Source organism: Moraxella atlantae NBRC 14588, from assembly GCF_001591265.1.
GTDB lineage: Bacteria > Pseudomonadota > Gammaproteobacteria > Pseudomonadales > Moraxellaceae > Faucicola > Faucicola atlantae.
In genome coordinates this window covers 1-115343 of record NZ_BCUL01000002.1, presented here as the reverse complement: position 1 = coordinate 115343, position 115343 = coordinate 1, and the positions used below count along the sequence as shown (strand labels likewise).

Annotated in this window: 93 protein-coding genes, 3 pseudogenes and 2 riboswitches (1 of these 98 running past the window's edge); of the genes and pseudogenes, 47 read left to right on the top strand and 49 right to left on the bottom strand. The window is 49.2% G+C overall.

What is annotated here, in order from left to right; translation table 11 throughout:
* Window positions 1-296: the final stretch of an argininosuccinate synthase gene (locus MA2_RS01915; RefSeq protein WP_067055697.1), read on the top strand. 940 nt of this gene lie to the left of the window's left edge; the window shows 296 of its 1236 coding nt (coding positions 941-1236); the start codon falls outside the window, past its left edge; its stop codon occupies window positions 294-296.
* Window positions 297-347: 51 nt separating this feature from the next.
* Here the strand turns inward: MA2_RS01915 and MA2_RS01910 are convergent, their stop codons facing one another.
* Complete coding sequence (locus MA2_RS01910) at window positions 348-1997, bottom strand: hypothetical protein (protein ID WP_067055693.1); 1650 nt, start codon at window positions 1995-1997, stop codon at window positions 348-350.
* Between the two features lie 395 nt (window positions 1998-2392).
* Here MA2_RS01910 and MA2_RS01905 point away from each other — a divergent pair, with 395 nt between their 5' ends.
* Entirely contained in the window at window positions 2393-7432 is a 5040-nt protein-coding gene (locus MA2_RS01905; RefSeq protein ID WP_067055689.1) for an Ig-like domain-containing protein, read from the top strand.
* A 94-nt stretch (window positions 7433-7526) separates the two neighbouring features.
* Here MA2_RS01905 and ruvB read toward each other — a convergent pair whose 3' ends face one another.
* The gene (gene ruvB / locus MA2_RS01900; protein WP_067055685.1) at window positions 7527-8549 is read right to left on the bottom strand and encodes a Holliday junction branch migration DNA helicase RuvB; all 1023 of its coding nucleotides are present in this window, start codon (window positions 8547-8549) and stop codon (window positions 7527-7529) included.
* 37 nt (window positions 8550-8586) lie between these two features.
* Window positions 8587-9060: a hypothetical protein gene (locus tag MA2_RS01895; protein ID WP_067055682.1), complete on the bottom strand. Its 474-nt coding sequence runs from the start codon at window positions 9058-9060 to the stop codon at window positions 8587-8589.
* Between the two features lie 150 nt (window positions 9061-9210).
* Window positions 9211-9339, top strand: a riboswitch (glycine riboswitch).
* Between the two features lie 26 nt (window positions 9340-9365).
* Window positions 9366-9501: riboswitch (glycine riboswitch) on the top strand.
* A gap of 127 nt (window positions 9502-9628) precedes the next feature.
* Here MA2_RS01895 and gcvT point away from each other — a divergent pair.
* The 5 genes from gcvT (at window position 9629) to gcvP (ending at window position 15793) form a co-directional block, all read left to right on the top strand.
* Entirely contained in the window at window positions 9629-10819 is a 1191-nt protein-coding gene (gene gcvT / locus MA2_RS01890) for a glycine cleavage system aminomethyltransferase GcvT (protein ID WP_067055678.1), read from the top strand.
* Window positions 10820-11034: 215 nt separating this feature from the next.
* Window positions 11035-11436: a hypothetical protein gene (locus MA2_RS01885; RefSeq protein ID WP_067055675.1), complete on the top strand. Its 402-nt coding sequence runs from the start codon at window positions 11035-11037 to the stop codon at window positions 11434-11436.
* Window positions 11437-11584: 148 nt separating this feature from the next.
* Window positions 11585-11965, top strand: a complete 381-nt coding sequence (gcvH, locus tag MA2_RS01880) for a glycine cleavage system protein GcvH (protein WP_067055672.1) — start codon at window positions 11585-11587, stop codon at window positions 11963-11965.
* Between the two features lie 68 nt (window positions 11966-12033).
* Window positions 12034-12768 (top strand): nitroreductase family protein, encoded by a 735-nt coding sequence (locus MA2_RS01875; RefSeq protein ID WP_067055669.1) that lies wholly within the window; start codon window positions 12034-12036, stop codon window positions 12766-12768.
* A 118-nt stretch (window positions 12769-12886) separates the two neighbouring features.
* On the top strand, window positions 12887-15793 hold the full coding sequence (gene gcvP / locus MA2_RS01870) for an aminomethyl-transferring glycine dehydrogenase (RefSeq protein WP_067055666.1): 2907 nt from the start codon (window positions 12887-12889) through the stop codon (window positions 15791-15793).
* 65 nt (window positions 15794-15858) lie between these two features.
* Here the strand turns inward: gcvP and MA2_RS01865 are convergent, their stop codons facing one another.
* The 3 genes from MA2_RS01865 to MA2_RS01855 form a co-directional block, all read right to left on the bottom strand.
* Window positions 15859-17124 carry a ribonuclease D gene (locus MA2_RS01865; protein WP_067055663.1) on the bottom strand — a complete coding sequence of 422 codons (1266 nt, stop codon included), beginning with the start codon at window positions 17122-17124 and terminating at the stop codon, window positions 15859-15861.
* Between the two features lie 137 nt (window positions 17125-17261).
* The gene (recR, locus tag MA2_RS01860) at window positions 17262-17870 is read right to left on the bottom strand and encodes a recombination mediator RecR (RefSeq protein WP_067055660.1); all 609 of its coding nucleotides are present in this window, start codon (window positions 17868-17870) and stop codon (window positions 17262-17264) included.
* A gap of 139 nt (window positions 17871-18009) precedes the next feature.
* Window positions 18010-18339 (bottom strand): YbaB/EbfC family nucleoid-associated protein, encoded by a 330-nt coding sequence (locus MA2_RS01855; RefSeq protein WP_067055657.1) that lies wholly within the window; start codon window positions 18337-18339, stop codon window positions 18010-18012.
* Between the two features lie 221 nt (window positions 18340-18560).
* Between MA2_RS01855 and MA2_RS01850 the strand changes: the two genes are divergently transcribed.
* Entirely contained in the window at window positions 18561-19334 is a 774-nt protein-coding gene (locus MA2_RS01850; protein WP_067055651.1) for an SIR2 family NAD-dependent protein deacylase, read from the top strand.
* Between the two features lie 21 nt (window positions 19335-19355).
* On the opposite strand, the gene MA2_RS01845 is transcribed toward MA2_RS01850, so the two are convergent.
* Entirely contained in the window at window positions 19356-20627 is a 1272-nt protein-coding gene (locus MA2_RS01845) for an O-succinylhomoserine sulfhydrylase (protein WP_067055648.1), read from the bottom strand.
* A 112-nt stretch (window positions 20628-20739) separates the two neighbouring features.
* Here MA2_RS01845 and MA2_RS01840 point away from each other — a divergent pair, with 112 nt between their 5' ends.
* Window positions 20740-22365: a phospholipase D-like domain-containing protein gene (locus tag MA2_RS01840; RefSeq protein WP_115254061.1), complete on the top strand. Its 1626-nt coding sequence runs from the start codon at window positions 20740-20742 to the stop codon at window positions 22363-22365.
* Here the strand turns inward: MA2_RS01840 and MA2_RS11075 are convergent.
* The gene (locus MA2_RS11075) at window positions 22360-22566 is read right to left on the bottom strand and encodes a hypothetical protein (protein WP_115254062.1); all 207 of its coding nucleotides are present in this window, start codon (window positions 22564-22566) and stop codon (window positions 22360-22362) included. The genes MA2_RS01840 and MA2_RS11075 overlap by 6 nt on opposite strands.
* 18 nt (window positions 22567-22584) lie before the next feature.
* Here MA2_RS11075 and MA2_RS01835 point away from each other — a divergent pair, with 18 nt between their 5' ends.
* A complete protein-coding gene (locus MA2_RS01835) occupies window positions 22585-23958 on the top strand; it encodes an MFS transporter (protein WP_067055641.1) in 1374 nt (457 codons plus the stop codon).
* 10 nt (window positions 23959-23968) lie between these two features.
* Window positions 23969-24934 carry a tRNA dihydrouridine(20/20a) synthase DusA gene (dusA, locus tag MA2_RS01830; protein WP_067055638.1) on the top strand — a complete coding sequence of 322 codons (966 nt, stop codon included), beginning with the start codon at window positions 23969-23971 and terminating at the stop codon, window positions 24932-24934.
* 178 nt (window positions 24935-25112) lie between these two features.
* Here the strand turns inward: dusA and MA2_RS11380 are convergent.
* From MA2_RS11380 to MA2_RS01805, 7 genes and pseudogenes are all read right to left on the bottom strand, one after another.
* Window positions 25113-25193: pseudogene (locus MA2_RS11380) on the bottom strand (helix-turn-helix domain-containing protein); the annotation flags it as partial.
* Window positions 25190-25345, bottom strand: a pseudogene (locus tag MA2_RS10815) (IS607 family transposase); the annotation flags it as partial. The pseudogenes MA2_RS10815 and MA2_RS11380, both read right to left, overlap by 4 nt.
* Window positions 25346-25397: 52 nt before the next feature.
* Window positions 25398-26138: a CPBP family intramembrane glutamic endopeptidase gene (locus tag MA2_RS01825; protein ID WP_169795158.1), complete on the bottom strand. Its 741-nt coding sequence runs from the start codon at window positions 26136-26138 to the stop codon at window positions 25398-25400.
* A 62-nt stretch (window positions 26139-26200) separates the two neighbouring features.
* Window positions 26201-27031, bottom strand: a complete 831-nt coding sequence (locus tag MA2_RS01820; protein WP_067055632.1) for an alpha/beta fold hydrolase — start codon at window positions 27029-27031, stop codon at window positions 26201-26203.
* 99 nt (window positions 27032-27130) lie between these two features.
* On the bottom strand, window positions 27131-28219 hold the full coding sequence (gene sppA / locus MA2_RS01815) for a signal peptide peptidase SppA (RefSeq protein ID WP_067055629.1): 1089 nt from the start codon (window positions 28217-28219) through the stop codon (window positions 27131-27133).
* A gap of 189 nt (window positions 28220-28408) precedes the next feature.
* On the bottom strand, window positions 28409-31294 hold the full coding sequence (locus MA2_RS01810; protein WP_067055626.1) for a ComEC/Rec2 family competence protein: 2886 nt from the start codon (window positions 31292-31294) through the stop codon (window positions 28409-28411).
* Window positions 31295-31704: 410 nt separating this feature from the next.
* The gene (locus MA2_RS01805; protein ID WP_245945331.1) at window positions 31705-33528 is read right to left on the bottom strand and encodes a mechanosensitive ion channel family protein; all 1824 of its coding nucleotides are present in this window, start codon (window positions 33526-33528) and stop codon (window positions 31705-31707) included.
* A gap of 128 nt (window positions 33529-33656) precedes the next feature.
* Here MA2_RS01805 and MA2_RS01800 point away from each other — a divergent pair, with 128 nt between their 5' ends.
* Window positions 33657-34094, top strand: coding sequence for an HIT domain-containing protein (locus MA2_RS01800; RefSeq protein ID WP_067055623.1), 438 nt, complete (start codon window positions 33657-33659; stop codon window positions 34092-34094).
* Between the two features lie 318 nt (window positions 34095-34412).
* Window positions 34413-35102 (top strand): DNA-3-methyladenine glycosylase I, encoded by a 690-nt coding sequence (locus MA2_RS01795; RefSeq protein ID WP_245945332.1) that lies wholly within the window; start codon window positions 34413-34415, stop codon window positions 35100-35102.
* Here MA2_RS01795 and MA2_RS01790 read toward each other — a convergent pair.
* Window positions 35099-35569, bottom strand: coding sequence for a threonine/serine exporter family protein (locus tag MA2_RS01790; RefSeq protein ID WP_067056103.1), 471 nt, complete (start codon window positions 35567-35569; stop codon window positions 35099-35101). The genes MA2_RS01795 and MA2_RS01790 overlap by 4 nt on opposite strands.
* On the bottom strand, window positions 35566-36423 hold the full coding sequence (locus tag MA2_RS01785) for a threonine/serine exporter family protein (RefSeq protein ID WP_079352002.1): 858 nt from the start codon (window positions 36421-36423) through the stop codon (window positions 35566-35568). The genes MA2_RS01790 and MA2_RS01785 overlap by 4 nt, the downstream gene beginning before the upstream one ends.
* A 193-nt stretch (window positions 36424-36616) precedes the next feature.
* Between MA2_RS01785 and MA2_RS01780 the strand changes: the two genes are divergently transcribed.
* Genes MA2_RS01780 through MA2_RS01770 form a run of 3 tightly spaced genes read left to right on the top strand, consistent with a single transcriptional unit; the run spans window position 36617 to window position 38162 of the window.
* A complete protein-coding gene (locus tag MA2_RS01780; RefSeq protein WP_067056096.1) occupies window positions 36617-36946 on the top strand; it encodes a protein tyrosine phosphatase family protein in 330 nt (109 codons plus the stop codon).
* A 23-nt stretch (window positions 36947-36969) separates the two neighbouring features.
* Window positions 36970-37473, top strand: a complete 504-nt coding sequence (locus tag MA2_RS01775) for a YaiI/YqxD family protein (protein WP_067055620.1) — start codon at window positions 36970-36972, stop codon at window positions 37471-37473.
* 32 nt (window positions 37474-37505) lie between these two features.
* Window positions 37506-38162, top strand: coding sequence for a hypothetical protein (locus MA2_RS01770; RefSeq protein WP_067055616.1), 657 nt, complete (start codon window positions 37506-37508; stop codon window positions 38160-38162).
* Between the two features lie 108 nt (window positions 38163-38270).
* Here the strand turns inward: MA2_RS01770 and MA2_RS01765 are convergent, their stop codons facing one another.
* The 3 genes from MA2_RS01765 to MA2_RS01755 all read right to left on the bottom strand — a co-directional run bounded on the left by MA2_RS01765 (window position 38271) and on the right by MA2_RS01755 (window position 40915).
* Window positions 38271-38744, bottom strand: a complete 474-nt coding sequence (locus tag MA2_RS01765) for a DMT family transporter (protein ID WP_067055613.1) — start codon at window positions 38742-38744, stop codon at window positions 38271-38273.
* Between the two features lie 99 nt (window positions 38745-38843).
* Complete coding sequence (epmA, locus tag MA2_RS01760; RefSeq protein ID WP_067055610.1) at window positions 38844-39803, bottom strand: EF-P lysine aminoacylase EpmA; 960 nt, start codon at window positions 39801-39803, stop codon at window positions 38844-38846.
* Between the two features lie 8 nt (window positions 39804-39811).
* On the bottom strand, window positions 39812-40915 hold the full coding sequence (locus MA2_RS01755) for a 4-phosphoerythronate dehydrogenase (protein ID WP_067055607.1): 1104 nt from the start codon (window positions 40913-40915) through the stop codon (window positions 39812-39814).
* 504 nt (window positions 40916-41419) lie between these two features.
* Between MA2_RS01755 and gltS the strand changes: the two genes are divergently transcribed.
* Window positions 41420-42697, top strand: coding sequence for a sodium/glutamate symporter (gene gltS / locus MA2_RS01750; protein WP_067055604.1), 1278 nt, complete (start codon window positions 41420-41422; stop codon window positions 42695-42697).
* 78 nt (window positions 42698-42775) lie between these two features.
* Here the strand turns inward: gltS and MA2_RS01745 are convergent, their stop codons facing one another.
* Window positions 42776-44881 (bottom strand): hypothetical protein, encoded by a 2106-nt coding sequence (locus MA2_RS01745; protein ID WP_067055601.1) that lies wholly within the window; start codon window positions 44879-44881, stop codon window positions 42776-42778.
* Between the two features lie 148 nt (window positions 44882-45029).
* Window positions 45030-46589, bottom strand: coding sequence for an alkyl hydroperoxide reductase subunit F (ahpF, locus tag MA2_RS01740; RefSeq protein ID WP_067055598.1), 1560 nt, complete (start codon window positions 46587-46589; stop codon window positions 45030-45032).
* A 278-nt stretch (window positions 46590-46867) separates the two neighbouring features.
* Here ahpF and MA2_RS01735 point away from each other — a divergent pair, with 278 nt between their 5' ends.
* On the top strand, window positions 46868-47134 hold the full coding sequence (locus tag MA2_RS01735) for an HP1242/YdcH family protein (protein WP_067055595.1): 267 nt from the start codon (window positions 46868-46870) through the stop codon (window positions 47132-47134).
* Window positions 47135-47347: 213 nt separating this feature from the next.
* Here the strand turns inward: MA2_RS01735 and ahpC are convergent, their stop codons facing one another.
* A complete protein-coding gene (gene ahpC / locus MA2_RS01730; RefSeq protein WP_067055592.1) occupies window positions 47348-47914 on the bottom strand; it encodes an alkyl hydroperoxide reductase subunit C in 567 nt (188 codons plus the stop codon).
* An 828-nt stretch (window positions 47915-48742) separates the two neighbouring features.
* Between ahpC and MA2_RS01725 the strand changes: the two genes are divergently transcribed.
* The 8 genes from MA2_RS01725 to MA2_RS01690 all read left to right on the top strand — a co-directional run bounded on the left by MA2_RS01725 (window position 48743) and on the right by MA2_RS01690 (window position 60520).
* Window positions 48743-49666 carry a hydrogen peroxide-inducible genes activator gene (locus tag MA2_RS01725; protein ID WP_067055589.1) on the top strand — a complete coding sequence of 308 codons (924 nt, stop codon included), beginning with the start codon at window positions 48743-48745 and terminating at the stop codon, window positions 49664-49666.
* 205 nt (window positions 49667-49871) lie between these two features.
* Entirely contained in the window at window positions 49872-51203 is a 1332-nt protein-coding gene (locus MA2_RS01720; RefSeq protein ID WP_079352013.1) for an exonuclease SbcCD subunit D C-terminal domain-containing protein, read from the top strand.
* Complete coding sequence (locus tag MA2_RS01715; protein ID WP_067055583.1) at window positions 51169-54996, top strand: AAA family ATPase; 3828 nt, start codon at window positions 51169-51171, stop codon at window positions 54994-54996. Before MA2_RS01720 ends, MA2_RS01715 begins: the two co-directional genes overlap by 35 nt.
* 478 nt (window positions 54997-55474) lie before the next feature.
* Window positions 55475-56152 (top strand): 2-polyprenyl-3-methyl-6-methoxy-1,4-benzoquinone monooxygenase, encoded by a 678-nt coding sequence (gene coq7, locus MA2_RS01710; RefSeq protein WP_067056093.1) that lies wholly within the window; start codon window positions 55475-55477, stop codon window positions 56150-56152.
* 352 nt (window positions 56153-56504) lie between these two features.
* Window positions 56505-57647, top strand: coding sequence for a spermidine/putrescine ABC transporter ATP-binding protein PotA (potA, locus tag MA2_RS01705; protein WP_067056090.1), 1143 nt, complete (start codon window positions 56505-56507; stop codon window positions 57645-57647).
* Window positions 57640-58548: a spermidine/putrescine ABC transporter permease PotB gene (gene potB, locus MA2_RS01700; protein ID WP_067055579.1), complete on the top strand. Its 909-nt coding sequence runs from the start codon at window positions 57640-57642 to the stop codon at window positions 58546-58548. The genes potA and potB overlap by 8 nt, the downstream gene beginning before the upstream one ends.
* A 15-nt stretch (window positions 58549-58563) precedes the next feature.
* Window positions 58564-59340, top strand: coding sequence for a spermidine/putrescine ABC transporter permease PotC (gene potC, locus MA2_RS01695; protein ID WP_067055576.1), 777 nt, complete (start codon window positions 58564-58566; stop codon window positions 59338-59340).
* Between the two features lie 22 nt (window positions 59341-59362).
* Window positions 59363-60520 (top strand): ABC transporter substrate-binding protein, encoded by a 1158-nt coding sequence (locus MA2_RS01690; protein ID WP_067055573.1) that lies wholly within the window; start codon window positions 59363-59365, stop codon window positions 60518-60520.
* Here the strand turns inward: MA2_RS01690 and MA2_RS01685 are convergent.
* From MA2_RS01685 to MA2_RS01675, 3 genes are all read right to left on the bottom strand, one after another.
* On the bottom strand, window positions 60503-61615 hold the full coding sequence (locus MA2_RS01685) for an FUSC family protein (protein ID WP_158080592.1): 1113 nt from the start codon (window positions 61613-61615) through the stop codon (window positions 60503-60505). The two genes, MA2_RS01690 and MA2_RS01685, sit on opposite strands and share 18 nt — an antisense overlap.
* Before the next feature lie 70 nt (window positions 61616-61685).
* Window positions 61686-62960, bottom strand: coding sequence for an McrC family protein (locus tag MA2_RS01680; RefSeq protein WP_067055567.1), 1275 nt, complete (start codon window positions 62958-62960; stop codon window positions 61686-61688).
* Window positions 62961-62963: 3 nt separating this feature from the next.
* The gene (locus MA2_RS01675) at window positions 62964-64379 is read right to left on the bottom strand and encodes an McrB family protein (RefSeq protein ID WP_067055563.1); all 1416 of its coding nucleotides are present in this window, start codon (window positions 64377-64379) and stop codon (window positions 62964-62966) included.
* 213 nt (window positions 64380-64592) lie between these two features.
* Between MA2_RS01675 and MA2_RS01670 the strand changes: the two genes are divergently transcribed.
* Window positions 64593-65951: an MFS transporter gene (locus MA2_RS01670; RefSeq protein WP_373279744.1), complete on the top strand. Its 1359-nt coding sequence runs from the start codon at window positions 64593-64595 to the stop codon at window positions 65949-65951.
* 83 nt (window positions 65952-66034) lie between these two features.
* Here the strand turns inward: MA2_RS01670 and dld are convergent, their stop codons facing one another.
* The 9 genes and pseudogenes from dld to MA2_RS01625 form a co-directional block, all read right to left on the bottom strand.
* Window positions 66035-67762, bottom strand: coding sequence for a D-lactate dehydrogenase (dld, locus tag MA2_RS01665; protein ID WP_067055558.1), 1728 nt, complete (start codon window positions 67760-67762; stop codon window positions 66035-66037).
* A 187-nt stretch (window positions 67763-67949) separates the two neighbouring features.
* A complete protein-coding gene (gene fdx, locus MA2_RS01660) occupies window positions 67950-68288 on the bottom strand; it encodes an ISC system 2Fe-2S type ferredoxin (RefSeq protein WP_067055556.1) in 339 nt (112 codons plus the stop codon).
* A gap of 388 nt (window positions 68289-68676) precedes the next feature.
* Window positions 68677-70560, bottom strand: coding sequence for a Fe-S protein assembly chaperone HscA (gene hscA, locus MA2_RS01655; protein ID WP_067055552.1), 1884 nt, complete (start codon window positions 70558-70560; stop codon window positions 68677-68679).
* A gap of 63 nt (window positions 70561-70623) precedes the next feature.
* Complete coding sequence (gene hscB / locus MA2_RS01650; protein ID WP_067055549.1) at window positions 70624-71220, bottom strand: Fe-S protein assembly co-chaperone HscB; 597 nt, start codon at window positions 71218-71220, stop codon at window positions 70624-70626.
* Between the two features lie 54 nt (window positions 71221-71274).
* Window positions 71275-71595, bottom strand: a complete 321-nt coding sequence (gene iscA / locus MA2_RS01645; RefSeq protein ID WP_067056087.1) for an iron-sulfur cluster assembly protein IscA — start codon at window positions 71593-71595, stop codon at window positions 71275-71277.
* 159 nt (window positions 71596-71754) lie between these two features.
* The gene (iscU, locus tag MA2_RS01640) at window positions 71755-72168 is read right to left on the bottom strand and encodes a Fe-S cluster assembly scaffold IscU (RefSeq protein ID WP_067055546.1); all 414 of its coding nucleotides are present in this window, start codon (window positions 72166-72168) and stop codon (window positions 71755-71757) included.
* Between the two features lie 178 nt (window positions 72169-72346).
* The gene (locus MA2_RS01635) at window positions 72347-73564 is read right to left on the bottom strand and encodes an IscS subfamily cysteine desulfurase (RefSeq protein WP_067055543.1); all 1218 of its coding nucleotides are present in this window, start codon (window positions 73562-73564) and stop codon (window positions 72347-72349) included.
* A 176-nt stretch (window positions 73565-73740) separates the two neighbouring features.
* Window positions 73741-74172, bottom strand: a pseudogene (locus tag MA2_RS01630) (Rrf2 family transcriptional regulator); the annotation flags it as partial.
* 208 nt (window positions 74173-74380) lie between these two features.
* Window positions 74381-75076 (bottom strand): hypothetical protein, encoded by a 696-nt coding sequence (locus MA2_RS01625; protein ID WP_067055541.1) that lies wholly within the window; start codon window positions 75074-75076, stop codon window positions 74381-74383.
* A gap of 347 nt (window positions 75077-75423) precedes the next feature.
* On the opposite strand from MA2_RS01625, the gene MA2_RS01620 reads away from it, so the two are divergent.
* Window positions 75424-75729: an HU family DNA-binding protein gene (locus MA2_RS01620; protein ID WP_067055538.1), complete on the top strand. Its 306-nt coding sequence runs from the start codon at window positions 75424-75426 to the stop codon at window positions 75727-75729.
* Window positions 75730-75827: 98 nt separating this feature from the next.
* Here MA2_RS01620 and MA2_RS01615 read toward each other — a convergent pair whose 3' ends face one another.
* Window positions 75828-76463, bottom strand: a complete 636-nt coding sequence (locus tag MA2_RS01615; protein WP_067056084.1) for an FxsA family protein — start codon at window positions 76461-76463, stop codon at window positions 75828-75830.
* Between the two features lie 267 nt (window positions 76464-76730).
* Between MA2_RS01615 and ruvC the strand changes: the two genes are divergently transcribed.
* The 3 genes from ruvC to MA2_RS01600 all read left to right on the top strand — a co-directional run bounded on the left by ruvC (window position 76731) and on the right by MA2_RS01600 (window position 79835).
* On the top strand, window positions 76731-77330 hold the full coding sequence (ruvC, locus tag MA2_RS01610) for a crossover junction endodeoxyribonuclease RuvC (protein WP_067056081.1): 600 nt from the start codon (window positions 76731-76733) through the stop codon (window positions 77328-77330).
* Between the two features lie 246 nt (window positions 77331-77576).
* Complete coding sequence (gene purU, locus MA2_RS01605) at window positions 77577-78428, top strand: formyltetrahydrofolate deformylase (RefSeq protein WP_245945385.1); 852 nt, start codon at window positions 77577-77579, stop codon at window positions 78426-78428.
* A 48-nt stretch (window positions 78429-78476) separates the two neighbouring features.
* On the top strand, window positions 78477-79835 hold the full coding sequence (locus MA2_RS01600) for an MFS transporter (RefSeq protein ID WP_067055535.1): 1359 nt from the start codon (window positions 78477-78479) through the stop codon (window positions 79833-79835).
* Here MA2_RS01600 and MA2_RS01595 read toward each other — a convergent pair.
* Complete coding sequence (locus MA2_RS01595; RefSeq protein WP_067055532.1) at window positions 79818-80765, bottom strand: DUF2628 domain-containing protein; 948 nt, start codon at window positions 80763-80765, stop codon at window positions 79818-79820. The genes MA2_RS01600 and MA2_RS01595 overlap by 18 nt on opposite strands.
* Window positions 80766-80945: 180 nt before the next feature.
* Here MA2_RS01595 and trmB point away from each other — a divergent pair, with 180 nt between their 5' ends.
* From trmB to MA2_RS01525, 12 genes are all read left to right on the top strand, one after another.
* On the top strand, window positions 80946-81728 hold the full coding sequence (gene trmB, locus MA2_RS01585; protein WP_067055526.1) for a tRNA (guanosine(46)-N7)-methyltransferase TrmB: 783 nt from the start codon (window positions 80946-80948) through the stop codon (window positions 81726-81728).
* A 150-nt stretch (window positions 81729-81878) separates the two neighbouring features.
* Window positions 81879-82307, top strand: coding sequence for a 50S ribosomal protein L13 (gene rplM, locus MA2_RS01580; RefSeq protein ID WP_067055523.1), 429 nt, complete (start codon window positions 81879-81881; stop codon window positions 82305-82307).
* 13 nt (window positions 82308-82320) lie between these two features.
* The gene (gene rpsI, locus MA2_RS01575; protein ID WP_067055520.1) at window positions 82321-82716 is read left to right on the top strand and encodes a 30S ribosomal protein S9; all 396 of its coding nucleotides are present in this window, start codon (window positions 82321-82323) and stop codon (window positions 82714-82716) included.
* A 539-nt stretch (window positions 82717-83255) separates the two neighbouring features.
* Window positions 83256-83843 (top strand): ubiquinol-cytochrome c reductase iron-sulfur subunit, encoded by a 588-nt coding sequence (gene petA, locus MA2_RS01570; protein ID WP_067055519.1) that lies wholly within the window; start codon window positions 83256-83258, stop codon window positions 83841-83843.
* Between the two features lie 20 nt (window positions 83844-83863).
* Window positions 83864-85084, top strand: a complete 1221-nt coding sequence (locus tag MA2_RS01565) for a cytochrome b (RefSeq protein WP_172459204.1) — start codon at window positions 83864-83866, stop codon at window positions 85082-85084.
* A complete protein-coding gene (locus MA2_RS01560; protein WP_067055511.1) occupies window positions 85084-85800 on the top strand; it encodes a cytochrome c1 in 717 nt (238 codons plus the stop codon). The genes MA2_RS01565 and MA2_RS01560 overlap by 1 nt, the downstream gene beginning before the upstream one ends.
* A 124-nt stretch (window positions 85801-85924) precedes the next feature.
* Window positions 85925-86587, top strand: coding sequence for a glutathione S-transferase N-terminal domain-containing protein (locus MA2_RS01555; protein ID WP_067055508.1), 663 nt, complete (start codon window positions 85925-85927; stop codon window positions 86585-86587).
* 34 nt (window positions 86588-86621) lie between these two features.
* On the top strand, window positions 86622-87041 hold the full coding sequence (locus MA2_RS01550) for a ClpXP protease specificity-enhancing factor (protein ID WP_067055505.1): 420 nt from the start codon (window positions 86622-86624) through the stop codon (window positions 87039-87041).
* Between the two features lie 102 nt (window positions 87042-87143).
* Complete coding sequence (gene rpoZ / locus MA2_RS01545; protein ID WP_067055502.1) at window positions 87144-87410, top strand: DNA-directed RNA polymerase subunit omega; 267 nt, start codon at window positions 87144-87146, stop codon at window positions 87408-87410.
* Between the two features lie 320 nt (window positions 87411-87730).
* The gene (locus MA2_RS01535) at window positions 87731-89914 is read left to right on the top strand and encodes an HD domain-containing protein (RefSeq protein WP_067055496.1); all 2184 of its coding nucleotides are present in this window, start codon (window positions 87731-87733) and stop codon (window positions 89912-89914) included.
* 78 nt (window positions 89915-89992) lie between these two features.
* Window positions 89993-90373: a Rid family detoxifying hydrolase gene (locus MA2_RS01530; RefSeq protein WP_067055493.1), complete on the top strand. Its 381-nt coding sequence runs from the start codon at window positions 89993-89995 to the stop codon at window positions 90371-90373.
* A 45-nt stretch (window positions 90374-90418) separates the two neighbouring features.
* Complete coding sequence (locus MA2_RS01525; RefSeq protein WP_067055490.1) at window positions 90419-92617, top strand: primosomal protein N'; 2199 nt, start codon at window positions 90419-90421, stop codon at window positions 92615-92617.
* A 161-nt stretch (window positions 92618-92778) separates the two neighbouring features.
* Here the strand turns inward: MA2_RS01525 and MA2_RS01520 are convergent, their stop codons facing one another.
* Complete coding sequence (locus tag MA2_RS01520; RefSeq protein WP_067055487.1) at window positions 92779-93936, bottom strand: RNA-guided endonuclease InsQ/TnpB family protein; 1158 nt, start codon at window positions 93934-93936, stop codon at window positions 92779-92781.
* Window positions 93937-94226: 290 nt separating this feature from the next.
* Between MA2_RS01520 and MA2_RS01515 the strand changes: the two genes are divergently transcribed.
* The gene (locus tag MA2_RS01515; RefSeq protein WP_067055484.1) at window positions 94227-95063 is read left to right on the top strand and encodes an acetoacetate decarboxylase family protein; all 837 of its coding nucleotides are present in this window, start codon (window positions 94227-94229) and stop codon (window positions 95061-95063) included.
* Window positions 95064-95191: 128 nt separating this feature from the next.
* Here MA2_RS01515 and MA2_RS01510 read toward each other — a convergent pair whose 3' ends face one another.
* From MA2_RS01510 to MA2_RS01470, 9 genes are all read right to left on the bottom strand, one after another.
* Window positions 95192-96694 carry a lipopolysaccharide biosynthesis protein gene (locus tag MA2_RS01510; protein ID WP_067055482.1) on the bottom strand — a complete coding sequence of 501 codons (1503 nt, stop codon included), beginning with the start codon at window positions 96692-96694 and terminating at the stop codon, window positions 95192-95194.
* A 63-nt stretch (window positions 96695-96757) separates the two neighbouring features.
* Entirely contained in the window at window positions 96758-97798 is a 1041-nt protein-coding gene (locus tag MA2_RS01505) for a hypothetical protein (RefSeq protein WP_067055479.1), read from the bottom strand.
* A 78-nt stretch (window positions 97799-97876) separates the two neighbouring features.
* Window positions 97877-98992, bottom strand: coding sequence for a 3-dehydroquinate synthase (gene aroB / locus MA2_RS01500; protein ID WP_211269843.1), 1116 nt, complete (start codon window positions 98990-98992; stop codon window positions 97877-97879).
* A complete protein-coding gene (locus MA2_RS01495; protein ID WP_067055476.1) occupies window positions 98989-99561 on the bottom strand; it encodes a shikimate kinase in 573 nt (190 codons plus the stop codon). Before MA2_RS01495 ends, aroB begins: the two co-directional genes overlap by 4 nt.
* Before the next feature lie 102 nt (window positions 99562-99663).
* On the bottom strand, window positions 99664-101868 hold the full coding sequence (locus tag MA2_RS01490; RefSeq protein WP_249024932.1) for a type IV pilus secretin PilQ: 2205 nt from the start codon (window positions 101866-101868) through the stop codon (window positions 99664-99666).
* Window positions 101869-101994: 126 nt separating this feature from the next.
* Window positions 101995-102531, bottom strand: coding sequence for a pilus assembly protein PilP (locus tag MA2_RS01485; protein ID WP_067055470.1), 537 nt, complete (start codon window positions 102529-102531; stop codon window positions 101995-101997).
* Complete coding sequence (locus tag MA2_RS01480; protein WP_079352004.1) at window positions 102521-103276, bottom strand: type IV pilus inner membrane component PilO; 756 nt, start codon at window positions 103274-103276, stop codon at window positions 102521-102523. Before MA2_RS01480 ends, MA2_RS01485 begins: the two co-directional genes overlap by 11 nt.
* Before the next feature lie 3 nt (window positions 103277-103279).
* Window positions 103280-103996, bottom strand: coding sequence for a PilN domain-containing protein (locus tag MA2_RS01475; protein ID WP_067055467.1), 717 nt, complete (start codon window positions 103994-103996; stop codon window positions 103280-103282).
* Complete coding sequence (locus MA2_RS01470) at window positions 103996-105057, bottom strand: pilus assembly protein PilM (protein ID WP_067055464.1); 1062 nt, start codon at window positions 105055-105057, stop codon at window positions 103996-103998. Before MA2_RS01470 ends, MA2_RS01475 begins: the two co-directional genes overlap by 1 nt.
* Window positions 105058-105323: 266 nt before the next feature.
* On the opposite strand from MA2_RS01470, the gene MA2_RS01465 reads away from it, so the two are divergent.
* The 3 genes from MA2_RS01465 to MA2_RS01455 all read left to right on the top strand — a co-directional run bounded on the left by MA2_RS01465 (window position 105324) and on the right by MA2_RS01455 (window position 111972).
* Window positions 105324-108134: a penicillin-binding protein 1A gene (locus MA2_RS01465; RefSeq protein WP_067055460.1), complete on the top strand. Its 2811-nt coding sequence runs from the start codon at window positions 105324-105326 to the stop codon at window positions 108132-108134.
* Window positions 108135-108457: 323 nt separating this feature from the next.
* A complete protein-coding gene (locus MA2_RS01460) occupies window positions 108458-109408 on the top strand; it encodes a tetratricopeptide repeat protein (RefSeq protein WP_067055457.1) in 951 nt (316 codons plus the stop codon).
* 194 nt (window positions 109409-109602) lie between these two features.
* Entirely contained in the window at window positions 109603-111972 is a 2370-nt protein-coding gene (locus MA2_RS01455; RefSeq protein ID WP_245945334.1) for an esterase/lipase family protein, read from the top strand.
* Window positions 111973-112110: 138 nt separating this feature from the next.
* Here the strand turns inward: MA2_RS01455 and MA2_RS01450 are convergent, their stop codons facing one another.
* Both MA2_RS01450 and dnaX read right to left on the bottom strand, forming a co-directional pair.
* Entirely contained in the window at window positions 112111-113010 is a 900-nt protein-coding gene (locus MA2_RS01450) for a LysR family transcriptional regulator (protein ID WP_067055455.1), read from the bottom strand.
* Between the two features lie 217 nt (window positions 113011-113227).
* Window positions 113228-115343, bottom strand: a 2116-nt coding sequence (gene dnaX, locus MA2_RS01445; RefSeq protein WP_067055452.1) for a DNA polymerase III subunit gamma/tau, incomplete at its 5' end; no start/stop codon positions are given.

Sequence of the window (115343 nt, the reverse complement as noted above, 5' to 3'; positions counted from 1 at the left end):
TGCCGCGCTATGCTGAAATCATCTATAACGGCTACTGGTGGAGCCCTGAACGCAAAATGCTGCAAGCCTTGATTGATGAAAGCCAAAAGGACGTTGAAGGCACCGTGCGCGTCAAACTGTACAAAGGCAACGTCATCGTGGTAGGCAGAAAATCAGACAAGTCATTGTTTGATGCCAATATTGCCACGTTTGAAGACGATGCAGGCTCTTACAACCAACAAGATGCTGAAGGCTTTATCCGCTTAAATGGCTTACGCTTGGCGATCGCTGCCAAAAAAGGGCGCGATTTTAGCTAAGTCTTTGCTAGGTTTAATAAAAAAGGTGCTGTGTGGCACCTTTTTTTATGGTTAATCGGCTGATTTGGTTTTGTTGGACGTTGTTTTTTGATTTTTGTTGTTGTCTTGCGAGGTGTTTTTTCGCGTGGATTTGGCTTTATCATTTTTTGTATCGCTGCCAGTTGCGGTACCGTCATCATTTGCGCTGGCTTTGGATGATTTGCGGTCTGATTTTTTGGTTTTGCTGATGGCGTCTTGTTGATCCGTCGGTTTTTTATCTGTGGTTTTTTTATCTGCAGTTTTTTTATGGGTGTTTTTTTTGTCTGTATCTTTTTTATCTGTATCTTTTTTACCAGTAGCCTGACTGGTTTTTGACTGGTTTTGTTGTTTGCTGGCTTTACTGGTTTGGGTGCTGGCTTTGTCGTTTGTTTGGTCTGTTGTCGTTTTGTCTGTTGTCGTTTTGTCTTTTGTGGGCTTGGTGGCGCGATCAGGGGTTTGGGCTTGCGATGAGGCAGTATTTTTGCTGGTTGTACTAGCTTTGTTCTGGTTAGCGGCTTGCTGATTATCAGATTTTGTCGCGCTTACTGAGCTGGCAGAGGCGTGTTTGGTGGTGGTGCTTGCCGTATGTTCTACACCAGATGCCACGCGCACGATGGCAACATCTTGGTAGGTTTGGGTTTTTGGTGCGCTTGCTATGGTGTTGGTTGTGTTGGTAACAGATTTTGGAACAAATGCTGACCATGCCCATGCCAATCCGCCAAACACCAATGCCGACAATCCAACGGCGGTGGCAATCCAATGCTGTTGTAGCCGTGCGGCAAAATTGACATTATACAAGGCACGTAATGGTAGAGTTTTTTGAGTGGTTTGGCGTGTAGGTTTGGCAAAAATATCGCCACTTGACGCAATTTGGCGTTTGGATGTGCTGATCGATAAGGCTTTTGGGGTATATTTTGGCGGCTTTTTCGGTACAATCGCCAATGGCTGACGCGCAGTGTAGCTTTGTAATTGGTTTGCTAATGCCTGTTGCCAACCTGCTAGCCCATATTTGTTTAGGTCTTGGTACACTCGTTGCTCGGCGCGAAAGCTCATGACACCTTGGTAACCTGCCAACATGCGCCATGCACACCACGTCGCGCTGTCTATGTTTATGTGGTGTAAATACACGGGCTGTTGTTTAAGCCATTCGGTCAGTTGCGCCAAGCTGATGTTAGCGGTCGCGTTTTGGCTATCGCGCCACAGCCAACTTAAAGTAATCAGCGACAAACTCACAATAAGTTTTGCCAGTTTATCTAACGTAACCAAATCTAGCCGTGATGGCGCGATCAGTGTGCCCAACAGTGCATGCCAATGAGCGGTATCGGTGAATAGTTGCATCGTCAAGCCATCTGCATCTTGCACAAGCATGGCTAGATGGGTCAGCGTGAAACCTGATTGGGTGGTTAGATAGGCGCAAGTTTTGTCGTCAGTTTTGCTCAGCAACGCTACAAGGTATTTGGGCTGATAGGTCGCAAAATAAGCAGTCCGATAAACACAGGTCGTCAATAGCGGCGTTAATGTAGCTTGCGCTTGCGCCAGGCTTATACCACACGCATCCGCCAACAATGGCATGGTAGGCTCAAGCCATCGCTGCCAATTTTTTGCCAATGATAAACGACTGGCTTGGTTGTACAGCGATCGTGATTCGTGATTGGTACCACGCTTAGACGATACAGGATTCATAACGTTTGATCGTGATGGCTAGAAAATTAAAATATCAAAAAGCAATATAAACTTACATTTTATAACACGCCATCATAGCACGATAAGCTGCTCACTGTTCGCCAAATCCTTGCATTTTATAACCATTTATAAGCTTTTTATCGTAAATCTGGATTTTTATGCCAAAATTACTTGTAAGTCTATGGAAAAATCAGTAAATTTAGCGTAACAAAAAGTAGCCATAGGCTATCGTTAATTTTTTTGCTTTTATTCGCTTATTAAATGATTTTTTAAATCATTACGTATTTATTACTTTAGCCAAGCTGTTATCCTCATGCGTTTACGTTGAGCATTTAAAAAATTCGCTTTATTTAAACGGTTTAAACCACATGGCAAGGATTTGTAAGGAATCAATCATGGCAATTTCAACCAGTATCGTTAAGTCTTTTCAATTGACTGCGTTATCAACAGCATTGGCATTGGCAGGTTGTGGTGGTGGTGGTGGTGGTGGCGGGCACAACGATACATTAATGCCGAAGATTCCAAAAGCAAGCATGACTTCGGTGACCAATGATAGTACCAGTAACAATAATAATGTCGTTCAAAATCTAGCAAATGTTAAAAAAGTGCAGCTCTTTAGCGCGCAGTCGTTATTCTCTTTAGTCAATGACAGTCAACTAGAACTTACAGTCTATGCATTGGATGACAACAATCTTGGCGTAGCAGGTGTACCTGTCAATATCGCTATTACTGACCCTGCGGTCACTGGTGTGTATAGTTCAACTGTACAAAACTTGACGACCGACGCAACAGGTAAAGCCACCATCACACTAGATGTACGCGCTTTGAGCGGTGATCAGCGCAATTATTTAAAAGATAAAGGCTTAGAAGTACGCGCAACCATAGGTAATTTAACCACCAGCAAAACACTTAAAGGCACAGATAACGCCACCGTAACAACACCAAGTGATAATGTTAAAGATATTTTACTAATCAGTGACAGCCAAAACATCGCTTTAGAAAAAGGCAGTAAAATTGAGCTGACTGCCATTGCACTTGATGGCGACAACAATTTTATTCCCAATACCGCAGTAAATTTTAATATTAGCAACTCAGTTTTGACAGGTGTATTTGCTAATTCTAACCTAACTGTCGCCACCAACGAAAAAGGCGAGGCAAAACTTGAGCTTGAAGTCAAATCTTTGACGGCTGAACAAGCCCAATACCTCAAACAAAATGGTTTGGTAATTACCTCTAAAGCTCAAGGCAACGGCGTGCAATCCAACAGCATCACGCTAAAAGGTATCGAGCCATCAACCAACAGCAGCGTACAAAGACTTGATGTACAAGCTATCAATTTAATTTCATCGGTCAATCCATTTACGGTTCAGCAAGGCGAAAAATTCACCATCACCGCAGTCGTGCTCAATAGCAGTAACACTGGATTTGGTGGGGTGCCTGTACAGTTTGAACTACTTGACAATCCTGCTGATACGGGTATTTACGCTGTATCAGACACCACCAATGTTGTGACCAATGCGCAAGGACAAGCCACTTTCGAGCTTGAAGTTAAATCTACGGCTGCGCTACAACGCCTAGTGGAGCAAGGTGTTCGAGTAAAAGCCAGTGCACAAAACACGACGGGCGCAACACCTGTGGTTAAAGACAGCGTGCTGACTGTTTTAGGTCAAGAACCGTTAAATACCCCACAGACCAATGTCAATAAAGTGGCTAACGTGCTGTTATCAGGCAGTGTTTCTGAGATCGACTTGACGGCGGGTAATACCTTCACAGTGGTTGCCAACGTTGGCGATATTAACCGCGGCGCACTCTCAAACGTACCCGTTACTTTTAGCATTCCAAAGCTTGAGCAAACTGGCATTGCTAATCTGACAGGCTCAACTGTCAAAACCGATGAGCAAGGTCAAGCTGCTATCAAGCTTGAAATCAAATCGCTCAGCCAAGCCCAGCGTGATTATCTTGTTAAAAACGGCTTTATCATTAACGCCAACGTACCGAATGGCACATCAGTCACCCCACTGGTGATTAAAACCAAACCAGTAGAGACACCAAAAACTGTTAGCAACATATCAGTTACTTCAGATAGTAATAATATTTTAATGGCAAAAGGTGTCAAGGTTAAAGTCACTGCCATTGCATTGGATGAAAACTTTGGCGGTATCGCCAATCAAGAATTACGCGTCAGCATGCCTGACCCAGCGATTACTGGTGTTTATAATATTACTGGATCGACCGTCAAAACCAATGAAAAAGGCGAAGCAGTCATTGATCTTGAGATTAAATCTGATTTAACCAACGCCCAAAAAGATACCTTACGCGACGGACTAACAATTACGGTAAACTCAACCAATGGCAAAACTGGTCAGCTTACACTTAAAGGTCAAGCAACCAACGCTGAAACTGTCGATCGATTGACTTTAACCGCTAATGTAAGCAATATTCCATTAAAACTTGGTGAGCAATTTACAGTGACTGCCAATGTTGCTGACGCTAACAACGGCAGTATCGAAGGTGTACCTGTAGTCTTCAATTTGCCCTCGTTGGCAGAATATGGCGTTGCTAGCCTGTCACCTGCCAGCGTAGCTACCAACGCCCAAGGGCAAGCGGTAATCACGCTACAGGTTCAGTCATTGACTGATGAGCAGCGTGCCAATCTGTTAAAAGGCTTTGCCATCAACGCCACGGCCAACGGCAAACAAGCTGCATTGAAGCTACAGGCGCAGGCGCAACCTAGTGTGACCGTCAATAGCGTGGCTTTAATCACAGATACCAACACGATCAGCACCGATGGCAACGAGACCATCAATGTCACTGCAATTTTGCGCGATACGGCAAATAATGCTTTGGCTAATGTACCAGTTAGTTTTGTAATTGATGATACCAACGCGACCGGTATTTTTGCCGCGAGCCCACAAAATAATGTGCTTACCAATGCCAATGGCGAGGCAACCCTACAACTGCAGTCACGTGCCCTAACCGATGAACAGCGTATTTATTTACAAACAATGGGCTTGACTGTGCGCGTCAATGCGGGTGACAAAACTGCCCAAACAACTCTCAGAGCGCCGATGACGGATGCCAGCAATCAAGCAGCAACCTTAATGTTGCGCTCAGAGTTTAATAATATTGCCATGAACGTTGGTAATAAGGTCAAGCTCACTGCTGTGGTGCTTGACCAAAACAGTGCAATTGTACCCAATGCGTCAGTTAGCTTTAACGTGCCAACGGATTCAGGCTTGATCAATAATACGGGTGCTGTGGTTAAAACAGGTGCTGATGGGCGCGCAACCATCGAGCTTGAAGTTACGCAGGTGACTGAGATGCTGCGCAATGGTGTGACCATCACCGCGCAGTCAGGCAACGCACGCATGACAACGGTACTGCGTGGCGCAACCAACAACAGCAGCACGCAAGCCTATGAGTTGTTTGTTACTCAATCCAAAGAGCGCCTAAATACAGCTAGCGATACCATGACGCTTGCCGTGCGTGTGCTTGATACACAAGGTGGCGTACAAGCCAACGTGCCCGTCTTCTTACAGCTACTGGATGATGGCGTTAGACAAGGCTTATCATTTGACGCCAATTCTGCGTTACGCACCAACGAGAACGGCTACGTTGAGTTTAATCTACGTCAAAGCGATGTGGGATTGGTGGCTAAACTTGACCACACGGCACGTGTGCGCGTCATGGTGAATGACGGTGTGTTCCGTACCGAAGAGCAAACGCTTGAAATTCCTGTTACGGGTACAGCGGTACGCAATGTGTTAGCCTCCAAAACATCGGTCACTGACAACGAAACCATTAGCATATCTGGTCAATTGGTTGATGGCGGTGGTCGTGCCATCACCAATACCCGTGTGACATTGTTAAATAACAATCAACCGCTGGCAATACCTATTGCGGCTAATACAGATAACGCTGGTAACTTCAGGGTTAGCGTTAATACCGCCGCGCTTGGCGCTGCTGCCAATGGTACTTATCCACTATCCGTGCGTGTTGAGGGGACAGATAGAAACAATCAACGCATCAGCCAAGACTTCTCATTGGTAACACTTACCCAAGTTGATCCCAATCGCTTGAGCCTAAGCCTACAGCGAAACGGCACAGATGTCACCAATAATGAGCTTAGCGTTGGCAATTCAGGTGACGTGGTGGTCAATCTACCTAGCGATATCCCTGTGGGTAACGTGGTGTACTTATCAACCGATCGTGGCGTGTTTGGTAATGGACAATCGCGCTTGGGTGTGACCGTGCCTGAGTCACGACAAGTTACCTTTGGTGGCTTACGCTCTGATGCACCTGGAACGGCACGTCTGACACTCACGCACAATGACAATACGCTGTTAAACAGCACTGTCAGCTTTATTTCAAATGATGTCCAAAAACTATTGCTTCAGGTCACCAATTCGACAGTAAGCGTCAATGGTGAAACCAATGTGATTGCGACAGTGCGTGATAGCAATGATGCACCAATCAAAAACGCTTTGGTGGAGTTTAGCATTGTAGCCGACCCATCTTCTGGACGGCTAAGCTCGGCCACCGCACTCACCAACGATAGCGGCGTGGCGCAGATTGCTTATTTTGCTGGTGGAGTGCCTACTCCTGTCAATGGCGTTGAGATTCGCGCTGCGGTCAATCAAGTCAGAATCGGTAACGAATACACCAACGTTACCAGACCGCAGGTTGCAAGCCAGCGGCTAACCGTACAAAGCATGGCAACGTATATCGGCTTTGCGTTCTCAGACACACTGCAGGTAAGCGCTGACAACATTTATTATTTACAAGATGGCTCAATCTTTGTCAATAATTCAGTCGGTCAGCCTGCGGCCAATCAAGAGGTATCAATTGCGGTTGTACCAGAGACTTACACCGTAGGCTTATGGCGTGTTATACCTCGAGTGCCTGAAGTGCCAGAAGTACGTGATGATAACGGTAACATTACCACACCCGCAGTGCCAGAACAGCCTGCGCGATGGGAGCAAAGTTATTTTGACAATACCAGTGGTCGCAGCGTACAAATAACAGGGTCAGCTAGCTGCCTGAACGAGGACTCTAATGGTAATGGTATTTTAGACGCTGGTGAGGACTATAACGGTGACGGTCAGCTGACCCCAATTAATCCAATCACCGTATTGAGTCGCGATGGTCAGCAGCTTGGTAACAACCAAACTATCCGTACCGATAGCGCAGGTAAACTTGACTTTACCATTCGTTATCCTAAGGAGTACGCTCAGTGGATGACTGCAACCGTGTGGGTTACTACCCGTGTCGATGGTAGTGAGTTTAGAGGGCAGCGTACAATTAGCTTACCGTTAGTTCAAGACGATGTCACATTGGATCAAACAAACAGCACAGGCACGCGTCCTAATACCATTAGCCCATTTGGCACACTGGTTACCGCAAATATGGCAAGCTTCTGTCGCCCGAACAACTAACCTTAATAGACAATACAACAATAAGCCCCAACCAAGATTGGGGCTTATTTGATTTATCAAGGCAGCATTTAATATGGCGTAAAACAACCACACATTAGTCTATAACGCCTGCCAACATCCTCCCCCGAGCGGTGCGCACGATATAACCTTGCTGAATCAAATACGGCTCGATGACATCCTCAAGCGTGCCACGATCCTCTGCCAATGCTGCCGCGATAGACTCAACACCTGCAGGCCCACCATCAAAGCGTTCTTTGAGTGTATCTAAATAACGGCGGTCTAAACCGTCAAGCCCACGCTTATCCACCGCCAGCATATCCAGCGCGCTGTGCGCCATCTCTGCTGTTACTGTGCCATCACCCTTGACTTGGGCATAATCGCGCACGCGGCGCAAAAGGCGGTTGGCGATACGCGGCGTACCACGTGAACGGCGAGCAACCTCACGCGCACCGTCCTCGGTCATCGGTACATTAAGCAGCCGTGCCGAACGTGCCACAATCGTGGTCAAATCTGCCACGCTATAAAACTCAAGCCGCTGCACAATACCAAAGCGATCACGTAACGGTGATGTCAATAGCCCTGCCCGTGTTGTGGCTGCCACCAAGGTAAATGGCGGTAAATCAAGCTTAATCGAGCGAGCGGCAGGACCTTCGCCGATCATGATATCCAGCTGAAAATCCTCCATCGCAGGGTACAAGATCTCCTCGATAACAGGGCTTAAGCGATGAATTTCATCAATAAATAACACATCACCTGCCTCAAGGTTGGTGAGCATGGCGGCCAAATCACCTGCTCGCTCAAGCACAGGTCCTGAGGTTGAACGCAGATTGCCGCCCATCTCACGCGCGATGATATTTGCCAATGTGGTTTTGCCCAAACCTGGAGGACCAAAAATCAGCGTGTGGTCAAGTGCCTCTTGTCGGCTACGCGCCGCATCGATAAACACTTGCATTTGTTCTTTGACAGTGGGTTGCCCGATATACTCTGCCAACAGGCTTGGACGGATATGGCTATCGGCATTGTCTTCACGCCGTCCCAACGGGCTAATCAGACGATCTGCACCTTGTCCTGCTTTGGGCGTGCTGGCAATTGATGGGTTAAAATTCGGTGGTAGCATATTTTTATCATTTCAATTGATCAAGAATGCCAAGCCTCTATGGCAAAACGCGCTGCATTTTCATTGGGCATTTTTTGCCTTGCTTGTCGGCGCACCAATACATGGTGTTGCCTTGTTGTTTGACATAGCTGACCAACAGCTCACCTGATTGATCAACACGCACGCCCGAACAGTCAGTTTGGTTGTTGTCATACGTGGTTTGCACCAATAAAATCGGTAGGCTGTCGGGCAGGTCGATATAGCGATACTTGCCATAGCTAAACTCTTGCCCACTTGCGCCGATAAATACATTATCACGAGCGAAGTTGTAACGCTCTTGGCAGTTGGGCTGTTTTGGGTCGGTTTTGGCAAGTTGTAGCTGCCATGTGCCTGCAATGCTTGGCATGGTATAGGTGCTGGTTTGGCGATCAGGTAAGCTGATTTTAGTGGACTTACTGTCTGTTTGGTCAATCGTGCCGCCCAGTGCCAACATGGCAAAAATGCCTGCAAATGTCGTGCTAATGATATCCACAATCCCTCCGCCAATCGCTTGTGCCGTCGCTGTGATAGTGGTTTAGTGTAGCACAGTTTGGCAGCGCACGCATGAACGATTGCTTTGCTCAAACATTTGACATCAAACGTTAAAAGTGCTTGTCAAATCTAATAAAAATTTGCATAATAGGCTAGATGTCAGGAGAGTATTGCGGCAATTTTTGTTTGTCTGGTCAATCAATGATCGGACACATCGCTGGCAATCACCGAAGGCGCAAAAACCCTACAATCGCTCAGGTTCATGGACTGAACATCACGCCACACGCGCACCACTTGCCGTGATTGGCACACACATCTGGAGAGCATGGCAGGTTTATTTTTCTCACTAGCCGCCATCACCGAAGGGGAAAAAGCTGTTTTACCACATGATAGTTGGTTTTAAACGGTTGAAAATCTCAGGTCATAGGACAGATAGGGCAAATTTTTTGTTACTTGTTAATAATCGGTAGTCATTGGCTGGTTTGGATGCTGCAACGCCCTAAGCGTTTAGCATTTTACCTATTCATATGATCTGCCTTAGATTTTTTGCCTTTGTGACAGGATTGCTTATGTCAACCCCCGCCACTGCTCAAGCCGCTACTTCTCAAACTACCACTGCCCAAACTGCCGCGCCGCTGCAGCGTACGCCCTTTTTTGACGCGCACGTCGCCCACCATGCCAAATTGGTCGATTTTTCGGGTTGGGAATTGCCCATTCATTACGGTTCACAAATCCAAGAGCACGACGCGGTGCGTACCGATGCAGGGATGTTTGATGTTTCACACATGGTCATCAGCGACATCACAGGGCAAGACGCGAAGGCGTGGCTGCAACGCCTGATCGCCAATGACATTGACAAAGCTAAAACCGTTGGCAAAGCGGTGTATTCCGCCATGCTCAATGATAACGGCGGTGTGATTGATGATTTAATCGTGTATCGTATGAATGACGCTGAAACCGCGTATCGCATTGTGTCCAATGCTGCCACGCGTGACAAAAACGTGGCGCACTTTAAGCAGGTGGCGCAAGATTTTGCTGATGTTGCTATCCAAGTGCGTGACGATTTAGCCATGTTGGCGGTACAAGGTCCGCGTGCGATTGCCAAATTATCCGCGGCTAAACCGGCTTGGGCAGATGTATTGACAAGTCTAAAGCCGTTTGTTGGCAAGGATTTAGGCGATATTGAGGGTGCAGGTTGGTTTGTTGCGCGCACAGGTTACACAGGTGAAAACGGCGTTGAGGTGATTTTACCTGCTGCCGCTGCCACACAATTTTTTGCCGATTTGGTCGCACAAGGCGTTGTGCCTGCAGGCTTAGGTGCACGTGACACGCTACGACTTGAGGCAGGCATGAATCTGTATGGGCATGAAATGGATGACACCATCACACCTTTTGAGTGTGGCATGGCGTGGACGTTGGCGTTGGATGATGATCGCGATTTTGTTGGTAAGTCAGCGATGCTTGCCAAACAGCAGCAAGCCATCAGCACCAAACAAGCCCAAATGCAAGTTGGCTTGGTACTTGATGGGCGCGGTGTGTTGCGTGAGGGCATGGCGGTGACGCTTGCTGACGGGCGCACAGGCGTGATTACCAGTGGCACGTTTTCACCAACGCTTAAACAATCGATTGCCATCGCGCGCGTACCTGTCATTGCAATAGATACCGACACGCAAGCACAGGTTGATTTACGTGGCAAACCGACCGCGGTTCGTATCATTTCGTTACCTTTTGTGAGAAATGGCAAAAAACAATTCGCTTAATCTAGCTTAGCCGATACGCTAATGCTATGATGGGCATTAACCAGTGAAGTTTGCACAATCATTGAATAGTAAGCAAATTTGACTGGATTTACTGACAATGGTAAAGATAATCGCGTTGATTTACGCTTAAATACCGTGTTATTTATCTGAACAAAGTTAGTTATTTTTCGGGGTAAGTGTTTTTACCCTTGGTATTGTTTAATGAAGGAATAGTTATGAAAAAGCTACTTGCTCTAGTACCGATGGTTGCTGTTTTGGGCGCATGTACTTCAACCAATGTGGCACAACCTAGCCCAGCGCAAATCCAAGCTGTTCAAGACAACTCAGTAACTTATCGCTGCGACAACAACACACAAGTGACTGCATTCTACAACCAAAATACGCGCACTAACGGCTTGACCAATGGTTCAGTGAACCTAAAAGTAACTGCACCAATGCTTACGCTCAATGACACCGCTATGCTACTAAAACAAGATCCAAATACCGTTGGTGGCAACCGCTATCAATTGGCTAACCGCGATGGTAGCACCGTTTACACATGGTCAGTTGATGGTTCTTCAGCGTTGCTAAACGTGGTAGCACAAGGTCAGCAATTTAACTTTGCTTGCGCGCAGTAAGCAGTTTTGTCTACATCGCCGCTAATGCGTTAGCGCGATTTTGATATGGTCGGTACGCTTATCGGCCATATTTTTCATGTAGGTAGCTTGTGCTTTCATTGCCTACTTAGTTTAACTACCTTGATAACAACGAGTTAGGAATCGGGATATGAGCCAAATTCCAGCGGATTTAAAATACGTCGCCAGCCACGAATGGCTACGCCAAGAAGCAGATGGTACGCTAACCATCGGTATCACAGACCACGCGCAAGATTTGCTTGGTGATATCGTGTATGTTGAATTGCCAGAGGTCGGCGCAACGGTTGAAGCTGATGATGAAATTGCTGTGGTTGAATCGGTCAAAGCGGCATCCGATGTGTATGCGCCGATTGCAGGTGAAATCATTGAGATCAATAACGCATTGATTGACGCACCTGAAACCATCAACAGCGACCCTTACGGCGATGGTTGGTTCTTTAAAATTCGTCCTGACAATGCCGACGACTATGACGGCTTGATGGACGCCGATGACTATCAAGATAGCTTGTAAGCCCAACGGTTTGCCAGCGATCAGCGTTTGCTAACCCCGATTGACTTATTTTAAAACGGAACAACAACATGAGTACGTTTGACCCTGCCAAGGTATTTGCCGAATCAACATTTGGCGATGTGGTACGTTCACGCCGTTCGGTGCGCCGTTTTACCGACACACCGATTAGCGATGAGGTGCTGCATGCCTGCTTAGATATCGCCATGCTTGCGCCCAATTCTAGCAACCTACAGCCATGGCAATTTTTTGTCATTGACTCACCTTCGATGCGTGAGGCGGTGGTTAAGTGCTGTATGAGCCAAAATGCCGCCAAAACCGCCAATCGCTTAATCGTCTGCGTGGGACGCGGTGATACGTGGCAACAAAACGCCAAGGACAATATCACTTACTATCCATCTAAACCTGTGCCCAAGGCAGTTCAGACGTATTATGGCAAGCTGATGCCATTTGCGTTCACACGCGGCGCGCTCAACGTGCTATCGCCTGTTAAGTGGGCGGCAATTCAGGTACAGCGTCAGGTCAAAGGCGCGGCGGTAGCCCCCTACTATACCGAAGCAGATGTCAAAAACTGGGCATTGATTAGCACCGCGTTGGCCGCTGAAAACTTGATGTTAGCCTTGCGCGCGTATGGCTTTGATAGCTGCCCGATGGGTGGTTTTGATGAAGAACAGCTTAGCAAAGTACTGGGCTTAAATGAACATCAGTACATTTGCATGGTGATTGGCGCAGGTGAGCGCGCCGAAGATGGCATTTACAGTGAGCAATATCGCTTTGAGCGTGAACGCTTTGTTGTGACTGTCTAAATTTGTGACATGATTTGCCAAGTCAGCGGCTGAACACCCTTAGGCACGCAGGCTTGGCAAATTTGTTTGTGTTTGGTGGATTTTCGCCACAACAATACAGTAAGCGAGGGGTTTGGCAATGGCAGAGCAAGCAAAAACAGGAACAGGACAAAAAACGCCGTGGACAACATTTGCCGAGGTATTTAACCACAGCGAATTTGTCGCACGGCATGTGGGCATTGATGCACAAGCACAGCAAGCGATGTTGGCGGCGGTGGGTGCAGACAGCATGGCGGATTTTATCGCCCAAACAGTGCCTGAAGCGGTGCGGCTAAACCGTGCGCTTGATTTGCCATTGAGCGTACCTGAGCATGAAGCGTTGGCAAAATTGCGCGCGCTTGCCGATAAAATCAAGGTCAATAAAAGCTATATCGGCTTGGGCTATTACCCCACGCGCCTGCCTGCGGTCATCAAACGCAATGTTTTGGAAAACCCTGGTTGGTACACGGCTTACACACCGTATCAAGCCGAGATTGCGCAAGGGCGGCTTGAGGCGTTGCTCAATTTTCAGCAAATGTGTATTGATCTGACGGGCTTAGATTTGGCAGGCGCGTCGCTGCTTGATGAAGCCACCGCGGCAGCAGAAGCGATGGCAATGGCAAAACGCTTGAGCAAGTCAAAATCTAATCAGTTTTTTGTTGATGCGCGTATTTTTCCGCAAACGCTTGATGTGATTCGTACCCGTGCCAAGTATTTTGGTTGGGATGTGGTGGTCGGTGATTTTGATACGGCGGCAAATGGCGAATTTTTTGGCGCAATTTTTCAGTATGTGGGGCGTGATGGCGATGTCGTTGATTTGACCGATATCATCACCCAAGTTAAAGCCAAAGGCGCATTGGCGATTGTCGCGGCCGATGTTATGAGCTTGGTTTTGCTCAAATCCCCTGCCGAGATGGGCGCGGATGTCGCACTGGGCAATACCCAACGCTTTGGTGTGCCGATGGGCTTTGGAGGGCCACATGCGGCGTATTTTGCCTTTAAAGATGCGGCAAAACGCTCTGCGCCAGGGCGTATCATCGGCGTATCGATCGATGCCAATGGCAAGCCTGCCCTGCGTATGGCATTGCAAACCCGTGAGCAGCACATTCGCCGTGAAAAAGCCAATTCTAATATCTGCACGTCGCAGGTGCTGTTGGCAAATTTGGCGGGTATGTACGCTGTGTATCACGGCGCGATTGGTGTGCGCCGTATTGCGACACGCATCCATGGGTTGGCAACGGCATTTGCCCAAACCTTGCAAAACGCAGGGCTTAGCGTGGTGCACCAAACGTTTTTTGATACGGTGTTGGTGCATACTGACGGGCAAACCGAGCAGATTTATCAAAATGCGCTCAACGTTGGTTTTAATTTGCGCAAGGTCGATGATAGTCATATTGCGGTGGCATTTAGTGAGGTCAGTGACGCGCACGATTTCGCTATTTTAACGCAATTATTTGGCGCGGCGGCGGATTTGCCCGACGCATTAACGATGTCATTGCCCGATACCCTGCTACGCAACGATGCGATTTTAAGCCATCCTGTGTTTAACAGCCACCATACTGAGCATCAAATGCTGCGCTACCTCAAGCAACTTGAGGACAAAGATTTGGCGATGAACCGCAGCATGATTTCGTTGGGTAGCTGTACGATGAAGCTCAACGCCACCAGCGAGATGCTGCCGATTACGTGGCATGAATTTGCCAATGTGCACCCATTTGCGCCGCGTGACCAAGTCGGTGGGTATTTAGAAATGATTGCAGGGCTTGAGGCTCAGCTCAAAGCCATCACAGGATTTGATGCGATTTCAATGCAGCCCAATTCGGGCGCGTCGGGTGAATACGCAGGGCTGTTGGCGATTCGGCGTTATCACGAGAGCTTGGGTCAGGCCAATCGCAATATTTGCTTGATTCCGCGTTCGGCGCATGGCACCAACCCTGCCACCGCACAGATGATGGGTATGCAGGTGGTGGTGGTCGCAACCGATGAGCAGGGCAACGTTGATATTGCTGATTTGACTGCCAAAACCGAGCAGCACAGCGACAATCTGGGCGCGTTGATGATTACCTACCCATCAACACATGGCGTGTTTGAAGCAGGCATCCGTGATATTTGCGCGCTGATTCATCAGCACGGCGGACAAGTGTATATGGACGGGGCGAATATGAATGCGCAGGTGGCGATGATGCAACCTGCCGAGGTCGGCGCAGACGTATTGCATATGAACTTGCACAAAACGTTTTGCATTCCACACGGCGGTGGCGGTCCTGGTATGGGACCCATTGGACTAAAAGCGCATCTTGCGCCGTTTATCCCCAATCATAGCGTCGCACCCATACCTGAGGCACAAGCTGGTATGACAGCGGTATCTGCTGCACCGTTTGGTTCTGCTAGTATTTTACCAATCTCATGGATGTATATCACCATGATGGGACGTGATGGGCTGCGCCGTGCCACCGAGGCTGCACTGCTAAACGCCAACTATGTGGCAAGCCAACTTGCCGCGCATTATCCGATTTTGTACACGGGCAACAACAACCGCGTGGCGCATGAATGTATCATTGACATTCGTCCGCTTAAAGCCGAAACAGGTATCACCGAGGTCGATATCGCCAAACGCTTGATGGATTACGGTTTTCATGCGCCGACGATGTCATTTCCTGTGGCAGGCACACTGATGATTGAGCCCACCGAGTCCGAGGACAAAGCTGAGCTTGACCGTTTTATTGCCGCTTTGGTACAAATCAAGCGCGAGGCTGAGCGCGTAGCAGCAGGCGAATGGCCAGCGGATGACAACCCGTTGGTGAATGCGCCGCATACCGCCGAGGTCATCGCAGGCGATTGGCAACACGCTTACAGCCGTGATGAGGCCGCCTATCCGCTGCCATTTGTGCGCGCGCATAAGTTTTGGCCAAGTGTTAGCCGCGTTGATGATGTGTATGGCGATAAAAACTTGGTGTGTAGCTGCCCCGATGTGGCAAGTTATGAAAACGGTGAAATCGCCGAATAAGCCTAATCAGCTTTGCAGCACAAAAAACCGCTCAAATAACAGAGCGGTTTTTTTGTGCGTATGGGCTAATCGCTTGCGGATGCGTCATCAGCAGGCTGTCCAACGGCTGTTTGCAAAATTGGCACCAGTGTGGCTATTGCCCATGCCTGCCGCCAACCGCGAAGCCATGGCGATAAATTTGCCGCTAAATTGCTTGGGCTGTGCTGTGCATTTGCTTGTGCGGCTTGATTTGCCAAGACTTGCGCGTACAGTTCACTCAGCCATTTTTTGCGCATCAGTACCGATTCATCCATGCCAAGCTTGGCAGCATACTCACGCGTGGCTTGGCTGATGGCTTTTTGGGTCGGATTGTCAAGGTTACGGTACGGCGGCGGCAAAGTTGCAGGATAGTTTGCAGGGTCGGCTTGGCGCACCTCGGCAATCAGTGCCAAAATCTCTTGCCCGTACTGGCGGATCACATTGGGTTTGATACTGGTAAAACTCAGCTGCTTAATACTATGTGGCGGCTTGTCAACAATTTCACGCAAGGTCTGTGGGCGCAAAATAAACGTGCGTGGACGATTCAGCGAGCGCGCCAGCTCCTCGCGCCATTCACACAACGCCTGTAATAACGCCAACTGCTGCGGGCTGTCGCGAAAATCTGCCACCGACAAATACAACGCATCATCGGCGGTGTTGATGTTGTCATATACCTCACGCGCGTAGCTTTGGCAGTCCTCGCGTGCATGATCAAGCAGCGCGCGCGCCGCCAACTGCTCGGCAATGGCATCATGCAATGCCAACAAATAGCGCACATCATCCGCCGCGTATTGCTCTTGCTCAAAGGTCAAAGGGCGTTGCAGCCAGTCGGATTGGCTCTCGCCTTTATCCACATGAATACCAAGCACCTCCGCCAATGCGCGCTGATAACCCCATGCACTTTCACCGACCAAAAAACCCAGCGCGATTTGGGTATCAAACACGTTATCAAGCGGCGGCAATTTGGACAGCAAATAATAAATCCCTAAATCCTCGCCACAAGCGTGCAGCACCAATGTCGACACATCACGGATGACTTCCCAAAACTCGTCCATATACAGCTTGGGCACGTCAAGCAAATACACGCCTTTGCCTGTATTGACTTGTACCAATGCCAAAATTGGGTAAAACGTGTCGCGTTTGATGAACTCAGTGTCTAAGGCGATACGCTGGCAAGTGTCGATTTCATCAAGTAAATTAAACAGTTGCTCTTGCGTGGTCACCCAACGGCTTGGTAAATCAACCAGCTGCTGGCGTTGGGTAGCCGTCAAAGGACTTAAAACAGGCGCAGTTTGGACATGATTATTTGACATGATTATTGAACATGGTTGGATAGATTGATGTTAAGATAGACCAACGCCTGCACAGTGGCAAGCGTTATAGACCTTGCCAATGGCGCACAGCGAAAATGACTGGCAAAAGTTACCTGCTTTGGCAACGTTAGGCTGGATTACCAACTGGCGCGATTTTGTAAGGCTTGCCCCAGCGTCATCGCGTCAAGATAGCCAAGCTCACCGCCCATCGGAATGCCTTGGGCAATACGCGTAATGCGTAAAACATATGGTTTGACCACCTCGCTCACAAAATGCGCTGTGGTCTGCCCTTCAACCGTCGTACTGGTTGCCAAAATCACCTCTTGCACAGGCTCACCGCTGTCGTGCTGATGGCGCAGCAACGCCACCAAATCATCTAAGCCCAGTTGCTCTGCGCCTATGCCGTCCATCGGCGACAAATGCCCGCCCAAAACAAAATACTTGCCGTTAAAATTTGCCGTTTGCTCAATCGCCATCATATCAGCGGCGGTTTCGACAATACACAACATGCTGTCACTGCGCCGTGGATCGGCACATACAGGGCATATCTCATCGTCGGATAATCCGCGACAACGCTGACACTGCTTGATTTGGCTCATGGCAACCATCAGCGCGTCTGCTAGCGCCATGCCCTGCGCGCGTTTGTGCGTCAAAAGGTGCAATGCCATACGTTGGGCGGTTTTGTTGCCCACACCTGGTAGGATTTTTAGCTGTTGCACCAAGGTATCAAATTTTGGGGTAAGCATAGCACGCACACCAAAGCCTTATTCAAAAAATTATCTACAGTCCGCTATAGATGGGGCTTAGGTGGTATAAACGCAAGTTATTGACACGGCAAATTCAAACGCTTTTGCCCAAAACCATGCCTTAAAATCAGTTTGCGCCTTAGAATAAGTTTGCCATGCCCGGTGGTAAGCCCATGCCGTTGGTCGCGCCTGCCATGGCTTGCTCGTGCAGCGCGTCAGCTTGGCGTACCGCGTCATTGATGGCAGCGGCAATCAAATCTTCAATCATGTCGGGTTCGTCTGCCAGCAAGCTTGGGTCGATGTTGATCCGTTTGACCACGTGGCGACCATTCATGGTAACCTTAACCAAGCCGTTGCCTGCTTCGGCGTGGACTTCTTGTTCTGCCAGTTTTTTCTTGGCGTTTTCAACGTTGGTTTCGACTTGTTTTTGCATCATTTGTGCTTGCTGCATTAACGCTTGCAAATTCATGGTATCTCCTTAGAGTGAATGAGGTTAGTGAGGTTAGATTGATGCGTCAATCATTTGCTAGCGCATTGTAACGAATTTTGCCGCGTGCTGTCTATCAGCGGTCGGGCTGATTCGTTGCGGGCTAAATTGATAGCTCAATGGTTGTTAAAATCAAGCAAACTTGCTAAGCTGTTTGTGCCAATTTTTTAGGTTTTATTGACAATGAAAAAGATAAAATAGCCATGCCAACTGCTCATCCCTTGACCGATACCACCGATTTTGCTGCCGCGGTGACGACGTTAAAACATGCCACACGGATCGCTGTGCTCACAGGGGCAGGTGTATCGGCAGAAAGCGGTATTCCAACGTTTCGCGACCGCTTAACGGGGCTATGGGCGCGTTATCAGCCTGAATATTTGGTCAGTATTGCCGCGTTTGAGCGTGAGCCTGATGTCGTACTGCGTTGGCACAACTGGTGGCGCGAACAAATCGCCGATAAACAGCCGAATGCTGCCCATCACGCGTTAGGCCAATGGCAACAACAGGCACAAGCGGCGGGTAAAACCTTGACGCTGATGAGCCAAAACGTCGATAGTTTACACGAAGCTGCAGGCGCAGACGTGGTTAAACTGCACGGCACATTGGCACATGAACAGTGTCAAAATTGTGGGATGGTGTTTGAGCCATCGGCTATAGCGCAGATGCACTTAGCCACACCAACCACTTGTCCGCCTTGTGGCGGTAGGCTGCGCCCTGCGATCGTGTGGTTTGGTGAAATGCTGCCACCTGAGGCATGGCAACGTGCCGAACGCGCCTGCCAACGTTGTGACGTATTGGTCAGTATCGGTACGTCAAGCGTGGTTTATCCTGCCGCAGGCTTGATTGACATCGCCAAACACCATGGCGCGACGGTGATTGAGATCAACCCGACTCCGACGCAAACGCCTGCCGTTGATATTGTGCTGGCAGGCAAAGCGGGTGAAGTTTTGCCGCTACTCGTCAATGCACTTGATTGATACACGCATTTACTTGGTCGATTAAAGCGAGTCCAAACCGCGTTTTAAATCGCTGATGATGTCGTCAGCATCCTCAAGTCCAACCGACAGACGAATCAAGCCATCACGAATACCACCTGCCGCACGAGCCTCAGGGGTCATGCGAAAATGCGTGGTCGTTGCAGGGTGCGTGATGGTCGATTTGGCGTCACCTAGGTTATTGGTAATTGAAATCATGCGCGTACTGTCGATGACGTGCCATGCTGCCGCTTTACCGCCTGCCACCTCAAAGCCGACAATCGCACCAAAGTTGCCCATCTGATCTGCGCCTGTTTGATCGTGTTGGCGTTTGGCAAGCTCGTGGTTTGGGTGGTCAGACAAACCTGAAAAATGCACGCGCTCAACCTTGGGGTGCTGGCTCAAAAACGTTGCCACACGGTTGGCATTGTGGCAATGCGCGCGCATCCGTAGCCCAAGTGTTTCTAACCCTTTAAGCAGCACCCACGCATTAAATGGGCTTAGGCTTACGCCTGCGGTGCGCACGACATTAAACGCCGCCTCAAGCAGCTCATGGCTACCGACCAACGCGCCGCCCAACACGCGCCCTTGCCCATCGATATATTTGGTGGCAGAGTGAATGACGATATCTGCACCTAACGTCAGCGGTTTTTGCAAAATCGGTGTGGCAAAGCAGCTATCGACTACCAGCAGTGCATCATTTTGGTGCGCCAACGCTGCCAGTGCAGGAATATCAGCAATTTGCGCCAACGGATTACTTGGGCTTTCGACATACAACAGCTTGGTATTGGGACGAATTTCGGCTTGCCACGCCGCAAGATCGCTGATATCAGCATAGCTAACCTCAATACCATACTGCGTCAAATAGTTGTTAAACAGCGTGATTGAGCTACCAAACAATTGCTTGGCGGCTAGCAGGTGATCGCCTGCCTTGAGGTATGCTAAGCACATCACCAAAATCGCGCCCATGCCCGTAGCGGTAGCCACGGCACGTTCGCCTTGCTCCAATGCCGCCAAACGCCGTTCAAACGCGCGCACAGTCGGGTTGGTAAAACGCGCGTATAAGTTGCCTTTTTTGCTGCCATCAAAATGCGCGGCGGCATCGGCGGCACTTTGGTAGACAAATGAGCTGGTGGTAAACATCGCTTCGCTGTGTTCACCTTCATCGGTGCGGTGGTAGCCTGCGCGTACACCGATGGTGGCATCGGCATAGCCTTGCGCCAAATCCAGCGCATCATCACGCCAGTTTGCATCAATGACGGGTTCGGGGTGTTGGTCGGTGCTGTGTTGTGTCATAAGTTTTTATGCCCAAAAAAATAATAAAAACTAGTGTGGCAAATTTGCTGCGTAAATGCAAGTGATGGTGTATGCTAATGTGCTTTAACAGCAGCACAGGAACAAGCTTGAATTGGGCAAAACAATCGGCACACGATGGGCAAATAGCCATGCAAATTTAACGCTAAATACGCAGCATTGGTGGATGACGGGTTTGGCAACCTTATTGCTGACAGGCTGTCAAAGTCTTAGCTTGGCACTGCTGCCAGACAATGCGCACCAAAACCGCCCGCCCCCTATCATCGCCCAACCAGCCACCACGCCAACCAAGTCATCATCGCCCCTATTTAATTTGACTGCCAATCCTGACCCCGAGCACCAATCGGGCTATCATGTGCTTGCCACCAGTAACGAGGCATACGGTGCACGGCGGGTTTTAAGCCAACAAGCGCAGCAGACCATTGATATTCAATACTACATTTGGCACAACGACAAATCGGGCAAACAGATGCTGCGCGAGGTGTTTGCTGCTGGCAAGCGCGGTGTACAGGTACGCCTGTTGTTGGATGATTTAAACACCGATGGCGAGCTTGACCAAGTGCTATCTGCCTTAGACGCGCAGCCAAATATCGCCGTGCGCTTGATGAACCCCAAACCGTTACGCGGTGGCAAGTCACTAAATTTTGTCGTGGGCGCGCCGCGTTATCATCGTCGTATGCACAACAAAAGCATGACGTTTGACGGCACAGTATCCATCATTGGTGGGCGCAATATCGGTGATGAATATCTCACGCAAGACAGCGCGACGGCGTTTGCCGATTTGGACATTGCACTGGCAGGCAAGGCGGCACAAGCCATTGGGGCAAGTTTTGAGGAATACTGGCACAGCCCGTTGGCGTATGACATCGCGCGCTTGGTTAAGCCAAATCCACAAGCTCAGGCAAAGGCTTTAGCAGAGCTAAGCGCACTGTCTCAGCCGCCCAACTCTTTTGCCGATCGCCGCTTGTTTCAGCAAGTGTTTGGTAGCCGTCCGTGGCAATGGGCAATAGTAGACGTATTTGCCGATCCTGCCGCCAAACTCTTAAAACAAGACACGCACGATCAGCGCATTGTGCGCCGCTTGACCGAGGTGGTCGGTGTGCCGCAGCGACGCTTGAGTTTGGTGTCATCGTATTTTGTGCCAACACGGCGCGGCGTGGCAACGCTAACCCAACTGGCGCAGCGCGGTGTAGATGTACGCGTATTGACCAACGCGCTGTCGGCGACCGATGTGCCGATTGTGCAGGCAGGCTACAGCAAACACCGCGTACCGCTGCTGCGTGGCGGTGTGCATCTATACGAGCTCAAACCCACCGCCGACTTAAACCCCACACCCAAAACCAACAGCCGCCGCGCCAACCACCGCTTTACCCAACGCGCGCGCGACGCCAGCACCAGTTTGCATAGCAAGGCGTTTGCTGTGGATGAACGACTGGTGTTTATCGGCTCATACAACCTTGACCCGCGCTCTGCCAACATCAATACCGAGCTTGGCGTGGTGGTATATGATGCGGCATTGGCGCGCCAGTTTCATCAGGCGTTGGATGAAATCAATTTGACCAACAGCTATCGACTGCTGCTCAACCAACATGGGCAAATCGTGTGGCAAAGTTTGGACGATGGTACAGAGCACGATACGACCCATGAGCCTTACCGTAAGCCTGTGGTACAAGAGCTGCTCAAAATCGCCACGTATTTGCCCATCGAATGGCTGTTATAACCACTTACTTTTGCCCTTCATCAAAGCGCGTTTGGCTGCCAGCTTGCAAACAGTACTTACAAAAATCAACATTAAACTGGCAAAATTTACATGGCTTTCTTTTATATTAGGCTGTTTTTTTGGTCTTGGGCTGGGCAAGCATTTGTTTTGTTGTTGTTTTAAATCCATGATGGGATCGACACTGTAAATAAACGTTGGCATGTGATGTGGGTATGAGCGATGCCGTATTTTCAGGGCAGTTGTGAGGAACTGCGCGAACTTAATACGACTGAGAAAACCTTGGTCAGGGTAATTGCGTTTGGGGCATTTTTCACCGCCTTCGATTTTACGCTGTATTTTTATTTTAATGACGCGATTGCCAGTGCATTTTTGCCCGATAGTATGCCTAAGGCGTGGCAGCAATGGGTATTTTTGGCGATGCTGGTGGTGGGCTATGCTTCACGCCCTATCGGTGGAATTTGGCTTGGTGGGCTAGGCGATCGCATTGGGCGTAAGCCGATTATGCTGCTGTCGCTGCTGATTGTGTCGGTATCTACGTTGTTAATTGGCTGCTTGCCAACGTATCATCAGTGCGGTGTGTGGGCGTTGGTGCTACTGATTACGCTGCGTTTTGTGCAGGGCATTGGTTTTGGTGCAGAGGTGCCAACGTTGTGGGTGTATTTGGCAGAGCACATGCCGCGCTGGCATTTGGGCGCGATGTGCGGCTGGCTGATGGCGACATTTACTGCCAGTGTGCTGCTTGGTAATGTGATGAGTTGGGTGTTGGCGTCGATGCTGACACCGCTACAGATGGCAAGCGTTGGCTGGCGCGTGCCGTTTATTGTGGGTGCAGCAGGTACGTTGGTGGCGATGGCACTGCGCTATCATTTGACCGAAACACCGCTGTGGCTACAATGGCAACAACGCCAATCGTATCATCAATCATCCCACCAATCAGACGACCCTGTTGTTAATCGCCCGCATCAGCCACTGCACCAAGTCTTGCGCAATCAGCGTTATGGCATTGGGGTCAGCCTTGCGCTGTCGCTGATGGTATCTAGTCTGTATATCACGGTGTTGTTGTTGATGCCGTCATTGGCGATTGATTATTTTGATATCGATGATGCGTTGGTGTGGATTGCTAACGGGGTAGCGGCATTGTTTGCTGCTCTTGGGGCGGTGGTATTTGGTTATTACGCTGACCGTTTTAACACAGGGCGCGTATTTGCGATTGCCAGTTTTATGTTAATTATCAGCAGTTTGGTGTTTTTTGCGGTGCTGCGTCTATACCCTGAATTGATGCTGATTGCTTACGCGCTGCTCGGCTTTTGTATTGGCTTGATTGGCATTGTGCCTAGTGTGTGCGTGCGGCTGTTTCCTGTGCAAGTGCGTCTTAGTGGGGTGGCATTTTGCTATAATGTGGCGTTTGCGTTGGTGGGCGGACTGACCACGCTGTTGGTGAATTATTTTACCCAAAAACTGCATTTTGCGCCGCTGTTGTATTTGACGTTTATTGGCATTGTTGGGGTTATGGTGGGCATGATGCTGGATAATCTGCACGGGCTGTATCGTATGGAAGATAACCCGACATTGGACAAACGCGCACTGTCTTGAATTTAAAATTATGTTAAAAAACAAACGTTTATCAACTGCGCCGATGATTGATTGGACATTGCCTGAGTATTTGTATTTGGCGCGGCTGTGTAATCCTGAGGCATATGTGTATAGCGAGATGATCAGCACGTCGGCGATTTTAAACGGCGATACGGCGCGTTTGCTGCGCTTGTATGAGCGCACACATCCTGTGGTGTTGCAGCTTGGCGGCTCTGACCCTAAGGCATTGTCGACCTGTGCGCGGTTGGGTGCGGCGGCAGGGTTTGATGAGATTAACCTAAATGTTGGCTGCCCGTCTGACCGCGTGCAGCATTATGAAATCGGCGCGTGTTTGATGGCGTATCCTAAGCGCGTTGGGCAGATGGTGGCGGCAATGCAGGCAGCGGTGGATGTGCCTGTGACCGTCAAGCACCGCATTGGGATTGATGAATTTGACAGTTATGCGTTCATGCGCGATTTTGTCGGTGAGGTGGCAGCGGCAGGCTGTCGGCACGTCATTGTGCATGCGCGAATTGCGTGGTTACAGGGTTTAAGCCCCAAGCAAAACCGCGAGATTCCACCTCTGCGTTATGCCGAGGTATATCGGCTTAAGCGTGAATTTCCTGATTTGTTGGTTGAAATCAACGGCGGCATCACCACGCTAGACGCGATTAGTGAGCATTTACAACACGTTGATGGCGTGATGATTGGGCGCGAGGCATACCACAATCCGTACATTTTGGCACAGGCGATGACGCTGTGGGGCAAAACGCCACCAACACGTGCGCAGGTATTTAATGGGTGGCTGGAGTTTTTGGCAGATTGTGAACGCCGTGATATGCCGCTGAATTTGGTGGTGCGTCATGGCTTGGGACTGTTTCAGGGTTTGGCAGGGGCGCGCAAGTGGCGGCAAGCCTTAAGTGGGCAGAAGTCTTTAACGTTAAGCCAAATTCAAGCCGCAGGTGAGGCGGTGCTGAGACAAAACGACTTATTATAAAGGGAAACTGAGTGCGTTTAATGGCGTTAAGCTGTTTACGCAGGCTGCCTTGCGATGGCTTGTTTAGTTTGATGATGTCAATTTCAATGCCTTTTGCTAAACAATCATCACGGTAAGCCTTGTCTGCTTGATATTGGGTTTGCCATTCTGCCAACGCCCAGTTATAGGCAAGGCGAGCGACACCGCAAGCCTTAGCAAAGTAGGTGGCTTGTTTGTCGGTAGGGTCAAGTCGAATGATGTGTCCACGAATGACGGTCATTCTAAAACCTCTTTGACGGCTTCGAGTAGTTGTTTGTTTTTCTTACTGCGTGAGCCGTAAAGCCGTGCTCAAAATACGGTGATAATTTCGAGTACGTCTTGGGTGAGTTCCTCTTCAAAGGATAGGTTTTCGCCTTGGTTGATGCTTATTAATCTATTCATCATGGGTATTATTGAATAGATTTAGTTAGATTTCAATAAGCAGTTAGTAACCCCAAATATATTGCGCCATCGCCATGGCATTGTTGGCAATATGTAGTGTAATTGGCAAATACAACGCGCCTGTTTTTGCCCGTGCCACAGCAAACAGCATGCCCAAGGCGACAATTCCTAACATCTCAACCGCGCCATATTGCAAATGAATCAGTGCGAAAATCACACTGGTGATGATACTTGCACCCCACGCACCAAGCTTACGCCCTTTGACCGTGCTTTGTGCCAGTGCCGTCCACATAAAGCCGCGAAACATCAATTCTTCATAAATCGGCGCGGCAATCACCATCGCCACCACCAACCACCAAAACGGCTGCGCGCTGACGACCAAATCATCCATAAATGCCATCGGTTCACGTTGCAGCCAACGCCCAATGCATTCCAACACAACATTTAGCGCAAGCAACAACACAGCGAAGCTTAGCCACCGTCGCCAGTCAAATGCTTGCCGCGTCGATGTGGCGTGCAGTGCCAAACCATCTGCCACCTTGTCACCACGCCACCAACAAAATACTGCCAAAACCGCCGCCAAAATCGGCAGCGTCAGCAGGACACTTGCCGCAATGACCGTGCCGTTTTGCGCACCACTGGCTAATTCAACGTGCCAGTCATCGGCAGACACTGGCAACAGCCAACCTGCTAACCATGTGGTGGTGACCAGTTGGGTGACAAAAAACACCAGCAGCACCGCCATGCACACTGCCAAGGTTTTGGCAAGCGTTTGACGTGGCATAGCATTGCTCAATGCAGATTGTCTGTTAGGCATGGTCATCAATACCAACACGCGGCACGCGGTCAGTTTTGTTGTTGATGGGCTTGTACGGCGGCAATGCGGTCTTTGATGGCTTGCACCGTTGCGTCGGGATGCTCGAGGGGAAACATATGCCCGCCCTTACGCACAGTATAATCAATGCCCTGTTTTGCCTTGAGATCACGTGCCGCGCCGCGTTGATAAAACACACTATCTTGCCCAACCATCAAGTACGCAGGCACGGCAGGTGGCTGATTGGGTTTGAGCCAGTACAATGACGGATTGTTGCGATACACTGCCAATTCCACAGATTTGGGAATGGTCAAGGTGACTTGTCCGTCTGGCGTATCGCTTAAGCCATAGCGAATAAAGTCGGCAAAGCAGCGTTCATCAAAATCGCGATACAGCGGTTTGCTACGCAGACTTGCCGCCGCGGCTTGTCGCGACGCCCACACATCACGGCGGCGGCTTGTCATGCCTGCAGGGGTGAGTTGATCAAGCAGCTTGGGGCTATTAAGCTTTGCCCAATGCACCAACATGGCATAACGCCCTGTCAATAGCGGTGGGTCTAAGCAAATCACCTGGCTAAATAACTCAGGCATACGGTACGCCGCCTGTAAGGTGCACAGTGAACCAAGCGAATGCCCAATCCCGATCGCGGTGGTTTGTCCGCGCTCGACAAGCGCACGCTGAACACTGTCGATGACTTGCTGGGTCAAGCTTTGCCAGTGGTTATCAACCTGATACGCAGGGTCAATACCCAACGCTGGCACAAAAGCAATATCAAAATCCGCGCTTAATTGCTCGAATAAACAGCTATAAACCTTTGACGGAAAGCCATTGGCATGAGCAAAGTGCAATAACGGCTTGTGCATAGTAACATCCTTTTACCTGTCGCTGATAACAATATTCCCGATGGTTTGCCAAACCGTTTAGGCTTAATTTAGTTTGGGCACGCTTGGGTGTGTTTAAGTTTATTTTAGCTGCAAGCGTTGCGGCTCAGCTGAGGCCGCCGCATCGGCTTGACTTGCGCCCATGCGTTCAGCCAAACGCTCGCCCATGCCATAGCCAACTTGGCTTGCCAATTTGCCAAACACGCGCTTGACAGGATCTTCGGGATTGTAGGTCACTTGTGTATCAAGTTTGAGCGCGCGCTCAAGGCTATCGATGCTGCCTGCTTTATCTGCCAAACCCAGCTTGATCGCCTGCTCGCCGCTCCAAAATAAGCCAGAGAATAGCTGATTGCCTTCGGGGTCTTTGAGACGGTTGCCGCGGCCTTGTTTGACGGCGTTGATAAAGTGTTGGTGCGTGTTATCAAGCACGCTTTGCACATGCGCGCGTTCAAAATCGGTCAAGTCGCGGCTGATGCTCAAGATATCTTTGTGCGCACCTGAGGTCATAGTGCTGTCTTTGACACCGTATTTGTCCATCAAACCGCGCACGTTGTAGCTGGGCAAAATCACGCCGATTGAGCCGACCAAACTTGATGGATTGACCCAAATTTCATCCGCGCCTGAGGCGATGTAATACGCGCCCGACGCGCCCATGTCCTCAATGACGGCATACAGTTTTTTGTCAGGATGGGCTTTGCGCAGCTCGGTCATGGTTTGCCAAATTTCATCGGACTGCACGGGTGAACCGCCGGGAGAATTGATCCGCAGGGCAACGGCTTTGGCATTGTCGTTGTCAAACGCGTCTTGTAGTGCCTCACTGATATCATGGCTGTTGGCAGGGTTGTCATCGCTAATCGCGCCTTTGACATCAATCACCGCTAAATGCGGCGCTGCCATATCAGCATCGGTAAAACTGGTATCGCCTACACTGCTACATGCACGCGCCATCAGCAAGGTAAGCAGCAGCACGTAGCCTAGCGTCAGTAGACGAAAGAAAATTCGCCAGCGGCGTGCGCGGCGTTGTTCCTCAACGCTTGCCAACAAAGTTTTTTCAAGCAGCTGCCACTCTTGCCCTGCATACGGCACAGGCTGCCCATACGATGAAGGGTTAGGCTGCGGAGCTTGTGGCGGTACAGAGCGGTTGGGATCGGGTGGCCAGTTATCTGACATAAAATTTCCTTGTGGCAAGTGTGTCAATGGCAAGCGCGTGTCATATGTGCTTGAACGACAACCTTGCTTAGATATTGCTAAAAATTTGCTAAAGTATTGCTAAGCCATCTGTTACCAACTGTTTGGTCAGCAAAGCGGTTTTAAGGCTTAATGATAGGCGTAAATCGCTGAAAAAACAATGACAATTCTTTATTGTATGCGTGTGACTGCCAATGTATCGTTTGGTTTGAGCTCATAGCTCACCGCACCGACACGATGCGCGCGTATCAGATGTATACCACTGTCAGTGAGCGCGGTGGGATCCGCTAAGGTTGCGTCATGGCTCGCATCATCTGCTGCGGCTGTGTTCATCGCCTTGACAGTCAATAGCGCCGTTTCACTGCTCTCGCCCAACTGCTGGTTGTCATACTGTCCGCTGAGCACATGCACCTGCTTAGGCTGAATATCCGCCAGCCACGCTGTGCTCAGCGGCAATTGATAAGGCGTAATCAGTAGATCCGCCACCGTGATGCGGCACAACACTTGCGACATGGCAAACGGCAAACCATCACGCCCTGCGGCTAGCAAAACACGATAAGGCTGGTTAGCCGCTGTTTGCGACCCAAGCGTGATCAAACAGGTTTGACTGGCAGCACGGTCACGCGGGCTTAGGACCATATCGGGCGGTAGCTTAAGCTGCCACCCCGTGATGGCGGTCAGACTCAGCGTTGCGCGTATGTGCTGGGTATCGGGTTGGTTGTGCCATGTTTGCCCAGCTTGGCACGGCTTTGGCGTGATATTGGGATAGGCAAATTTTTCACCCTCAGCGTCTGTCAAAGGCGTGAGCGCGTCTGCGCCAGCCAGCCAGTACTGATGAATCGGTACGGTTTGGGCAAGCTGCTGCACTGCTGCATTGGCAAGCGCGCTGGGCGTTTGGCTGATCACTCCCGACAAACGGCTAACGCGGTAGGTTGCCAATAATGGATAAATATCCGTTGCCAACAAATCACTGGCTTTGGCAATAGTTGGCACGACTGATCGTATCGGCGTGTTGGGCTTGGTTGCGGTACTGGGCTTTTGGGGCGTAAGGTTTTGATTATCGGCAAGTATCAGCCACGCATCATCACCTGCCACCACAAGGCTAACGCTGATTTTGGCGTTGGGTAAGACCGCCAACACAGGCACGACGGCAGTTTGCTCACGCCGCGTCATGCCAATCACTAAAACTAAAGCAAATAGCGGTACAACCAACAGCCGCGGCAACAAACCACGCGCCAACCACAGCCCCACCATCAACGCGCACAAAAGCAGCTGACTGGGCGTAAGGGCGATGAACACCTGCTTGGCAAAACCATGCGCCAGCAGCCCGTGCAATACGGCATGAAACCCGCCCAACAACCATGCAGCCAATGCCCACACCGCCCCACTTAGACTTTGTCCGAATGGCAACAATGACAACACACCTGCAAGCATATCCAACGGCACAATCACGCCACCCAACAGCGGCACGGCAAATAAATTCACCGCAATATCCAAAACCGCAATTTTGCCAAAAAACCACACCACCACAGGCATCATCAGCACAAACAGCCAAATTTGTAAGCGTAAAAGCTCCCACAGCGCACGCCCAATATGCGCCAGTACCGCGCTGCCACTTAGCGCACTATCTGCCATGCGCGTGTACGCCTGCTCACCTGTATGCTTACTAAACTGCAACAGCAGCCCCACGGCAACAAACGATAGCCAAAATCCTGCCTGCCACACCGCTGTGGTATCCAGCCACAACATCATCAGCCCAACCATTGCTAGTATACGCAATGCCTGCGCCGCTACCAGCCACTGCGTCGCCAACGTCACGCCAATCAACATCAGCAGCGTACGCTGGGCAGGCAATTCAAACCCCACCAACAGCGCGTAACCGCTAGCAACCACCACACTAACCCACAGCACCAATAACTGCGCAGGCACACGGCGCAACACATTTGGCACACACAAGCGCACCAACACCAACACCCACGTAGATACCACACTTGCCAACAACAACACATGCGGACCTGAGATTGCCAACAAATGGCTAATACCCGTCACTTGGTACAAGTTTTTGATATCTGCCGTCAGTAGGCTTTTGTCACCTGTGAGTAGCCCAAGTAAAATTGCGTAACTATTCAGCGTCTTTACCTGCTGTGCTGCGGTGGTTTGGTGAGAGAGCTTGGCGGTTAAATGTTGGTACAGATTTTGGCGCAGTTGCCAGCGCAGGCGTTCGATGTCACCACGCCACGTCATATCAGTCTTGGAATCTTGCACTTGCGTGGGCAAAATCGCCAACAGTTGCGCTTTGGCAGTGACATCGCGCTGACGCAGCCACAATGCCTCATCAAAGCCCAAATTTAGCGGTGTTGCATTGGTAGGTAAATCCTGCCAGTCACGCGCTCGAATCGGCTGTAGGGTCAGTTTGACACGCAGCGATTGATTGGGTGCTAACGCGTTGAGTGTGACTTGCCAGTCGGGGTGTTTGGTGGTATCAGCAGTGACCAACACGCGCATGGGCAAGTCTATGTCCACCTCATCGGCTGCAAGGTGCTGTAGCCGTTTGATTTGCCAAACTTGGCGCGGATAGCCATTACCGATCACAAAGCCTGTGGCATCATTGGCTTGGGCTTGCGCGGATGACACCGCAAAATCGCTGAGTGTATCACTGATTTGCGGCACGCTCACATCGGCGGTCACGGTCAAAGGCGCGTCTAATAACCGCGCTTGATACATCAAGGTTTGTGCCACACCAAAGCTAGCACTTGCCAACAACATCAGCGCACCTGCCAGCGTATATACCGCACCTTGCCCAAACAATGACAGCCAGCTGCTGGTTTGTGGGGCAGATACAGCTTGCAATTGGCTGAGCAGGCGATGGCGTTGGGTGCGATGCTTGTGCCAAAAATTCAGCAGTAGCAAGACCACCAAGCCGCCCAAACAACTACCGCTTAACCACAGCCACGGTGTTGGCAATGTAGGCAAGGCAGTAGACTGACCGACCACTTGGGTCAGCGCGCCCACCGCCAAAAATCCGACCAAACTTGCCGCCACCAACAGCCACAGCATGGCACGCTTCCTTTTTTATTTTATCATTCGTTGCCGTAAACCTGCGACTTCAGGCGGTGGATATAAGGCAATTGTTAAATGCGATGAGTTTTGCTATACTCATCTCACTATATTCAATGTCTTACATTCCACAGTTAAGTTAAGACTAAATTGCGAGTACGCAGTAACTTAACTGGTAAGACGTTTCCAAACACACACTTAAGCTAATTCGTGTCTATGACAATCCTAACGGTAGGATTAGCTTAAAATAAGAACCTAAGATGTACGGTGTGTCGTACGGGCGGTTGCCATTGTCTTAGGTTTGCGGTGGGGCTTCACCGTCTTGCAGAAGGAATCCCCTCACTTTAGGGAGGGGAGGAAGTCAATGTTATATTTTTATCATATCCAATGATTGAGGCTATATTTTCCTATCAAGCTTTCTTGGGTGGCGAGTCGGGGGTGTGGTGGGTGATTTTATCCAACGCTGTTGGCTGCTGCGCCGTCTCGTCTTTGGGCTTTTTGCGACTCATTTCATCCATCATCATGGCAACCCCTGGCTTGTCAAAAATGATTTGATTGGCAGGTAAAGCATTTTTGATGCCAAAATCGTGCATGATTTCGGCAATTTGCAAAATCATCTCGGTTTGTTTGGCATAAAATTCCATCAAACTTGGCATATCCAGATAACAACGTACCTCGATGATGTACGCGTCTTGTTGGGTAGATACGATCCGCGCTTGGTTCCATGTATCGGTGGTTTCGGGCAAGCTGGTGATGTAATCTTGCACCGCCGCGATAAACTCACGCAGTGGCTCAGTCTCGCTGTCACGGATAGCATAAAAACGTTGTTTAAAATGGAAAATATCACGGCGGGTGAAGTTCTCAATGCTCATGCCCGACAAATTGCCATTGGGTACAGTAACAATGGTGCGATCCATGGTTTGCACGCGTGTTGAGCGAATGCCGATATCGACCACCGTGCCTTCTTGATCGCCAAAGCGGCAATAATCACCGACATTGACAGGCTGATCCGCCACCAGTGACACACTGCCGACCAAGTTTTCGACGGTCTTTTGCGCACCCAATGCCAACGCCACACCACCAATCCCTAACGCCGCAATCCCTGTGGTCAAATCAAAGCCCAAATTGCCCAAAATTACAATCGCGGCGACGACCAAACACAGCACTTTGACGACTTTACGCAGCAAGGTCAAAATCGATAAGCGTTCAGGATGGTTGTTATTTTTGGCATATTTTTCGGCGCGTTTGAACACCAAATCACTGATACGCAGTACCAACCACGCCAACGCAACCCACGACAAAATCTGCGCCAAACGCTCAACCGCGTTGCGCACCACCAAATTAATGCCTGCATACAGCATCAACTCTTGAATGATGACACCCGTCAAAACCGCCGCCAAGGGCACAATAATGCGGCGATCTATCGGTAAACGTCGCTCGGTGGTGACATGACGAAACGCAAAGCGCACGCACCAAAACGCAATCCAACTTAGCAGCAAAGAGAACAGATATGTGGCGATCAGCAACACAATGACCGCCGCCACTTGTCCGATGTTTACGCCGCCGATTTCTTTTGCCAACAGCTCTTTGGGCACGTATTGCTCGACCAATGTCGGCTCAGTTTGTACCGCCGCGGTATCCAATTGGCGCAAGGTTTGCTGCGAAATCAGCCACACCTGATGCCCATCAGGTTGTGCCACGCGCTCAACCAACAAATCAATTTTGTCATCACCGTTGCCAAGCTCGCCAACTTTATCAACATTGGGTGCCAAACGGTCATCCAAATTACCGTTTGGGTCATTGCTCATTTGCAACTCGTTGTACAGCCGCCCACTGCTATCTAGCGCGCGTTTGAGCGTGCGTACCATGATATACGGGTTTTGGTTTTTATCAATCGCCAAGTAGCGGCTTGCCAGCGTGGTGTCATCTTTGGCAAGTGCCTGCAAAAAGTTTTGCATGGTGCTGCGTGGTGTATCGCGTCCAAAGGTGTCCGAAGCTGCAGCAGGCGTACTGGCAGCGGTATCGGCTTTGGCACTGGTGGGCAACAAACCCACCACCGCGCCAAGCCCTGTGCTGACCAGCAGCCCACAGGTTGCCAACAGCATCGCGGCAGCAAAACGTGTGACCTGTTGGGGTATCGCGCTGAGCGTTTTGATTGCCCGAAGGGGCGCGGTTAGCCCGTTGATTGCCCGTGCTGGCATCATTGGTTGGGTGGATGCGCTGTTTTTATCCAAAATGCTTCACCTTTTTTGCCATAAAACTGCTAAAATAACGGATTATTGTCGCTAAATTGCGAAAGTTTGTTATTTTATGGTTTAATCACTGCCTTGATTGTCTAAAAAATTGAGCGAAATCAAACAACATGTTTAAATTACACCCACAGCTTGCCCAAGATACGTTTTTAGTCGGCGAATTTCCGCTATCAACCTGCCGCTTGATGAACGACTGCCAATTTCCGTGGTTGATTTTGGTGCCGCGTGTGGCGGGCATTAAAGAATTGTATGAGCTGTCGGCAAGTGACCAAGCGCAATTTTTACGCGAATCCAGCTGGCTGTCAAGCCAACTTGCCAAGACATTTTTGGCAGATAAAATGAATATCGCCGCTTTGGGCAACCAAGTGCCGCAGCTGCATTTTCACCATATTGTGCGCTATCATAACGATATAGCATGGCCCAACCCTGTCTGGGGTACACCTGCTGTGCCTTATACCCCTGCCGTGCTCAGCCCAATGCAACAAACTTTGATGATGGCATTGCGCGGTCATCGTGATATGCCATTTGATTGGCAGATGTCGGTTTGATTTGATTGTTTTTAAAACCTTTAAAAAGCCTTCTGAATTACCTATTAAACCAAAGGGCTTTTTTGTTGCACTTGCACCAAAAGTTTTAGCGTGTTTGTCTAAATCATGTCGTTCTACGCGCCGATCAGCTCGGCTAATTATAGCAAAACTTGCCTACCCACTTGATAAAGCAAAAATACGTGGTTGGCGGTATGATAACGTTATTTTTGCTGCTAAATCACCAAACAGTGTATTTTGCTACAAGCCATTGTTTTGGTTTTGGTTTTGGTTTTGGTTTTGGTTTTAATTTCGCTTACGACTGCACAAAGCTGCTATACTGTGACAAATCTATACTGTGACAAATCTAGCCAACACACCCAACCCATGACCGACCTGCCTGCGCCTTATGCTGCGCCAATTTTGCCACCACCAAATCCTGCAATCAGCCATCGCTGTGCATGGTGTAACGCGGACCCACTGTATCAGGCTTACCACGACCACGAATGGGGCAAGCCTGTATTTGATGATCAACACCTGTTTGCCATGTTGTGCCTTGAGGGTATGCAAGCAGGGCTTAGTTGGCTGACCGTGCTCAAAAAACGCGCCGATTTTTATGCCGCGTTTGATGGTTTTGATCCAATCAAAATCGCGCTGTATGATGAGACCAAACTCCATGAACTGCTACAAAATCCGCGCTTAATCCGCAATCGGCGCAAGCTATCAGCGATCATCAACAATGCGCGCGCGTATTTGCGCGTGAGCGAACGCCAATCGTTTGGCGAGTACCTGTGGGCAATGTCGCCCAATGGTTTGGCATACGCGCCACAAGTCAATCACTTTGCCAGCCAAGCGGATGTGCCAACATACAGCCCACACGCCGAGGCAATGGCAGCGCAGCTCAAACAAGACGGCTTTGCATTCGTGGGTACGACGATTTGCTACGCGCTGATGGAAGCGGTGGGCATGGTGTATAACCACACGCTAGATTGCGATCTAGGACATGTAAGAATTCAGCCGATCTCAATTTAAACAATCGGGCGTTTGCGATAAAACAACGCGGTGGGCAATGACAGCCCAAACACCAACGCTGAGGTCACAAAAATCGCATTGGTGGCGTAATTGAGCATTTGCTCAAACAACGCGCGATTGTAGCCATAATAACCAAGCTCAACGAAGCTAATCATCGCCTTGTACGCCGTCACCCCTGGCATCATGCACAATAGCGCAGGCACCAGCACCGCTTTGGGCGTAATCATAAACCGCCTTGCCAAAAACACCGCCAAAAACGACGTGACCGCTGAGGCAACAAACGTTGCTGAGATGATGTTGTAATCCAAAATTTTCATGGTTTGGCGCACGCTAAAACCCAATGCCGTAATCAACAAACATTGCCACAAATGGCGTGAGGACACATTGGTCATCAAGCTCCAGCCCAGCGTCATCAGCATCGCCAAAATCGCCGCCCGTATCACCTCAAAGACTTGATCCGCCGTCATGTTGGTATCCCCCATTGGTCAATGCGCAGCAGCAGCAACGCGCACAAAATCCCGATACACGTCGAGAGCGTCATCACCAGCACAAACGCCAATCGCCCGACCCCCATCGCCATATACCCCTTGAGCATATCTGAAAACGAATTGATCAGCGGAAAACTTGGCAGCAATAGCAGCACACTTGAGGCAATCGCAATATGCGGATCATTGCCTGTGTGAGTTGCCAATGCAATACTACCCAAAATCGACGCGATAAACGCGGTAATCAGCGCAGCGACAAACGTATTAAAATGGTGCTGAGTCAGCCACTTACGCACCGTCAAACCGCACGTCCCTGCCACCCACGTCACCGCAACCACGCCCAAATCACCGCCTGCCAAATACGCAAAACACGCACACGCCACACCGACCATCGGCGCGACCACCCACGTTGGGTACGTCTCACGGTCAATGGCATCAAAACGTTCAACAGCATGCTCAAGCGTACTGGTTCGTGGCATAGCTTCTAAATCCAGCACAATACGCTGGATCTGCACCACCACGTGCAAATTGATATTTTGTGAAGTGGAAGCGCGTAGCGTTGTGATACAGCGATTGCTATAAATCGTCGTCACCGTGATGCTATTAAACACCAGCCCACACTCTACACTGCCCACGCCCAGCGCGTGCCCAAGCCGCCGACACAAATCCACCACCACCGCCGACTCAGCACCATGCTGCATCAGCAACAGCCCACAGCGCACACACAGACGGGTGATTTTTTGCTGATCTTCATAAGCGATATACGGCAGCGCGCGGCGTTTTTGCGCCTCATCGGCAGGTACAGCAAGCGGTTGGACAGGGGCAGAATTGGGCATAATTTACAACAGCAAGATCAAAAATGGGTCTGCAAACATGCAGGCGGTTTTTATAAGTGAAATTTTGCCCGATACCGCCCTTATATTCAATAGCTGACTAACCTAAGCGGACGAAAATTTAAGCCAAAGACCCACGAACGTGCTACACTAACGCAAATCTTCTTGATTAAATCTTAATAAAAGGAATCCTATGATGCCAAACCGCACCGCCTTTGCCGCCCAAATCCGCCCCGAACACATCGAGCAAATCAAAGCCAATGGCTTTAAAACTGTTATCAACAATCGTCCCGATGGCGAAGAACCCAATCAACCAACCAATGCCGACATCGAACAGGCCGCACGCACTGCTGGTTTGGCATATTATCATCAGCCCGTTGTCGCAAGCCAAATCAATGCCGACGACGCGCATACTTTTGCCGATATCTTTAACGCTGCCGAAAAACCCGTATTGATGTTTTGCCGCACAGGCAACCGCTGCCAAGTGTTGTATAGCCAAGCTGAGCATTTAGACTTGCTCGACTAACACTAACGGCTCACATCACCATCATGCGCCAGTCACCCATCACGCTGTGGATTGATGCCGACGCTTGCCCTGTGGTGGTGCGCAAACTGGTGCTCAAGCAGGCCGAGCGCACCGCCACCTCAACCATATTTGTCGCCAACCATGCGCTGCCATTGCCACGTCTGCCGATGGTGCAGCAAGTCACCGTGACAGCAGGTTTTGATCAAGCCGATGACTACATTGCCGCCCATGTATCCACAGGTGATATCGTCGTGACGGCTGATATCGTACTAGCCGATACTGTCATTAGCCAAGGTGCGCGCGTGGTAACCCCTCACGGCAAAATATATGACGCAAGCAACATCAAGCCTGCCCTCAACGCGCGTGACTTGATGGACACCTTGCGCGGTACAGGCGTGCTTGGTGGTGGGCAAAAAACCAATGGCCGCAATGCCCAACCACAGCAAGCCGCCTACAACAATCAGCACAAACAAGCCTTTGCCAATGTGCTCAATGCGTGGTTAAATGCCGCCAAATCCACCTATTAGCCTTTAATTTTAGATTATCAGCCCAGCAAATCATGCTCAACCCAATTACCGCTATCTGCACATTGTATGGTTTGTCTGATGCCCAAGCAAATGGCATGGACACCGCCAGCATAGAGCAAGCCGAAGCCTCACTAGCAATCCGCCTGCCTGCGCTGTTGTTTCATTATTACCGTGAATTGGGCAATACCGCGTTTAATCGTGCGTATCATCGTTTGGTGTTGCCGCATGCCATGCTTGGCGAGTATATTATCATCGCCTACGCTGCCGATGGCGACGCGGTTTGGGGTATTGCCAAAAATGCCCTAGCCCAACATAACCCCATGGTGCGCGTGAGTCGCAATTTTGATGCGGTCAATCAAGCCGAGGTGCATTGGTTTGACGAATTGCCGCTAGCAGCGTTTTTACTGGCACAGGCGATCACCAATGGCGTGCACTGTGGCTTGGTACAGCGACGCGAGGTGTATGATTTTACAGGCGATATTTTGCCGCGTGATTTGCTGGCTTTGTTGGCACAATGGGGCGATGAAATCGAGGAATTGCGCCAGCCGCATGAGCGTTTTTTTCAGCGTAATCATTTTAGCGTGGTGGCGTTGGTTAGCCTTGCTGAAGACGCTACACCAACCGCACTGTGGTTAGGCAGTCAAGACGCGGATGCGCTGGCAGCATGGCAAGCTGATTGGTTGGGCTAATGTTGGTTTAACGCCAAGCTAGCCAAACGCTGAGTCTGGTTAAATTTAACCAGATTTAATTGGCGTTAATTCAAAGGCACGCTGTAAAAAATTTGAAAAATCAAGCCATTATGATTTAAACCACGTTTTACCAAAATTAAATACCACCACACCTGCCAACATCAGCGCAAGCCCTGCATACTTTGTCCAATGTAGTGGCTGCACAGGCAAGCCGATCAGCCCAAAGCTGTCCAAAATCATGCCCATGCCAAGCTGACCGATAATCAGCAAAAATACCATCGCGGTCACGCCGATTTTAGGTGCCAAAAAAATCGACACAAACACAAAAAACGCGCCCAGCACACCACCCAAAAATTTCCAGCCGTCACCAAGACCCATTTGCCCAAAGCCTGCCTGCGCGGCGTGCCAATCTGCCACCAACAGCCCAACCAACCCAAGCGTCAGCGCACCCACGCTAAACGATACCAAGGCCGCCATCAGCGGCTGTGTGCCCAAAGTCGCGCCCAAGCGCGCATTAATCGCAGCTTGCACAGGAATACCCAGCCCTGCCAGCAAGCCCAGCAACCAATAACCCCAATTCATATTTTACAAACTACTTTTATCTATCAGCTCTAGACTTGCCAAAAGCCCAAACAAAACCCGTTAAATTTTTGCACTCAGCCAAAACTTAACTTTAAAATATCACGCACGGTCAATCGGCAAGGCGATAACCTCGCGGATATCGCTTGCCCCCACTTTGACCATCAACAGCCGATCAAGCCCCAACGCAATGCCACTACACGGCGGCAAAGCATCACACGCCGCCAATAAGTTTTCATCGATCGGCATCACGACTAAACCGCGACGCGCACGCTCGGCGTTGTCTTGCTCAAATCGCGCCCGCAGTGCTTGCCCATCTGCCAGTTCATCATAGGCGTTGGCAATCTCTAAGCCGTTGATATACAGCTCAAAGCGTTTTGCCACCGGGTAGCCATCGGCATCGATGGCACTTTTTGCCAAAGCCGCCGTCGCCAGCGGATAATCATACAACAAAGTCGGCAACTCACGCCCCAAGTTTGGCTCAACCAAATGACTAAATAGCACATCAAGCCAGCCTTGTTGGTCGTCGCCCATCTCAACATGAATGCCATGATCTTTGGCAATCGCCCGTAGCGTCGCACAGCTTGCACCAAACGGATGGATTTTAACATAATCCATGAACGCATCGGCATAGCGATAATGATCAAACACCACCGCATAGCCTAATACCTCACTGACCAATGCTTGCAACTCTTGCGCCAGCGCATCAAGCGACAGATACGGGCGGTACCACTCAAGCATACTAAATTCAATATTGTGCCGCGTGCCGACTTCATTGTCGCGAAATACGGGGCAGACCTGAAACATCGGCACCTGCCACGCTGCTAGCAAGCGCTTCATGGCAAATTCAGGTGAGGTGTGCAAATAATAAGTACGCGGCTGGTCATACACGCACACATTGGCAGATACCGATTGCAAACATACATCGGTGTTGCCAGCTTGCGACAGCAGTGGCGTTTGCACCTCAAGCACATCACGTACGGCAAAAAACTGGCGAATTTGGGCAAGCATATCGGCACGCGCACGCGCCACCGCAAGGCTACAAGTGGGCTGACTACTCATAAAAAGCGTTAAATATCCATAACATACGCTTGCCACTCACGGCGTAGCGGATAATTTTTGCGCAGCGCGTCAAAGTCTTTGCCTTCAATTGCGCCATCGGCATTGGCAACCGCGCGCAGACGTTGGTCATCGGCGCGAATATCGTACAACAGCGGCAAGCGCGTCAAAAACTGCTGACGTTCGTGCTCGGTAAACGGATTGTGCAAGGCTTGAAACAAAGGCGGCTGCTCGGGCAAAAACTCATGAAAATCCACCGTTGGTTTGATTTTTAGCCGCTTACACAAGGCTTGGTACACCATTTGCGTACCGCGCAGCTTACCCTCTAGCGTATAGCCTGCAATGTGTGGCGTGACGATACTGGCACAGCGCAGCAGCTCGGCATCCAAATTCGGCTCATGCTCAAACACATCCAACACCGTGACATTTGGCGCAGCAACAATATTATCACGCCCCAGTACACCGCCGCGTGAAGTGTTGATCACAATCGCCGTATCAGACATGCGTTGCCAACGCTCAGGGGTCATCAGATAATCGTGATGGGTCGGAAATGAGCTTTGGTAGGGATACGTCAAAGGCACATGAAAACTGATGACATTGCTTTCTGTAAGCACCGTGTTAAGCTTTGAATTATTGACCACCGATGGCGGTTTAAGTGGGTCATAGCCTAGCACCTGCCAACCAAAACGAATCGCATATTGCGCCAACGTGTTGCCGATATTACCCACGCCAATGATGCCTAGCGTGATAGGCTGAAACACATAATCGGGGCGCAAGGTTGCAATCGCAGCGATGACATACTGCGCCACCGAGTGCTTGCTGCAGCCTGCTGCACTGGCAAACTCAATGCCACGCCGCGATAGATAATCAACATCAACATGGTCAATCCCAATCGTTGCTGAACCGACAAACTTTACGCTGGTATTATCGGCAAGCAGTTCACGATTGACCTTGGTGACCGAGCGCACCAGCAGCACATCGGGGGCAATATCCGCCAAAACCGCCGCGTCAATCCCACGCCCTGGCATGGTGTGTAGCTCGACTGTGCGCCCAAACGTACTTTCATTAAAAAAATCCGTAAGCCGCGCAATATTGGCATCTGCTAAGATTCGCATGGATAATTCTGCCCTGTATGTATCAAAGTATGATCCAGATTGTTCTGAAGGTAATATAGTGGTTGTATGTGCCGATCACTGCCCCACGTTTTGACAACATGCTTGCGTATCAGCGTATATTTTTTTAGCGATTTTAACAGTTATTTAAACAAAATACTCAATCGCGCAGGCAATTTATATGGTATTTGAGGCTTACTTATACCACATTTTAATGAAAAATGTACGAAAATTTGGCAAAATTTGCCCAAAAAAATCGGCTAGTTTTTTTGATGGCTATTTGATAATGCGTTAATGTGACAAATTTTGATCTTGCCGCCAATTTGGCTCACTGTATTAAATTTAGTTTATCAAAAACCACACGACTGTGTTAAAGGTCGCATTATTTTGTTAAAAAATGTTTAGCCATTTTGCGCTAAATATGCAAAAATACGCCGCAATACAGCACAGGCGGACTGATAACGCGCTTGTCGTTGTTTCAATTCAGTTTTTTTTGAAGGTCTAGCTATGGAAATTACGGTAAACGGCTATTTTACGTTGATTTTGGCGACGCTGGTACTGTTACTGGGACGTTTTTTGGTAAGACGCATCAAGTTTTTGGCAGATTTTAACATCCCTGAGCCTGTCGCAGGCGGTTTGGTCGCGGCGTTGATTATTTATCTTTTAAACTTGACGCTAGGCTACAGCTTTAATTTTGCTAGTGGTTTACAAACGGCGTTTATGTTGATGTTTTTTGCGTCGATTGGCTTGAGCGCGGATTTTACCCGTCTAAAATCGGGTGGTAAACCGTTGGTGGTGTTTTTGGTGGTGGTATCAACATTTATCATTTTGCAAGACTTGGTCGGTGTGATCTTGGCAAAAGTCGTTGGCTTGCCGCCACTGTTAGGTTTGGTAGCAGGTTCGATTACCTTGACGGGTGGACACGGCACGGCAGGCGCGTGGGGTGCGGTGTTTGAGAACAAATACGGTGTGGCAGGCGCGACGACGCTGGGTATTGCGTGTGCAACTTATGGCTTGGTGGCAGGCGGCTTGATTGGTGGGCCGGTAGCAAAACGCTTGATTAAATCGCTACAACACGATGTCTTGCCTACCCCACAATACCAAACGGATGTGGAAAAACTTGCCGAACGCCAGTCGTTGTACCACACACAGCACGCAGCGCAAGTTGATGATAATAAAGAGATTTTTGAACGCCCCGACAGCATTCGCTTGATTACCGCGTCATCGACCATTGAGACGTTGGCATTGTTTGCAGGTGCGTTGGCGTTTGCCGATTTGATGACAACGGTGTCTAAAGGTACGTGGTTTGAATTGCCAACCTTTGTATGGGCGTTGGGCGGTGGTGTGGTCATCCGCAACGTGCTCACATTGGGCTTTAACTTTGATATGTTTGACCGCGCGATTGATGTATTTGGTAACGCGTCGTTGTCGCTGTTTTTGGCGATGGCGTTGTTATCGCTCAAACTGTGGCAATTGACGGGCTTGGCGGTACCGATTTTGATGATTTTGGTTGTACAGACCATCGTCATGTGGCTGTATGCCAACTTTGTGACTTTCCGCGTGATGGGTAAAAATTATGACTCGGCGGTGTTGGCGGCAGGGCATTGCGGCTTTGGTATGGGCGCGACCCCAACGGCAATTGCCAACATGCAAGCGATTACCGACCGCTACGGCCCTTCACCCAAAGCATTTTTGATTGTGCCGATGGTGGGTGCATTTTTTGTTGATTTGGTCAATGCCACGGTTTTGCAGATTTTTACTAAATTGCCGTTTGTTGCAGGCTAAACGGTTAGCCGTTTGGTTGCATGTGGGCAATAAAAAGCTGGCATTGTGTCAGCTTTTTTTATGGCAAAATTTTTTTAATCAATGGCGCAACCACAGTTTTACCACCAGCCACAAAACCGCCACAAGCGCAAGCATCGCTGCGACAAACAACCAAAGTTTGCGCATCTTGTCGTCAGCGTCAGTGGTAAGTTCGCGTTGTAGGCGCGCGCGGTCTGCGGCAAGCTGTTGCTGTAAGTCTTGTGACAACACAGCAGTAGGCGGTTTGGGCGGTGTTGGTGCGTTTGCCACTGACGTGAGCGGCGGCATAGTAGTTTGGCTCGTGCTAGCGATAGGCTGTGCAGGCGTTGGTTTGGCTAGTGCTGCGATTATTTGTCCAGTCAAAAGTGGCAACGTGATGTGACTGGCAAGCGCCTCGGGTTTTGCTTCGCGTCTGCCTTGTGGCGGACGTTTTGCCATATCAGCGATAAAACGGCTTTGCCATAGTGTGCGTACGGTGATGTCGGTATGGTTACGTAGCGTTTGGTATACCATTTGTAGCCAGCGCTGCGCCATCGGGTCAGGCGTTAGCCAATCGGTTTGGTTACTAACCAGTGGATAAACGTACAATTCACCTGCTTGCCAGCGATACGGTAGCAGCAACTGATAAGCCAGTGGCGGATGATCATACGCGCGCGCCTCAAGCACCAACGCCCGGCTACGCCCTGTCGGCAAATTGGCAAAGCCTGCATAGCTGCCTGCCTGTGCGGCAAGTAGTTTGGGGTTTTCTGCCAATCGGCGATACAGCGTGTTGATGGTGGCATCAAGCTGGGCTGCGTATTGGTCGGCATTGCTATTGGTGGTGGGCAGTGCCAATGTGATGGCTTGCGCTGTGGACGCGGAGTGAGTGTTTGCCACCTCCACCAATGTCGGCGCAAGCGGCTGTTGGTTTTGCCATGCTTGGCAAGCCTGCGCGATGCACTGTGCGGTTGCATGGGCAGCAACTTGCCAATGGGCGGGTAAATTCTGCCCCATTTGCGCGGAGCTTGGCGTGAGTATCGCAAGCGGTACGCTCGTTTCTTTTGCCATATTGTTGGCAAAATCCTGCGCGGTCTGTGTGCCTACCACGGCAAATAGTTGCCCGATCACCACCGATAGCGGCGTGTGCAAATCTTCTGGCGTGAGCATGACAAAGCTGTGTGCCAAAGTTTGGCGAAAATCTGCATCCGCCAACAACGCGCTGACCTCGGCATAGTCTGCCCATTTATACACCTGCCCTGCTAACCGTGCTGACGTCGCGCCGATATAAAAGCCCAACGCATAGACCAACACCTGAAACTCAGGCAACGCTTGCCACAAGCCAACATCTTGCGGCTCAACCTTAGCACGCAATGCCGCCCATGCCGCATCAAGCCGTGCCAAGCTTGCCGCGCTGCCATCAAACGTTAGCGTTTGTAGCGTCTCAGCAAACGTAGGCAACGCTTGCCAGCATTTGCCCGTGGTTAGCTGATGCATATATTGCTCGGCAATAGCATTTGCATCTTGGTTTAAGTCAATGCGCTGCGCGGTCATCACGGCTTGGCGCGTGGTGTGGTAAAACGCTTCGATCGGATTTTGCACCAAATGATCGTCTAAACGGTTGTTAATATTGCTATCTAAACCGCCCTTGCCTGCCAACAGCTGCGCCAATACCGCCAGCGGCTGACACAACGCGCCACCGACACACGCCACCACAGAATATTCAAACTGTGCAGGCAACGCCCACGTCTCGGGCAACTGCGACAAATACGGCGGCTGTGCTAAGGTCGCCCGACGATACCACGCGATCGGCACCTCACAGTCATCAGCAACGCGTTGCCCCAAATACGCCGCCAGCGCCAACAACAACGCTGCACCGCCTGTGCGTTCAGCGATTTGCTCAACCCCCTGCCCGCGCGCGCGTAACTGCTGACACAATGCCACGATTGCCTTGTCAGCAAGTTGCGGTTGATCAAACGGGATTTTTTGCAGCGCCTGCCAACCAAGTATAGCAAACGGCGGCGTTTGCTTGCTGTCAAGATAATACAGTAAGGTACGCATTTGCTGATCGGCGATATGGTCGGGCGCAAAACCAACAGAAAAATTATCGGACATAATAACCAATGAATCAAAATTTTTGCCAGTGTAGCCGATTTTGGCAAGCTGCGGTAGGTAGCCGTGATTGATCACCTGATTGAACCTTGTTGACAACCTTTGTTATCAATTTGTTTGCCAAAATTTTAGCAAAACCACTGAAAAAAACTTAACAAAAGAGTTAACAAAAAAGCCAGCACATGGCTGACTTTTTGATGACTAAATTTGCTTGCTAAATTTTGATTTATTGCAACATCAAGTACTCAAACGCGGCTAAACCTGCTTTCGCACCCTCACCCATGGCGATATTGATTTGCTTAAATGGTACAGTAGACACGTCACCACAAGCAAAGATACCTTTGCGATTGGTGCGGCACGCCTCGTCAATCTCGATTTCACCGCGTGCGTTGATATCAAGCAAATCTTTAAATAGCTCTGAATTGGGCACCAAACCAATTTGCACAAACACCGCCGACAATGGCAAGGTTTTTTGTTCACCCGTTGCGCGTTCATTGTACACCAACGCGGTGACCTTACCGTCCTGTGCTTGAATTTCTTGGCTGGCAACACCTGTCAAGATGTCGATATTATCACGCTCTTGTGCTTTATTAACCAGCACTTGATCGGCGCGTAGGCTATCGGCAAACTCAAGTACAGTCACGTGTTTGACAATCCCTGCCAAGTCAATCGCTGCTTCAATGCCTGAGTTACCGCCACCGACCACGGCAACATCTTTGCCTTTAAAAAACGGACCGTCACAGTGCGGACAATACGCCACACCGTTGCCAATGTTTTCTTCTTCACCCTTGATGCCCAATTTGCGCCATTTTGCACCTGTCGCCACAATCACGCTACGGGTGGCAAACGTTTCGCCCGTATTGAGCGTGATTTGGTAAGTATCGTCAGCATTTGCCGTGACCGACTTGACGCTTACCGCCTGTTTGGTTGTAATCGGATATTCATCGATATGTTTGGCAAAGTTTGCCGCCAATTCATTGCCCGTCGTCAGAGGAATTGAAATCAAGTTTTCGATATCTTGCGTATCCTTGACTTGTCCGCCGATACGATCGGCAATCAGCGTCACCGACAGCCCTTTGCGCGCGGTATAAATTGCCGCCGCCGTACCCGCAGGACCTGCGCCGATCACGGTCACATCTTGTAAGGCAAGCTGACTTGCACTGGCTGCCGCACCATCAGTCAAATCAGGGAATTTGTCCTGCAATTTGTCAATCAATTTGGCAGTGTCGATTTTGCCATTAGCAAACGGTTCACCGTTTAAAAACACCGCAGGCACGCCTTGGATATTGTATTTGGCGATTAAATCCTGAAACACGCCTCCGTCAATCATTTCATGAGAAATATTGTCATTGAGCAAAGCAAATTGGTTGAGCGATTGCACCACCTCAGGGCAGTTATGGCACGACAATGACACAAAGGTCTGAAATTGCAGCGGTTTTTGAATACCGCGAATCAAATTTTGTACACTGGCATCAAGCTTGAGCTCACTACCGCCTGCTTGCAAAATCGCCAAAATCAACGACGTGAACTCATGCCCACCAGGGATACCGCTAAATACAATGCCCGTATCATGCCCTTGCGCGCGGATTTTAAAGCTAACAGCTGACAACGCGCTGTCGTGCTCATCGCTTAGGCTGATTTTGTCTGTGGTGTCGGCGATTTGACGCAAAAAATCCAACAGTTCAGCACGTTTGGCGTGCTCGCCTGTACCCACAACAAATTCAACCCCATGGGTCATGCGCTCACTGTATGATTTGATGGCATCTAATAAACTTTGGTCTAACATAGATTTACCTCAATGTTTGGTCATTCATCTAATAATTGGATAAACGTATTATTGGGCTTTTAATTAGTATTAGCAACCGTATCCTATCAATCATAATGTTTTATAAAATCAAACGATAAATATATTATGTTTTATTATTTTAACCATTAAACTTTACAATAAACTAGCAAAACTTTAAACCGCATGGGCTACAATGAATTTAGATAAAGTGTCAGAATAATCGGCTTTATCGTTTGAAATCGCAATATTTATTTTAATCTAACCACAGGAAGGACACCATGTTTCCAGAATATCGTGACTTAATCAGCCAACTAAAAACCAGCGATCAACACTTTGCCAAATTATTTGACAAGCATAATGAACTTGACCACCAAATTGCCAACCTTGAGAACGACCCTGTCTCTGCCGCTAGCCGTGATGCGGATATCGAAGCCTTGAAAAAAGAAAAGCTGGGTCTAAAAGATCAACTGTATGCGATCTTGTCTAAACATCAGCCAAGCAATGCTGCCAATAGCAATACCAATAGCAAGCAATGCTGCCAATAGCAATACCAATAGCTAGCTACAAACGGCTAACGCTAAGTCAACAACGCCTTGCTAAATGTGCAGGGCGTTTTTTTACGCGAATATTTTAGTGCCAATTTTTTGCCACAAAAAAACCTGCCGCAAGACGACAGGTTTTTTATTTTATCCTAACATAAAACCCAAGCCGTTACCAGCCGATTTTATGCCAAAATCTTGACAAAATGACCCGTAAAATTAGATTTTACCGACTAGGTCTAGGCTAGGTTTCAAAGTTTCTTGACCTTGCTCCCAAGCGGCTGGGCATACTTCGCCGTCATTTTCGCGCACGTATTGCGCTGCTTTGACTTTGCGTAGCATATCAGCAGCTGAACGACCAATACCTAGGTCATGGATTTCTGCCACTTTGATTTTACCATCTGGGTCTACCAAGAACGTACCGCGTAGGGCAGCATGGTCTTCTTCAATCATGATGTTAAAGCCGCGAGTCAATGCGCCTGTACCATCGCCTAGCATTGGGTATTGTACTTTACCAATTGCAGGTGACGCATCATGCCATGCTTTGTGGACAAAATGGCTGTCAGTTGAGACGGCATACACCTCTACGCCAAGTTTTTTGAACGCTTCATAGTGGTTTGCCATGTCTTCAAGCTCAGTTGGGCAAACAAAAGTGAAATCATGTGGGTAAAACAAGAAAATTGCCCAGTTACCTTTCACATCATCTGATGAGATGGTTTTAAATTCACCATTTACAAAAGCTTCGGTTTTAAAATCAGGAATCGTTTGATTAATAATTGCTGCCATGGTTTTATCCTCTTTGGGGTTTGTCCGCCATTATCATCTATCACCGATAATGGTTGTCGTTTGACTGGTTTAGTATGCCGCAGGGCAAACGATCAGTCTAGTTTAAAGTTTTTATAAAATCGATTGATTTTATCAATCAAAAAGTACCAACTGAAAGCACCAAGATGTAGCTGCTAAAACTATAACTGCTAACCATCAGCTTAGTGCCATTGGTTTAGGCGTTAGTATAGCGTGGCGGTGTGTCAAAACCATGACATAATTGTAGGCTAACTGTTGTAAATGCATTGTGATGCAACGATAAGACCTACCAAACGATCGGTTATTCGACGGTATTTTTTCTATAAATACTATTTAACTAGAATACTGCTTAAGTTTTTTGCCATCAGCCAGCAAAAACACGCCCAAGTTACGCTTTTGCTAAGTATTGGTTGTCTAAGACCAAACTTTTTTAACGCAATATTTATCCAAATTAAGTAGTGAGGTTAGGTATAATATTATAAACTTGGGTGAATTGGCCATTTATTTTAAACAAAAATTTGCTAAACCAATAATTTCATCATAAAAAACAACAGTATTGGCAAGGTTTTTGCAGTTTTTTTGTGTGAGCGTTTGATGAAAGCGTTTGCACTTAGACTGGATGTAGGTGACAAGCAAGCATTTGCTTGCATTGGGCGTGAGGCATTTTTTTATTAAATGGGTGTGGCAAAGGTATTTGGGGGTTAAATCTGATTTTTTCCCAAATAATTTTATGATAATTTTGTTGATAGGAAGCGCGCGCCGTGATCGTGATGATGACGGACGGGCGCACACAAGGAATGATACGGCACGATGATTACCTTACGACAACTGGAGTTTGCGCTGGCGGTAGCAAAGTATAAGCACTTCAAACGCGCGGCGGAGGCATGCAATATTTCGCAATCGGCATTGAGTCTTGGCATTGCTGAGCTTGAAAAGCAGCTTGATACGCAGATTTTTGAGCGCAACAATAAGCAGGTACTGATCACGCCGATTGGTGAGGAGATTTTGACACGCGCCCAGCGAGTGTTCTCTGAAGTCAATGATTTGGTGACGCGCGCGCAAAGCCACCAAAGTCCGCTCGCCTATCCAATGACGATTGGTATGATCCCAACCATTGCGCCGTTTTTATTGCCTAAGGTGCTGCCCGATTTGCGCGCGCAGTTCCCCGATTTTAAGCTGACTGTGATGGAGGAGCAGACTGAACGTCTGCTAGATAAGGTGCGCTATGGCGTGATTGATACGGCAATCATCGCGTTGCCGTATGCCACAGATGGGCTATTGATGTTTGAGTTTTGGGCGGAGGATTTTTTGGCGGTGGTCGCGCCCAATGATAGCCGCGCGGCATTGCCTGTGCTTGATAGTGAGCATCTGCTAGATAGTCCACTGCTGCTGTTGGGTGAAGGGCATTGCTTGACTGATCACGCGTTGGCGGTGTGTCATGTTGATAAGCGCCGTATGCGTGAAGCGTTTAGCGATGCCAGTTTGACCACGCTGATTCAGATGGCATTAAGCGGTATGGGCACGACGCTGGTGCCTGAGCTTGCGCGTCAACAGATTCATCAACAAAACCCCAATGTGGCGTTGATTCCGTTGGCAGAGCCCGGCCCGCATCGGCGGTTGGCGTTTGTTACGCGGCTTAATTACGCGCGTGTGGATGATATCAGTTTGTTGGGTAATTTATTTGCCGATACGCTCAAAAAAGATTACGCGCAACAACAAGCTCAACACGCATAACAGTCCGCCTAATGTGTTTGGCAGTCCATCATCGAAAAAACCGCTTTTATGGGCGGTTTTTGTTTGGTTAGAATTTGTCTGATTTGTGGTGGTTGGGCATTGCGCTTTGTCAAACGACACGCTAGGATAAAGCCGCTAACCCTCTATTTTTACTGTATTTTATTTGTTGCGTTTTATTTAAATCATGTTTAAGGATACTGCCGCTATGTTAAGCTTATTACATACTTCTGATTGGCATTTGGGTCGGCGGCTGCATGGCATGGCGCGGTATGCCGAGTTTGAGCAGTTTTTGGCGTGGCAGTTGGCGGTACTACGCGCGCAGGCCATCGATGTGCTGCTGATTGCAGGCGATATTTTTGACACGATGACTCCAAGTGCGCGTGCACAGGCGTTGTATTACAATTTTTTGGCGCAAGCGGTACAGATTTGTCGCCACGTGGTGATTGTTGGCGGTAACCATGATTCGGCAAGTTTTTTGGACGCGCCCAAGACGTTGCTCAAGGCGTTTAACACGCATGTGATCGGCAGTATCAGTGACGCGCGCGTCGATGATTTGCTTGTGCTAAACGACAGTGATGGCGTGCCTGAGCTGATTGTGCTTGCCGTGCCGTATTTGCGTGATCGTGATATTCGCCAAGTCAGCGCAGGCGAGAGCCTTGCCGATAAAGCGCAAAAACTGGTGCAAGGCATTGCCCAGCATTACCATGAGATGACCGAACTTGCCAAAGCTGAGCAGGCGCGGATTTTGGCAGAGCATAAGCGGCACGTGCCGTTGGTAGGCACGGGACATTTGTTTGCCGCAGGCGGTTCGGCAGGTGATGGTGTGCGTGATTTGTATGTGGGTTCGTTGGCGTTTGTTGGCGCAGATATTTTTGACCGTGCGTTGGATTATGTCGCGTTGGGGCATTTGCATTTGCCGCAAACGGTGGCAGGGCAAGCGCGAATTCGCTACAGCGGCTCACCGATTGCAATGGGCTTTGGTGAGCTCAAACATGCCAAATCCGTGCAGATTGTGCGCTTTGCGCAGGCGGCCAAGTTGGATGATTGGCAAGCAAACCATCCGCTTGACACCAACGCGGATTGGCAACCGTTTGCGCGCGAACGCATTAGCCCAACGGTGCTGCTTGAGTCGTTGCACGTGCCTGTGTTTCAGCGTTTGGCGCGTGTGAGCGGCGATTGGCAAACCATCAGCAAGGCAATAAAAGACTTAAAAAAATCGGGTGACGCGGTGTGGCTTGAGGTGACGTATCGGGGCGATGAAGCCCTACCCGATTTTGTCGGGCAGGTGGATGCGTTGGTTGCCGACAGCAAGCTTGTGGTACTAAAAAAAATCAATAATACCGAAACCACCGCCATGTTGCAGGCGCAATCGCCTAATGAGTCTTTAGAGGATTTGGACGTGCATGAGGTGTTTGAGCGACGGCTGGCGGTCAGTAAAACCACTGATGCGCAACAAGATATGCTGCGCACGCTGTATGCTGAGGTGCTGACGCGGATGCAAGATGACGACAGCAAAGCTGCCAAGCCAACTACTTAAACCAACCAAATCAATACTAAACCAACAACAGTTAGCCAAAAATTTAGCCCAATCTATTATGAAAATCTTAGCCTTACGCTTTAAAAACCTAAACTCTTTGCGCGGTGAGTGGCAGATCGACTTTCGCCATCCAAGCTATGCCAATGACGGGATTTTTGCCATCACAGGCAAGACAGGTGCGGGCAAAAGCACGATTTTGGACGCGATCTGTTTGGCATTGTATGGCAAAACACCACGACTGAACGACATATCCAAAGGCCACAACGAGCTGATGTCACGCCAAACGGGCGAATGTTTTAGCGAGGTGATTTTTGCCACCAAAGATGGCGAATTTATTTGCCATTGGGCGCAGCGGCGTGCTCGTGGCAAGGTAGATGGCGCGCTGCAAACGCCCCAACATGAGCTTGCCGAACACGGCACAGATGGCAAAGGCAAGCTGATAGAGCATCGCATAACTAAGGTCAAAGATGCCGTCATTGCGCTAACAGGGTTGGATTTTGAACGCTTTACGCGCTCGATGTTGTTGGCGCAAGGCAGTTTTGCCAAGTTTTTGCAGGCCAGTGCCGATGAACGCTCATCGCTGCTTGAGGGTATCACAGGCACGATGATTTATGCCGATATTTCTATAAAGGTGCACGAACTTAAGCGCGAGCGCGAACAGGCATTAAAACAGCTAACAGACTATTTACAAAGTTTACAGCTGCTAGACGCGGACGAATTAGCAGCACTAAGCGCACAAGAGACCACCTTAAACACCGAGCTTACCGCCATTCAAGACACCATCAAGCAGCTACAAGCCGCCGAGCAGCGTCAAAAAAATCTAAACGCCTTACGCAATGATTTACACGTGTATCAAACTCAACTATCTGATATTCAGATTCAAATCAGCGACTTTGCGCCCAGCCAATACAAACTACAACGCGCTAAGCGAGCATTAGAACTCGCGGGCGATTACCGCGCGTTACAGCTTACCCGAGAACGTTACCAAACCGCACAAGCTAAGCACAACACCCTACTTGACCAACGCCCTGCCCACCAAGCAGCATGGCAAGCAGCACAAGAACAAACCACCACGCATCAAACCGACTATCAACAACGCGATCAAGCATGGCGAGACGCGCAGCCACTGCTCAATCAAATACGCGAGCAAGACGCGACCTTGCGCCAATTAATCAGCCAGCAACAAGATCGCCAACGCGCACAAAACGAGCAAAACAGCCATTTACAACAGCTAAACCACACCCTACACCAACAACAAGCCAACTACACGCACGCATGCCAAACTGAACAAACCCTAGCCGAGCGTTTAGCCCAGCCCATTTGGCAAAATTTGTCGCAAACCATCACCCGTGTAGAAGGTCTCGCCGCCAATTTGGCAGATATCGAAACGCGCTATAGCAACGCACAAACCGACCAACACCGTCTAGCCGAAGCCGAGTGCGACAATATCAACCAACAACGCCAATTAAACGCCAAGCTGACCGAATTAAACGACAAACTCGCCACCCAACAGACGCATGTAAACTATATACAGCAGCTCATGGCAACGCTACTGGCAGATAGCAGCCGCAGCGATTGGCAGCAACGCCATACCCAACTGACGCGCCTTGAACAAGCTTTGCAACGCCTTGATGAGGTGCAAACCCAAGCCCGAACCAACCAAGACACGCAGCAGCAACTTCACAGCAGATACGCTGCCTTGCAACAAACATTGGCCCAGCTTGCTACCGATATTGACACGCAAACCCGTGAGCAACAGCACGCCAATGCGCGCGTTACACTACTCAATGACAACTTAAAACTGCTGTATAAAATCGCTGATTTGCAAAGTGAACGCGCCCATTTGATAGACGGCGAGCCTTGTCCTTTGTGCGGTGCGACCACCCACCCGTACGCCAGCCATCAGCCTGCCGCGCCAAACGCTGCCGAGCAGCAGCTTAGCTACGCACAAGCCGAGCTTGTCAGCATCACCCAAACGCTTGAACAGCTGCGCCTACAGCAAGCGCGCGAACAGCAAAATCAGCAGCAAATCACCGATCAATTAGCCAACTACGCGCACGAACAACAGCACATTGCCGCCAAACTTGCCGATTTACACGCCAGCATTGGCACGTTAAATACCGATAACCATTATCAACATCTGACCGACAGCACACGCACCAACGCCGCCTTACAAGACGTACAGCGCATGCTTGCTGCAACACAAACCCGTTTAGATAATATCGAACGCGCCGAGCAGCAGCTTGAACAGGCGTCCACCGCCCACCAAACCCTACAACAAGCCGTGCAAGCCTGCCAAAATCAGCATCATCTATTGGCGCACCGACAGCAATCGTTAGCAGAACAACTTGCCGATCACCATGACCGTCTAAACGATCTGACCAAACAGCTTAACCGCGTACAACGTGAAATCAGCACCCAGCTTGCGCCGTATCAAACCCTAACCGTGCCGCCGTTTGACCTTACGCAGCCCATCAGCAGCCGATCACTAACCAAGATACGCCACAGCCTAGATACGCTACAAAACCAAATTCATGCCGACCAGCAGCAGCTGAGCACCAACCAACAGCGCAAAGCCGAGCTTGAGCAAACCTTGACACGTTTGACCGCCGAGCAAACCAGCCTACAGACCCATTTGGCACAAACCGAACAAGACCTGCAAAACTTACAGCGTCATATTGCACAACAACACGCCCAGCGACACGCACTATTTGGTGACAAAAACCCCGATACCTACGCTGAGACATTAAGCAAGCAACGCCAAACTGCGCTGGATAATTGGCAAACTGCCCAACAAACACAAACTGATGCCGCGCACGCGCTCCAAACCCTCAATGCCGATATTGCCCGACTTGCCAGCCAGTTGATTGATGACCAACACGACATGCAACAGCAGACCACTGCCCTGCATACGCGTTGGGCACAAGTTGGCTTTGTCGATGAAGCCGACTATCAAGCCGCCACATTAAGCGAAGCCGAGCGCACGATGCTGCAACAAACTGCCGATGCGCTTGCCCAAACGCTTGTACAAACCCAAAGCAAGCAGCGCGAAACGCAAGAGCGTTTAACCGTGCTTGAGCAATCATCGGTCGCACCCGAACTTGCTGCGCTGTCTGCTCAAGCACTGGGCGAACGTCTTGCCCAAACCACTGCCGAGCAACAAACTTTGAGCGAGCAACGCGGCAGCGTGCGCCAACAGCTGATCCAACAACACCAGCTACAAGACCAACAGCGCGACCTGCTAGACAAAATCGCCAGTGCCGAGAACGAATACCGCAACTGGCAACTGCTGCATGACTTAATTGGCTCAAACAATGGCAAAAAATTCCGCAACTTTGCCCAAAACCTGACCTTAAATATCGTTGTACACAACGCCAACCGCCAGCTTGCCAAAATGTCTGACCGCTATTTATTGATTACTGCCCCCGATGAATCCTTGATGCTCAACGTGGTCGATAAATACCAAGGCGGTGAACAGCGCACAAGCAAAAACCTATCGGGCGGTGAAAGCTTTATCATCAGCCTAGCCTTGGCGCTGGGGCTATCGCATTTGGTCGGCGAGCACATCCGCGTGGACTCGTTGTTCTTAGATGAAGGCTTTGGCACGTTGGATGAGGACGCGCTTGACATCGCGCTTGATACCCTGACCAGTCTGCACGAGGCAGGCAAGTTTATTGGTGTGATCTCACACGTGACCGCGCTTAAAGACCGCATCGCCAACCAAATTCAAGTTATCCCCACAAGTGGCGGTATCAGTCAAATCAAGGGCAATGGCGTGCAACGGCTTGGCTAAAACATGGCTTGTCGCCAGCGTGGTGCGTCATTGGGCGGTACAAAATCGCGCATTGTTTGACCGTTGGCGATTTGCTATACTCAAGACCAACGAGGCGTTTTTATCATGTTATTGACTTCCTCCCCTCCCTAAAGTGAGGGGATTCCTTCTGCAAGACGGTGAAGCCCCACCGCAAACCTAAGACAATGGCAACCGCCCGTACGACACACCGTACATCTTAGGTTCTTATTTTAAGCTAATCCTACCGTTAGGATTGTCATAGACATGAATTAGCTTAAGTGTGTGTTTGGAAACGTCTTATCAGTTAAGTTACTGCGTACTCGCAATTTAGTCTTAACTTAACTGTGGAATGTAAGACATTGAATATAGTGAGATGAGTATAGCAAAACTCATCGCATTTAACAATTGCCTTATATCCACCGCCTGAAGTCGCAGGTTTACGGCAACGAATGATAAATTTAATTTAATGTTAAAAAATATGGCTACCCAACCCAATTCTGTGACCGCTTGGGCGCACGATCGCCCACAATCGCTGCTTGAACGCGGTATCGTGAGCTTTGACCGCGCCCTGCGGGCCATCGTACCCAACAGTAACCCAAGCACACGCCCACTGCCCGTACAAAACAATCATCTGCCCAAACTTTCGGTACAAGAGGCGCGTCACGTAGCAGGCTTGATGCGCGTTAATCACACAGGCGAGGTATGTGCCCAAGGCTTATATCACGGGCAAGCCTTGACCGCCAAAAACGACGCCGTCAAACAAGCCATGCAACAATCGGCGCAAGAAGAAGTCGATCATTTGGTATGGTGTGAGACGCGCCTACAAGAATTGGGCAGCCATCCCAGCGTGTTCACGCCCGTGTGGTATGGGCTGTCGTTTGGTATTGGCGCATTGGCAGGCGTGATTTCTAATGAATTTAGTCTAGGCTTTGTTGCCGAAACCGAAACACAGGTCAGTGAGCATTTAAACGAGCATATCGGTAGCTTGCCACCGCAAGATGACCGCAGCGCGCAGATTTTGGCACAAATGGACGTTGAAGAATTGCATCACCGCGACAAAGCCGTGGCAGCAGGTGCGTCCAATTTGGCACCGCCTGTACGAGCAGGTATGCGCTTTTTGGCAAATTGCATGAAAAAAACTGCGTATTACGTGTAAATTTTTTGGCAATGGTGTGTTCCTAATCACGCATTTTTTGACAAAACGGCTATGTTGACCGCTGACGCATGCCAGCGGTTTTTGTTTAATACTCTGATTTGCTTGCCTGTGTGATCGGTTACAGCAATTTTTCAGTAAAAAATCAAAATTTGTCATTACATAGCGGCAAAAAATCGTTATACTGTGCGCATTTTTTAGCCTGTTTAAACCCATGATCGTTTAAACCACGGATGACCTGCGCGTCATAATTTAGGGGTGATATCCCAAAAAATTTTCGCTTGTCGTGCGCTTGTGCTGTTTTTTGATACCATTTGCGCTGCGACCCCCGTTAGCCTTTAGTGAGATTGCGCCTATGGCTACCCCAACTGCTCCAACCGCTCCTGCCAGCACGCCGCTGCTGCGTATCCAAAACCTAAGCAAAGCCTATGGCGATAATCCGATTTTACAAGGCATCAACCTTGATATTTATCATGGCGAATTTTTGACCTTGCTTGGCCCGTCAGGCTGCGGTAAAACCACGTTACTGCGTTTGATTGGCGGCTTTGAGATGCCCGATGGCGGACGGCTTGAGCTTGATGGCGTGGATATTGCCATGCTACCTGCCGAAAAACGTCCGATTAATACGGTGTTTCAGCAGTACGCGCTGTTTCCACACATGACGGTGTATGACAATGTGGCGTATGGCTTGAAGCTTAAAAAAGTACCCAAAGCAGAGATTGACCAACGCGTTCGTGAGGCGTTGGCAATGGTGCAGCTTGAGCACACGTTGGCGCGTAAGCCGCAAGATTTGTCAGGCGGACAACAACAGCGTATTGCGATTGCGCGCGCGGTAGTCAATCGCCCTAAGCTGCTGCTACTTGATGAGCCGTTATCGGCGCTTGATGCCAAGCTGCGCGTGCAAATGCAGTCTGAGCTTAAACGTTTGCAGCGTGAGCTGGGTATCACGTTTGTGTTTGTGACCCACGACCAAGAAGAAGCATTGTCGATGTCGGATCGTATCGCGCTGATGAAAGGCGGTGTGTTTCAGCAGATTGATACGCCGATTGGGATTTATGAAAGCCCTGCCAATTTGTTTACGGCAAGTTTTATTGGCGAAACCAATTTGTTCAAAGCACAGGTGCTCGCGGTGACTGACAGTCATATTCGCGTACAAGTTGCCGAACAAGCCCAAAATACGCCAGAGTTTAGCATGGTGCGCGAGCTGCCTAAGCCCAAATTTGCTGTACAAGTTGGGCAAACGGTGAATTTGCTGCTGCGCCCTGAGGATATTCGCGTGTATTATACCTACGAGGGACATGGCGGATTGGTCGGGCATGTGGTGGATAGTTCGTACAAAGGCAGTACACTTGATTCGGTCATTGCGCTAAATAATGGTACCATGGTCAAAGCGTCCGAGTATTTTAACGAAGATGACCCGAATTTTAACTACAAACTTGGGCAAGAGGTGCGCGTAGATTGGGTTGATGGTTGGGAGTGGATTTTGCCTGATGAATAAACCAGCTACTATCCCTGCTCCAGCCGCTAACCGCCGCGCGCCTGAACGCGCCACCTTTCGCCGCGCCACCTTGGCGGTGATTTGGACGTGGTTGGTCGTGTTCGCGCTGCTGCCAAATTTAATTGTCATTGCGGCAAGTTTTTTGAGCCGTGATGAAGATAAGTTTTTGGCATTGCCTGTCACGTTGGCAAGCTATGCGCGTCTGCTTGATCCGCTGTATGTCAAGGTGTTTTTGCATTCACTGTCAATGGCGGCGATCACAACGATTATTTGCTTGTTGCTTGGCTATCCGTTTGCTTGGCTCGTCAGCCGCGCCAAGGCGCGCGTGCAGCCGCTGTTGATGCTGCTGCTTGTGATTCCGTTTTGGACAAATTCACTGGTACGTCTGTATGCGGTCAAGCTGATTTTGGCGGCAAATGGGCTGTTAAGCAGTGCGCTGATTAGCTTAGGCTTGATTCATGAGCCGCTGCAGATTTTATACACCCAAAAGGCGGTGATTGGCGGTTTGGTGTATTTGCTATTGCCGTTTATGATTTTGCCGCTGTATGCGGTGTTTACCGATTTGCGCGCGGATATGGTACTGGCGTCTAAGGATTTGGGCGCGAATCGCTGGCAGACCTTTTGGCATGTGATTTTGCCTTTGACAACGCCTGGCATCATTTCAGGCGTGTTATTGGTGCTATTGCCTGCGATGGGTATGTTTTATGTCGCTGATATTTTGGGCGGCTCGCGTAACTTGTTGGTCGGTAACATCATCAAAGCGCAATTTTTGGATGCGCGTGACTGGCCATTTGGCGCGGCGGCAAGTGTGCTGCTAACGATTGCGATGGCGGTGCTGGTGCTGGCATATCGCGTGAGTAGCCAGCGCATTGGCAAGACTGACTATAACGAACTGGCATAACGGCAAGGAGGAAGCATGGGGGCTACAGCAAAGTGGCTAGCACGGGCGTATCTTACCGCCATTTATGCCATGTTGTTTGCGCCGATTGTGGTGATGGTGGTGTTTTCGTTTAACGCCTCAAAGGTCGGTTATCAATGGGGCGGTATCAGCTTAGACTGGTATCGGGCATTGCTTGACAATGCTGCGATGATGCAAGCGGCGTGGCATTCGGTGCTGTTGGCGGTGGTGGCCGCGACGCTGACCACGGCGATTGGTGGCTTAACGGCGATGTCATTGCAGCGTTATGATTTTCGCGGTAAATCGCTGCTACAGGGCTTGTTGTTTGTGCTGATGATGTCGCCTGAGATTGTGTTGGCGATTTCGCTGTTGGCGTTGTTTTTGATCTTGGGTTGGCAACTGGGTTTTGTCACTTTGTTGATCGCGCATATCACGTTTTGCCTGCCGTTTGTGGTCATCACGGTGTCGGCACGGCTGGCAAGCCTTGACAACCGTTTGCTTGAAGCAGCGCGCGATTTGGGGGCCAGTGAGTGGACGATGATCCGCACGGTGCTTGTTCCGATTGTCTTGCCTGCTATTTTGGCAGGTTGGGTGTTGGCATTTACGTTGTCATTGGATGATGTGGTGGTATCAACGTTTGTCACTGGGCCAGATTTTGAGATTTTGCCCTTGCAGATTTATTCAATGGTGCGCGTCGGGGTCAAGCCTGAAGTCAATGCAATAGGTACAATTTTGTTGGTGATTTCATTGATTGGGCTTGCGGTATCACAGCTATTGTTGTTAAAAAAACGTTAAAACTGGGCGAGGAGATTTTATTATGGTAAAACCGCTGACCAATCCTGCCCGCCGACGTTTTTTGGGCAACGCAGCGCGGCTAGCAGGCGCGGCTAGCTTAGCAAGTGTTGGGGGTTTGGGCGTGGTAAATTTGCTTGGCTGTCAAGCAAAACCGCAATCAACCGATACTGAGGCAAGCACGACCGCCAATACTCGTGGGCGGCGCGTGGTCAATGTCTATAACTGGACAGAATATATCGCCGATGAGGTGCTCAAAGCCTTTACCGCTGAAACGGGCATTGAGGTGATTTATAGCACGTTTGACTCCAACGAAGCGATGTACGCCAAGCTTAAGCTGATGAACGGTAGCGGCGAGTATGATGTGGCGTTCCCTGGTACGGATTTTGTCGATAAAATGCGCAAAGAGGCGATGCTCGAGCCACTTGACCACAGCCTATTGCCAAATTTTAAATATCTATCTGACACCTTTACTGATGTTGGTTTTGACCCCAAAAACCGCTTTAGCATGCCGTATTTGTGGGGTTCATCGGGTATTGCTGTCAATACCCAACGCATTGATAAATCAACGATCAACAAATGGGATGACCTGTGGCGACCTCAATACCGTGGGCGCGTCATGATGATGAATGACTTGCGCGACGTGTTTGCCATGGCACTTTTGACCCTAGGCTATCCAACCAGTACACGTGACCCCGAGCAGATCCGCCAAGCCTATGAAAAGCTCAAAGCCTTGATGCCAAACGTGCGCACGTTTAATTCCGACGCGCCGCGCATGCCGTTTATGGAAGGCGAGACGTATTTGGGCTTGGCATGGAACGGCGAGGTAGTCATGGCACAAGACCAAGGCATGCCTGAGCTGGATTTTATCTATCCTGCCGAAGGTGCGGTGATGTGGATGGATAACATGGTTATCCCCAAAAACGCCAAAAACCGCGCCAACGCCCACGCGTTTATCGACTTTTTGATGCGCCCCAAAAACTCTGCCATCATCAGTCAGGCAATTGGCTATGCCACGCCCAACAAGGCGGCGCGTCAGCTGATGCCGCCTGAGATTGCCAATAACCCAATCATCTACCCACCACCCACCGAACTACAACACGCGCTGTTTCGTGAGGACGTTGGCGACCAAACCATGGCACTGTATCAACGCTATTGGGACAGGTTAAAGGTGGATATGTAAGCGCGACATCAAACGTCGCTCCAAGCTCTGTAGCTTGGGGCGCACGGATGTTGAATACATCACCGCCCCACCTATCACACCAATCACACAACCCAGTGCGGTATCCCAAAACCGTGCCATGATGATAGCCTCATGCGCTGCCATCGAGGTATTAACCAGTGGGTTATTGGGGTTGCCATATTCTGCCAATAAAATCGTCAAAGGCGTGATAAACAACGCCGCCGAGGCATAATTACGCACCACCAATGTTTCAATCGAGAACGCCAACGCAAAAATCGCCAACGCTACACCCCACGCGTCAGGCTGTAACCACAGCAGCAACCACGCCACAAGCATACCCACACCTGTGCCAACAATGCGCTGAAATTGCTTTGACCACATACTTTGTAGCGACGCGCCAACCACCACCACATAACAGCCGACCAGCACCCAATACGGGCGCGGCATCTTAAGCCAAAGCGCGACCGCCAGCGACAGCGTCACCACCACTGCCACCAGCGCACTGTCGGTCAGCATATCGCGCTGATAACCAACCTGAGACTTACCAACATCATGCTGCTTGGTCAACAACCACAACGTGTACGCGCTTGCCGCCATCCCCGAGAACAAACAACCCAGCGCGATGATACCGACATAAAACGGCACTTGTGCCAGTGGCGTTGGCATAAACAGCGCAATCGCCGTTGCCATGATGATAAACAGCCCTGCAGGTGGTGCTAGGCGAAAATACCGCCCAAACAACACCACCCAAAACGCAACAAACATCACCGTTGGCAATATCAAAGCAGGCAACACATGGGCAATCAGCCCCAAGCCAAAACACGCCACAAAGCCAAAACTACACGCCAGCACATGCGCTAAGCGCAAAAACAAACCGCCTTGATAAGGCAAATTCAAAAACACCATCGCGCCCAACGACGCCAGCATACCAACCGCCAAACGCTCGGTATATGCCCCGACAAAGACAGGAAAGCTAATCGCCAACGCTGCCACCAACGGCATGTGCCACGGTCTAGGGTGTGGCCTAAACGTCACCAATTGCTTAAACTCGCCCGTTAGCAGCTGGCTGGCAGTGGGCTTGGTTGTATGTGACATAGAGTGTTCCTTGTCGTGTGCACTGTCCTCGCGGCTTGGCACTGCGCTAGCATGCCAAAAAATCTGCCCATCAAGATAACCACTCACCCTCAGGCGGCGCGCCCAGATTTTCATTCAGCACGCAAAACGGCACGCGCCACAGCGTTGGGCTGCGCGCTTGGTTGAATGTAATCTGCTTGGCGACGGCTTGTGTGTCCAACGTTGGATATACCAACCACGCTTGCCGCGCTGTCAAGGTTTCGGCATACGCCAAAATTTGGTACAAATCTTGTGCGTCTATATCTGCCAACGTCTGAGCGACCTTCCATTTGATATCTAGCACTATCACCACATCGCCTTGACGGATCACCACATCGGGGCGAATATTAAGCGTGCTTTGATCATCATGGGCAAAATCATAGCTTTTTTGGATATCTACCACCGCGTTGGCGGTCACCTTGGCGGTTAATACACGGCTGACCCAACGTTCAAATGCGGTGTTCATATTAAACAGCAGCGTTGGCTGCCATGCCTCGCCATAGCTTGCGCCTGTTGGTGGCGTGCTGAGCACATCATGGCAAAAGCGCAACAACCGTGTATTGGCATGGACAACAGCAGCAGGCAGGATTGCCAATTCTTGTTCAGCGCGCTGCCATAGCGCGTCATATTGTGTCGCCCGAACCATTGGCAAATCACGCCACGCAAACGGCAACGCGGGCAGCTGATTTGCCCCACGGGTCATGCCTTGCAACCGCTGATACGCAGTTTTCACCAATCGATTGCACGCCGTGTCCGCGCTATGTTGGTCAATATGTTGATAAAACCGTGTCGGCTGATGCGCATTGTGGCGCAACTGCTCACGCAATAACAGCTTACCCTGCAAGGCGTTGGCGTTATCTGCGTGGGCTTGGTAGCGTTGATTGGGCATGTAACGTTGCCACAGCTGGGTAAAGACATGACACCACCACACCAACAGCCAAGCGTCCAACCTATCGGGCAATGTTGATGGCGTGAGCGGCTGCTGGGTGGCAAGTGTGGTTAGACTTTTGCCAGGCAGATCCCACACCCGTGCCAACATGTTCGCCAGCCACTGGCGCGTTTGGTGGGCAGTTGCTAGACTATTTGCGCCAGAGGTTCGCGCAATTTTGGGTAAAATCTCTAGCATTGCGCCACTGGGCAAGCCAATCACGCCAAGATAAGCACCGATTTTAATCTGCCATGCGCCGTTTTTGCGCACAAGACCAAACGTCTGTAACGACTGCTCAAGCAGCCAATCAAAATCACGCCCATCAGCAAAATCAGCACGCGTCAAAACTTGGTGTTCAAAGCACACCACGGTGCGCGGTGCAGGGCTTAGCATCGGCATGGCTTAGTCATCAGCGTAAATCGCTTGATAGGTTGCCGCGTCATACAGCGCGTGCTGATGAATGCAAAAACGCGTGACATTCGACGTGGGCAAGTAGCCAAAGCCGCCAGATACGCCCTGGGTTTGCCCCGTTGGCAACAGCTCGATGATCTGACCGCCCAAAATCGCTTGTAACAGCTCGCCTTGCTGTCCACAGACGTGTGTCAATTGCGGAATAATCACTTGGCTAAATGCTGCCGCCAAATCCGCCATGCTGTCGATTTGCCACAAAAAACTATGCCCCAGTTGGCTATCTGCGCCCAATAGCTGGCTGATTTTGGTATTTAAAGCAGCCAAAAGACGCGATAACTCAACCTGTGCCCCATCAGCTGACATTACCGTGCCCAACAGCTGCGGCTGCGGCAAGCACGTGACAAACCGAAACCGCCGCCGCATTGCCAAATCCAGTGGCACAAGCGCGTGATCTTGCGTGTTCATGGTGGCATAGATATCAACATTACGCGGCACACCAAACGGCTTACCCGAATATGCCAGCTGCACCTGCATGGCATCGGGCATACCCAGCCGTTTGCTCGGCTCAATGAGGCTGAGTAATTCGCCGAACACGCGCGCGACGTTGGCACGATTGATTTCATCAATCAACATGGCGTAGCGATGCGTGGGGTCGGCAGTAGCCTGGACACACAACTGCAAAAACGCACCTGCACGGATCTCATACGCCATGTGCCCATTTGACCCCATCTGCGGACGGATGCCCTCGACAAACTCGTCATAGCCATATGCAGGGTGAAAACTCACCAAGCAAAACCGCTCAATCGTTGTCACGGTGGCTTGCTTGAGCGTGGTTTGGTAATCATCCAGCTGGGTTTGCAAATCCGCCAACAGCGGCATACTTTCGGGCAACAAAAACCAACTACTGCCTTGATCTTTGTCAAAAAATGCCTGCGCGGCGCGTTGGCTATAGCGCACGGTGGTAGAGTCCTTACTGCTGTAGGTCATCAGTACTGACCATGCGGTGTTGGATAGATTATTTTGACGTTGGTTTTGCGTAGCTTTGGCGACAAAAAACGGGTGACTGGTCAGCTCAGGAACCTTGAGCAAGGTTTTACCCTGCTGCGCTTGCTGCAAAAACACCAAACACAACAACTCACGCCAGCTTAATTGCCCAACCAATGCATTAAGCAATGCCGCACGATCAGCAGGTGGGCGCGTTTCGCTATAGGCACGTGCCAACTGCTGCAAGCGGTAGGTCTTACTGCTGCCTGCCACGCCCGTAAAAATTACATTGTGCGGTGGGCGCGTGCCGTCGCCCACGTCGAATGCCAAATTCTCTAAATCCGCTTGGGTGTGCGCTACCGCGAACCAATCAGCCGTCATAGGGTTGTCTTTGTCTTGTCCAAACTTGTCATTGTAACGCATTTTTTGCCTTGCTGGGCAATGCAAATTTTGCCAATCGCCATGCCAAAATCATACATATTTAACCAAAAGTTAGCGCTATCAAAAATATTTATGATAGATATTTTTCTTGCTAATTTGTTGCAATGATTTATAGTTATTTTTTGCTAAACACGTTGGGCAAGCCGTGCAAAGCCATGTATGGGCGCGTTTTGCCAAGTTTTGATAGGTTGTGTTATGTCGATGACTACTTCCCCTACCCCTCACACCGGGCCTGCCGCGCACGATGACACGCTGCGCAATGACCCGACCAAGGTCGCAATTGCTTCGATGATCGGCACAGCGATTGAATTTTATGATTATTATATTTATGCCACGGCGGCGGTACTGATTTTTGACAGTCAATTTTTTGACAAAAGTGACAAACACGTGGCGATGCTGCTGTCATTGGTGTCGATTGCGTTGGCGTTTGTCGCGCGTCCGTTGGGCTCAATAATTTTTGGGCATTTTGGTGACCGTTTGGGACGCAAACGTACACTGGTCGCCTCGCTTTTAACGATGGGGCTATCCACCGTAGCCATTGGGCTGTTGCCAACGTACGCCCAAGTAGGTGTACTCGCGCCGCTACTGCTGTGCCTGTGCCGCATTGGGCAAGGCATTGGCTTAGGTGGTGAATGGGGCGGTGCAGCATTGGTTGCCACCGAAAACGCGCCTGAGGGCAAACGCGCGTGGTATGGTACGTTTCCGCAGTTGGGCGCGCCAATTGGGCTGTTGCTTGCCAATGGGCTGTTTTTTATCCTAAGCGCGACATTGGGCAAAGAGGCGTTGGTTGAATGGGCGTGGCGAATTCCATTTTTGCTGTCGTTTGTGATGGTGTTGGTCGGGCTGTACGTGCGTTTGAATTTGCATGAAAGCCATGTGTTTCGCGCCGCTGAGCAAGAAGGTAAAAAGGTGCAAGCACCTGTCATGAAGGTGTTTCGTCAATACTGGCGACCGATTGTTCAAGGTACGTTTGCCGCCTCGACGACGTATGTGCTGTTTTATATCATGACCGCGTTTGTGCAGGTGTATTCCAAAACGCCTGTTGGGGTGTCGGCTGCAGGTCACCCCGTCGGGCTTGGTATTCCATCCAATACGTTTACTGGCTTTTTAATGCTTGGTGCGCTGGTGTTTGGTTTATTTATCAGTATCTCAGGCGTGGCTGCAGACAAAATCGGGCGCAAAAAGTGGCTGTTGGGCGTGACGTTTGGTATTTTGGTGTTTGGGCTATGCTTGCCACTGTTTTTGACCAACGGTACACCCATGAGCGTCTTTAGCATGCTGATGATTGGCATGGTATTTATGGGCATGACGTTTGGCCCGATGGCGGCACTGTTACCCGAACTATTTCCCACCGAGGTGCGCTATTCGGGCGCGTCGTTGGCGTATAACTTTGCTGCGATCGTCGGCGCATCGATTGCAACGCTGGTGGCAATCAAAATCAATGAAAATTACGGTATGTTTGGCGTGGGTGTGTATATCGCGGTCAATGCGGTGTTATCGCTGATTGCGATTGGCTCTTTGCACGAAACCAAAGACATGGATTTGATTGATTAGTGTGATCATTGACCAAAAAAATCCCCGTTTTGTGACGGGGATTTTTTATACGTTTTAACACAAAAATCTTTAAAACCAATCACTTATACCAAGTCTTTGGCTGGCTGTCTGCCCCAATATTTAAATTTTGACGTATGCCCAATGCCAACGTTAAAGCTATTGGTCGGGTCAAGTTTGCGGTAAAACTGCGCCAAAGCAGGCTTGGCAATATACAAATGCCCCACGTTGTGCTCGGCAGGGTATTCGGCTTTGCGTTTATCCAAAAGTTTCCACATGGCGTGTTCCATCTCAAGCGGATTCACGCCTTTTTTGACAATATAGTCTTGATGAAACACATGGCAAAAAAAGTGTCCGTAGTACAGCTTGTGCACAATATTGTCCTCAAGCGTTTGCGGCAACTGCTCAACCCAATCAGCATCATTGCGCCGCAAGGCGATATCCAGCGCGACGATATCCTCAACGTCCGCCTTGTGCGTATCGCGGTAGCGAATCGCTGCACCTGCCACAGCAAAACGGTGCAAAAACGCCTTACGCCCCTCTTCGGCATCGCACAAAAAGTAGCTACCTGTGGGGTGCACGGCGAAGTATTCTTGCAAGAACTGCTCGGTCGCCACCTTGCTGTCGTTTTCAACCCGTACAATCAAATGGTGCTCGTATTGGTCGCGAAATTCATTCATACGTTTGGGCAGGTGACTGGGCAAAAAGAACGTAAACGCTTGTAGCAGGCGGTCGGTCAAGTGATTGATGTTAAAATTTGCCAACGCGGCATCAACTTTATCTTTGAGCGCGTATGCCTTGGGCACATTGACCGTGCCAAATTTTTCAATAAATAAAAACGTGTCTTTGCCGTATTTTTCGCCGATATTGTACGCGGTGCGGTGGATATATTCGCCTGCGATTGGTAGGCTTGGCAATGCAGTCAGCATATAGCGACGAATTGCGGTCAAGTCGTGCGGATCATTACTGCCGATATAAAACACGCTGCTATCGACTTTAGCAAACGTATCAAGGCGCACGGCAAACACGCATACCTTGCCCGCTGAACCCGACGCTTCAAACAGACGCGAGGGGTCGGCATTAAACCGTGCAGGCGTATCGGCATCGACTTGGGTGACCTCGTGGGCATAGCGGTTATCCGATGCGCGGCGGTCGTTGTCGTTGTGAATATCGCTTGCGCGGTAGTCTTGTGCTTGTAAGCGCGTCAAGATTTGCTCGGGGGTATCGCCCAAATCAATGCCCAAATGATTAACCAAACGCAGCTGCCCTGCATCATCAACCTGCGCGTACAAGGCAAGCTCGGTGTAGGCAGGACCACGGCGTACCAATGCGCCGCCAGAATTATTGCAAATACCGCCCAATACCGACGCACCAATGCACGACGAGCCGATCACCGAATGCGGTTCGCGGTCATATGGTTTTAGGGTGTGCTCAAGGCTATCGAGCGTTGCACCCGGTAAGCAGACCACTTGTTTGCCGTCGTTGATCACTTGAATACCTTTGAGCCGCAGGGTGCTGATAATCACCACGGGGCGGTCGTAGTCGTCGCCGTGTGGCGTTGAGCCGCCCGTCAAACCTGTGTTTGCCGCCTGCATAATAACAACACAATCTGCACCAATCGCCGCTTGCAATACCTGCCATTGCTCAAGCAGCGTTCCTGGGCAGACCACCGCCAACACATCCCCCTCACCAAAACGCTGCCCTTGACGAAACCGCCGCGTCTGCTGGTCAGTGGTCAAAACGTGTTGGTCGCCAACGATAGCGTTCAATTGCTCAATCAGCGTCTGTGTGTTGGTGGTGTTTGGCGTGGACATCATAACCCCTTTGTCTGTCAAGTGGCGGCTGTTAGCCAGCCGTTGTATGCCGCTATCGCATCATAGCCGCTTTTTAGATATCTTTTTTTATAAAGGTTTATCTTAATCGCTATGCACGCTAAGAACAAGTAAAAAAATAAGCCGCGATATAGTCAAGCGCGGCTTATTAGTTCCATGTTGGGCAAAATCAGTGATTTTCTGATGCGTGATTGATGGTGTATTTGGGAATTTCAATCGTCAAATCCTCATCTGCCACTTGCACTTGGCAAGACAGCCGCGAGTCAGGCTCAAGACCCCACGCACGGTCAAGCAAGTCCGCTTCGATGTCGTCCATCTCATCAAGGCTATTAAAGCCCTTACGCACGACAACATGGCACGTTGTACAGGCTTTCGACATATCACACGCGTGCTCAATGGGCACATCGTGCGACAACAAGCCTGCGCACAGATTATCACCTTCTGCCAGCTCAAAACTTGCACCATTGGGGCAAATGCTGTGATGGGGTAACACGGTAATGGTCGGCATGGCGGTTCCTAAATGCTAATCAACAAATGGTTTTTGTGATTGACTTCCTCCCCTGCCTAAAGTGAGGGGATTCCTACTGCTAGACGGTCAAGCCCGACCGCAAACCTAAGATAGCGGCAACCGCCCGTACGACACACCGTACATCTTAGGTTCTCATTTTAAGCTAATCTTACCGTTAGGATTGTCATAGACACAAATTAGCTTAAGTGTGTGTTTGGAAACGTCTTACCAGTTAAGTTACTGCGTACTCGCAATTTAGACTTAACTGTGGACGGTAAGACATTAAATATAATGAGATGAGTGTAGCAAAACTTATCGCATTTAACAATTGCCTTATAGCCACCGCCCAAAGTCGGTGGTTTTACAGCAACGGAGGATAAAAATTTGCTTAAGATGAAGCTTGCCAGTCATCCATCGTTGTGCCTGTCAAAGAGTCGGCAACGGCTTGGTTCATGATACGCGCGGCAAAGTTATCGCTGTGTGGCTTTAAGGCGTGGCTGGCATCATCAATCGCGGCAGCGTCATCACGGGCAAGCGCGTGCTTGAGCACATCCATCGCTGCCAGTAAGGTTTGGCGGTCACGATCGTCCAATAATGCACCAAATTCTGTGACGGCAGATTCTACTGCCAGCAGTTCGCGCTGGGCTTCAACCTTACGCTCAATCAAACTACGCGCGTTTTTGTCCGCCGCTGCATTGTCAAAACCTGCTTGTAGCAAGGCTTGTTGGTCGGCCTCTGATAGCCCATACGCAGGCGTTACGTGAATTTGGCTGTGCTTGCCCGTGGTCAGCTCTTTGGCAGTTACAGTCAGCTGTCCGTTGGCGTCAATGGCAAAGGTGACTTCAATACGCGCAAGCCCTGCTTTCATAGCAGGAATATCAGTTAGTTTGAACTGCCCCAATGTACGGTTGTCCGCCACTTGGTCGCGCTCGCCTTGCACCACATGAATAATCATCGCGTTTTGGTTATCTTGATACGTGGTGAACACCTGCTGACGAGCAACAGGGATTGGCGTGTTACGCGGTATGATGACCTCAGTCAAACCGCCCATCGTCTCAAGCCCCAATGACAGCGGCGTGACATCAAGAAGTAAGACTTGGTTATCGCTCTCGTTATGCATGAGCTGCTGGGCATACGTGGCCGCACCTAGCGCGACAACTTCATCGGGATCAAGCTTACACAACGGTTCTTGCCCAAATGCCTCACGCACCGCTTGCTGAATCACAGGCATACGCGTTGATCCACCCACCAACACAACCGCGTCAAGCGCAGATGCCTCAAGCTTACCATCACGCAGCACCTGCTCACACACCGCCAAAGTGCGCGTTGTCACAGGGCGGATAATGTCTGCTAGCTGAGCTTGGCTAAGCGTACCGTGCCATGTGTCAGCCGCACCGTCGGTTAAAGCAACTTGCACTTCAACGGTGGGCGCGTCGGTTAGTTGTTCTTTATAGCGCCGCGCTTGTACATTCAAGCGTTGTTTGTCGGCCGCACTGACCTGGGCAGGATCAAAACCTGCTTGTTTAAGCAGCCAATGTGCGATCAAACGGTCGATATCGTCACCACCCAACGCGCTGTTACCGCCTGTGGCGATGACTTCATACACGCCTTGGTTGAGTTTGAGCAAGGATACATCAAACGTCCCACCGCCCAAGTCATAAATCAGATGATACGCTTGTGCTTGCTGCGCATCAAGCCCATACGCCAACGCGGCAGCAGTCGGCTCATTGAGCAAACGCAACACATCAATACCTGCCAATACTGCCGCGTCTTTGGTGGCTTGCCGTTGGGCTTCATCAAAATACGCAGGTACAGTGATAACTGCTTGCAAGGTGCTATCGGCAGGCAAAGCATGCGCAGCGCGTTCATAAAGCTTGCGCAAAATCAGCGCGGAGATTTCAACAGGGTTTTTATTGCCTTGTGGGGTGACGATACTGGGCATAAAGCCTGCATCACCCGTCAGCTGGTATGGATGGTTAAAGCGAATATCAGCGGCCGTACGCCCCATAAAACGCTTAATCGAACGCACGGTATACTCAGGTGCTTGCTCCGACATTGCCTCAGCCGCTTGCCCCACCAGCGTTTGGTCAGCACCAAAATACACCACCGATGGCAGCAGCTTATCGTTGTCTTGCTCGCCCAATACCTGTGCCTGTCCCGAACGCACAACCGCTACCAGTGAGCGCGTGGTACCTAAATCAATTCCAAGCGCATAACGGTGTGCATGAGGGGTTGCGCTTTGGTTGGGTTCAGCAATTTGCAATAACGACATACAACAATCACACCCTAAAAAAATCTAAAATTCAAATGATTGATGGCTAACAGCATAAACGTATCAAACGTACAAATCTGTATCATCATCGGCTTGTGCTAATTGGTCGGCAGTTTTTGCCACATCTTGCAATACTTTGATCAAAAACTGCAACCGCTGCACTGTTGCCAGTGCACGTTTAGCCATCGGGTGATCTGCCGAAACCTGCTCGGGCAATGCGACCAGCTCGGCATACGCCGCAGCAAACTCCGCTGTGTTCTGCTCTAGCCAATCATTAAGCTCAGCTTTTAGTGTAGATAGACTGGTGCCATCTGCTTCGTCTAGCTCAATACGAAATTCCAGCGCGCGCGCCAAAAACTCACCATCAGCGATTGATGCATTGGGTGATAAGGTTAAGCCACGCAAGGCTAACAAATGTAGCGCGCGGCTATCGACAGACTTGAGCGTATGATAGGCGGTGTTAATCAGCGCCGATTGCTGTTCAGCATTCAGATGGCTTAAGTCAATCGTCTGCACAGCTGGCATCGGTACCGCTTGCCCATCACCAGATTGCATATCGGGATGATACTGCTGCTGCAAACAGCGCAGATTTGCTGCCAGTTGCCCCTCATCCAGCGCAAAATCCGTTGGCATTCCCATTAATGCAAAATAATTGACCATGACACACCTCTCACCCAATACTTGTACCAATTATCTATCGAACGGTATGATCCATCAAACGGTGAATGACTCACCGCAGCCGCATTCGCCCGTTTGGTTAGGATTGGTGAATTTAAAGCCTTCGTTCAAGCCTTCGGTGACATAATCCATCTGTAAGCCATTCAGATAGACCAAACTTTTAGGATCAACAAATACATTCACGCCGTAGCTATCAAAACGCTCATCATTACTATCGGGGGTATCAACAAATTCAAGAACATAGGCAAGCCCCGAACAGCCTGCTGTGCGTACACCTATGCGAATTCCCTCACCATGTCCACGATTTTGCAAAAAATTGCGCACATGGTCGGCGGCGCGTTCGGTAAGCTGAATCATGGCAACTCCTTCATTCATTAAGGGTTCGTCGGTCAAGGGTAATAGTTTAGGTCAATCAGCCAAGCCAGTGTAACTAACTTAGCTGTGTTTACGCAAAAGCTTATATTTCTAACGTTTATTTGTTTCTAACGTTTATTGTGTAACGTTTGGCTTAAAAATTTAAGCGCCTACCTCGGCGGTTTGGGCTTTTGTCTGCCCTGCTTTGGCTTGGTAATCTTCGATCGCTGCTTTAATGGCATCTTCGGCTAATACTGAGCAGTGAACCTTCACAGGTGGCAATGCCAATTCTTCAGCGATATCTTTGTTTTTGATTTCACGCGCTTGCTCTAAGGTTTTACCCTTAAGCCATTCAGTAACCAATGAGCTTGAGGCGATCGCTGAGCCACAGCCGTAAGTTTTGAACCGTGCGTCTTCAATGATACCATCATCGCTCACTTGGATTTGTAGGCGCATGACATCACCACACGCAGGCGCACCCACCATACCTGTGCCAACGTTTTTAGCGTTTTTGTCAAAGTTACCAACGTTGCGTGGGTTTTCATAGTGGTCAATCACTTGTTCACTGTAAGCCATTTTTGACTCCTAATTTGTTTGCCGTCTCAGGTTTCATTGCTTGGTTTTGCAGTTTGGGCTTGCGGGGCAACAGCCGCTGCGCTTACATGATTCAGTACAGATGTATGGCAACGGCTATCAGCTGGCTAACACAATTTTATACTAACTAAATAGCGGTTTAGCACCTAAAATCAAGGGCTTAGTGTGCATTCCATTCAACGCTGTCTAAGTCCACACCGTCTTGGTACATATCCCACAAAGGCGATAATTCACGCAATTTGGTCACCGCATTGCGCACTTCTTCGATCACGCGGTCGATGTCTTGCTCTGTGGTGTAACGCCCAAGGCTAAAGCGAATCGAGCTGTGCGCCAATTCATCTGACCGCCCAATAGCGCGTAGCACGTACGATGGCTCAAGCGTTGCTGAGGTACACGCTGATCCCGATGACACAGCAAGGTCTTTTAGCGACATCATCATCGACTCACCTTCAACAAAGTTAAAGCTGATGTTGATGATATTTGGAATACTGTGCTCAAGGTCACCGTTTAAAAATACTTGGTCTAAATCTTTTAAACCATTCCACAAACGGTCACGCAATTTTGCAATACGCGCCTGCTCGGTTGGCATTTTTTCTTTGGCAACAGCAAACGCTTCGCCCATACCGACGATTTGGTGAGTGGCTAGCGTGCCTGAGCGCATACCGCGTTCGTGTCCACCGCCGTGCATTTGCGCTTTGAGACGCACGCGTGGCTTACGACTGACGTACAACGCGCCAATACCTTTTGGACCATAGATTTTATGACCTGAAAAGCTCATCAAGTCAATTTTCATATTGGCTAAGTCAATCGGTGTTTTGCCTGCAGCTTGTGCGGCATCGACGTGCAAGATGATGCCACGCTCACGGGTAATCTCACCAATTGCCGCCACATCGGTCAGTGTGCCTAGTTCGTTATTCACCATCATCAGGCTTACCAAAATCGTGTCATCGCGCAGTGCATTTTTGACCTGCTCGACATGGATCAAGCCTGTGCCTTGTTCTGGCTCAAGATAGGTGATTTCAAAGCCTTGTTGCTCAAGTTCGCGGCAGACATCTAAAATCGCCTTGTGCTCAATTTTACTGGTGACAATGTGCTTGCCTTTACTGCTATAAAATTGCGCCACACCCTTTAGGGCAAGGTTATCCGATTCGGTCGCACCTGAGGTGAACACAATTTCACGTGGATCGGCATTGACCAGATCGGCGATTTGTTGGCGAGCGTTTTCAACGGCTTCCTCGGCTTGCCAGCCAAAACCGTGTGAACGTGACGCAGGGTTGCCAAACACGCCTTCATAGGTCATGTATTGCATCATTTTTTGCGCAACATCAGCATCAATCGGCGTGGTGGCGGCATAGTCTAAATAAATGGGATGGCTCATGCTGGCATATTCTCCCGAAGTTTGGTTGTGCGGGTAGTACAGTCTTTACAATACGCGCCCTTGCTTGCTTTGCTATCGGTAGGCTTGGTGTCGCGTGCGTTGGTATAATCTGTGTCAAATTTCAGCGCAATTGGTTGTTCGGCGCTGAGCTGCTCTAAACGCTGCACATCACGCTCTTGACGCTGAGCAATTTGGCGTACATTTTGCCCAGCGATCAGCTCGGCAAGCGTGACATTGGATAAATAATCAGCGATATGCTCAGACAGGCCTGTCCACAAATCATGCGTCAAGCACATCGCGCCGTCTTGGCAATTGCCTTGCCCCTCACAGGCGCGCGCCTCGATCGATTCATCAACCGCTGCGATAATATGCATCACACTGATATCAGTAAGTGGTTTGGCAATATGATAGCCGCCTGATGCTCCGCGTGTGCTGACCACCAACCCCTGCTTACGCAATTTAGAAAACAATTGCTCAAGGTAGGAAATCGAAATCGCTTGGCGTTTGGCAATATCGGACAACGACACGGCGGCAGCGTGCTGGCTATCTTGCAACGCCAAATCCAATAAGGCGGTCACCGCATAACGCCCGCGCGTGGTTAATCTCATAACATCTCCGCTGATTGTCGTGGCTTAACTATTTACTTACATCCGTGCAATTTGATGAAGCGTATAAAAAAACAAAAACCTTCATCGCATTTGATGAAGGCTATTATAATTAAACCCGAGTTATTTAGTCAAGATTAATTCTTAGCATTTTAGTCAAGATTATCCAAGACAAATAACTACCTTAACCAACGTGTGGCAAACAAACCTATTAACGCGCCATCCACCACCAAACAATCAGCGTAATAATCCACAGTACCGCCACGACCATCAAGGCAATTTTCAACGTTTTGTTTTTGCTGTTGAGTTCGGCAATTTGGGCGTTGTGTTGGGCTTGCTCAATGGTCAGCGCGTTGATTTGGCTTTCTTGCTCACTGATGCGCGCTTTATATTCAGCGATTGCTTGTTGCTTGCTGACGGCCTGGTTTTGTGCCGCAGCGTCTGTTTGGGCAGATTTTTTGCCTTTTTTACTCACCGAGGCAATCAGCTGTTGGACAACTTGCACCACGCCAATGGTATTTAAAAAATGGGTGACTTGGGCAACGTCATCGACCTCACCGCGCATCTGTAGCGCGTCAATGGCTTTTGGTTGATCGGTAAAAATCGCCTGCGCAATTTGCCACGTAAACCCGTTAATGGTGACATCAACCTGCTGCGATGGCTGCAACTGGCTGTCAAGCAGCACACCATTGACAGTAAATGTGGCATAAAACGTCACGTGCGGCACATACGAGCGCACACACACCACCGTATTATTTTGTGCCAACGGGTACGCCGCTTGGCGCAAAGGCGCGTCAAAACGTAGCAGCAAGGTGATGATGGTTTCAACCATTGCCAACACGATATTAAGCAGCGTGTCATTCCACGTGTGGTTATGGGCTGAGGTCGGTTGGGTTGATGGATTCATCGGCTTCTCGATCGTCGGTGATTTTAACAAAATCTATTTAGCAAATTATAGGCAAAACCGTGCCCATTTTAGCAGCGTTGGCAGGCGATGCCAATCTTAGTTGGGGCTATTTGGTGCGACAATCTATGTATTTTACCTGCTAATCATCGACTTTTAACGCGCTTTTAGCGTTATTTTTACCAAAAATATGCAAAACCACACAAAAACCGCAGAAACACGCTTGTTTAGGCGCATGAGTTTACTTATAATCAAAGCCATTCGGCACCCAGCTGATACGTCATAGCAATCAGTAAATTGGTCTTAACTACCCGCTAAGCTTTGGCGAGAACTTTGGAAGGAATAAACGGATGAATAAGTCAGAATTGATTGACAGCATGGTCAAACACAGCGACGGCAAATTGGACAAAGCGCAAGCCACTGCCGGTCTAAATGCTTTTATTGATGCGGTTTCAGAAGCGATGACAAACAATGACAGCGTGTCTTTGGTTGGTTTTGGTACGTTTAGCGTAAAAGAGCGTCAAGCACGTACAGGTCGCAATCCAAAAACTGGTGAATCAATGGAAATCCCAGCTAGCCGCGTACCAAGCTTTAAAGCTGGTAAAGGTCTAAAAGACGGCGTAAACGGTGTAAACAAAGACGACGCAAACAAATAAGCATCGATCGATTTTTTGCGGTTTAAGCAAAAATTGTTCAAAAAAATCGCCCCAAACACAGAGGCGATTTTTTTATGGCTGTTTTAAGCCAAGGCTGCTCAATCGTCATTGGCAGAACGATTGACGGTTTTGGCTTGTCCATCGATGGTGGTACGCCCTAGGCGCGCGCGCGTGGTCGGGTTTGGGCGTGCATCTGGTGAGTTGCCACCAAAGCTATTGCCAAAACCACCCATGCCTGCAAACGGATTACCACCTGCACCGCCGCGCATCATCTCTTGCATACGCTGCATTTGTGCCGCGTCCATCCCTGGCATGCCTGCCATACCACCCATGCGGCTTGCCATCATCTGCATGAGTTTTTCGGGATTTTTGGTGGCATAGTCTTTGGCGGCGTTTTTGGCTTTATTTTGCACGACAGGCAGTAGCACAATCAGTGCGACAAGATCGCTTAGGATCCCTGGCAAAGCAAACAACACGCCTGCTAGACACAGGGCCAATGCGCGTACCATCGTATTTTCTTGGGGGCGCATCGCAGGGTTGAGCATTGCTGCTTGCGCCTGTGCCGCCATCGGTTTGAGCGTACCCAAGCCTTTTTTGATCAGCATGACACCGATAACAGCGGCAACGATAAACCAGCCAAATACCCACCAACCACTGATAAACTGGGCAATTAAGTACCAAACCAGCATTTCAATGATAAACCAAACAATCGCGATGCCAAGCACATTTCCAATCATCAAGCGGTATCCTTTTGGGTAAGTGTCTTAAAAATTTTTAATAGGCAAATACTTGCCGCGATTTTGCCACATCTGATTTTGCCACGTCTACGGCTATGATAAGGATAAATTTTAGTATATCAAGCTTTTAACGTGTGTGACATAGCGCCAAGTCGATTTTATTGCGTGACTGGGCAGCAAATTGTGCGCCAACATCGGCTATAATGACGACTGACGCGAATTTGGCGCGTTGTTGGTTCAATGTTCGATTTTTTAGTGGTATGTATGACAATTTTTATTGGAATTGATCCCGGTTCACGCATGACAGGCTACGGCATTGTGCAGCAAACGGGCGGTAATCTGACGTTTTTGGACGCAGGCACGATTTATACCGAATCGCCCGATATGCCCGAACGCTTGAAGCGGATTTTTTTTGGTATCTCGCGTATTGTTGAGTATTACCAAAAATACACCGATGAGCCGATGTTGGCAGCGATTGAGCAGGTATTTATGGCAGAAAATCCCGATTCGGCGTTAAAGCTTGGACAGGCGCGTGGCTCAGCGATTGCGGCGTTGGTTGCCAAAGATTTGGCGGTTGAGGAATACACGGCACGGCAAATCAAGCAAGCGGTGTGCGGTTATGGCGCGGCAGATAAGGCGCAAATTCAGGCAATGGTTGTGCGTCTGCTTGATCTCAATGTTACGCCACAAGCCGATGCGGCGGATGGTTTGGCGTGCGCGATTTGCCATGCTTACCACCAGCACAGTTTGGATAAACTGGTGATGGGGGCAAATCTACTCAATCGCGGCAGCGGACGCGGTAAGAAAAAAGGGCGTTGGCGTTTGCCTGCCGAGGCACTTGACAGCTTGGTCAAAACCTCTTAGGTCGATTGAAAAATATGATCAAGTTTTGGGCTGTTTCATCAAGTGGTCATCAAGTTGGGCTATGTTAATCGCCCTTTATGGGTTGTCCTTGATTTAAGATTGCTTAATTTTTTATAACATAAATTTTTATTTATTGTGTTTGTATTGGTTAAATTGGAATTTTTTATGAGTCAAATCTCTACTGTTTCGTCGCCTAGCTTATCAATGTCGGCTCTATCAGGATCCAACCTACCAACCATTGACGCGATGACAACCATCGTGCTGCTGATTAAATGCCAAGACCAAGCAGGCATTGTGCAAGCGGTATCAGCGGCGGTGTATCGCCATGGCGGCAATATCATCAGTCTTGATCAGTATTCAACGGCGTTGGAAGGTGGGCAGTATTTTATGCGGCTAGCATTTGCGGCGCAGGACTGGGCGCAGCAAGGCGCGGCATTTTGCGATGACTTCGCGCAAAACGTTGCACAGACGTATGCCATGGATTGGCAGGTATTTGACAGCCGTCAGCGCAAACGGGTGGCGATTTTGGTGTCAAAGGCTGACCATGCACTGCTTGATTTGCTGTGGCGTTGGCAGCGCGGGCAGTTGGCGTGTGAGATCGCGTGCGTGGTGAGCAATCATGATCATCTACGCCGCGCGGTGGAGAATTTTGGCGTGCCTTTTTACGTTGTGCCTGTGAATGGCGCGGATAAAGCCGCCAGTGAGGCTGCGCTACAGGCGTTGGTTGCTGATTGCGATTTGTTGGTTTTGGCGCGCTATATGCAGATTTTGTCGGCGGATTTTGTCGCCAATTGGTCAATGAAAATCATCAATATTCATCACTCGTTTTTGCCTGCGTTTGTCGGGGCCAATCCGTATCAACAAGCGTATGACAAGGGGGTGAAGTTAATTGGTGCAACGGCGCATTATGTCACCGCCGACTTGGATCAAGGCCCGATTATTGAGCAAGATGTGTTGCGCGTGGGGCATCGGCATAGTGTTGCTGAATTGCGCGCGCTGGGGCAAGATGTTGAGCGCAATGTTTTGACGCGTGCGGTGCGTTGGCATTTAGACAACCGTGTGATTGTGGCAGGCAATAAGACAGTGGTATTTAGCTAAAAAAGGTGTTTAGCTAGATGAGTTTTAGTTATTGGTTATTTTAAACTTATGACTGCCTTCGCGCGCCTAAACCAACGCCAGACCTTAGCTTTGCTGCTGACCTTATATTTGGCACAAGGCTTGCCTGCAGGCTTTATTACCCAAGCCTTGCCTGCCATTTTGCGCAGTTATCACGCGTCATTGGTGATGATTGGTTGGTCGGGGCTGGTCATGCTACCGTGGGCGATCAAGTTTTTGTGGTCGCCATGGGTCGATACGCATTATTCGGCGCGTATCGGGCAAGCGCGCAGTTGGATTTTGCCAACACAGCTGTTGGCGGTGGTGTTGCTTGTCGTGGTGGCGTTTTTTGAGCCGACACGCTTGCAGGACAATGCTGCTGTCGTGCAGTTGTACGTGGTGCTGTTTGGCTTAAGTCTGCTTGGTGCGACGCAAGATGTCGCCACCGATGGTTTGGCAACGCGTCTGCTAAAAGCCGATCCGAATTTACCCAGTCGTTTGACCGAACCCGACACACGCCACCAACAAAGCCAAGGCAATGCCGTGCAGGTCATTGGTTATCGCGTTGGGCTGATTGTTGGTGGTGGTCTGCTGCTGATGTGGCTTGAGCGCATCGGCTGGCGTAACGGATTTTTGGCGTTGGCGGGGTTGGTGCTGCTCAATACCATTCCAATTTGGCGTTATCGTGAGGCAGCACGAGCGGCTCAAGTTTCTAGCAATTTGACCAAGCGCTCCACCCCACCAAATTTTACCCAACTTTGGCACGCATTGCGCGAGCAGTACCGTTATTTTACGGCTCATCGTGAGCTGCGCGCATGGCTTGGGGTATTATTGACCTTTAAAATCGCTGATGGTATTTCTAGCGACATGGTCAAGCCAATGATGGTCGATAGCGGTGTGAGCCTTGCGGATATGGGGCTGTGGGTGACGGTATTGGGCGCGGCGGCATCCTTGACGGGTGCGTGGGTGGCAACGCTTGCGCTGCGTCATATCAAGCGCGATACAGCGCTGCTGTGGTTTAATGGTTGGCAAGCGCTGACAACGGGGCTATACGGGCTGGCAGCGCTAGGCTTTGCACAAGGGTGGCTACAGCATTTTGGTTGGCTGTATGCGGTCAATGCGTTGGAACATTTTTGCGCAGCGTTGGCCTTGATTGCTCTGCTCACCACCGTCATGCACTACGCACGCCTCTATCATGCAGGCAGTGACTATACGATGCAGGTGTGTTTGCTGACGGTGCTAAGCGGTGTGGCACATTTTGCCAGTGGCTATTTGGCACACAGGTTGGGCTATACAGCACATTTTGGTCTGAGTATGTTGATTGGACTGGCGTGTCTGTTGCCGATTGTGGTTTGGCGGCGTGTGGCAAGTTTTGACTCACAAGTAGCGTCATCAACGCTCGGCTGTTAGGCACTGTTTTGGCGTTTGTTTGCGGTTGAGCGATGTGACGCAGCCCCACCCTGTCTGTTTGGGGTCATCGCTTTGTCGATACATAATGAGCGTTTGTCCGTTAAGCCAGCGATTGGGAAACGGCACACCTTGCACAGTGGCTTGGATCATACAGTGGCTGGTCATTGGCACGCCATCGGCAGCGGTCAGCAGCTGCAAGCGCACGCGTTGGTTATCGGTCGAAAGCGGTGTATTGATTGGGCATTTGCCTGTGGCTTGATAAATCGCCTCGACACGGTTTTGCGCGCTATTGACGATATCATACGCCACAAACAACGTATCATTGGCTTTTTGCTTGGCATAAATCGGCAAAAACTGCACCTGAATTACCGCCAACGAAAATGCATAAAACCCAAACGCCAATGCCAAACCAACCAAACTAACACCACCGTGTTCGCGCAAATGCGCCATCTGCGCCGCTTCATCACGTGGATACAGCTCAATCGCATCGGCAATCTCACGCCGTGCCATGCGGTAATAATACGCATCTGTCCAACGCCCGACAATAACCGCCCAAAAGCCCCACACCGCAAGCCCAAGCCCGATGCGCAGCGGCATCCGCCAAGCCGCATCCAAGTCATGAATGAACAAAAACTCCGCCAACACCAACACCAACGTCATGATGAGCTGAATAAACGACCAACCTGCCACCGAATACACGATGCTATCTAAATAACGCTTGCGGTACAGCAACCACGGAAAAGTCATCAAAAAACCCGCCCAATGCCACTTGGGTGACAACCGACCTGCACGGTCAAATTCGGCAAAGCGTTTGAGATAGTATGCCTGCGAACGCTTGCCAATAAAGGCTTTGTCGTACGCCAACCGCTGTTTATCGGTCAGCTGTGCTTGCCAAAACGGCGGTGGCGACGTGGTTTCAATAAATAGCATACAAATTCAGCAAATTGTCGTTTATCTGGTGCGCGTGTCGGTTTATTGCGCCGCGCTTTTGGCATATAATAGCGCATTTTTAGCCACCGCCGCAGCTTTTTGCGTGCCCCTTGAGCGTACTTTTGTTCATTCTTACTGCTGGCTTTTGCCATTTGATGGATTAAATTTTATCAACCTATCATGTCAATCACCGACCCTACTGCACACACCGATTTACCAACCACTGCCGACAGTGACAACCGCGCTGCACTAGACAACCGTCGCCACCGTAGCATCCAAACCTTTATGAAGCGCAAAACCCACATGGGTAAAAAAGCGCAAGCAGGTTTGCAACCAGAATTTGCACGCTTTTTTGTGCAAGCTGATGACGCGCGGCAAGCATTGGACATCACAGGCATCACCGACTTACGCGCGTTATTTGCCAAATCCGATTTGCCTTTGACCTTAGAGATTGGCTTTGGCATGGGTGCAACACTGGTACAAATGGCGCAAGCTGAGCCCACACGCAACTTTGTCGGCATTGAGGTGCACGAGGCAGGCTTGGGCAACTGCGCGTATCTGGCAGGGCAAGCAGGGCTGACCAATCTAAAGCTGATTGCAGGCGACGCGATTACCCTACTTAAACAGCTACCTGCCGCCCATATCGACACGCTGCAGCTGTACTTCCCCGACCCATGGCCCAAAAAACGACACCACAAACGCCGCTTTGTTCAGCCTGAACGCATGGCAATCGTCAGTCGTGCACTCAAGCCAAACGGTTATTTTCATGCCGCCACTGATTGGGCACAATACGCTGAAGATATGCTGATTGTGCTTGATCACATGCCCGAATTTTGTAACGTGGCAGGTCAAGGTCAGTTTTTACCGCGCCCCGATTTTCGCCCTTTAACCAAGTTTGAGCAGCGCGGTATCAATGAAGGGCGCGAAATTTTTGATGTGTTATATCAAAAACTTGCCGATTGATCTTGCCGTATTTTGGCAAAGTATTTGCCAAGAATATTTTTGCTAGGTGCTTGCAACAAGACAAACAAGTGCCTATAATATGCGTTCGAATTTTGAGAGCCCTCGTTTCCCAGACATCCCTCTCAACATTATCCTTAAAAGGTTTTTAACATGAAAACTATCAGTGCTAAACCACATGAAGTGACGCACGACTGGTATGTCGTGGACGCTGAAGGTAAAACGCTCGGTCGCTTGGCAAGTGAAATTGCAACTCGCCTTCGTGGTAAGCATAAGCCTTCATACACACCGCACGTTGATACTGGCGATTACATTGTCGTCATCAACGCGGACAAAATCGCGGTAACTGGCAAAAAAGCGCAAGACAAAAAATATTACCGCCACACTGGTTATCCTGGAGGTATCAAGGAAACCAACTTTACCAAACTGCTGGCGCACAAGCCAGAAGACGTGCTACACAAAGCCGTTAAAGGTATGTTGCCAAAAGGTCCGCTTGGCTATGCCATGATTAAAAAACTTAAACTTTACGCTGGTAGCGAGCACCCACATGGCGCGCAACAGCCACAAGTCTTAGATATCTAATTAGGAGCATCGCATGGCAACAGCAGATCGTAACTACGGCACAGGTCGCCGTAAAACCTCAACCGCACGTGTATTTTTGTCATCAGGTACTGGTAAAATCACTGTAAACGGTAAGCCACTTGAGCAATACTTTGGTCGTGAAACGTCAGTGATGGTAGTACGTCAGCCTTTAGAACTGCTTGACGCTGCCGACAAATATGACATCTATGTCACCGTCAAAGGCGGTGGTATCAATGGCCAAGCAGGTGCAATCCGTCACGGTATCACCCGTGCTTTGATTGACTCTGATGAAACATTGAAACCTGCCCTAAAAGAAGCTGGTTTTGTGACTCGTGACGCGCGTGAAGTTGAACGTAAAAAATTGGGTCTACGTAAAGCGCGTAAACGTCCACAATTCTCAAAACGTTAATCGAATTTTTTGTAACGTTTTTTGCTTGTTTCAAAAAACCCTTGTGTCTAACGCAAGGGTTTTTTTATTTCGCTTATATTTTCGTACGAAAACAGCGCGTAACATTTATTTTACGCCCAAAATAGCTTAAAATAGCCGAGATTAGCGAAATTTAGACGCGATGACGGTAGAATTTAGCCCACTTCTGCTTTAAAATAGCCTTAGAAATAGTGTGGATTTAGCAACGGTGTAGCAATATACCGTCATGTAACCCAAATTGATTTAACGCCGCGTCGATTGCACAACCTATCTTTACCATGCGTTTGCCTGATTTGACTGCAACACGGTCGCAGATGGACGCGATGGCATTGCCCGTTTGATTTAGTGGCTATTGGTTGAATGTTAGATAAAGCCGCTGAACCTAATACAGCAGACTTACATCTGTTTAGTTAAAACGCGAGTTAAACGATAAAACGGCGACCCAGCTAGCTGCCCTACTCGATCCGTCGGGCAAGGCACATACAGCAAGGTGTTGCGGCGTTAATTTGGAGGAATAATTAATGAACCATGCCGAAGGCGTCGATGTCAAACGTCGAAGAGTATTGATCGCCACAACGGCGGCGATGGGCGCGGTTGGAGTGGGTGCGATTGCTACCCCATTTGTGCGCTCATGGTATCCAAGTGCCAAAGCGGAAGCGGCGGGTGCGCCCGTAACTTATGACACCAGCTCAATCGAGTCAGGTCAAATGGTGGTGGTCAAGTACCGCGGTAAGCCTATTTATATTGTCAATCGCACCAAACAGATGATGGACGATTTGTCCAAGATGGATCCGTTGTTGGTTGATCCAACGTCTGATGGCTCAGTGCAGCCTGATTATTGCAAAAACCCAACTCGCTCACGCGATGGTTCTAACATCTTAGTGTGTGAAGGGGTGTGTACGCATCTAGGCTGTGCACCAAGCTTTCGTCCCGAGGTGGGCGCAGCAGATTTGGGCGGCAGCAGCTGGTTGGGCGGCTTTTTTTGCCCGTGTCATGGTTCAAAGTACGATTTGGCAGCGCGTGTGTTTAAAAACGTGCCTGCGCCGCGTAACTTGGCGATTCCCGACTATAATTTTAGCGGCACAATCTTGACGGTGGGAGTGTCATAATGAGCATGGGTAAACGTTTTATGCATTGGGTGGACGCGCGTTTTCCTGCGACTGAAACCTATGAATACCACATGTCAAAATATTACGCGCCAAAAAACTTTAACTTTTGGTATTTCTTTGGCGTGTTGTCAATGGTGGTATTGGCAAACCAACTGGTTACTGGTATCTGGCTTACCATGATGTTCAACCCAAGCGCCGAAGGGGCGTTTGCATCGGTTGAATATATCATGCGCGATGTGCAAGGTGGCTGGTTGATTCGCTACATGCACTCAACAGGTGCGTCGGCGTTTTTCGTTGTGGTGTATTTGCACATGTTCCGCGCACTGCTGTACGGTTCATACAAAAAACCACGTGAATTGGTCTGGTTGATTGGTATGGGTATTTACCTGTGCTTGATGGCAGAAGGTTTCTTTGGCTATTTGCTACCTTGGGGTAACATGTCATTCTGGGGTGCACAGGTTATTTTAAACTTACCTGCTGCAATTCCTGTGATTGGCGATGCGCTTGGTGAGTGGATCAAGGGTGACTATATCATCTCAGGTATCACGCTAAACCGTTTCTTTGCCCTGCACGTGGTTGCCATTCCGTTGATTTTGGTTGGTTTGGTATTTGTTCACTTGGTGGCATTGCACCATGTTGGTTCAAATAACCCCGATGGTATTGATATCAAACGCTTAAAAGATAAAAACGGTGTGCCGCTTGATGGCGTGGCGTTCCATCCATATTACACTGTGCATGACATGGTGGGTATTGTGGTATTCTTTATGGTGTTCTTCTCGGTGGTGTTCTTCTTCCCAGAAGGGGGTGGTTATTTCCTTGAGCCACCAAACTTTGAGGCCGCTAACCCACTTAAAACACCGCCACACATTGCGCCTGTTTGGTATTACACGCCATTTTACGCTATGTTGCGTGCTACTCCCTCAATGTTTGGCTCAGCGTTGCCAGGTGTCTTGGTGATGGGTGGCGCGATTGCAATTTTGTTTGTTTTGCCATGGCTTGACCGTTCGCCTGTGCGCTCGATTCGCTACAAAGGTTGGATGTCACATGTGGCTTTGACAATCTTTGTGATAAGCTTTTTGGTATTGGGTTATTTGGGTGCAACCCCTGCTAGTGATTTATCTACCATCATCGCACGGGTATGTACAATTTTGTACTTCTTGTTCTTTATCTTGATGCCGTTTTACACCTCGATTGAAACGTGTAAGCAGCCACCTGAACGTGTCACTGGAGGTCATCATTAATGAAAACGTTGCAAAAAACTTTAGCAGGCGTTGGCTTGGCGGTGGCAATGGCAGCAGGTGCCAGTAGTGCACATGCGGCTGAAGGGCATGGTTGCGGCAGTTATACCGATGCCGCAGGCAAAGAGCATGAGCTACAATGCGAAAAAGCGCCTGTGGATCTGACCAATAAAGCCTCTATTCAGCGTGGTGCATCGCTGTTCATGAGTTACTGTGTGGGCTGTCATAGCGCGCAATATGTGCGCTACTCAAAGATGTACAAAGACTTGGACATCCCTAAAGAGTTGGTTGAAAAGTACCTCATGGTGACTACCGACCAAGTCGGTGATCATATCACTGCTGGGATTGACCCTGAGCTTCAAAAAGGCTGGTTTGGTGCTCAGCCACCTGATTTATCTTCAGAGACACGTCTGCGTGGCGAAGATTGGGTATACACCTACCTACTTGGCTTTTATGAAGACCCAAGTCGTCCATGGGGGGCTAATAACCTCGTACTGCATAACGTCGCTATGCCGTTTGTATTGCATGATATGCAAATGAACACCTCAAAAGAAGAGTATCGCCAAAACATCGGCGATATCGTAAACTTTATGGCGTGGCTAGCAGAACCAATGGCACACAAGCGCAAGGTAATTGGTGTGTATGTTTTGGTATTCTTGCTGTTGTTATTCATCCCTGTGTATTTCTTGAATAAAGAATTCTGGAAAGATGTAAAATAAATTACATCTACACACACAACAAGGCAGCTTCGGTTGCCTTGTTTATTTTTGACACGGTATAACTTGTCAAAGACCATCAAATACGCTAGGCTAATGCTTTTGCACCCTAAGTTTATACCATTGCATGCTGCCGCCCCTGTCTAATACGCCAATTTTATATGCCGATGATGGTTATCTGAGTCATCAAGTGCGTTTGGCATTGCTGGAAAAACAAATTGGCTTTGATGAAGTGCGCGTGCCTGCAATCGAGGTACCGTTGATCGATGAGGATGAGGATGCGCCCGACCCAACGGCATTTAGCCGTGAGGATTTAGCGGACTTAAACCCGTACAATACTCTGCCCGTGTTGGTGGTCAAAGAACTGGTACTGTACCACAATGCAGTGATTTTTGAGTATTTAGAAGAACGTTATCCCGCGTATAGACTGCTGCCCGAAACGCCCACTACGCGTGCGCAATACCGCCAACTGATGTGGCGTATTGAGCAAGACTGGTTACAGCTTGCCGATGTGCTACTGACCCACGCTGACACGCTAGATGCTACACGTGCGCAAGCGGCACGAAAATCGCTGACGGATTCTTTGGTCACACTTGCACCGCTGTTTGCCCATCGGGTGTATTTTTTGTCCGATACCTTTGGGCTGTGTGATTGCTTGCTTGCGCCGATGTTATACCGTCTGCCTGCAATGCAGATTACCCTACCGCCGACATTGTGCCGTCCACTGCTCAATTACTGCGCGCGCGTATTTGCTCGCCCGACGTTTCAGGCAAGTATAACGACTCGCTAGACATTATTGTTTACTCCTATTTTAAGAGATAATCATGGATAATTTAACCCCAACCCGTCCTTACATGATACGCGCTATCTTTGCATGGCTAGAAGACAACGCGCTGACCCCGTATATCATGGTGGATGCGACCTACCCCAACACACAAGTGCCGACTGAGCATGTGCAAGATGGCAAAATTGTGCTCAATATTGCCAGCCAAGCCACGGGCAATCTGCAAATCAACAATGATTACATCCACTTTTATGCGCGCTTTGGTGGTGTATCGCGTGAGATTTGGCTACCAATCGCGGCGGTGATGGGCATTTATGCCAAAGAAAACAACGCCGTGGGTACGTTTTTTGACCCCAACGAGTATGCCAACTACACACCAGCGACTGAGGACAGCGCGCCTAAAACCCCTACCAGCCGTCCAAAACGTGCCAATACGGCAGGCTTAAAGATCATTAAATAATTTGCTAAGCCTGTTGGCGAGTCCAAAAACCAACTGGATTTTGATAGCAAAGTTTGCTATGCTAAGCGATTAGCCAAATTTAGCTCAACGGTGGAGGTTACGATGGCGCGAGTAACGGTAGAAGATTGTTTGGACAATATCCATAATCGTTTTGATTTGATTTTGGTTGCCAGTAAGCGCGCGCGTCAATTGGCTCGCGGTGTGTCTGAGCCGATGGTCGAACGCGAAAACGACAAACCGACTGTCATTGCGCTGCGCGAAATCGCTGAAGGCTTGGTGAACAAAGATATTTTGAGCCAACCTGAGCGTGAATTGCCAAAATCTTTTGATGAGCTTAATTTTACGATTTCAAGCGGACAGCCGTTTTAAGCCAATCTATTTGAAACGCTGATCAGCTAAACCCCCACAGTGAGTGGGGGTTTTTTATCAACGAAATTTGGCGTTTTTGGTGCGTCGGTACAGTTTTACTTGACTTTTGTACCAAAATGCGATTAATTAAGATATCCTTTTGCTGTCTTTTTATGGCTTGCATATACAGTGGCAGCTTGGTTTTGATGGCTGATTGAAGCACGTTGCTGGAATAAGCTGGGATACAATTTATTGCAAGATACTTTGCTTAGCACAGATTTAAAACTGAGCGCAGGTTTGGGCGCGTATGCTATCGCTGCATTGCTTGATGGGGAGATTTGATGCCAACCATATTGCCAAAGCGTAGTCACCCCGAGGTGGATGCCGCGCAACACGATTTAATGCGCCTATTGGGTTATTTGTCGGCGGCCGACCGCGAACAGGTGCTGCGCGCGTGTGCGTTTGGCGATGCAGCGCACATCCATGACAAGCGCAAATCTGGCGAGCCATATATCACCCACCCGATCGCGGTGGCAGAGATTTTGGCAAGTTTTCGTATGGATGTGCAAACGCTGGTGGCGGCAATTTTGCATGACACGGTGGAAGACACAGCGGTGACTGAAGCCGACATCAAGGCACAGTTTGGTGCGGATGTGGCGCAAATCGTCAATGGTGTGACCAAACTTAAATCCTCCAACGAAAAACACATCAACAAAGCCAATACGTTTTATAAAATCATCACTGCCACGCTAGAAGACCCGCGCGTGCTGATTGTTAAACTTGCCGATCGCTTGCACAATATGAGCACGATTGACGCGGTGCCCGAAAAAAAACAACGATCGACCGCACAAGAAACGTTAGATTTTTATGTGCCATTTGCGCGTATTATGGGGCTAAATGACTTAGCCGATTATATTGAAATTTTGTGCTACCGCAGCCTAAACGCTGCCATGTATTACAAGCTGTCAGATAAGCTATTACAACATGGTTTGGGACGTGCCTTTCAGCGTGAATCCATTCATAATTATTTAAATATCGTTTTAAATCGGCTCAATGTCAAAGGCTATGTCAAAGATGTTGATAACCGTGTGACGTTGTTTCGCCAGTTTTTTAAAAATCGCGGTGAAATCAATGATTTGCTGTGGCGGCATGAGTTTATGCTTGTGATGGATGAAATCGACCATTGTGACCGCGTTGCCCGTTATCTCACCGAAAAATACCAAATCCCTGCTCACCAAATTGAAGACCATATTCGCCATCCACAAGCAGGTGGTAACCAGTCTTTGACATTAACTTATCACACCGAACAAAATACCATCAAAATCAAGATCTTAACCAAAACCATGCTTAAGACCACGCGGTTGGGTATTTTGATGGGTGAGGAGGCGTCGTACCTGAGCCGTAGCGTTATTCAAGCGTCGCTACGTAACCTGCAAAACCTGATTCACGAACATGCCGTTGATGACACCATGCCCAATGAGGCGGTGGCGGTGGTAGATAAACTGATTGATTATTTGCACGAGCGTAAAATTATCTGCTATACACCCAAAGGCGATGCGTATGAGTTACCGCGCGGCTCAACAGCATTAGATTTTGCCTTTGCGGTCAGTAGTAGCCTTGCTATGCACGCCACAGGTGCAAGTATCAACGGGCATAAGGCAAAACTTGGCACAGTGCTCAAAACGGGGCAAACCGTGCAACTAGACACAGATGCCAAAGCCGAGCCCAAAGCCGAATGGCTGGGTTTTGTTGCCACCAACAAAGCACGGCGCGTGCTGTTTGAATGGCTCAAAGGCTTGACAGCAGAACAACGCCAAGCCCAAGGGCAAGCGGCATTTGCGCGCGCATTGACCAATCAAGGCTTGGATATCACAAAACTTGATGACAGCGCGTGGCAAAAATTGCTCAGCTGGCGCGGACTTGCCGATAAAACCGAGCTGTTTGAAGAGCTCACCACGGGCAAGCTATTGCCACAAATTGCGGTGTCTTGGCTTTTGACTCCCGAACAGCTTGCCGAAAATCAAGCCCATGCCCATGCCGACCACCAACCACAAAGCCTAATTAGCGACGCGCCAGGAATGGAAGCAACACTGTCAAGCTGCTGTCATCCAATTTATGGTGACCCGATTGTTGGGCATTTGTCAAAAAATGGCTTGGTGGTGCACCGCCACAAGTGTTTTTCAATTGATGAAATCCGTAAGATCAACGACTATCAAGTCATTCCGCTACACTGGCGGCAGACAAGTGAGACAGACGCGCTCAACCAACGCGTGTACTTTGACGCAGCGTTGCGTATCCATCAGCGGCTGACCGATGAGCAAGTCAGTGAGGTGATTTTTTTGGTGCGTGAGGTCAATGCAGGCTTTGAGAGTATTGAACACCGCGCAGGCTATAGCTTATTGTTTGTCGTGGTACAAAGCCGCGAGCAGTTGGCGCAGCTGATTTTACGTCTGCGCACGTATTTGGGCTATCCCAACATTCAACGCCTGTACCAATGGAATGACGAAGTCGCTGCCATGGCATAATGGTACATTCCAAATAAGCTATTTCGCGTATTGCATATTGATAAATACAGTTTTTTATACGTTTAAAAGGATTAATTTATGAGCCGTGAGATTATCCAAACTGACAACGCACCTGCCGCCGTCGGCACGTATTCACAAGCCGTTAAAGTTGGACAAACCGTGTATGTATCGGGGCAAATCGGGCTTGATCCCAAAACCATGCAGTTAGCGCAAGGCTTTGAAGCACAGGCGCGTCAGGTGCTTGATAACATCGCGGCAATTTGCCAAGCAGCAGGCGGTTCATTGGCAGATGTGGTCAAATTCAATGTATCTTTGACGGATTTAGCTGATTTTGACGCATTAAACAAACTTTTTGTTGAGCGTTTGATCGCACCCTATCCTGCGCGTGCGGCGGTGCAAGTTGCAGCCTTGCCCAAAGGCGCGGTGGTTGAAATCGAGGCGATTTTGCACTTAGCTTAAGGTGCTTTGTCTAAGATTAAGCAGCACTTTTTAAACCCCTTAGCCATGCTAATTCAAGTGGCGTTGCCCGTGCCGCTGTATCGGGTATTTGATTATCGTACTGACGCGGTGCGACCACCTGTTGGTGCGCGTGTGCGTGTGCCGTTTGGGCGGCAATCTTTGGTCGGCATTGTGGTCGCGCATATTGACCACAGTGAGCTTGCGCCCGAAAAAATCAAAGCCGTGCAAGAGGTGCTCGACACGCAGCCGCTGCTTGATGATGGCATGCGTGAGTTTGCCGCGTGGTTGGCGCAATATTACCATTATCCGCTCGGCGATGTGTACGCGGTGATGTTGCCGACGCTGTTGCGTCAAGGCGCAGCGTTGAATTTTAGCGAGCGTTATTGGCAACTGGCGCGCGCTTTGCAAGACGGTGATATCAGCCGCCGCGCCCATAAGCAGCGTGAACAATTTGCTTTGTTTGAGATGCTCAGCCGTGATGCGCCTATTGCCGAATCGCAAGCCTTGGCGGCAGGTGTTGAGCGCAAATTTTTGCAAGATTTTAGCGAAAAAGGTTTATTAACATCACATTGGCGCGTGCCCGAAAAACCTGCCCCTATTACCGAAGTGGTAAACAGCCTGACGCTCAATGCTGACCAACAACGCGCTGTTGATGCCATCACTGAGGCTTATCACACGGGCGGTTATCACGGTTTTTTACTCAATGGGATCACAGGCAGCGGCAAAACCGAGGTCTATCTACAAGCCATGACCAATGTGCTGGCAGCAGGGCAGCAGGTGCTGATTTTGGTGCCTGAAATCGGCTTAACACCGCAGACACGCCAACGTTTTGCCGAGCGTTTTGCTACTGATGTGCTGATGCTGCATTCGGGGCTGACCGACAATGCGCGTCTGCAGGGGTGGCAAGCGTGCCGCGAGGGCTTTGCCCAAATTATCATCGGTACGCGCTCTGCGGTGCTATATCCGTTTGCCAATCTTGGCATGATTATCGTCGATGAAGCGCATGATCTGTCCTATAAGCAACAAGATACGTTGCGTTATCATGCCACTGATGTTGCCTTGTACCGCGGGTTTAAACGCGGTATTGTCGTGGTGTTAGGCACGGCAACGCCATCGCTTGAGAGCCTTGCGTTGGTGCAACAGGGTAAACTTGATGAGCTAACTCTGACGGCACGCGCAGGTAATGCCCAGCTTGCACCCATGCAAATTGTCGATGCACGGCAATACAAATCTCAGCATGGTCTAGCCAGTAGCGTTATTGCCGCGATGCAGCGCACGCTGGCTGATGGCGAGCAAGTCTTGGTATTTCTTAATCGGCGTGGCTATGCGCCAATTTTGCTGTGCGCGGCGTGTGGTTGGCAAGCCGATTGCCCACGCTGTGACGCGCATTTGACCGTGCATTATACGCCTGCGGCGCAGCTAAAATGCCACCATTGCGACTGGCAGCAGATGATTCCGTCTGCCTGTCCCGTGTGCAACAGCCCCAATCTTGACCCAATGGGTATGGGCACGGCACGGCTGGTTGAGGGTTTACAAGAACTATTTGCAGACACGCCGATTATTCAGATTGATCGCGATACTACGCGGCGTAAAGACAGCTGGCAGCGGCTGTATCAGCAAATTCACGATGAGCCATCGGCGATTTTGGTCGGCACGCAGATGGTGGCGAAAGGTCATCATTTTGCCAATGTCACGCTGGTGGTGATGCCAAATGCTGACCGCGGCTTTTTATCGGCGGATTTTCGCTCACCTGAGCACACCGCACAGCTGATAGTACAGGTAGCAGGACGCGCAGGACGCGCCGATAAAGCAGGGCGCGTGCTCATCCAAACCGTGCAGCCTGAGAACCCTGCCCTACTCACCTTGGTGCGGCATGGTTATTTGGCATTGGCGCAGCAGCTGTTGGCAGAGCGCAAAATGTTGGGCTTGCCGCCCTATCGCCACGCCTGCTTGGTGCGCGCCGAAAGCAAAACGCTGGCCAAAAACCACCAAGCGTTGAGTGATGCGCGCCAGTTGCTTCCACGGTCTGAGCAGTTAAGTGCGCTTGGCGTGAGTGTGTCACCGATTATTGACGCACCGATGACCAAAAAAAATAGCCGCTATCATTCGCAATTACTTCTGCTAAGCCAAAACCGCGCCACTTTGCATGATTTATTGAACCAATGGTGGGCACAAGTTTTGGCGATGCCTTCTGCCGCTTATATGCGCCTCTCGTTAGATATTGACCCCGTCGGCTGGGGCTAATATTTTTTCCATATACCGTTCCGAAAAACCTACCTAAATCTACCAAATGGCAAAATTAGCGTTTTCTTTCTACTTCACCGTTGTTTGCTCTCGCCATTGGGCTAAAGTCTTACATCAACTCCATAGACTGACACGGTGGAACTCACCGCCTTATTAACTGCCTAGACAGTTAAAACTTTTGTTGCATTGTTCAAAATATTGATACTGGCGTTTATGTCACGGTCATGTTGGGTGTGACAGCTAGGGCATTGCCAGTTGCGCACATTCAAGGTCAAATCCGCTTTAGCCATGATAAAGCCACAATTTGAGCAGGTTTTACTTGAGGGGTAAAATCTATCCACTTCTTTAACGACTTTGCCCCATTGATTGGCTTTATAAATCAACTGGCGTTTAAACTCATAAAAACCTAAATCACTAATCGCCCTAGCCAATTTACGGTTACGCACCATACCACTTACATTCAAATCCTCAATGCAAATGGTGTCGTATTCTTTGACTAAGTGAGTAGTTAGCTTGTGGGTAAAATCCTTGCGGATATTGCCAATTTTGGCGTGTAATCGTGATAGCTTGGTTTTCGCTTTGGCACGATTGTTTGAGCCTTTTTGTTTACGACTAAGCTGTTTGCTTAGACGTTTGAGTTTTTGCAATTGCTGTTTAAGCGGTTTGGGTGCTTGGATTTTTGTACCGTCTGATAACACGGCTAAGTCGGTAATGCCTAAGTCTATGCCAACTGCTTTACCTGTTTTGGGTAGTGGCGTGATAATATCTGCCAATTCAATAGCAACACTAACAAACCAATCACCGCCTTTCTTAAAGATTTTAGCCGATAGGATTTTACCGTGATAACGTAGCGGTTCAGACATACGCACCCAACCCAAATTAGGGATTTTTATACGCTTGCCGTCAATTCTAAATTGGTCGTTGGATAGGCTAAATCTATCATCAACGCCTTTTTTGCGAAATTGTGGGTATTTGGCTTCCCCTTTAAAAAAGCGTTTAAATGCGTCCCCTAACTGCATGATGGCAAGTTGTGGACTACATTTAGTGACTTCTAGCATAAAGGGAAATTGGGTGCGTTTGATGGCGTTCAGCTGTTTACGCAGTTTGCCTTGTGAGGGTTTGTTTAGTTTAGTGCTGTCAATTTCGATACCGTTTGCTAGGCAGTCGTCACGGTAGGTCTTATCCGCTTGATATTGGTTTTGCCATTCTGCCAATGCCCAGTTATAGGCAAGGCGAGCCACGCCGCAAGCTTTTGCAAAGTAGGTGGCTTGTTTGTCTGTTGGGTCAAGTCGAATAATGTGTCCACGAATGACTGTCATTCTAAAACCTCTTTGACGGCGTTGAGATAGACACACCTAACTGCTGTGAAGCTTGATTGATACTTGTTAATCTATTCATAATAGGTATTATTGCATATATTTAAGTAGATTTCAATAAACAGTTAGTAACCCTTTCAGCCAAAACGCCTTAAACGCAGCCATAACACAGTCACAACACGGTGTAACGCAATTTTGTTTTACACTGATTTTTCATTGTTTTAAGCATAAATTGCTAAATTACTTAATAAAATTTTTGATAAACCTTACAAGATTAAAAACAGGAACCCCGTATGCACAAGACCAATCAATGGCAATATGACCCGTTTTTTCAACAAACCGTCAAGGCAAAAACCCTAAGCACAGGTGACGTTAATCACCTACCCGTCAAATACTTTGACGCATCAAGCCTGATTGCATTTTTTTTGGTTGATTACAAAAAGGCGCAACAAGTCGTCCACAGTCACCAAGTTGAGGTCGTCAAATTACCGCGCAATAAAGCTTTGTTTAGCGTGGCGTTTTATGACTATCGTGAACTGACTGATGGCAATCCGTATTTTGAGGTCGCGCCTGTAATTTTGGTGCAGCCCAAACAAAAAGGCTATCATGGCAAATCTAAATTGCCACTGCTTGACATGATGCTACCGACTGACCGCCGCAATACAGGCTTTTGGGTGGTCGATTTGCCTGTGACTGACAAACTGGCGTGCGTGGCAGGCGTTGAAGGTTGGGGCTATCCCAAATTTGTCACCAGTATTGATTTTAAACTCAGCGATGATGGCTTTATGGGCGCGGTCAAACATCCGCGCGATGACACACAAGATATTGTGCGTTTGCAAGGGCAATTTGGCAATAGTGTGCCTGCGCCATGGTCGGATTTGGTGCTATATTCTGAACTAGATGGCAATTTGATCCGCGCAACGTCCAACACGCGCACCTTAAACGGGGCAAAACTTGCTGGTAAAGGCAATTTTGTCTTGCAGGTGGGCAAATCAACCCATCCGATGGCGCAGCGGCTACGCAAATTGGGGCTAGATGGTGCAAGCCCGTTATCGGTGACTTATACCGACAGCCTACAGCTACGCTTGAATGAAGGTGTGGTATTTGGGCAAGCGTTGCCAACCCACTAAACCCTAAAAAAGTTTTATAGTCACTTGACAAAACAAAAAAATTGAAAAATAAAAAAGACAGGTGCCGGCTACGCCTGTCTTTATTGGTTGTTGCGCGTTGGTTACTGACATGTAATCCGTATCAACGCTTAGCCGATCACTGGCAAGCGGTGTTTGATTTTTGCCCAAACAGGCAGCAATAGCTTGCGCTCTGTATAGCCCAGCAACACCATATAGGCGATCAGCCACGCATTTGACCACCAAAACGCATAATCTGACCACACCACCAATACACTTGCCACCACCATCGCCGCTAGCAATGCACCCACTTTTTTGACCCGATATGCGATAGGGTAAAAACGCTGCCCCAAGGCGTATGAGATGACCATCATCGCGGCATACACAGCAAGCGTAATCCATGCCGATGCCATAAAACCAAACCGCGACAGCAGCAGCAGATGCAGTATGATCGTCAAGCCTGCGCCAACCCACGAAATCGCTGAACCCACCAACGTGCGGTCGGTGACTTTGTACCACGTTGAGAGATTATAATAAATGCCAAAACACAAATTGGCGATGACGATAATCGGCACAATCCCAATTGCCGTCCAATAGCTGGCATCAGTGATAAATAAACGTTTTAGCCAGCCAATGTTGGCAATAATCGCAAGTGCGACCACCGAAGCAAACAGCGCAAAGTATTCTGTCATCCGTGCGTAAGTTTGCTTAGCATCCGCCGACTGCATCTGCTTAAACAAAAACGGCTCAATACCCATGCGATACGCGGTGACAAACAACGTCATCAATACCGCAAGCTTATAACAGCCGCCATACGCGCCTGCATCGGCTTTATCAATCAAATAATACTGAATGATTTTGTCAAAATTTTCATTGACCATGAACGCCAGCCCTGCCAGCATCACAGGATACGAATAGGCAATCATCTGACGAAACAGTGCGCGATCAAAGCGCAGGCGTACACGCGCAACAATCGGCAGCAGCATAACAAAGGTGGCGATACTGGCAAGCAAATTGGCATAAAATGGATACGCAACTTGGGCAGTCAGGCCAAGTGATGCCGCGATAGACGGTGGCACCACGGTAAACAGGGCGATAACCACCGCCGTTTGCAGCACGATTGCTATCACGCGCACCAGTGAATAGCGCACAGGATAGCCATAAAAACGCAGCCAAGCAAATGGCAGCATACACAGTGCGTCAAAAAACGCGATCCATGCCATCCAACGGACAAACTCAGGATTTGCGCCATAATCAAGTACATTCGCCAGTGGTTGATTCAACCATAAAACGCTGATCAAAAACGTGCTGGCAAGCCCTGCAACGAACCAAAACGCTGTGTTAAACACGCGCGATTCTTGCGCAATGGCGGCCTGCTTGGCAGCTTGGGCGTCGACTGATTGATCAAGGTTGTTTTTGACTGCCGCAAAACGAAAATACGCCGTCTCAAAACCAAAGGTCAGCACAATATTGACAAACGCAATCCACGCGTACAGGCTGGTGAACACCGCAAACGCCTGCTTATCAATGTAATGAATATATAGCGGATTGAGCAAAAACGTGATCACACGCGGCAAAATCGCGCCAATGCCATAAATCAGCGTTTCACCCAATAGGCGTTTAACGTTTACCACGGTTACTTGTTACCCAGCTGCTTATTACCCTAGCCCACCAGACAAAATCAGCGAAAAATGCCGCTAGTTGCCACTGTTGCTGCTTGTGCTACCGTTACCCACATTATTACCGCTGTTACTGCTTGACCCACTATTTTCACTGCTACGCACTGGACGCTCGCGCGGTGGTTCAGGCGGCAGCTTGGGTGGCGCGCCGCTTTCAACAGGCAGCGGACGCGATTCGCTGTGCGGTGCACGGGTTTCTTGAATCGACAACGTATCTTGTTTATTGCTTGACTCTTTGATACTGCGCGCAGGTTTTGCGGTGCTATCGCTGTCTTTGGGTTTTGGCTTATCTTGCGTTTTATCAGACGTTGTGTTGCTTGATTCGCTGCTGCTCGCTTTTGGTTTATTGTCAGTGGTTGGTTTTGGCTTGGCTTTGGGCGCAGGCAGTTCTTTGTTGGTTTTATTAAGCTTTACCGCGCGTGGAGCGTTACTCAAATCTTGCACTGGCAAGCTAATTTCATAATCGTCCATGATAGGCTCATAGACGCTGATGCTCTCAACAATCGGCTTCACATTCGGCGGTAAATCAAACTTAATATCGCGGCTGGCATTGACTGCATCAGCTTGGCTACCAAACAACCCATAGGTCAGTACATAGCGTTTTTGCGCATCAGGGTTTTCTTTATTGCTTTTGGCGTTGCCATTGGTGATACGAAAATAATTGAACTGCTTACGATCGTCACGGGTCAAGAGATAATCTGCCACCACATCATGCTCGCCAACATTCATCACCTGCACGGTGTATTTGTTTTTATTGGCTTTGATGAAATTAATGTCTTTAAATTCATCAGGATAGCTGCGCATATCACGAATAACGGCATCAAATTCGACAGGTTTGACCAGTTCAACTGTCTCATTGGGTGCCTTACTTGCCAATAAAGCCGCTGGATCGGGGATAATGGGATTATCAGCGGTCTGCCCTTGTTTGGTCAGCGCTGGCTTGACTTGTGACGCACCCCAAACCACAAAGGTCAATGCACCTGCCGCTGCAGCAAACAGTAGCCAAATAGTGACTCGAAATGCCCAAGAACGGTAGGCGTTTGATAACGTCGCAATCATGAATCAGCCTTGTAAAATCAGCATATATTAATCAGCAAAGCGCAAAAAATCTTAAAGTCAATAGGGTCAAAGAACTATCTAATCTGCAATCGCTTGACCTACCAGCACTGCTTGTAGTGCCATCGGGTCATAATCAGCAGTGATAATCGCCTGCCCTAGCGCTTGCAGTAAAATCAAACGAATCTTACCTGCCTGCACCTTTTTGTCATGCTGCATCAAATCCAGCGCAGTATCAGTCGCAATCACTGGCGGTGTCACGGGTAGATTAGCAGCAGCAATCAAGGCTTGTGCGCGCGCCACGTCATTGGCACTAAGCCAACCCATACGTTGCGACAGCCGCATGGCTTGTAGCATACCCGCCGCTACCGCCTCGCCATGTAGCCAGCTGCCATAGCCCATGTGGGTTTCAATAACATGTCCAAAAGTGTGTCCAAAATTTAGCAACGCGCGCTGCCCTGCCTCAAACTCATCTTCGGCAACCAAATTTGCCTTATGTTGACAACACGTCAAAACTGCGTACGCCAAGGCTTGGGTATCTAGTGCAAGCAGACATGACATGTTAATCTCAAGCCATGCCAAAAATTCAACATCGCCAATCAGCGCGTATTTGATGACCTCTGCCAAACCTGCCGAAAGCTCACGGGCTGGCAACGTCGCCAAGGTTGCCATATCTGCCAGCACCAGTCGCGGCTGCCAAAACGCCCCAATCATATTTTTGCCCAGTGCGTGATTGATGCCTGTTTTGCCACCAACGCTAGAATCGACTTGTGCCAATAGCGTGGTTGGAATTTGGATAAAATCCACCCCACGCATAAAACACGCAGCTGCAAAACCAACCATATCGCCAATCACGCCACCACCCAACGCGATCAAGGTACAATCACGGTTAAAGTGCGCCGCCATCAACGTATCAAAAATCCTATCAATCGACGCTTGCGTTTTGTACACCTCACCATCAGGTAGAATACAGGTTTGCACTATTTTGTCTTGCGGCAAACCTGCCAACAACGCTTCTAAATACAGTGGCGCGACGGTGTCATTAGTGACCACCAAAACTTGTTTACCACGAATATATGACACAAAGTCAAAACCTGCCAATAAATTTTGCCCAATCACAATCGGGTAGCTGTGCGCTTGGGCATGAACGGTTAAGGTATGGTAAATTTCAAAAGATTGCGCGTGCGTCATGATCATATAGATTCGTGGTTTGTTTCGCCTTGTGTTAATAGGCGTGTAGGTAAGGCGGAGGGCTGCGCCAGTTGGTCTAAAATCTCTTGCACCAGTCGCCGCGGTGAGCTATGCCCTGTAATGACCTCTACGTCTGCCAATTGCTGATAAATCGGTGCACGCATGGCAAAAATTTCAGCCAAGCGTTGTCTGGGGTTTTCGGTTTGTAGCAAGGGGCGATTGCGATCGCGACAGGTGCGCGCGTACTGGGTATCAACACTGGCATTTAGATAAATTACCCAACCACGCTGTAACAAGGCGTGATTATCGGGCGTGACCACCGCGCCACCGCCTGTGGCAATCACGCAGCCGCTTTGCTGGGTCAGGCGTGCAAGCATGCGTGTTTCGCGCTCACGAAAACCCGCCTCACCTTCTTTATCAAAAATCCAGCCAATACTTGCACCTGCTGAGGCTTCAATTTCTTTGTCACTGTCAAAAAAATCATAGCCTAACTGCTGTGCCAGTAGCTTGCCAATCGTCGTTTTGCCTGCACCCATTGGCCCAATTAGTACCAACAGTGGCGGTAGTGTCTGCATAAAAAACCACAAATCATCGTCTTACTTAACGTCATTATACGATGATTTGCGGTAAACTACCATATATCGCCCAAACACTTTAAGCGTGATACGCTATCAGCCTTATCGTCCACGGCTTAGGTTGTCATTGACCAATTTAGGCGTGATGAAAATGAGTAACTCTTCTTTGGTATTGGTTTTGCTAGTACGTTTAAAGAAGCGATCGATGTAGGGAATATCACCCAAAAACGGTACTTTGGTCACGCCATTGGTAACGTTGTTTTTAAACACGCCGCCTAAGACCACGGTTTGCCCATCATCCACCACCACATTGGTTTGGATCGAATCTTTAGCAACTGCGGTTGCGCCGTTGATGATGGTCGGTGAACCATTTTCAATATTAAGCTGCATGCCAATGCGCCCATCGGGGGTAATGTTTGGTGTGACCTCAAGGCTTAATGCTGCCTCAACAAAGCTGGTTGAAGTCGCGCCACTGGCAGCGGCTTCTTGATATGGAATTTGCGTACCAGACATTACTTTGGCGGTTTGTTTGTCGGCGGTCAGTACTTTTGGACTTGAGATAACCTCACCCTTATTGTCCGCCTGCATGGCAGATAGCTCAAGATCAAGCAATAAGTCTGAGATACTCAACAAGCCAAATGCAATGCGCCCTGCAGGATCCGCCACCGTACCTAAATTAACGTTCAAGTTATCGGGGCGTGTAATTGTATATTCTGGGTAAGAAATACTCTGTCCATTTACCGTTATGGTCTGCATGTCATATTTTTTTAGATCCCATAGTGTCTGCTGAGAGCCACCCACCAGTAAGTCGCGGTTTTTGTGCACACCGTTGGACAAAATGCCCCATTTAACACCCATCTCTTTACTAAAGCCATCATTGGCACTGACGATACGCGCCTCGATCATAACTTGGCGGACAGGGATATCAAGTTTACTGACCAGTTCACGAATATTGCCAATCACTTCAGCAGTATCTTGCACAATCAACGTATTGGTACGCGCATCAATCGTCACTGTACCGCGTGGCGATAATAATGAGCCATTGCCGCTGTCGTTGGTTGTGCTGCGGCGTGATTCAATCATTTGGCGCAGTTGATCAGCTTGCGCATAGTTGAGCCGAATAAATTCGGTACGCAGTGGGGCAAGCTCTTTGTTTTTTTGTAACGCTTGTAATTGCGCCTGTTCTTGGTCTTGTAACTCTTGGGCAGGTGCAACCCAAATCACATTGCCATTGACACGCTTATCTAGGTTTTTACTTTTTAAAATAATATCAAGTGCTTGATCCCACGGTACATTAATCAAGCGTAAGGTGATATTACCGCTGACCGAATCGCTGGCGATGATATTGGTGTTGGTATGCTGCCCCAAAACCTCTAAAATCGTGCGCACGCTGACGTCTTGGAATTCAAGCGACAATGGCTCGCCTGTGTAGGTGCGCTCCTCCAACGTCGGCTCTGTCAAGCGTTTGGGTGGGGTGACGTTGATGTTAAGCTGGCTGCCCGTTTGGTAGGCTTTGTACTCATAGTCCCCATTCATTACAAGGCGAATGACGCCATTGTTGCCTTGGTTGTTGGCAACCACTGTTTGCACCAAGCCTGCGCCTGCAGTTTGGTGTTGCAAGCGCGCAGGAATCGTCGCGCCTGTCATGCGTACCACCAACTCATCACCGTTGCGTTGAATATCCAGTGGGATGTTGGGATTACTGACATTGATGGCGACGGTGCTGCCGTTGCCTTGTGGTGATACATTGATTGAGCTTAAGCCGTCATAGTTATAGCTGCGTGAAAAACTGGCAGATGGGTTTAATAGCGGATTGACTTTAACCACCATGGTATCACGCGGTACTGGGGCGGCATTTTTATCGGCGATAGGCTCCACAGCAGGCGGTGTCGCAACGACGGGTGCTGATGATGTTCCCACAAATGTGGGTGATACAGGCGTTTGGCTGCTAACAGCTGCGCTAGGTGATTGCATACTAATCACCAAACGGTGATTATCCATGCGTGTGCTAAGTGGCTGCTGGTCATTGATACCGATAATCAATCGGGTGGTGTTACCACCTTCAACCGCCGTTACGTCTTTGATATTGCCTTGGTTAAAGGATATTAGGCGATCTTTTAACCCTTGATCAACATTGTTAAAATCCAGTACAAGGCGTTTGGGATGATCAAGTTCATACGCCGTTGGTTTGACTGGTTGATTGGAAAAATCAACGCTGAGCTCAGTGATACCTGGCATCGGCTCGCTGACGCTGACGGCGTTGATGCTGGTATCGGCTGCCAAAGCCGCTTGGCCCAATATTGCCATGCCCACCGCAAGGCTTACAGCCGATCGCTTGGCTGATGTTGTGTGCATTGAATGTAAACAGCTACGACGCAAGTACGCAAATATTGTCATGGGAAAATCCTTTATCATCTTTTTGGCTAGGTCGTATTAATTGGCAGCGACTACCAGTGTATTGGGTTTTTCGACATAACCGACGCGACTATCGGGTACGATTTCAATAATATTGATTTGACTGGGGGTAATCTCAGCAATGCGCCCGTCATTTTTACCCAAGTAATTGCCTACCCCTACTGTAGCAATACTGCCATCAGGGCGTTGAATTAAGGCAACTTGCTGCCCAGTTTGTGACACCACGGTGCCTTTATAGCTAAGCTCGCTGAGCTCAAACTGTTCAAGCGGTTCTTTAAGACGCGTCACATCGGGGCGTACGCCTTGGATCTGCTCTTGCTGAGTTGCCTGTAGCATTTGGCTTGGCGGCATAAATGGGCTGCGCAAATTTTGCGCGCTGTAGTTAAACGCCTCGACAATCTCAGGCTCAGGCGGTGGCTGAATCGGCTGAGCAGATTGGTTACGAATATCTTGCATGTCTTGCTGCGCCAATGCCACACGATCTTGACATCCCGTGAGGCTTAACACCGTCATGCCGCTAACAAGGATGGCAGTCTGTAATGATTTATTTAGCATCACTTGCCTCCTGTTTGGCATCTTTACCTGCTGTGGTATCTTCGCTGATCTCTTTTGAGCGATAGGTTTTGGTATTGAGCACCAAATTAAGCTCAGGCAGATGATCAAGACTTGGCTGTGGGTTGGTCACTTCAAAGTCATGCAAAGTAATAATCCGCGGCAGTTTGGCAAGTCCACTTAAAAAGTGCCCAAATTCATGATAATTACCGACAGCAGCAATGCGAATCGGCTGTTCGATAAACAGCTCTTGAGAAACTTCTGGCTCAACTTTGATATCTTGGAAACGAATGTTACTGTTCATGCCCGCCATGTTGATGCCATCAACCAAATCAGAAATACGGGTTTCTTTGGGCAATTGATTGAGTAGCTCACGAAAATCACCTTGCATTTTTGCCACTTGGTCTTCGTACTCTTTGAGATGGCGTGCTTTTGATTCTTTTTCGCGGTATTGATCCAGCAAGGTCTGTTGCTCTGCTTCAGCAGAGGCAATTTCTTCTCGCTTACTGGTGATGGGTAAAAACCATGTCAAAAACGCCACCAAACCCACGATAAAAGCCAGCACTGTTGCCTTAACAGGTGTCGGCCAGCTACCGTAGTTGTTTTGATCAAGCGATTTAAAACTATCCGCAAATGCCTTGGCGTCAAATGATTTTTTGGCAGGCTTGATAGCTGTGAGTGGCAAGGTTTTGGTGGTTTTGGTTTTACCAAACAGCGGCTTACGGGTAGATTTGGTCAGCTTAACCATCGTTTACTCCTTAGCCGTGCTGGCAGATGTTGCAGACGCGCTTGCCGATGAATTAGCGGTTGATGTTGCCATCGTTGTACTGGCAACAGCACTGGCAGATTGTGCGCTGGTGATTTGGGTGGTTACCACAAACGTGATGTATCTGTCTTCGGGGTACTCCGGTCGTGGCTCAGCTTCACCACCAGCGGTATTGGTGGGTTGTGGATTGGGGGTAGCGTTTTGATATGCCACGGCATTGGGCTGACTTAAGCTGACCACCGCGGAATCTTGCAGCCATTTAGAACCGTCTAAATTGCGAATCAACGTTGATACTGTGTTCGGATTATCAGCTTGACCTGTGAAGGTAATAACATCTCCTTCGCGCTTCATGTTGGTTAGGTACATTTGCGCCGGCACTAAGCGCGCAATATCGTCCCACACATGGACAGGCACAGGGCGGCGACCTTGTAAATCTTGAATGACTTTCATGCGCTCGATGATATCGTTACGCTGTTGCTCTAACGTTGAGATTTGCTCTAGTGCCTTGTCTAGCTCCGCGTTCGCCTGTTTGATGCTTTCGTTGGCTTGCTGTTGTTGCTCAAGCTCACGATTAAAATAGCTCCAAGCAGCAAACGCACCTAGCAAAGACAGTAAGAGCACCGCCACAATAAGCGTCATAAATTCTTTGTTTTTGCGCTCGCGAACTTCTTGACGCCAAGGCAGTAAGTTAATGCGTGCCATCAGTCAAAACTCCTTAACGCTAAACCACAAGCCGCCAACAAGCTAGGCGCATCTGCGGTGAGTGCCGTGGGATCAATATGCGCCGCGGTGGTCAAGTTCAAGAAAGGATTGGCAACGCTGGTTGGATTGCCCAACTTTCGCTCAACCAACCGATCAAGCCCTGACAGACCTGCCGTTCCTCCTGCCAGCAAAATATGATCAATGTGGTGGCTTTGACTGGTTGAGAAATAAAACTGTAGCGCGCGCGTGATTTGCTGAACGACCAACTCCATGAATGGATGGAGCACCTCTTGCTGATAATCAGCAGGTAAATTCATACTGCGTTTACTTTGTAAGGCTTCTTCAGGTGTCAGTCCATAGCGGCTTTGAATGCTTTCGGTTAATTGCGCACCACCAAATAACTGTTCACGGCTATAAATAAACTGCCCATCACGCGCAACGTATAATGTTGTTTGGTTATGGCCAATATCAATCAATGCCACATGCTGCGCCTCACCTGCCATTGGCAAGCCATCGACAATCAAGCCCAACGCACGCTCAATAGCAAAAGACTCAACATCAACCACTTTGGTGGTTAAGCCTGCTAAACTCATGACCTCAACGCATTGATCGACGTTCTCACTGCGCGATGCCACCAATAAAACTTCAACCAATTCAGGGCTATTGGGTGATGGCCCTAGCACCTCAAAGTCGATATTAACTTCTTCTAATGGGTAAGGAATATACTGCTCGGCATCCAAGCGAATCCGTGCTTCACGCTCAATATCATTTAAATCACTGTCCATCTCAATGACTTTACTGATGACAGATGTGCCTGCCACTGCCGTTGCCACGTTCTTGGTCGATAAGTTTAAAGAGCGCGCAAGCCCAGCTAAAACATCACTAACCGCTTCAACATCAACGATGCGTTTATCAGCCACCAGCCCCATCGGCAATGGTGCAATGCCATAATTTTTGAGATGAAATAATCCTTGCTGACGGGTTATTTCAACGATTTTTACACTGGTGGTGGTGATATCCACGCCGACCAATTGCCTGTTGTTTTTTGTAAATAACCTCACAACAATGTTCCTTATTGTGCCACAAAGGGTAACTATTCTTAAATGCCGATACCTTACTGTAGTTTAGGTTACATTTCAATGATTTTTGTTGCTGTCTTACTAAACTGGCGTAAAAATCAGATAAGCTGCATCTTGTGACGCTTGTAATTTGCTTTTTAGCGTTTTGTCTATCAAAAAGTCAAGGCAAAAATTTTCACCAACATTTGCGCGACGCTTGCCAATTTTGGTTATAATGTGGTTTTATTTTGCTACAAGCCTCATTCAATATGCCGCAAACTGTTCAACCTCGTCCGTTCTGGCTGTCTTTTTTGCTCAATCTATGCCTAGGTATTGTGGCATTTTTGTTGCTACTCATGTTGGCATTACCTATCGGGTTTTATGGCATGGCGATGTATATCACACCCACGCTACCAAGTTTGGATGAACTCAAACAAGCCAAACTTGCCATGCCGCTGCAAATTTATACCCACGATAACAAGCTGATCGGACAATACGGCAACACCATGTCGCTGCCTGTAAGCTATGAGCAGCTACCCAAAACGATGATCGATGCTTTTTTGGCGGCAGAAGATGCAACGTTTTTTGAGCACAGCGGTATCAGCGTGAAAGGTATTGGACGTGCACTGACCGAGGCGGTCTCTGAGGAAGAGGGACAAACGGGTGGCTCAACCATCACCATGCAGGTGGCAAAAAACTATTTTTTATCGCCCGAGCGCACACTCAACCGCAAACTCACCGAGCTATTTTTGGCGCGTAAAATTGAAGAGCAGCTGACCAAAAAAGAAATTTTGACATTGTATGTCAATAAAATCTATCTGGGCATGGGAGCGTATGGCGTGAAAGCCGCTGCCAAGCAATACTACAGCAAGTCACTGGACAATCTGACAGTTGCTGAGATGGCAATGATCGCAGGACTACCCAAAGCGCCGTCAAAATACAATCCCGTTGCCAATCCTAAGCGCGCACTGGAGCGGCGCAACTGGATTTTGGGACAAATGCTCAAAAATCGCGCAATCACGCAAGCACAATACGAAGAAGCGGTTGCCGCGCCAATCAACCTGCATCTTTACCAAGCCAAACTTGATAAAAACTTTCCCTATTTGGCAGAAATGGCACGCTTTGCCTTGACCGAGCAGTACGGCGAGGGTGTGATTGACTCAGGCTGGCGCGTACGCTTGACCATTGACAGCGACAAACAGCAATACGCCGAAAACGCGCTTAAGCGTGGCTTATTTTCTTATGATCGCCGCCATGGTTGGCGCGGTGCGATCGGTAACACACAGGACAAAGAGCATCCTGCCAAGCTTGCCAACTACCCTGTGATGAGCGGGTTGTATCCTGTTGAAATTATCAAAGCGCCTGCAGGCGGCACCGCACAAGCAGTCATGCAAAATGGTACCCAGATTGAAATTCCGTGGTCAGGACAACGGTGGGCGACATTGCATTATAAAACCCCCGATGTAACCTACACCTCCAACAACATCATCAAGCCGCATGACATTGTGTATGTGACTCGCCGCGGCACCAGTAGCGACTGGACGCTGGTACAGATCCCTGCCGTTGAGGGTGCGCTTGTGTCGATCAACCCCGAAAACGGGGCATTGTTGGCAGTGGTTGGCGGCTTTGATTTTTATAAAAGCAAATTTAACCGCGCGTTGCAAGGCTATCGCCAACCAGGTTCGACCATCAAGCCACTGATCTACACCGCAGCATTAGAAAAAGGCTTTAGTCCCGACACCTTGATTTCTGATGGCCCGCTTAAAGTGGGTGACTGGACACCAAAAAACGCCGATGGGCGCAACCTTGGCATGATTCCGCTACGCAAAGGCTTGTATATGTCACGTAACTTGGTGTCAATTCGCGTCCTACAATCCACGGGCGTTCCGCGTACGCGCGAGCTGTTAGAGCAGTTTGGTCTAGAAAAGGACAAAATGCCTACCACCTTGTCCTTAGCGTTGGGTGCAGGCGATGCAACCCCTGTGCAGATGGCAACAGGCTATTCAACATTTGCTAATGGCGGTCACCGCATTCAGCCATATTTTATCGAGCAAATTTTTGACTATAACAACCGCTTACTCTACCAAGCCAATCCGCAGCAAGCTTGCGCGGTATGTTTTAACCAACAGCTAGAAAAAACCAATGCCGAGCTACTCAAGCAGCATGACGAAAAACTACAAGCCCTGGCAGCAGGTATACCACAGACAGATAGCAAAAAGCCTGAAGAGCCTGCCGACTTGCTCAACGATAACCCACTAGCAGGTTATAAAGCCAATCCTGATAAAGACAAGGAAAAGGCGGACAAAGAAAAAGAGAAGCAAGCGCAGCAAGCAAAAGACAGTAAAAACAAAGACCAAGACAGCAAAGCGCTGACCCCCGAAGAGCAAGCTGCCCAAACTGCCGCTGCCCTACAAGCCCGTAACGCGCAGCTACAAGCACAACTATATGACGCAGGCCCCGACACAGACAAGCTTAAAGCCCCTGTTGAGCAGCTAACGACCGCACAGCAAGCGCCGCGGATTATCTCTGCCAGCAACGCCTACAACATGGCAAATATCTTGCGCGATGTGGTGCAAAGAGGCACAGGACGACGCGCGCTTGCGTTAAATCGCTCAGACATCGGCGGTAAAACAGGTACCACCAATGACGCCAAAGACGCTTGGTTTGCAGGCATCAACCCCAACATGGTGACCATCGTTTGGGTTGGCTTTGACCAACCGATGGGTCTAGGACGGCGTGAATTCGGTGGCGTGGCAGCGTTGCCGATTTGGATGGACTACACCTCAAGAGCCCTACAAAATACGCCTGTTGAATGGGTATCGGTGGACAACCGCGCCAAGTCCAAAAAACAAGAGCAAGAAACCATCGAATTAACCGATGAAGGCGAACGCCGTGTTGATAGCAAGGGCAAGCCCATCAAAGACGGCACAAGCAAGAATCAAGACAATGATGGCAAGCCACCACAAGCCGTCGCGCGTAAACGTCCTGAAGAAGTCGCCTCTGAGCCCGATACAGGGTCAAATTTTGCCCAGTTAGCGACCAACGAGCCTGTGGCACATGACACCACCAGCACACCTTAGCAGGCGTTTTGTTTGCGCCAATAGCAGATTTTAGACTCACTATCTAAAATCTGCTGACAAATATCGAGTCGCTATCATCACCTGTGTAGTGGTTGGCTGAAGTAAGTTTAACAATCCTACTACTGACATGGCGGCAATTTTGCGTCATCGTATTTATTATGCCGCTTTGAGACGACAGCCCCAACGGCTTACCACAAGGCGGTGTTGTAATTAATAACTGTTTTTAATAACTGTTTACTCACCTATTTCATCACAAATAACCGACGCACCGTAGATAATCATGCGTAGATCATCATAAACGGTGTTTTGTAAGGATTGATTGTATGTTGCAACGTTTTGCCCCTACTTTGATTGCTATCGCCTGTGCTAGCCTGCTTGCGCCATTGCCTGCCCAAGCTGCCAAACCACGCGCCACCTCCAGCGCAAGCAAAATTAATGCCAAAAAAGCCGCAAAAATACCGCCTAGCAGTACCGCGCAAGGCTCTGAAGTTGTTGTAAATCCAGTAACTTCTGATGATCTGGTGATCTTATCTGCTGAGCCTGGCTTGACCACGATTAGCTATCCTAAAGCCAATGCCGTGTCTTGGGTGGGTACAGATATTGCTGCTCAAGGCTTACGCAATGTTGCTATGCCCACGCTGAGCCTTAGCGAGGTGACCACCGTACCTACTGTGATTGTACCTGCCACCACCAATGCCAACGGTACGATGCTGGATGTCAGCGTTGTTGATGACTTTTTGGCAGAAGCATCACCCAAAGCACGTCACTATCCACCTGTGTTTGCCAATCGTACCGATCGCTACAACACCACCCAACGTCTAAAACAGCTAACAGGCTGGATTGAGCCGTATGCCGCGCGCCCTGATGCATCGTACGAGGTGTTGCTACGCGCCGCCAAACTCAATGCCATGGGACGCAACCTTGATTTGGGCTCAAATTATGCCGTACGCGCGAGCAACTATGTCACGCGCGCGATGAGACTCAACGATAGCGCAGAGGCTAATTTTTTGTATGGCGCGATGTTGGCAGAAGGTGGCGGCTTTCAAGAAGGGGCTAAATACTTAGAAAAAGCCGAGCGCATGGGCTATAAAGAGGCGACCCAAAGCTTGGCACAGGCTGATTTGCTTGATGATAAGCGCGACAATGCCATTCGCCGTTTGAATGAATTTAAAGCGCAAAATCCAAACGATCCGTACATCGATGCCCAGCTTGCCATCGTCAACAGCGGTAAATACTACATTTGGGAAATCCCTGCTGCTACCACCCAACGCTAATTGGTGTGCTTGCTTATTGAGCAGGTTTATCTAGACCCAACCGTGGTTTAGTATAATGTTTCATGTGCCCTATCAGTCAGTTTGATAGGGTATTTTTTGTGCGTTAAGTTGGGTAAAATAGCGTACTGTTTCGTCACCTTGATCAAGCTGTTAGTCAAAAATTTGCGCTTAATTTCCTCTTTAGTGCCCGCTTCATGAATGTTAATACCTTTGCGTTTCATCCAATCCCAGATAAGCAACCCAACAACCAGCCGCTTGCTTTAATGCCCTATCGGCTCAATCGGTTATGGCGTTTGGGTCTTGGTATGTTGGGCGCGGTCAGTCTGCTGTCTTTGGCCGCTTGTCAAACCATCCCCGTTGGCAAACGCAGCACCGCGCAAGCCATCATGGCACAACGCGCCGATGTATTAACCAGCCAACGCCTAAGCAATGACACCCAAAGCCGTTTGCTTGGCGCAGGGTTACAGGCCGATGACTGCTTGGCTGATATGCCGCGCTGCATTGTCAGCTTGCAAAAAGCGAATTTTAGCAATGATAAATCCTTGTATGGCGCGTACAGTGAGCTGTTTTATTCTGCTGCTTTGCGGTTCAAAGATGGCTATCGCTGCAGCCCATCGCCACGCGAACTGGCGACCGACTATGCCAAACAGTATGTCAGTGACACGCCGCCCCCACCCGATCCCAAAACTGGTGAGCGTCCGATAGATTGCCAAGCAGCACTTGAAGATAGCATGCTGCAAGCTGTACGCTTTGCTTATATTTATTTGATGTACGATTGGATCCAAAAACCTGAACATATAGATAACTCACCAAACACAAATACAGATTTGGAAACCAGTCTCACGGCAGCTAGCCGTGACAGCCAAACCATTTATCCGCCGCGTGAGCGCGATGTGCAAATTAAAGATATTTATAACGCTGCCTTGGATGAGCTGGGCGATCGGCTGTATGAAAATAGATTCAAGCCAAGTTATCAAGTCAATGACAACCGTATTCAGATCAATCTGGGGCAGGTATCAACCGAGAAAGCACACTCACCAACGCGCCTAGTGTCTAGTAACCAAATCAATCTATCGAAGTTTAACAGCATCAGCCGCCGCGATGGTTTTGGTGTTGATTATGTGATGATTTTGGATGACCGCTACACGGTATCGGTGCGTAATCAAATTTTAAACAGCCAACGTAACAATCTATCTTTGCAAGAACGGATTCATACGCTAGGACACTTGCCCGTGACTTTGCTGTTGATACCGCAAGGCAATGATCTAGACACGCTGCTCAAAACCCGTGACTTTACCTTGAGTATCTATGACCCGTTTGAAACACAGCGTACCACCGTGCTAGGTCAGCCTGTCGCCTTATCAGCAAATTTTTCGGCGGCGTACGGCATGTGGTTAAGTGACAACTCACTAAGCCCAATTAGCAAGCTTAACATGCTGAGCAAAAACTTTCAGACCACCCAGCCGCATGTGTTTATGCTAGAGCCGTACGATCCCAACAAACGCGTCATCATCATGCTACACGGCTTGGCATCAAGCCCTGAGACGTGGATTAGTCTGACCAATGATATTTTTAATGACCCGACATTGCGCGATAACTACCAAGTTTGGCAAGTGTTTTATCCAACCAATCTGCCGATTTTAGAAAACCGCTATCAAATCGCCGAACTGCTGCAAGCTGCGTTTAAACAAGTCGATCCAACAGGCAGTGCGCCTGCCAGCCAACATGCGGTGCTAATTGGGCATAGCCTAGGCGGTGTCATCGGGCGGATGTTGGTGTCAAATGATGATCTGCGCCCACACCTGCGTGATCTGATCAACCAAAACCCGAGCGCACCCGACGCCTATGCCATGCGCCAGCTTGAACAAACGGTTACCAGCCGTGATGCGTTTAACGACCGCTTTATACTCCATGCCATGCCGCAAGTCGATCGGGCAATTTTTATCAACGCACCATTTCGTGGTACAGACTTTGCCGATCGCTGGTTTGCGCGTGCGCTGCGTCGTTTGATCCATTTGCCTGCAGGTTTTTTGCAAACCGTTAGCCAAAACTTGACCAGTATTTTTACCGAAGGTGAATTGGCAAACAACCCACTGGCAGGGCTATTTTTGCAAAATGGTGCAAGTCAGCTTAGCGATCAATCGTTTTTTGTTCAGCTGACCAAAAACCTACGCGTCACTCCACGTGTTACGACCAATGTATTGATTAGTGCCAATGATAAGGACTTGCTCAACGCGTTGCAGCAAAGCAAAGCCGCCGCCGACAGCCCAACTGTAACGTTTTATAATTCTGCCAATTTGCAAGCCGCGCAAGCACGTCTCGACGAAAATCAGCAGCTTTTGCAGCAAGTCAAAACAGAGGTGACAGGCAATATATCCGATGGCGTAGTGCCTTACAGCAGCTCACACCTAGACGGCGCAGAAAGCGAGAAAATCTTTAGCGGTAAGCACGATATCCATACCGATCCGCAAGCGATTTTAGAATTGCGTCGGATTTTGCGCCGCCAGTTGCGTGAATACCCAACACCCAACAAGACAATGAACAAGGCAGCAAGCAAGATTTAAGCCAACAATATGCTGTTCTAATCAGTACGCGCCTTGACAAAACTTGGTTAAATCTTGCATAAACTTAGCCAAACATCGTCACAAAAAAAACGGCTTATCATGAACAAGCCGTTTTAACTATCACATGCACATAAAACACTAGATTTTGCTAAAGTATTTTGTCAAAACTTCAAGACAGCGTATGATTTTAGCAGGTTGTTGCTCGCGGTTAGGCGTGACAGCGTATAACATATAGCTAGGTAGCTGATAGCCTGGTAGCACCTCGACCAACTCGCCATTTGCCAATTCTTTTTGAACATCCAATGACATCAAACGCACCACACCATGCCCTTCTTTTGCCAACGTGGTTGCCATCATGACGTTATTGGTTTGAATACGTGAGTTGAGTTTGACGCGAGTTTTTTTGCCGCCCTCAACACTGGTCAAATCCAATTGCATAGGGTCTTTGAGCAGACTGATACCGATAATTTGTAGTTCACTAAGTGCCTTAGGATCGGTAATTTTACCAAACTGGCGCAAGTAATCGGGCGATGCCACGAGTAGCTGACGCACTTCTGTCAAAGGGGTCATCGAAACACTGGTGTCATTTTGCACAGGGGTCATACGCAGCGCAATGTCAATGCGCTCTTCAATCAAATCTACGTATTGGTTGTCCGCCTCAAAATGAATCGTCAAGTCATCGTGTGCCGCCATCCACGATGACAACGCAGGCAACAAGTGATTGACCGCGATTTCTGGTGTGGTCGCAATGCGCAGATTACCTGCTAGCTCGTCACGCAGCTGATTGACGCGAATACGTCCTTGCTCGGCTGCCGCCACCACATCTTTGGCACTTTCATAAAAGCTTGCACCCGCTTCAGTTAAGCTGAGCTTACGGGTTGAGCGGTGGAGCAGCACCACGCCCAAGTCATTTTCAAGAGAGCGAATTTGTTGGCTGACCGCGCTGGTTGTGATACCCAATTCTTTGGCGGCACCGCTGAACGAGCCATGACGCACCACACTGGCGAATACCGCCATACCTCTTAAATTATCTAACATAATAAACCTAGTTGTGTGTCGTAAAACTGATGGTTTAACGTTGTAACGTTAAGGCTGTATTATACGCATTTATGAAATAGATTTAAACAATCCTACCAAAATTTTATTGTAGCTTTGTAAAAATTTCTTGCTAAAAAAATACAATTTAGCTAAACATTCACCCGATGAACAGCTAACCAAAAATAATAGCTAAACAAAGTTGCACACCCGTAGCGCATCATGGTGACTGACTGGCATCGGCGCTATGCGGATGCAATGATACGACAACATTCTCAAGGGGTGCGCGTGCGCTTAGTGCCTGCATGACGGGGCTTTGGCTGATTTGCACGCAAGCAAGATCATGCGCCTGTCGCTTACGTTGATCATCGGCCTGTTCGGGCGTATTAAACACAGGTTGTTGCTCGGTGAGGGTTAGCGTAACTGTGATACCGCTAAATTGCCGACTCAACGCTTTGACCAATTGTTCAAACGCTCCACTCTTGCCCAACACAGCGTCGGCAGTGGTAAATTCACTGACACCATGAATCGCGCCTTGCATGTTACCCTGTTTGGCAAGGGTCAGCTCATCTTTGTTAAGCCAGCTGTTTTCACGCGCTTGATATACCCAATAATCCCATTTGGCAGGTGTCCAATCACCATCAAGTACCTGCTCGGTGGGACGCAGCAGGTCAAACGGCGAAGTTACTACTACTTGTGGTGGGTGCTGGGTGCTGGGTAGCGCAGCGGATGGCAGGGCATCAAACAACGACAGTGCCTGTGCGTCGCTGTCAGGTAAATTTTTTGCGTTTATATCTGCAGCTTGAGCTGTGTTCACATTTGGCTTGTCGTCAGCCAACGCAGGTGCAGCCTCTGCCAATGCTTGTGATGACGTATCAATATTTGGCTGCTCTGATTTGCCCAAACTCGTATCTTGCGCCGCTAAATTGAAATGTTCGCTGCCATCGAATGTCAGCTTGTTCGCCACATTTTTAACGGGTGGTTCAACGTTTGGCACAGGCTTGGTAGATGCATCACTTGATAAGACTGGCGGTTGATTGGTTGTTTTTAAATTTTCTTCAAAATCTGTGCCTAAATTTGCATTTGGCTGATCTTGCACTTGGACAAATGCGCTATCAGATTCTTGGGTCGCTGAAGATAACGTTTCGGTACGAGTGTTGAATGAATAGTTAGAATCGGCAAAGGTTGGCACATCAGTGAATGACTGACTGACAGCCATTGGGCTGATGTTTTGCTTGTCGGTCGCCTGTTGCCTATCGTCCAGTGATGGATTGGGTGTCGGTGCGTCTGGACTGTTTGGGCTATTTGGATTGGGCAAACTTGTTAAATTGGGTTTAGCGACAGGCACAAACTGCGGTGCAAGCGGCTTGAATGCCAACAAGCGCAGCAAACACATATCGAGTGCTTGTTGGGGCGTATTTGCCAACGCCAATTGCTCACGCGCCTTGACGATGATGTCATAATATAGCTGCACCAACGGCGGGGCAATCTGACGGGCAAGCGTGACCAGTTTATCCGCCTCATGCGCAGGCAAGCCCATATCCGCTGCTAAATCCAACGCTGGTAACACCTGCACCAACGCTACTTGGTGCAAGATATCTGCCAACGTGTCCATCACCGCTTTGGCATCGACCACTTGCGCGCGTAATTGGCGCATCATAGTACTGACCGCATCCAGCTGCTGCGTCGCAATCGCCGACAACAACGCCACCAAATCAGCTTGGTCGATCAAGCCCAACATCTGCTCGATGGTGTCCGCATGAATCACTCCACCGCCAAACGCAATCGCTTGATCAGTCAAAGACAGCGCATCACGCACCGAACCTTTGGCACTGTTTGCCAGTTGCCACAGCGCAGCCTCATCAAAGCCGATGTTCTCTTGCCGCAAAATTTGCCCAAGATATACCACCAACTGGTTAGCAAGCATCGGGCGCAAGACAAATTGCAAACAGCGTGAAATAATCGTCACGGGCAATTTTTGTGGATCGGTGGTGGCAAGCAAAAACTTGACGTGCTCGGGCGGCTCTTCAAGGGTTTTGAGCAGCGCGTTAAAGCTGTGCGTAGACAGCATATGCACTTCGTCAATCAAATATACCTTGTAGCGCCCCTGCGTTGGCGCATATGGCACGTTGTCGAGTAGCTCGCGTGTGTCTTCCACTTTGGTGCGTGAGGCGGCATCAATTTCAATCAAATCAATAAACCGCCCTGCATCAATCGCTTGACAGGTATTGCACACGCCGCATGGCTCGCTGGTGATACCCGTTTCACAGTTGAGACACTTTGCCAAAATCCGCGCAATTGTGGTCTTACCTACCCCACGCGTGCCTGTGAACAAA

Coding starts and splice junctions, on each gene's coding strand:
- MA2_RS01910 (WP_067055693.1), bottom strand. CDS start 1,997: ATGAATCCTGTATCGTCTAAGCGTGGTACCAATCACGAATCACGATCG.
- MA2_RS01905 (WP_067055689.1), top strand. CDS start 2,393: ATGGCAATTTCAACCAGTATCGTTAAGTCTTTTCAATTGACTGCGTTA.
- ruvB (WP_067055685.1), bottom strand. CDS start 8,549: ATGCTACCACCGAATTTTAACCCATCAATTGCCAGCACGCCCAAAGCA.
- gcvT (WP_067055678.1), top strand. CDS start 9,629: ATGTCAACCCCCGCCACTGCTCAAGCCGCTACTTCTCAAACTACCACT.
- MA2_RS01885 (WP_067055675.1), top strand. CDS start 11,035: ATGAAAAAGCTACTTGCTCTAGTACCGATGGTTGCTGTTTTGGGCGCA.
- gcvH (WP_067055672.1), top strand. CDS start 11,585: ATGAGCCAAATTCCAGCGGATTTAAAATACGTCGCCAGCCACGAATGG.
- MA2_RS01875 (WP_067055669.1), top strand. CDS start 12,034: ATGAGTACGTTTGACCCTGCCAAGGTATTTGCCGAATCAACATTTGGC.
- gcvP (WP_067055666.1), top strand. CDS start 12,887: ATGGCAGAGCAAGCAAAAACAGGAACAGGACAAAAAACGCCGTGGACA.
- MA2_RS01865 (WP_067055663.1), bottom strand. CDS start 17,124: ATGTCAAATAATCATGTCCAAACTGCGCCTGTTTTAAGTCCTTTGACG.
- recR (WP_067055660.1), bottom strand. CDS start 17,870: ATGCTTACCCCAAAATTTGATACCTTGGTGCAACAGCTAAAAATCCTA.
- MA2_RS01855 (WP_067055657.1), bottom strand. CDS start 18,339: ATGAATTTGCAAGCGTTAATGCAGCAAGCACAAATGATGCAAAAACAA.
- MA2_RS01850 (WP_067055651.1), top strand. CDS start 18,561: ATGCCAACTGCTCATCCCTTGACCGATACCACCGATTTTGCTGCCGCG.
- MA2_RS01845 (WP_067055648.1), bottom strand. CDS start 20,627: ATGACACAACACAGCACCGACCAACACCCCGAACCCGTCATTGATGCA.
- MA2_RS11075 (WP_115254062.1), bottom strand. CDS start 22,566: ATGCCAACGTTTATTTACAGTGTCGATCCCATCATGGATTTAAAACAA.
- MA2_RS01835 (WP_067055641.1), top strand. CDS start 22,585: ATGCCGTATTTTCAGGGCAGTTGTGAGGAACTGCGCGAACTTAATACG.
- dusA (WP_067055638.1), top strand. CDS start 23,969: ATGTTAAAAAACAAACGTTTATCAACTGCGCCGATGATTGATTGGACA.
- MA2_RS01825 (WP_169795158.1), bottom strand. CDS start 26,138: ATGCCACGTCAAACGCTTGCCAAAACCTTGGCAGTGTGCATGGCGGTG.
- MA2_RS01820 (WP_067055632.1), bottom strand. CDS start 27,031: ATGCACAAGCCGTTATTGCACTTTGCTCATGCCAATGGCTTTCCGTCA.
- sppA (WP_067055629.1), bottom strand. CDS start 28,219: ATGTCAGATAACTGGCCACCCGATCCCAACCGCTCTGTACCGCCACAA.
- MA2_RS01810 (WP_067055626.1), bottom strand. CDS start 31,294: ATGCTGTGGCTGTTGGTGGCGGCAAGTTTGGTCGGATTTTTGGCGGTG.
- MA2_RS01800 (WP_067055623.1), top strand. CDS start 33,657: ATGTTTAAATTACACCCACAGCTTGCCCAAGATACGTTTTTAGTCGGC.
- MA2_RS01790 (WP_067056103.1), bottom strand. CDS start 35,569: ATGACGGCGGATCAAGTCTTTGAGGTGATACGGGCGGCGATTTTGGCG.
- MA2_RS01785 (WP_079352002.1), bottom strand. CDS start 36,423: ATGCCCAATTCTGCCCCTGTCCAACCGCTTGCTGTACCTGCCGATGAG.
- MA2_RS01780 (WP_067056096.1), top strand. CDS start 36,617: ATGCCAAACCGCACCGCCTTTGCCGCCCAAATCCGCCCCGAACACATC.
- MA2_RS01775 (WP_067055620.1), top strand. CDS start 36,970: ATGCGCCAGTCACCCATCACGCTGTGGATTGATGCCGACGCTTGCCCT.
- MA2_RS01770 (WP_067055616.1), top strand. CDS start 37,506: ATGCTCAACCCAATTACCGCTATCTGCACATTGTATGGTTTGTCTGAT.
- MA2_RS01765 (WP_067055613.1), bottom strand. CDS start 38,744: ATGAATTGGGGTTATTGGTTGCTGGGCTTGCTGGCAGGGCTGGGTATT.
- epmA (WP_067055610.1), bottom strand. CDS start 39,803: ATGAGTAGTCAGCCCACTTGTAGCCTTGCGGTGGCGCGTGCGCGTGCC.
- MA2_RS01755 (WP_067055607.1), bottom strand. CDS start 40,915: ATGCGAATCTTAGCAGATGCCAATATTGCGCGGCTTACGGATTTTTTT.
- gltS (WP_067055604.1), top strand. CDS start 41,420: ATGGAAATTACGGTAAACGGCTATTTTACGTTGATTTTGGCGACGCTG.
- ahpF (WP_067055598.1), bottom strand. CDS start 46,589: ATGTTAGACCAAAGTTTATTAGATGCCATCAAATCATACAGTGAGCGC.
- MA2_RS01735 (WP_067055595.1), top strand. CDS start 46,868: ATGTTTCCAGAATATCGTGACTTAATCAGCCAACTAAAAACCAGCGAT.
- ahpC (WP_067055592.1), bottom strand. CDS start 47,914: ATGGCAGCAATTATTAATCAAACGATTCCTGATTTTAAAACCGAAGCT.
- MA2_RS01725 (WP_067055589.1), top strand. CDS start 48,743: ATGATTACCTTACGACAACTGGAGTTTGCGCTGGCGGTAGCAAAGTAT.
- MA2_RS01720 (WP_079352013.1), top strand. CDS start 49,872: ATGTTAAGCTTATTACATACTTCTGATTGGCATTTGGGTCGGCGGCTG.
- MA2_RS01715 (WP_067055583.1), top strand. CDS start 51,169: ATGACGACAGCAAAGCTGCCAAGCCAACTACTTAAACCAACCAAATCA.
- coq7 (WP_067056093.1), top strand. CDS start 55,475: ATGGCTACCCAACCCAATTCTGTGACCGCTTGGGCGCACGATCGCCCA.
- potA (WP_067056090.1), top strand. CDS start 56,505: ATGGCTACCCCAACTGCTCCAACCGCTCCTGCCAGCACGCCGCTGCTG.
- potB (WP_067055579.1), top strand. CDS start 57,640: ATGAATAAACCAGCTACTATCCCTGCTCCAGCCGCTAACCGCCGCGCG.
- potC (WP_067055576.1), top strand. CDS start 58,564: ATGGGGGCTACAGCAAAGTGGCTAGCACGGGCGTATCTTACCGCCATT.
- MA2_RS01690 (WP_067055573.1), top strand. CDS start 59,363: ATGGTAAAACCGCTGACCAATCCTGCCCGCCGACGTTTTTTGGGCAAC.
- MA2_RS01685 (WP_158080592.1), bottom strand. CDS start 61,615: ATGTCACATACAACCAAGCCCACTGCCAGCCAGCTGCTAACGGGCGAG.
- MA2_RS01680 (WP_067055567.1), bottom strand. CDS start 62,960: ATGCCGATGCTAAGCCCTGCACCGCGCACCGTGGTGTGCTTTGAACAC.
- MA2_RS01675 (WP_067055563.1), bottom strand. CDS start 64,379: ATGCGTTACAATGACAAGTTTGGACAAGACAAAGACAACCCTATGACG.
- MA2_RS01670 (WP_373279744.1), top strand. CDS start 64,593: ATGTCGATGACTACTTCCCCTACCCCTCACACCGGGCCTGCCGCGCAC.
- dld (WP_067055558.1), bottom strand. CDS start 67,762: ATGTCCACGCCAAACACCACCAACACACAGACGCTGATTGAGCAATTG.
- fdx (WP_067055556.1), bottom strand. CDS start 68,288: ATGCCGACCATTACCGTGTTACCCCATCACAGCATTTGCCCCAATGGT.
- hscA (WP_067055552.1), bottom strand. CDS start 70,560: ATGTCGTTATTGCAAATTGCTGAACCCAACCAAAGCGCAACCCCTCAT.
- hscB (WP_067055549.1), bottom strand. CDS start 71,220: ATGGTCAATTATTTTGCATTAATGGGAATGCCAACGGATTTTGCGCTG.
- iscA (WP_067056087.1), bottom strand. CDS start 71,595: ATGATTCAGCTTACCGAACGCGCCGCCGACCATGTGCGCAATTTTTTG.
- iscU (WP_067055546.1), bottom strand. CDS start 72,168: ATGGCTTACAGTGAACAAGTGATTGACCACTATGAAAACCCACGCAAC.
- MA2_RS01635 (WP_067055543.1), bottom strand. CDS start 73,564: ATGAGCCATCCCATTTATTTAGACTATGCCGCCACCACGCCGATTGAT.
- MA2_RS01625 (WP_067055541.1), bottom strand. CDS start 75,076: ATGAATCCATCAACCCAACCGACCTCAGCCCATAACCACACGTGGAAT.
- MA2_RS01620 (WP_067055538.1), top strand. CDS start 75,424: ATGAATAAGTCAGAATTGATTGACAGCATGGTCAAACACAGCGACGGC.
- ruvC (WP_067056081.1), top strand. CDS start 76,731: ATGACAATTTTTATTGGAATTGATCCCGGTTCACGCATGACAGGCTAC.
- purU (WP_245945385.1), top strand. CDS start 77,577: ATGACAACCATCGTGCTGCTGATTAAATGCCAAGACCAAGCAGGCATT.
- MA2_RS01600 (WP_067055535.1), top strand. CDS start 78,477: ATGACTGCCTTCGCGCGCCTAAACCAACGCCAGACCTTAGCTTTGCTG.
- MA2_RS01595 (WP_067055532.1), bottom strand. CDS start 80,765: ATGCTATTTATTGAAACCACGTCGCCACCGCCGTTTTGGCAAGCACAG.
- trmB (WP_067055526.1), top strand. CDS start 80,946: ATGTCAATCACCGACCCTACTGCACACACCGATTTACCAACCACTGCC.
- rplM (WP_067055523.1), top strand. CDS start 81,879: ATGAAAACTATCAGTGCTAAACCACATGAAGTGACGCACGACTGGTAT.
- rpsI (WP_067055520.1), top strand. CDS start 82,321: ATGGCAACAGCAGATCGTAACTACGGCACAGGTCGCCGTAAAACCTCA.
- petA (WP_067055519.1), top strand. CDS start 83,256: ATGAACCATGCCGAAGGCGTCGATGTCAAACGTCGAAGAGTATTGATC.
- MA2_RS01565 (WP_172459204.1), top strand. CDS start 83,864: ATGCATTGGGTGGACGCGCGTTTTCCTGCGACTGAAACCTATGAATAC.
- MA2_RS01560 (WP_067055511.1), top strand. CDS start 85,084: ATGAAAACGTTGCAAAAAACTTTAGCAGGCGTTGGCTTGGCGGTGGCA.
- MA2_RS01555 (WP_067055508.1), top strand. CDS start 85,925: ATGCTGCCGCCCCTGTCTAATACGCCAATTTTATATGCCGATGATGGT.
- MA2_RS01550 (WP_067055505.1), top strand. CDS start 86,622: ATGGATAATTTAACCCCAACCCGTCCTTACATGATACGCGCTATCTTT.
- rpoZ (WP_067055502.1), top strand. CDS start 87,144: ATGGCGCGAGTAACGGTAGAAGATTGTTTGGACAATATCCATAATCGT.
- MA2_RS01535 (WP_067055496.1), top strand. CDS start 87,731: ATGCCAACCATATTGCCAAAGCGTAGTCACCCCGAGGTGGATGCCGCG.
- MA2_RS01530 (WP_067055493.1), top strand. CDS start 89,993: ATGAGCCGTGAGATTATCCAAACTGACAACGCACCTGCCGCCGTCGGC.
- MA2_RS01525 (WP_067055490.1), top strand. CDS start 90,419: ATGCTAATTCAAGTGGCGTTGCCCGTGCCGCTGTATCGGGTATTTGAT.
- MA2_RS01520 (WP_067055487.1), bottom strand. CDS start 93,936: ATGACAGTCATTCGTGGACACATTATTCGACTTGACCCAACAGACAAA.
- MA2_RS01515 (WP_067055484.1), top strand. CDS start 94,227: ATGCACAAGACCAATCAATGGCAATATGACCCGTTTTTTCAACAAACC.
- MA2_RS01505 (WP_067055479.1), bottom strand. CDS start 97,798: ATGATTGCGACGTTATCAAACGCCTACCGTTCTTGGGCATTTCGAGTC.
- aroB (WP_211269843.1), bottom strand. CDS start 98,992: ATGATCATGACGCACGCGCAATCTTTTGAAATTTACCATACCTTAACC.
- MA2_RS01495 (WP_067055476.1), bottom strand. CDS start 99,561: ATGCAGACACTACCGCCACTGTTGGTACTAATTGGGCCAATGGGTGCA.
- MA2_RS01490 (WP_249024932.1), bottom strand. CDS start 101,868: ATGGCAATATTGGGCCAAGCGGCTTTGGCAGCCGATACCAGCATCAAC.
- MA2_RS01485 (WP_067055470.1), bottom strand. CDS start 102,531: ATGCTAAATAAATCATTACAGACTGCCATCCTTGTTAGCGGCATGACG.
- MA2_RS01480 (WP_079352004.1), bottom strand. CDS start 103,276: ATGGTTAAGCTGACCAAATCTACCCGTAAGCCGCTGTTTGGTAAAACC.
- MA2_RS01475 (WP_067055467.1), bottom strand. CDS start 103,996: ATGGCACGCATTAACTTACTGCCTTGGCGTCAAGAAGTTCGCGAGCGC.
- MA2_RS01465 (WP_067055460.1), top strand. CDS start 105,324: ATGCCGCAAACTGTTCAACCTCGTCCGTTCTGGCTGTCTTTTTTGCTC.
- MA2_RS01460 (WP_067055457.1), top strand. CDS start 108,458: ATGTTGCAACGTTTTGCCCCTACTTTGATTGCTATCGCCTGTGCTAGC.
- MA2_RS01455 (WP_245945334.1), top strand. CDS start 109,603: ATGAATGTTAATACCTTTGCGTTTCATCCAATCCCAGATAAGCAACCC.
- MA2_RS01450 (WP_067055455.1), bottom strand. CDS start 113,010: ATGTTAGATAATTTAAGAGGTATGGCGGTATTCGCCAGTGTGGTGCGT.